Genomic DNA, 112,116 nt, shown 5'->3' with positions numbered 1-112,116 from the left:
ACCGAACTGCCCTCCTCCAACCCCGCGGTCATCGCCTTCCTGCGCGAGCACAAGGACGACCTGGTGCTGTGCGTCCACAACTTCTCCCGCTTCGCGCAGCCCACCGAACTCGACCTGCGGGCCTTCCAGGGACGCCACCCGGTCGAACTCATCGGCGGAGTCCGCTTTCCCGCGATCGGGGAACTCCCCTATCTGCTGACCCTGGCGGGCCACGGCTTCTACTGGTTCCGGCTCACCGCCAACGTCGCCTCCCGGACCGGCCGACGCGGGTGAGCGTGCGGCCGACGAAAGGAGGCGTGACCATGCCGAAGACCGCGTCGCTGACGCCGAGTGCCAAGGGCCCGGCCGGGCCCTTGGCCTCGCTCGGCTCACTGCTGCGCGATTGGCTGCCACGGCAACGCTGGTTCGCCGGCAAGGACCGGCCCGTCACCGATCTGCGCCTGCTGTCGATGACGGAACTGTTCCCGGGCTGTCTGCACCTGCTGGTCCACGCCGAGCACGCGGACGTCCACTCCGGTCCCGGCACGGTCCCCTCCCCCACCGGCACGCCCGCCGCGCCGCCCGCCGACTGCTACCAACTGCTGCTCGGCGTACGGCAACAGCCGGCCCCGCGCCTGCACCGGGCGTTCATCGGCCGTCCCGAGGACGGTCCGCTGGCCGGCCTCGCGGTCTACGACGCGCTGTGCGACCCGCGTTCGGCACAGCTGCTCCTGGAGCGGATGCGCCACCCCGGCGCCTTCGGCCCGCTGCACTTCGAGGCGGACGCGTCCGTACCGATCCCCGGCGGCCTGGTGCCCAGGCTGCTGGACGCCGAGCAGTCCAACTCCTCGATCATCTACGGGGACGAGTTCATCCTGAAGGTGTTCCGCCGCATCCAGCCGGGCGTCAACCCGGACCTGGAGGTGCCCTGGGCCCTGGCCGGGCAGGACTGCACCCGGGTACCCGCCCCGGTGGCCTGGTTCCGCACCACGCAACCGGAGCCGGCGACGCTCGGGGTGCTCCAGCCGTTCCTGCGGGACGCAGCCGACGGCTGGACGCTGGCGCTGCGGGCCCTGGCCACCGGTGACGACTTCACCGCCCAGGCGCACCAGTTGGGGCAGGCGACGGCGGAGGTCCACCTGGCGCTGGCCGGCGCCTTCCCCACCGGCGCCCACCAGGACATCGCGCGCACCGCCACGACGATGACCGAGAACCTGGAGGCCGCCGCGCACAGCGTCCCCGCGCTGCGGCCCTACGCGCCCCGGCTGCGCACCGCGTTCGCCGCGCTGGCCAGCTGCGACGCCGGGCCGCCCGCCCAGCGCGTGCACGGCGACCTGCACCTCGGCCAGGTGCTGCGGGCCGGGCGGGAATGGTTCGTCATCGACTTCGAGGGCGAGCCGTCGCGTCCGCTCGCCGAGCGCCGCATCCCCGAGTCCCCGGTGCGGGACGTGGCGGGCATGCTGCGCTCCTTCGACTACGCCGCCCGCCAGCGCCGCCCCTGGCGCCCGGAGTGGGCGCGCCGCTGCCGGGAGGCGTACTGCGCCGGCTACGCCTCCCGGGCCGGCTGGGACCCCCGCAAGACACACGCCCTGCTGCGGGCCTACGAGACGGACCGTGCCGTGTACGAAGTGCTGTACGAGGCCCGGCACCGCCCCAACTGGCTCGCCGTACCGATGGCGGCGATCGAACGTCTCGCCGTGAGAGGAGGCTGAACCGGTGGCACTGCGCGACACGTCACTTCCCGAGCCGTCCGGCCCCGTCCTGCCCGCCGCGGTACAGGGCCGAGCGGCCCCGCCGCCGGACCCCGCCGACCGTGAGCGCCTGCTGTCCGGCGCCCACCACGACCCGCACGCGCTGCTCGGCGCGCATCCGGTGCCGGGCGGCATCGCCCTGCGGGTGCTGCGCCCCTTCGCCCGCGCGGTCGACGTGGTCGTGGACGGCGAGCGCACCCCGCTCGCCTCCGAGGGCGACGGGCTGTTCTCGGCCGTCCTGCCCCGGGCCGCGATCCCCGCCTACACCCTGGTGGTCGGCTACGAGCAGGACGAGTACGAGGTCCACGACCCCTACCGCTTCCTGCCCGCCCTCGGCGAGCTGGACCTGCACCTGATCCGGGAGGGCCGGCACGAGCAGCTGTGGCGGGCGCTCGGCGCGGAACCGATGACCCACCAGGGCGTGACCGGCACCCGGTTCACGGTGTGGGCGCCCAACGCCCGGGGCGTGCGGGTGGCCGGCGACTTCAGCCACTGGGACGGGACCGCCTTCCCGATGCGCTCGCTGGGCGCGGCCGGCGTGTGGGAGCTGTTCCTGCCCGGGATCGGGGAGGGCGCGACGTACAAGTTCGAGATCACCTCGCAGTACGGCGGCCGGTTCCTCAAGGCCGACCCGATGGCCCGCCGCACCGAGGTGCCGCCCGCCACCGCGTCCGTCGTGACGGCGGCGCACCACGAGTGGGACGACGCGGAGTGGATGGCCCACCGGGCGGACACCCCGGTGCACGAGGCGCCGTTCTCGGTGTACGAGGTCCACCTGCCGTCCTGGCGGCCTGGCCTGACCTACCGCCAGCTCGCCGAGCAGCTCCCGGCGTACGTGAAGGACCTGGGCTTCACCCATGTGGAGCTGATGCCGGTCGCCGAGCACCCCTACGGCCCCTCCTGGGGCTACCAGGTCACCTCCTACTACGCCCCGACCGCGCGCCTCGGCTCTCCGGACGACTTCCGCTTCTTCGTCGACGCGTGCCACCGGGCCGGGATCGGCGTGATCATGGACTGGGTGCCGGCCCACTTCCCCAAGGACGACTGGGCGCTGGGCCGCTTCGACGGGGACCCGCTGTACGAGCCGGGGAACGCGCAGCGCGCCGAGCACCCCGACTGGGGGACGTACGAGTTCGACTTCGCCCGTACGGAGGTGCGCAACTTCCTGGTCGCGAACGCCGTGTACTGGTGTGAGGAGTTCCATGTCGACGGCCTGCGGGTGGACGCGGTCGCCTCCATGCTCTACCTGGACTACTCGCGCGACTCCGACCAGTGGACGCCCAACGCGTACGGCGGCCGGGAGGACCTGGACGCGATGGCGTTCCTCCAGGAGATGAACGCCACCGTGTACCGCAGGACGCCGGGTGTGGTCACCATCGCCGAGGAGTCGACCGCCTGGGGCGGGGTGACCGCGCCGACCGACCGCGGCGGCCTGGGCTTCGGGCTGAAGTGGAACATGGGCTGGATGCACGACTCGCTCCAGTACATGAGCAAGGAGCCGGTGCACCGCAAGCACCACCACCACGAGCTGACCTTCTCGATGGTGTACGCGTACAGCGAGAACTACGTGCTGCCGATCTCGCACGACGAGGTGGTGCACGGCAAGCGGGCGCTGGTGTCGAAGATGCCCGGCGACTGGTGGCAGCGACGCGCGAACCACCGCGCCTACCTGGGCTTCATGTGGGCCCACCCGGGCAAGCAACTGCTGTTCATGGGACAGGAGTTCGCCCAGGGCGGCGAGTTCTCCGAGGAGCTCGGGCCCGAGTGGTGGCTGCTCGACGACGACTACTGCGCGGCGGGCGACCACCGCGGGGTGCGGGACCTGGTCCGCGACCTCAACAGGTGCTACCGGGCCACACCGGCCCTGTGGCAGCGCGACACCCGGCCCGAGGGCTTTCGCTGGGTGGCCGTGGACGCCGCCGACGACAACGTCTACGCGTTCCTGCGCCACGACGCGGCAGGCGCCCCGCTGCTCGCGGTGTCGAACTTCTCCCCCGTGGTGCGCGAGGGCTACCGCCTGGACGTGCCGGGTGAGGTCACCGTGTGGCGCGAGGTCCTCAACACCGACGCCGCCCGCTACGGCGGCGGTGACGTCGGCAACCCCGATCCGCTCGTACCGGGGGGCGCGGCCGGGGACAGGCACCTTCGCCTCACGCTGCCACCGCTCGCGACGCTCTGGCTGACTCCGCACCCCGCCTGAGCGGACCGGGGCGGGGGAACCGGGGCCACTTCCCGGTTCGGGGCCCGTGCCGCGCTGACCTGGGCTACATTCGATCCGCGCCGACCGCGTCCCTCATCGGCGCGGTCACCTCCGTGAACCCCAGGAGCAGCGCATGCGCGACCTCGCCCTCGCTCCGTCCACGGTCGCCCCGCTGACCGGCGGGCTCGCCGACAGCGTCTTCGAGACCGCGAGGACCCGTCCCACCCTGCCGGTGCTCGCGCGCCGCGCCGATCCCTCCTCGCCGGTGTGGGAGGAGGTGACCGCCGCGCAGCTGCGGGACCAGGTGACCGATCTGGCGCGGGGACTGGTCACCGCCGGGATCGCGCCCGGCCACCGGGTGGCGGTCATGGCCCGCACCCGCTACGAGTGGACGGTCCTCGCGTACGCGCTGTGGGCGGTCGGCGCCGAGGTCGTCCCGATCTACCCGACCTCCTCACGGGAACAGGTCGAGTGGATCCTGCGTGACTCCGAGTGCGTGGCCGTCGTCGTCGAGGACGAGCAGGGCGTGATGACGGTCGGCCCGGTGTGCGCGACGCTGCCCGGGCTCCGGCACGTGTGGCAGCTGGACGCGGGGGCGCTGGAGCAGCTGGTGGAACGGGGAGCGCTGATCCCGCCGGCCACGGTGGACTCGCTGCGCCGGATCGTGCTGCCGGACGCACCCGCGGTGATCGCCTACACCTCCGGCACCACGGGTCGCGCCCTGGGCTGCGTGCTGAGCCACCGCGCGCTGGCGAGCCCCTGCGACACGCTGCTGGCCGGCTGGGGCCATACCGCCGCGCCGCCCGGCGAGCAGGCGTCGGTGCTCGCCTTCCTGCCCTTCTCGCACGTGTACGGGCTGATGGTCCAGGGCCTGTGCATCCGCGGCGGCATCCTGATGGGCCACGAACCGGAGCTGGGCGAGGAGGCGCTGGCGTCGGCGCTGCGCACGTTCCGGCCGACGTACCTCCACGCCGTGCCCTCCGTCTTCGAGAAGGTCTACAAGAACTTCCTGCGCGCGGCCCACCAAGCGAACCGCGGCACGTTGTTCGAGCGGGCGGCCGACACGGCCCGTGACTTCGCCGCGGCGCTGGAGCGGCAGCGGCTCGGCCGGGGTCCGGGCCCCGGCCTCGACCTGCGGCTGCAACACGCCCTGTACGAGCGGACGGTGTACCGCGGGCTGCGGACCGCGCTGGGCGGCAGGGTGACCCGCGCCACCTCCGGCGGCTCCCCGCTCAGCCGCGAACTCTCCCTGTTCTACGCGGGCATCGGGATCCCCGTGCACGACGGATACGGCCTCACGGAGACCGGGGGCGGCATCACCATGCAGCCGCTGGGCCGGGAGAAGTCGGGGACCGTCGGCAAGGCTCTGCCGGGCACGGAGATCGAGGTGGCTCAGGACGGGGAGATCCTGGTGCGGGGGCCGTCGCTGTTCCAGGGCTACGTGGGCGACGAGGCCGCGACCCGGGCCGCGCTGCGTGGCGGCCTGCTGGCCACGGGGGACATCGGGAAGCTGGACGCCGAGGGGTATCTGACGATCACCGGGCGCAAGAAGGACGTCATCATCACCAGCGGCGGCAAGAGCGTGGCTCCGGCCCCGCTGGAGCAGCGGCTGCGGACGCATCCACTGATCCACCAGGCGGTGGTCGTGGGCGACAACCGGCCGTGCGTGGGCGCGCTGATCACCCTGGACCCGGAGTTCCTGGCCCACTGGCGTGCCGCGACTGCGTCGCAGGGCGACGCGCCGGGACGCGAGGCACGCGAGGAGCACGCGTTGCGGGAGGAGATCGGGCGGGCGGTCGCCGCCGCGAACAGCGCCGTCTCCCGCTCGGAGTCCATCCGGGTCTTCCGGGTGCTGCCCGCGCCCTTCGACGTGGCCGGTGGGCTGCTCACACCGTCGATGAAGCTGCGCAGGGACGCCATCGTGCGGCACTACGCGGTCGAGATCGACGCCATGTACCGGGCGCGGAGCCACTCCCCGCGCCGGGACGGCCCGAGCGACCCGACGGCCGACCGGAGCGACCGGGACGACTGGGACGACTCGGACAACGTGTTCCGCTGACACGGGCCAGGGCACCTTGGCCGGCCTTCCGCCGCCGCGCCGCCCGCGCGTAGGCTCCGCGCCGCTGGGAACAAGAGAGTGGGACGCGAGGAAAGGCAAGGGAAGGACGGGAGCCCGGCCGACGGGGCTGGGCCGGAAGTTGAGATGGCATCCGAGCCACGTGGGGACGACGCACTGGCCACCGAGGGCATTCCGAGCCGCACCGCCCGCTTCGCGGGCGCGTTGCACCATGTCACGGGTGCGCGACTCGCGGCGGAGGAGTTCCTCGACGAGGTCGCACGGCACGTGCGGCCGGCGGCATCCGAGTACTGGGACGACATCCTGCTGGTCGTCACGGAACTCGCGGCGAACGCGGTGCAGTACGCGCCGGGGCCGTTCGAGCTGCGGCTGCGGCGCACCTTCGACGGGGTGCACGTGACGCTCAGCGACACCAGCACCACCCGGCCGGCCCCGCGACCGTTCCGCCCCAGCCAGGGCGGCGGCGGCATCGGCTGGCACCTGATCCACACCTTGTGCGACCAGGTGAGCGTGGTGGTCAACGACCACGGCAAGGACGTGCACGTCTTCCTGCCGTGGTGAGCCCGGATCACCCGGAGCCCCGGCTGCGGACGGGGTCCGGGCTCGGTTCCGGTGTCAGGCCCCGCCGCGGGGGCCGCACCGGTTCACGCGCTGGTCGCGGCCCGCGGCGGAAGCCCGTCGTAGTAGGCACCCACCCGGGTCAGATAGGCCGGGTCCCTGGTCTCGCTGTCGGTCCTGAACGGCGGCGCCGCCTTGATCTGCCCGCGCGAACAGTCCACCATGACCCTCCGCCCCGCGGAGTCGATGCCGGCGACCATCCCGACGGGCACCAGCACGCTCTTGCCGAACACCCACACGCCGGTCTCCACGACCAGGTGCCGCATCCCCAGGTGGCCGCCCTCCCGGTCCACGCGGCCCACGGTGCCGTCGGTGGCGACGACCGTGAAGCCGGTCAGGTCCTCTCCCTCGGTACGAGCGACCTGCGGCGAATACGACCAGATTCTGTCTATGGTCACGCTGCTCCTTCCTCCCCGGGCTGACGTGTCACAAGCCTCGGGCCGACGGTCCCGGCGCGTCGGCTCCCACCGCACCAACTACCCGTCAGCGACCCCGGCATTCGACTCCGCGGGGTGCGCTCGAACGCATCGAGTGCCCATGCACCACGACGCCATGCACGGCCGCCGCAGCGCCGGGCGGCTGACGCCCGGCGGAGCGCACGGGCACCGGCCGGACGCGGGCGCTCCACGAAGGGGCCCATACGGCGCCGGATCCCGGGAACCCGCCGAGGCGGCCCCTGGCGTCCGGGCGGCGGAGACGGCGGCGTCCGGTGCGCGCACGGCCCGATGGGGGCATCGTGGTGCTCGGCGGACCCGACGGATCGCCGAGGTGCGAAGCAGCCGTCCACGGGCAGACGCAGACGCACGGACGTCGACGCAGCCGCCCGAAGCCCGCAGAAGGGATGAGACATCGTGACACGACCCAGGATCCTGGTGATCGGCGCAGGCTTCGCCGGTGTGGCGTGCGTCCGCCGTCTGGAGCGCAGGCTCGACCCCAGCGAAGCGGACATCACCCTGGTGACACCGCGTTCGTACCAGCTGTATCTGCCGCTGCTGCCCCAGGTCGCCTCCGGGGTGCTGACACCCCAGTCGGTCGCCGTCTCCCTGCGCCGCAGCAAGAAGTACCGCACCCGGATCATCCCGGGCGGGGCCGTCGGCGTGGACCTGCGGGCCAAGGTGTGCGTCGTCCGCAAACTCACCGACCACATCGTCGACGAGCCGTACGACTACCTCGTGCTCGCCCCCGGCAGCGTCACCCGGACGTTCGACATCCCGGGGCTGCTGGACCACGCCTTCGGCATGAAGACGCTGGCCGAGGCCGCCTACATCCGCGACCACGTCATCACCCAGCTGGACCTCGCCGACGCCAGCGAGGACCCGGCCGAGCGCGCCTCGCGGCTTCAGTTCGTGGTGGTCGGCGGCGGGTACGCCGGCACCGAGACCGCGGCGTGCCTGCAACGGCTGACGCACGCCGCCGTCCAGCGCTACCCGCGGCTGGACCCGGCGCTGATCAGGTGGCACCTGATCGACATCGCGCCGGCGCTGATGCCGGAGCTGGGCGACAAGCTGGGCCGCAGCGCCCAGGAGGTGATGCGCCGCCGGGGCGTCGAGATCTCGCTCGGGGTGTCCATCGCGAAGGCCGGACCGGAGGAGGTCACCTTCACCGACGGCCGGGTGGTGCCGACCCGCACCCTGATCTGGACCGCGGGCGTGGTGGCCAGCCCGCTCATCGCGACCCTCGGCGCGGAGACGGTCAGGGGCCGGCTCGCGGTGACCGCCGAGATGCGCCTGCCCGGCCACGACGGCGTGTTCGCGCTCGGGGACTCCGCCGCCGTGCCCGACCTGGCCAAGGGCGGCGGCGCGGTGTGCCCGCCGACCGCGCAGCACGCCACGCGGCAGGGCCGGCGGGTCGCGGAGAACGTCATCGCGACGCTGCGCGGGCAGCCGCTGCGGCCGTACGAGCACAAGGACCTGGGCCTCGTCGTCGACCTCGGCGGCGCGGACGCGGTCTCCAAACCGCTCGGCGTGGAGCTGCGCGGCGTCCCGGCCCAGGCCGTGGCCCGCGGCTACCACCTGGGGGCGCTGCGCACGAACGTCGCCAAGACCAGGGTCGCGACCAACTGGCTGCTCAACGCGGTCGCCGGGGACGACTTCGTACGCACCGGGTTCCAGGCCCGCAAGCCCGCCAAGCTGAAGGACTTCGAGTACACCGACTCGTACATGACGCCCGAGCAGGTGCGGGACCACGTCGAGGGGGTCCGCCCCCGGCAGGTGTGAGACCGGGGCGGGGCCCTCCCCCAGGGGCACGGCCGGGCCGCGACCGGCGGTCCGGTCTGGACATGCCATGCTGGTCGGGCGGATCATGACGGGAAAACGGGAGGGTGCGGCGGCGTGGGAGCAGCACAGAGGCCGGTCCGGTCGCGGCTGCGTGATCGCGTCACGGCGTCCGATCCCGGCCTGCTGCGGCTGGCCGCCGGATCACGGACGGCGGGCTCGATCGCGCTGACGCTCGCCGTCCTCGGCGTGCTGCGCGTGCCCGTGACGCATCTGGTGGCCGGCGCGATCACGTCGATGGCGGCCACCTTCGCCATCCGGGAGAAGCAGCGTGCGCAGCAGGCGGTCACGCTCGCCCTCGGGCTTCCGGTGGCGCTGGCGTCCGTCTCGCTCGGCGCGCTGCTCAACCCGCTCGTGGTGGCCGGGGACGTCTTCTTCGTCGTCCTGATCTTCAGCGCGGTCTACAGCCGCCGGTTCGGCGATCGGGGCAACGCGCTCGGCCTGATCGGCTTCCAGCTCTACTTCATGTCCCTGTTCGTCGGCGCCACCGCGTCGGCGCTGCCCGGGCTCTACGGTGTCATCGCGGTCGCGTTCGCCTCCAGCGCCCTGGTCCGGTTCGTGATCGTGTACGAGACGCCAGCGGGTGTCCTGCAGCGCCTGCGCGAGGCGTTCCGGGTGCGTCTGGCGCAGCTGGTGTCGGCCCAGCTGGAGCTGCTGGACGCCGGTCCGGACGAGGTGGAGAAGGTCCTGGAGGCGGTGCGCGAGGGCACGGCCCGGCTGCACGACACGGCCATGATGATCCAGTCACGGCTGGCGGACGGCACCTCCGACGAGGCTGTGGCGCGGTTGGTGCAGCGGCGCATCGCGGACGCCGAGATCGCCGCCGAGCGGCTGGGGCTGCTCCTGCTGAACGCCCGCAGCGCGGAGCGGACGAACACGCTCACCCTCCACCTGCCCGGCGCGTCCGTCCCCTCCAGCGGCCGGCTGCCGGTGCGGGACGAGGCGACCGAGACGCTGCGCCGCGACCTGCGGGCGCTGGCCGTGCTCGTGCTGCGGCCCGTGGGCGAGGGCGGCGGGACCGCGCTGGCGCACGTACGCAACCGGCTCCTCGGCTACCGCGACGAGGAGAACCTGCCGCCCGCCTCGCCGGCCGTGCAGGACGTCTTCCGCGGCATCGGCGAGACCGCGCGGGCCGTCATGGGTCTGCGGATCGCGCTGGACGGCCCGCAGGACGAGTCCGACGACGCGCCCGCGACGATCCGTTCCCGGGAGGAGCTGGACGCGGAGAACGCCGCCATCGAGGGGGCCGAGGAGGCCGAGCAGGAGGAGCAGGTCCAGACCGGGTGGCGGCGGCCCACCACGCGGGCCGCGGTGCAGGTGGCGGTGGGCTCGTCGCTGGCCATCGTCGGCGGTGAGTTCCTCTCCAGCCAGCGCTGGTACTGGGCGGTGCTGACCTGCTGGATCGTCTTCATCAACACCTCGTCCACGGGCGAGATCCTGGTCAAGGGCTACCGCCGTCTGGTGGGCACCGTGCTCGGCGTGGTGGCCGGGATCGTGCTGGCGGGGCTGGTGGGGCCGCACACGTGGACGGCGCTGGCCCTGGTGCTGGTGTTCGTCTTCGCGATGTTCTACACGGCCCCGCTGTCGTACACGCTGATGTCGTTCTTCGTCACCGCGGCGCTGGGACTGCTGTACACGCTGCTGCACCGGTACAGCGCGGCGGTGCTCGTGCTGCGTGTGGAGGAGACGGCGCTCGGGGCGGCCTGCGGGATCATCGCGGCCGCGCTGGTGCTGCCGGTGCACACCGACCGCCGTACGAACGAGCTGCTCGGCAAGGTGCTGGAGCGGCTGACGGACGTCACGGCCGCCGCCGTCGAGCAGCTCAGCGGTGGCCCGCCGGTCGATCTGCTCGACCGGGCGCGCGACCTGGACCGGGCGCTGGGCGATCTACGGGCGGGCACGCAGCCCCTGACGCATCCGATCACGCCCCTGCGGGCCCGGCGGAACACCGCCCAGTACGTCATGGCCCTGCTGGAGACGTGCGCCTACCACGCGCGGTCGCTGGCGGCGACCGCCGAGCTGCTGCCCACCCATCCGTCGATAGCCGCGGATCCCCGGCTGCGCCAGGCCTGTGCCCGGATCACCCGCAACATCGAGACGATCCGCGCGCACGTGGCCGACGAGCCCACCGGCGCCGAGGTCGAGCGGGGCCCGAGCATCGCCTCGCTGCTGGAGCCGGACGGGGCGCCCGGCACCCCCCGGTTCGGGCGCATCACCGACCGGGTGCTGCGGCACCTCCAGCGCCTGGACGAGGCGGTGGTCGGCCTGGCCCGCCCGCTGGACGTCCCGCTGTCGAAGCCCACGTCGTGACGGGCCGGAGCGCGGTCCCCGGCCCGCCGCCGGGTCAGAAGTCGGTGGGCATGTCGCTGGCCTCGGCGATGCCCCGCAGCTCCTCGGCCTCCCGGTGCCGGTCGCGGATGTAGTCGGCGATCTCGGTCAGGCGCGCCGGGTCGGCGGCGGTCGCCGCGTCGGTGACCACCCGGACCGGGCCGGTCTCCTCGATGTCGAGGACGACCAGCTCGTTGTCCAGCCTGCCGGTGACCGCGGTGGCGATGACCAGGGCGGCCTCGTCCCGTATCTCCTGGGGCAGGCCCTGCGCCTGGGCGCCCTCCAGCGGGAAGTCGGCGGAGGGCACGCCTCGCTCGTCGATCGCCCGCAGCACCGGGTCGACGACGTCGAGCAGCAGTTCGTAGTCCTCTTCGGGCATCCGGACGCGGAGCAGATCGAGATACACCTCCACGGCCCGGCCGTCGGGCGGAAGCTCGTCTTCGTTCATTGGTTCCGTGTTCCCCGCGCACGCCCGCTCAGACGTGCACAGGGTCCCTCACGTCGTGGGTCCGGTCGTCGGGGGCGGTCCGCAGCCGGAACGGTTCGCCCGTTCGGCCAGCACCTCGTCGCGCACGCGCGCGCAGCTGCGGCTGATCAGCCGGGAGACGTGCATCTGGGAGATGCCGAGCCGGTCCGCGATGCGGCTTTGTGTCATGTCCTCAAAAAAGCGCATGTAGAGAATGGCCCGCTCCCGTTCGGGGAGCCGGCGCAGCCCCTCCTTGGCCGACTCCCGGTCGACGACGGTCTCGTAGGAGGAGTCCGACGCGCCGAGACTGTCCGCGAGGCTGTAGCCGTCGCCGGCCGACAGTTCGGCGTCCAGGGACAGGGTGCTGAAGCTGTCGATCGCCTCCATTCCCGCGCTGACCTCCTCCTCCGTCAGTCCGGCGTGCGCGGCGATCGCCGCGACGGAGGGTTCGGGGCTGCCGGGGTTCTGGGTGAGTTCGCGCCGGGCCACGCGGACCTTGTTGCGCAGTTCCTGGACGCGGCGGGGCACCCGAAGCGCCCACATCCGGTCCCGGAAGTGCCGCTTGACCTCGCCGGTGATGGTCGGCACGGCGTAGCTCTCGAAGGCACCGCGATCCGGGTCGAACCGGTCGATGGCCTTGACCAGCCCGAGTGCCGCCACCTGCCGCAGGTCCTCGATGGACTCGCCGCGGTCGCGGAAGCGGCCGGCGATGCGGTGGGCCATGGGCAGCCACGCGCTGACGAGTTCGTCGCGGACGGCCTCCCGTTCCGGGTCGTCCCGGGCGGCGGCGAGGCGTTGGAAGAGGGCGGTGGTGTCGGGGGCGTCGTCGTGCGGCCGGCGGGCGGGCGCCGCCTGGTCCGCGGGGGCGTCGGGGCGGCTTGTCGATATGTCGGTGAGCATGCGGTATGGCTCCTGAACGGTGTTTCAGGGACTGACCGCGGAAGCGTGGTGCTGTCCGGTCCGTCTGGAGACCTCCCGGAGCAGCAGGTACAGCTTCCGCTGACGCGCCTCCGGTCCGAAGCACGAGATTCCGTATGCCCGGGAGCGGGAGCGGCAAACTCCGCTTCGCGTGGTTCTTCTCCGTACCGGTCGCTTCGATGCGCCATCGCGGCCCCCGGGAGCGGGTAGGTGCAGGACATGACCGATGTGGTGCACTCGGACGAACTGCTGCGGCGGATCCAGCGGGCCAGGGCGTGTGCGGCGCAGGAGGAGCGCCGATGGCGGGACCGCCGCGACGCCCTCGGGGCGACCGAGTCGGACGCCGCGCGCGAGGCGGCCGTACGCGCCCTGACCTACGAGGCCGTCCTGCGGGTGCTGGACGAGATCCTGGCCCCGGGCCGGCGGGCCGAGCGGCCCTGACGGGCGGAGTGAGTCCGCTCACGTGACCCGGTTCCGGCTGCACGGAACACCCCAGAATGCTTTACGGTTCATCCATACGCGGCGACGGGGTCGACCCAAGACGTCCTCCGTGCGTCGCCCTGTACGGCCCTGGCTGGCTTCCCCCGTCCAGCCAGGGCTTTTTCATGCCCTCTTCCGGAGATGCGCGACAGATCCCGGCTCGGTCCGCTTCAGCCGCGGCCATGCCGGTCGGCGTCGCCGCCGCGGTGAGCGGACGGCGGCAGGAAGTCGCCCCCGCCGAGGTGCCCCGGTGACTCGCAGCGGCTGAAATGGGGAGGAGGCACATGCGGGGAACCCATCGCCGGCGAGGAGCTTCGGGTCATGACCAAAGCGATAAAACTGCTGACCGCCCTCCCCCAGAAACAACGCGAGCGTCTGATGGAGGTCGCGCGGGAGGTCTCCTTCCCCGAGGACACGAGGATCTTCGAGGCGGGGGGTACGGCCGACCGCTTCTGGGTCATCCGCTCCGGCGCCGTGCACCTGGACCAGCAGGTGACGCCCACCCGCAAGGTGACGGTGGCCTCCCTCGGCGCGGGCGACCTGCTCGGCTGGTCCTGGCTGTTCCCGCCGTACCAGTGGGACTTCGGTGCGGAGGCGTACAGCCAGGTCCGCGCCTACGAGTTCGACGCCTCGGCGGTGCTCGCGCTGTCCGTGGAGGATCCGCTGCTCGGGCTGTCGCTGGTGCGGACCGTCGCCGAGGTCCTCGCCCACCGGCTGGAGCTGACCCGGGGCAAGCTCCTGGAGCAGTACACCATCCCCCGGCGCTCCCACTGAGCCGTCGGATCCGGCGGGGTCAGATCCGGTAGCGGCGCAGCGCCGGGACGGCCGCCGCCAGGCCCAGCATCAGGACGACCACCAGCAGGCCGCCGCCGGCCACCGCCGCGCGCGGGCCGAAGGCCGAGCCGGCCGTGCCGTGCAGGACGTCCGCCAGGCGCGGGCCGCCCGCGACGACGACGGTGAAGACGCCCTGCATCCGGCCGCGCATCTCGTCGGTGGCGGCGGACAGCAGGATGGCGCCGCGGAACACCATGGAGACCATGTCGGCGACTCCGGCGGCCGCCAGGAACACCACCGCGAACCAGAGGCCCCGGCTCAGCCCGAACCCGGTGACGGCCGCTCCCCAGGCGGTGACCGCGCCGATCACCATCCAGCCGTGCCGGCGCGCCCGGGAGAAGGTGCCCGAGAACAGCCCGCCGACCACCGCGCCGACCGGGATGGCCGCGAACAGCAGGCCGAGCGCGAGTCCCTCCCCGTAGGGGGCGTACGTCTCCGCGGCGAGCTGCGGGAACAGGGCGCGGGGCATGCCGAAGACCATGGCGATGATGTCGGCGAGGAACGACAGCAGCAGCACCTTGTGCCCGGAGATGTAGCGGAACCCGTCGGCGATCTCCCGCACCCCCGCGCGGCGCACGGCGGCTCCGGCCAGGGGCGGCAGCGCGGGCAGGCGCCACACCGCCCACACGGTGGCGCACAGCGCCACGGCGTCGATGAGGTACAGCTCGGGCAGCCCGATGACGGGGATGAGCGCGCCGGCCAGCAGCGGCCCGGCCACCAGGCCGGTCTGCATGACGGTCGACCCGAGGGCGTTGGCGGCGGCCAGTTCCCCGGCCGGGACCAGCCGGGCGATGGAGGCGTTGCGAGCCGGGGAGTTCAGCCCGAAGAAGGCCTGCTGCACGGCGAGCAGCACCATCAGCACCACGACCGAGTCGAACCGGGCCACCGCCTGCAACCAGAACAGCAGCGAGGTGACGGCGATGCCGCTGTTGGTGACCAGCAGCAGCTTGCGGCGGTCCACCGTGTCGGCGACCGCGCCGCCCCACAGCGCGAACACGACCATCGGGACCAGGCCGGCGAGACTGGCGTAGCCGACCCAGGCCGAGGAGCCGGTGATGTCGTAGATCTGCTTGGGCACGGCGACGGCGGTGAGCTGGCTGCCGACCGCGGTCACGATGGTCGAGGACCACAGCCGGCGGAAGGCGGGGCGGCGCAGCGGCCGGGTGTCCATGGCCCAGCGGCGCCAGCCGCGCCGGCCGGCTCCGGGCGGGTCCGAGGCGTCGCCGCTCGGTGCGGTGCGGCCGTCGCTCGATGCGGTGCCGCCGTCCCTCGGCGCGGTGCTGCTCCCGCTCGGCGCGGCGCTGCTGTCGGTTCTCTCGCTGGAGTCCACGGGCTTCCTGGTTGCTCGTTACATCTACCGGTGCGGTGTTCAGTGTCGCAGTACCGGCCGGGTCCTCGGACCGCCCGGATCCGCACCGCCGCCGCGCACGCGCTCCAGTTGGGCGGCCGCGCTGTCGAGCAGCATGTCCAGGGCGGTCGGGTAGGCGCTGGTGACCATGCGGGCGGCGAGCAGGGGCGCCGCCTCGGCGATGTGCGGATGCGTGGTGGCGGGCAGCCGGGCGTAGGTCGAGTGCCACATCTCCTCGTCGGCGCGCAGCGCGGCGCTCGGCAGGGCCAGGGAGGCGGCGTCGAGCGCGGCGAAGGCGAGGGTCTGGTCGACGAAGGCGTGGTAGATCCGCACCGTATCGGACAGCGGGAAACCGGCCCGCCGCAGCACGCCCAGGACGGCCTCGTCGGCGGCCAGTTCGTTGGCCCGGCCGGAGACGCGGTTGGCGGTGACCACCGCGGCCTGCGGATGGGCGACGTACGCGGAGTGGATGCGCAGGCCCGTCTCGCGCAGGTCGGCCCGCCACTGCCCGGTCGGCTCCCAGCCGGCCAGCGCCCGGCCGATGAGGGCGTCCCCGATCGCGAGGGTGAGGTCGTCCATGCCACGGAAGTAGCGGTAGAGGGTGCTCGGGTCGCAGTCGAGCGCCAGGCCGAGGCGGCGGGCGGTCAGTCCCGCGCTCCCGTGCTCCCGCAGCAGGCGCAGCGCGGTGTCGACGATCAGTGTCTCGGACAGCACGGTGCCGCTCCGGGTGGGGCGGCGCCGCCGTCGCTTCTCCTCGGGGACCACCGGTTTCGGCATCCCGACCTCCTCGGACTCCTCGCCACGCTTATGCCAACGCCATTGACCTTACGTGCCGCGCGGCGTTGTTATCGACGCTCAGCGAAGAAAAGCCGAGAGGGAGTGCAGGTCATGCGCGTACTGCTCGTGGGTGCCGGTGGTGTGGGTACGGCGATCACCCGGATCGCGGCCCGTCGTCCGTTCCTTGAGTCGATGGTCGTCGCGGACTACGACCGCGGGCGGGCCGAGTCCGCCGTGGCGGCCGTCGACGACAGCCGGTTCACCGCCGAACGCGTCGACGCGAGCGACGAGGCGGCGGTTGCGAACCTGCTCGCCCGGCACCGCTGCGACGTGCTGCTGAACGCGACCGACCCGCGCTTCGTGATGCCGCTGTTCCGCGCGGCCCGCACGGCCGGCGCCGGCTACCTCGACATGGCGATGTCCCTGTCCCGTCCGCACCCCGAGCGGCCGTACGAGGAGTGCGGGGTCATGCTGGGCGACGAGCAGTTCGCGCGGGCGGAGGACTGGGAGAAGGCCGGCGCGCTCGCGCTGGTCGGCATGGGGGTGGAGCCGGGCCTGTCCGACGTGTTCGCGCGGTACGCCGCCGACGAACTCTTCGACGAGATCGAGGAGATCGGCGTCCGCGACGGTGCGAACCTGACCGTCGACGGCTACGACTTCGCGCCGTCCTTCAGCATCTGGACCACCATCGAGGAGTGCCTGAACCCGCCGGTGGTCTACGAGGCCGGGCGCGGCTGGTTCACCACCGAGCCGTTCAGCGAGCCGGAGGTGTTCGACTTCCCCGAGGGCATCGGCGAGGTCGAGTGCGTGAACGTGGAGCACGAGGAGGTGCTGCTGGTCCCGCGCTGGGTCGACGCGCGGCGGGTGACCTTCAAGTACGGTCTGGGCCGCGAGTTCATCGACACCCTCAAGACGCTGCACCTGCTGGGCCTCGACCGCACCGAGCCGGTCACCGTCCCGGGCCCGGACGGGCCGGTCGCCGTCTCGCCCCGGGACGTCGTCGCCGCCTGTCTGCCCGACCCGGCGACCCTGGGCGAGCGGATGCGCGGCAAGACCTGCGCGGGCACCTGGGTGCGCGGCACCCGGGACGGCGCCCCGCGCGAGGTGTACCTGTACCACGTGGTGGACAACGAGTGGTCCATGGCCGAGTACGGGTGCCAGGCCGTGGTGTGGCAGACGGCGGTCAACCCCGTGGTCGCCCTGGAGCTGCTGGCGACCGGCGCCTGGTCCGGAGCGGGTGTGCTGGGTCCCGAGGCGTTCCCGGCCCGCCCCTTCCTGGACCTGCTGACGGAGTACGGCTCCCCGTGGGGCCTGCGCGAGCAGTGACCGGGTCCGGCGCCGTTCGGGTCACGCCGGTTCCCCTCGCCCGTGGGGCGCGGCCGGGCCCGGGGCGTACCGCAGTACGCTCCGGGCAGGATTCCCCCGCACCCCAAAGAGGCCCGACCGTGACCGTCCGCGTGCGCCGCATCTACGATCCGCCCGAGTCCGACGACGGCGTGCGGGTCCTGGTCGACCGGCTCTGGCCGCGCGGTGTCTCCAAGGAGGACGCGCACATCGACGAGTGGCCCAAGGCCATGACGCCGTCCACCGAGCTGCGCCGCTGGTACCACGGCGGGGAAGGGTCCTACGAGGAGTTCCGGCGCCGTTACGAGGCCGAGCTGGCCGAGCCGGATGCGGCCGAACTCCTGGACCACATCAGGAAGTTGGCCCGCCGGGGCCCGGTGACGCTGCTGACCGCCTCCAAGGCGCCGGAGCAGAGCCAGGCCTCGGTGGTGGCCGGACTGCTGAAGAAGAGGTGAGCCCGCCCGCCCCCGCGTCCCACGGGGGCAGGCCGTGACGTGCGCTCAGGCGGTCTGCCGTGCGGCGGCCCGGCCGGCCGCGCGCCCGGAGAACAGGCACCCGCCGAGGAAGGAGCCCTCCAGGGCGTTGTAGCCGTGCAGGCCGCCGCCGCCGAAGCCGGCGACCTCGCCGGCCGCGTAGAGGCCGTCGATCACCTGTCCGTCGCGGCCGAGGGCGCGCGAGTCCAGGTCGGTCTGGATGCCGCCGAGCGTCTTGCGGGTCAGGACGTGCAGCTTGACGGCGATCAGCGGTCCGGCCGCCGGGTCCAGGACGCGGTGCGGGGCGGCCACCCGGCCGAGGCGGTCGCCGAGGTAGCGGCGGGCGTTGTGGATGCCCTGGATCTGGGTGTCCTTGCTGTAGGGATTGGCGATCTGGAGGTCCCGGGCCTCGATCAGGCGCCGCACCTCGGCGGCGTCCAGGAGGGGTGTGCCGGTCGACTGGTTCATCTTCTCGACCAGTTGCTCCAGGGTGTCGGCGATCAGGAAGTCCTCGCCGTGCCGCAGGAAGTCCCGTACGGGGCCGGGCGCGCCCTTGCCGAGCAGCCGGTCGCGCAGCACCGCCCTGCGGTCCTTGGCCGTGATGTCGGGGTTCTGCTCGGAGCCCGACAGGGCGAACTCCTTCTCGACGATCCTGCGGGTCAGCACGAACCAGGAATGGTCGTACCCGGCGATGTCCTCGGTGGTCCGCAGGTGCCTGAGGGTGCTGAGTGTGTCGTAGCCGGGCAGGCAGGGGTCGGGCAGCCGGCGGCCGAGGGCGTCCAGCCAGACGGAGGACGGGCCGGGCAGGATGCGGATGCCGTGGCCGGGCCAGATCGGGTTCCAGTTGCGCAGGCCCTCGGTGTAGTGCCACATGCGGTCGCGGTTGACCAGCCGTACGCCGGCCTCGGCGCTGATGTCCAGCATCCGGCCGTCGACGTACGCCGGGACGCCGGTGACCATCCGCGCCGGCGGGGTGCCCAGGCGCTCCGGCCAGTGGCGGCGGACGAGGTCGTGGTCGGCGCCGATGCCGCCGGTGGTGACGACGACGGCCTGCGCGGTGAGCTCGAACGCGCCGGTCTCCTCGCGGTGGGAGGCGACGCCGCGGGGCGAGTCGTCCTCGGCGAGGACCGTGCCCCGCACTCCGCGCACCGACCCGTCCTGGACGACGAGTTCGTCGACCCGGTGGCGGTGGTGGAAGGTGAGCAGGCCGTCGCGCGCGGCCTGGAGGGCGTACGCGGCGAAGGGTTCCACGACGCCCGTGCCGGTGCCCCAGGCGATGTGGAAGCGGGGTACGGAGTTGCCGTGGCCGTCGGCGCGCAGATCGCCGCGCTCGGCCCAGCCGACCGTGGGCAGCAGCGTGATGCCGTGCCCTTCCAGCCAGGACCGCTTCTCCCCCGCCGCGAACTCGACGTAGGCGCGCGCCCAGCGCACCGCCCAGGAGTCCTCGTCGTCCAGCCGGTCGAACCGGGCGCTGCCCTGCCAGTCGTTCCAGGCCAGCTCGAAGGAGTCCTTGACGCCGAGCCTGCGCTGCTGCGGGGTGTCGACGAGGAACAGCCCGCCGAAGGACCAGTACGCCTGCCCGCCGAGGTTGGCGGCGTTCTCCTGGTCGACGAGGGCGACCCTGCGGCCCCGGCTGGTCAGTTCGTGCGCCGCGACCAGGCCCGCGAGGCCCGCTCCGACGACGATGACGTCGGCGTCCATGGCGACCGTCCCCTTTCTGTTCTCCTCGGGCTTCCTCAGTCTTCTTGCGGTGCGTGTGCGGTGCCGCCGTCGGTGAGCAGCGCGGTGAGCAGCTGTCCGAGCCAGGCGCGGGCGCCCTCGACGTCCTCGTCGAGCAGCAGCCGGGTGGTGACTCCGTCGTACGCGGCGACGACCGCGTGGGCGGCGCCGTCGGCGTCGCCGAGGACGGCGGGCAGCGGAGCGCGGGCGCGGGCGAGCCGGTCGGCGACGGCCCGGCGCAGCCGCGCGCGGTGCTCCAGCAACGTCTGCGCCACGGCCGCGTCGCGGGCGGCGTGCACCAGGAAGTCCGTCTTGACCAGGAGCCAGTCCAGGTCCAGCAGCAGCACGTCGGCGACCCGGTCGACGGCGGCGGGCACGTCGGGGTCGGGGCCGTCGAGGGCGAGCGCCCCGGCCACCTGGTCGGCGATCAGCTCGGCCTTGTCCCGGTAGAGGGCGAAGAACAGCTCGTCGAGGGTGGTGAAGTTGGAGTAGAAGGCGCCCCTGCTGTAGCCGGCGGCCTCGCAGACCTCCTCGATCGTCACCCGGCCGAAGCCCTTGGCGGCGAACACCGTGAAGGCGGCGTCGAGCAGGTCGGCCCGCGTGCGCTGCCGACGCCGGGTGACGCGCCTTTCCGTGCCCTCGTCCGCCATGCCGGACCTCCCGTTCGATACGCGAATGTATCCGATGCGTCGGTGTATCGAAAGGGCGATGCGGGTTCGCGGCACGGATGCGGGGCACCCGGGCCCTCGCTGCGCACGTCGTGGCCGCAGGAACAACCAGCGCGGCAATGCCGTCGGCTCGCTGCCTTCCGGTCAGGACGGCCGGCCGCCGAACCGCCAGGTGTGGACCTCGACGTCCGCGTACCGGCCCGGGGCCAGGACGGCTCGTGCCGTGTCCGGGTCCGGCGCCCGGACCAGGGCCGCCGTGCCCAGCCGGGCGGCTCCGTCGTCGGACAGCAGCGGCCCGTACGCGATCAGCTCGTCCCGGTCGGCCGGTGCGGCGGAGTCGGTGGCGTCCTGCCCCGCGCTCAGGCCGAGTACGAGGTAGCGGTTGCCGCCGGTCCGGCCGCCCGAGAAGTCCCACATCGTGCGGCCGAGCGTGTTGCGCCACCGGAGCAGCAGCACGTCCCGGTAGACGCCGGACTGGTAGTGGGGCTCGTCGAAGGCGAACGCGCGGGCGGCGGCCGGATCCGGCAGGTCGAGGATGTTCACGCTGCCGGTGGGCGTCTCACCGTCGTCGGCGAACGTCGGACCGCGGGCGATCATCTCCTGCGCGCACCAGTCCATGTAGGACCAGTGCTCCTCCCGTTTCTCGTGGCGCAACGGCAGTGAGCCGGGCCGGTCGCGGTGTTGACTTGCTCCTTGGGCTGAAGCCCGAGGATTCTGGCCTTCCGGCCGGATGCTGTGCCGCTACGCGGCAGGGGCTCCGGTGCGGATTCCGTGGCTTCCTGCTTCACCGCGCTGTGCCGGAACACGTTCCGGTCTTACCTGCGCTCCACAGGCTGTCACCGCCAGTCCGGCGGCCTGTTTGACGTTGATGGCGGCGTTGTGGTCCCGGTCGTGGACCGTGCCGCAGGCGGTGCAGGTCCATTCCCGCACGTTGAGGGGTTTGGGCCCGTCGTGGTGGCCGCAGTCGGAGCACACCTGGCTGGTGGGCTCGAACCGGCCGACCTTCACGAAGATGCGCCCGTACCGGGCGGCCTTGTAGGCAAGCATGTGCACGAACTGGGACCAGCCCGCGTCGTGGATGCTCTTGGCCAGCCGGGTGCGCGCCAGACCGCCCACCGCCAGGTCCTCCACCGCGACCGCTTTGTTCTCACGGATCACTTTCGTGGACAACTGGTGGTGGAACTCGCGGCGTGCGTCGGCCACCCGCGCGTGTGCGCGGGCGACCTTCAGGCGGGCCTTGGCCCGGTTCTTCGAGCTCTTCTGCTTACGGGACAGCTCCCGCTGGGCCTTCTTCAGTTTCTTCTCCGCGCGGCGCAGGAACCGTGGGGAGTCGATCTTCGTGCCGTCGGACAGGACCGCGAAGTGGATGAGTCCGAGGTCGATGCCCACCGTCTGGTCGGTGTCGGGCATGCGGGCTGCGTCGGCGGTCGGGTCGGTGTCGATGACGAAGGAGGCGAAGTACCGCCCGGCCGCGTCCTTCATCACGGTCACCGAGGACGGAACGGCAGGAAGAGAGCGTGACCATTTCACCCGCACCTCGCCGATCTTCGGCAGGTTCAACCTTCCCGCGGCGGTGATCTTCCAGCGGGCGTTCGCGGTGAACCGGATCGCCTGCCTCGCATCCTTGCGCGACTTCAACCGCGGCGCGCCCACCTTCGGGCCCTTGCGCTTCCCCTTGAGGGAGGCGAAGAAGTTGCGGTAGGCGGTCTCCACGTCCCGCAGTGCCTGCTGCAGCACCACCGCGGACACCTCGCCCAGCCAGTGCCGCTCACGGGACTTCTTCGCCTCGGTGAGAAGCGTCTTCGACGGCACCGCCGCGGTGGGAAACGGCTGACCTGCCGCCCAGGCCCGTTCCCGCGCCGCTACCGCGTCGTTGTACACCACCCGCGCGCACCCGAACGCCCGGGCCAGCGCGATGCGCTGACCCGGTGTCGGGTCGAGACGGAAGGCATACCGAAGCTGCACGATCCGGACGCTAGCACCGGTCACCGACAGTCCAGGGTGAATCAGCCGCATCCAGCTCCGCTGGAACGATCCTGCGACGCTCCGCGTCGCACCCTCCGGATTCGCTTCACCACCGGCGTGAACGCTGGTGCACCGCGACTGAAGCCCGGTGGCAGAAGAACTCCATGCCCCGGACCCTGCCCCAAGGCGGGGCGGCGACTCAACCAGCTTCGGCGGGCCGCCGGTCCCGCCGAAGCCGGCCGTCGGTCACCCGGGGTCGTTGCCCCCTGTCATCAGCAGGTGGCCCCGGCTGTCATCAGCACGTGGCCCCGGCGGAACCGCTCCCCGTCGCGGGACTCGCGCAGCATCCGGCCGACCTCGACGAATCCGGCCTCGACGGCCAGGTCGGCGAGGTCGTCGATCGGCCACCGGTAGGCCGATCTCACCTTGTGGTCGAACGGCGTCACAGGCCCGCCCTCCGACTCGAAGAAGCCGAGCAGGAGGTGGTCGCCGGGCGCGAGCACCCGCCGGAACTCGGCGAAGTACGAGGGGATGTCCCGCGGCAGGGCGTGAATGACCGAGTACCAGGACACGATGCCTCGCAGCGTGCCGTCGGCCAGTTCGAGGGCGCCCATGGAGCCGACCTCGAACCGCAGGGCCGAGTGTGTCTCGCGAGCGATGCCGATCATCACCGGCGACAGGTCGACGCCGAAGACGTCCAGCCCCAGGTCCCACAGGTGGGCGGTCACCCGTCCGGGGCCGCATCCCAGCTCGGCGACGGGCCCGGGTCCGGTGGTCCGGGCGAGTTCGGCGAACGCGCCGAGCACCGCGCGGTCCAGCGGAAGGGCGTCGAGCTCGTTGCGGACGAGGTCGGCGTAGCGGACGGCGATGGCGTCATAGGCCTCGGCTGACGCGCCGAGGTGCGAGGAGGATTGAGTCGCGACGAAAGACCCTGGAGCACCCTACTTGCACGATCACGCAAGTATGCGGCTATGCTGCTGGACGGCAGCAGGAGGCGCCTCGTCGTCCCGTCCCATGCGCTCCGGCGTGCCGAAGTGCGCGTCCGTGCCCTCCATCTTCCGCCCATCTGTGCGCGCCGCGCACCGGGACCGGCCCACGGGGACTTCGGGCGGGACCGGCCCTGCCGTCGGCCTGCACCCAAGCGCCGCCCCCCTACGGATCAGGGATCGGAACAACGAGCAGCCTCGGCGCGACGATGGAACACGGAAAGAGGGAAGGACAGTCGGTGATGAAGACCCTGCCTCACCCGCGCAACGGCGCCGGCACCGCCGTCCTCGGCGTGATCACCTTCACCACGCTGGAGATGACCGTCCTGGCCACCGCCCCGACGGCGTACCGTCCGGTCATCAGTGGCGCCCTGCTGGGAGCGGCCGTCACGGCGTTCATCCTGCTCGCAGCGGTGCTGCGCGCGGATCGCAAGGCCACTCGGCGAGCGCGACGCCGCGTTCTGGAGGCGGTGGACGGGTCGTCGTTCACCTCCCGCACCCTGGAAGGCTTCCCCATGGAAGCGGTCCGGCCCCGTCTGCTGGGACCGAACGCGCCCTCCCTCAACCACCTCTACACCGCCTGGGCCTTCGCCTCCCGTGGCCATGACACCGCCTGGCTCGTACGCCACCTCGACCTGCCCGCGGATCTGGCCCGGTTGCTGACCGATGCCGCGGCCGCCCGCCTGCGGGACTGACCTCGGGCCGCCCGCCTGCGGGACTGACCTCGGGCCGCCCGCCTGCGGGGCTGACCTCGGTCACCGCTGTCCATCGCGAAAGACGATGCCGGAATCCGCTGCCCGTCAACGACGAAGTTGTCAGGTGCCGCCCTGGACCAGCAGGGCGATCCTGTCGGAGTCGAAGGCCACCCAGCGTGAAGAGGCGCATCCCGGCAGCCTCAGTCGGCACAGGGTGTCCCCCTCGGGGCTGGTCCACCATCCGGTGACGGTGCCCGGCCGCGTCCATCCGGTCCCGTCGCACACCTCGACCGGACGATAGGTGGTCCGCACCTGCTCTTCCGGCGGCAGCGGACATCCCCTGGCCAGTTCTTCCAGCAGGCTCTCGGCCATGGTCGTGTGCGGCACGGCTCTGTCCCTCCCGACTCTCTCGATTCTGTCGCCCTGGGTCGGGCACTTGGTCGCCTGTCACCCGAGGAGGTCGCCGCCCCGGGGCGATCACCCCCAGTCGCCGCCGAAGTCACCCCCGCCGTCCGACCCGAAACCACCGTCGAATCCCCCCGCGAAGTCGGAGGCCCGGAAGTCCGCCCCGGAGTACTCGCCGCCGTCCGGCAGATCGGGGGCGGACGAGGCGCCGTCGCCGGAGCCGGCGAAGGCGGACGGCGCGCTGAGCATGCTGCCCAGCAGGGTGCCGGCGAGCAGGCCGCCGACCACCGCGCCCGCGCCGCCGAAGTAGCCGCCCGCCCACGGCGCGTACGCCGGGCCGGCGTTCCAGTACGGCTGGGCGCCCTGGCCGGTGTCGACCATCCGCGTCATCGGCTGTCCGCCCTGGGTCACCCGGGCGGCGTCGTCCGCACAGGCGGGGACCATCCGCGGAGCGCCGCCTGGCGGGCACCAGTTCACGTCGTCGGCCGAGGGGCCGTGACGGGGGTCGAAGAAGCAGGGCACACGACGCTCGGGCAGCGGGGTTCCGCTGCGGCGGGCGGCCAGGGTGGCCAGGGCGAAGCGGCCGTCGGTCAGCGTGGCGGTCACCGGTTGCACGTCCTGCGGCCGTGCCGCATCGGCCATCTGCTGTTTGGCCAGCTCATAGGCGTCGAGGGCACGGGAATAGTCGTCGCGCATCTCGTCGGTGGCGCCCGGCTCGGACGGGGAGAAGGCCAGACGGTCCAGTTCCTCACCGAAGGCGGTGATGTCCTCGTCCACCACCACCCGCAGGGCCTCCAACTCCCTCTGCTCGGCCTCCCGCCGCTTCCTCGCCCGCCGGTACAGCGCATATCCGCCCCCGGCCGCCCCGGCCGCGAGCAGGCCGCCGACCATCAGCCCGCCGCCGCCGGAGCCGCCGTCACCGCTGTCCTTCCAGGACGCGGGGGCGTGCCCCTTCGCCTGCTGGACGGCCTGGTCGACGAACGCGTTCAGCTGCGTCTCCGTGTCCGAGGCGTAGGAACGCTGCACCGCTCCCCGCAGGTTGTCGACGGCGCTCTGCGACATCACCTGATGGTCCGCCTTGGCGTTGAACAACTCGCCCAGGCGCACGGCGTACACCCCGCTGATGCCGGTGAGTGAGCGCAGGTCCGGCATCAGGGACGCCTGCGGGTAGTCGGCGGACCGGGGCAGTACCGCGACGAAGACCGGCTTGTCCGCGGCCTCGATCCTCGCCGTGAGCTTGTCGGCCGCGGACTTCGGCAACTCCCCCGCGGCTCGCGGATCGACGTACACCGGCCCCTTCTTGAAGGCTTCCGCCACGGCCCCCGTACCGGTGTCCGTGGCAGCCGTCGCACCGAAGGCCGGCGGGGCGAGTCCCACCAGAGCTGTCACGCCCAGGGCGGCGAGGGCCCGGGCGAAGCGAGACCGTGGCGAAGCAGGCATGGATGAGACCTCCTTGCGAGGGAGCGTCCGCTCCCCCTCCGGGACAACTCCGGTGCAACGGAGGGAAGGAGCCGACAAACCCCAACGCTTGTTCAATTGCGCAATAAAGAAAGTATGCCAGACGGGCTCACCTCCGGGCCGAGTTCGGCACGGGTGTCGGCGACTCAGTTGACGCACGGCACGCCGCCCGCCTTCACGGCGATGCCCGAGTCGGCAGGCGGCGACGGGTTCGGCTCCGTGGCGGCCGGCGACGACGGCTGCCCGCTGGGCAGTGCGTGGTTCCCGCCCAGGGTGACCACCACATGACCGGCGGGCACCTCCGAACTGGCGGCCGGGGCAGCGGCGTTGAGTCGGCCGGCGATCTGCCGCGCGGCCTGCTGGGCGCCTGGGCCGTAGACGACGGTGGTGGTGGGCTGCGCGGCCGCGTTGCCGGTGGTGCCGGCCGTATAGCCGAGTTCGACCAGGTAGAACAGCACCGCGGAGGCCTCGCCCTCGGTGCCGTTTCCGTTGCGTACGTCGACGACGGCGGGCGCGGCCGGGGCGGTGGCAGCCGGTGACGGGTTCTGGCCGAACTCCTGCCGCACCATCGCCTTGATCTTCTCCGGGTCGACCAGGTTGACGTCCTGACCGTTGCGGAGCGCGAAGCCCTCGATGGGCAGGGTGTGGAACACGACGTTCCCGCCCGTGAGGTTGGTGGCCTGCTGGGCGAAGTCGAGGACGTTCCAGGAGCTGTCCAGGACGATGTCCTTCTTCACCGTGTCGAACAGGCCCTGCAGCTTGGACGGGCTGCTCCACACTCCCTGGGACCTGAGCTGGTGGGTGACGCTGGAGATGAAGGCCTGCTGCCGGCGGGTGCGGTCCAGGTCCCCGGCGTCCAGGCCGTGCCGCTGGCGCACGAAGGCCAGGGCCTGCCGGGCGTTCAGCTGCTGCACGCCCGCCGGGAAGTCCGCTCCCGAGTAGCGGTCCTTGACCGGGTGCTTGAGACATACCGTGATGGGCTGCAGGACCTTGGCGATGTCGTAGAAACCCAGCAGGTTGACCTCGGCGAAGTGGTCTATGGGCACCCCGGTGAAGTCCTGGACCGTCGCCAGCGTCGCCTCGCGCCCGGCCTCACGGCTCCTGGCCTCCAGGTCGGCACCCTTGACGCCCTGCTGGGCGTACCTGTCGCGGGCGCCGGTGTAGGCGTTGGCGTAGGCTTCCTTGATCTTGCAGTGGCCCTGTACGGACCCGTCGCCGTTGAGGGTCTGCACGTAGTCGTCGCGCGGTATGGAGAACGCCTGGACCCTGCCGCCACCGGCGGGGATGTGCATGAGGATCAGGGTGTTGGTGTTGTAGTAGCCGATACTGCTGGATCCGGCGTGCAGTTCCTTCTGCACGAACTGCCGGGGCAGGTCGTTGCCGTTCATGTCCTTGCGTGAATCCAGGCCGATCAGCAGCAGGTTCACGGCGTTGTCCAGGCGAGGTGGCGCCTTCTTGCGCACCGCGTCCAGCGCGTCGGACGTGGTGAGCCCGCTGATCAGGGTGTGGTACGCGTACCAGGTCGCTCCGCATCCCAGCAGCAGGGCCGACGACACCGTCCACACCACCACGCGCAGCGTGCGTATCCCCAACGAGCTTCGCCCGCTGCGGACAGCGGCGCGGCGCCGACGGCGCCCTGTGGACTCAGACACGGCGGGCCCTCCCCACGCCGAACCGGAGGACAGCCGCCGCCAGCACGACGACGAGCACCGCACACTCCGCGGCGGCCATCGCCGGGAACACCGCCACGGCCCACCGCACCAGTCGTGTGGCAGGCGGACCGTCGGATGTCAGCGCCCATCCGGCCGTGACAGCGGCCACGGCCGGAACCGGCAGCGGGACCACCCACCCCAGGACACGACCGCGGACCGCCAGCACAGCCGCGAGGAGTGCGCCCGCCGTCGCCCCGGACACCACGCCCCAGCCGGGACCGTGACCCGCGACCGCGTCCACCGCAGCCCCCAACAGCGCAGGGCCCGCCAGCGCCAGAGCGGCGGCACCGGTCCCGGGCCCGCCGACCCGGGACGCGTCACCTGTTCCTCGCGGGCGCCGCCTGCGCGCCGCACCCTGGGACGACGCGCGCCCCTCGGCACCGCGCTGCGCGACCACCCGCGCCTGGCCGGGTGGGCAGCCCCGCCCTTGCGTACCGACGCCACCGACGGTCCGTTCCTGCTGATCACGCATACGTCCGCTCTCGCTGATCCTTGAATGCGGCGACGGAGCCCGGTCGTCGTCGACATCGCCGCTCTGCCACCCGTGAGACGAAGAAGCAGCGCCAATAGTTGCACGGTCGCGCAAGTGAGCAATCATCAACGGGTCGCGGACGCCCTTCAACTGTGTCAAATAAAGGCATTTTCCGGACTGACTCACCGTCCTACTTGCGTTCATGCGCAAGTAGTGGGCTACCATGGGGGACGTTCGAAGGCAGCAGGCACCTCGTTCGGTGAGGCGTCTTCACGGACACAGGCCACTGATCCCACCCGTCGAGAGACGCTCCGGATCAGGACAGGTCTCCCCGAATTAAGGGGTGACCCCAAGTGGCTTCCCCGCAAAGGGATCACGCCGTGGAGTGCCAAAGCTCTGACGAGTTGGGGTGATCCGGGATCCGCCCGGTCGCTCCTTGCCGAGTCGTACGGCGCACCGCGCGCCCCGGCCGGAAGGAGGCGAGAGGCATGGACTGCGACAGCAGTGGTCCGAGTAGCAGTCATACCGCCCTGGTGGCCTTCCCGTTTCCTGCCACGGCAGGTCTTCCGCCTGTCCGCACCCGCGCCTTCGCGGCCGTGTGAACCACCGCTGAGCTGACGCCCGCGGTCACCGCACGGCTGGTCCGCGCAGACTCCGGGTGCGGCCGCGGTGTGCCTGCCTTCTCCTGCTCCACCCCTTTCTGATCCTTTCTGATCCCTTTCCGATCCTTCCGGCAACGGGGCTGCTTGTGCTGCCCCGGTGCCGTTGCGACTACTCCGCGCCACGGTCGGCTCTGCCGTGTGCTCACGCCTGCCGTCGTGCGCGGAGGGAGGTACGTCGATGACCGACACGATGACCCCTGAGCGCCTGGCTCCGCCGGGCCGTACCCGCCGCGAGCGCCGCACTGCCGAACTGGAGGCCCGCACCCGGGCGGCGGGCGCCCGGCTGGCCGCGATCAGCCGCCGTCCCGCCGCGCAGGTCCTGAACGACACGGTCAGCGATGGGCCGGGCCTGACGCACGCCGAGGCGGCGGCCCGGCTGGAGCGGGACGGCGCCAACGTCATCGCCCACGAGCGGACGCCCAGGTGGTACGTCCAGCTGGCCAAGGCCTACGGAAACCCCTTCATCGCCGTCCTGGTCTTCCTGGCCGGCGTGATGTACTGGCAGGACCCGGCCGACCCCGGCGTGCTGATCCTGTCGACGATGGTGCTGATCAGCGGCGTGCTCCGGTTCTGGCAGGAGTACCGGTCCGCGAAGTCGGCCGCCGCGCTCAAGGCGCTGGTCACCACGACCACCAGGGTGCGGCGTTACACGGCGGAGGGTTCCGCTTCCTCCTCCCTCGAAGTGCCGATGGAGCAGGTCGTCCGGGGCGATGTGATCCAGCTCGCAGCCGGCGACCTGGTGCCCGCCGACCTCAGGCTGCTGACCGCCAAGGACCTGACGGTCAGCCAGGCCGCCCTGTCCGGCGAGTCGCTGCCGGTGTCCAAGGCCGACACCCGCCCGAGCGACCTCGGGCAGCAGGAGACCGACGACCCCGTCGAAGCCGACAACCTCTGTCTGATGGGCACCTCCGTGACCTCCGGCACCGCCACCGGCGTCGTGGTGGCCACCGGGTCCGACACCTACTTCGGGTCGATGGCCGGTTCCCTGGTCGGAGCGCGCCCGCAGACCAACTTCGACAACGGCGTGCGCAGGGTCAGCTTCCTGCTGATCAAGTTCATGCTGGTCATGGTCCCGGTGGTGTTCGCGGTCAACGGCCTGACCAAGGGCGACTGGAACGAGGCGTTCCTGTTCGGTATCGCCGTCGCGGTCGGGCTCACTCCCGAGATGCTGCCCATGGTGGTCTCGGCCAACCTGGCACGCGGAGCGGTGGCCATGTCCAGGCGCAAGGTCGTGGTCAAGCGGCTCAACGCCATCCAGAACTTCGGTGCGATGGACGTGCTGTGCACGGACAAGACCGGCACCCTGACCGAGGACCGCATCGTCCTCGACCGCTACCTGGACGCGCACGGCCAGGAGGACGACGAGGTGCTGCAGTACGCATACCTCAACAGCCACTTCCAGACCGGCCTGCGCAACCTGATGGACCAGGCGGTGCTGGACCGCGTCGACGAGGCCGAGGAGATCGTCGTCGACGCCCGCTTCACCCTGGTCGACGAGATCCCCTTCGACTTCGCCCGCCGCCGTATGTCCGTGGTGCTGAGCCGCACGACGTACGCCGACGCCGAAGCCGCCCGCTCGGCCGAGCACACCCTGATCACCAAGGGCGCGGTCGAGGAAGTCCTCGCCCTGTGCACCCACATGACGGACCGGGGACAGCGGATCGAGCTGACCGCGGAACTGCGCGAGCAGGTCACCCGTATCGCTCAGGACCACAACCGGGAGGGCCTGCGGGTCCTGGCCGTCGCCACCCGCTCGCTGCCCGCCACCCGCGACACCTACACCGTGGCCGACGAGGACGAGCTCACGCTGGCCGGCTTCCTCGCCTTCCTCGACCCGCCGAAGGCCGACGCCGCCCAGGCGCTGCGCGCCCTCGCCGACAAGGGGATCACCGTCAAGGTCGTCACCGGCGACAACGAACTGGTCGCCGCCCGCGTCTGCGCCGACGTCGGCATCGACGTGGGCGCGGTCGTCACCGGGGCCGCCGTCGAGGACCTCGACGACGACGAGCTGGCCGAACTGGCCGCCCGCACCACCGTCTTCGCCAAGGTCAACCCGGTACAGAAGGCGCGCATCGTCCGCGCCCTGCAGCGCGGCGGACACACCGTCGGCTTCCTCGGCGACGGCATCAACGACGCCGCCGCGCTGCGGGACGCGGACGTCGGCATCTCCGTCGACACCGCCGTCGACATAGCCAAGGAGTCGGCCGACATCATCCTGCTGGAGAAGGACCTCACCGTCCTCGAACAGGGCGTGCTCCAGGGCCGGCAGACCTTCGGCAACACCATCAAGTACATCAAGATGACGGCCAGCTCGAACTTCGGCAACGTCTTCTCGGTCCTGGTCGCCAGCGCCTTCATCCCGTTCCAGCCGATGCTGCCGCTGCACCTGCTGGTGCAGAACCTGTCCTACGACATCTCGCAGCTCGCCACCCCCTGGGACCGCATGGACCCGGAGTACCTGCGCAAGCCGCGGAACTGGGACGCACGCGGGATCGGCCGCTTCATGGTGTTCATCGGCCCGATCAGCTCGATCTTCGACATCACGACGTTCCTGCTGATGTGGCACGTCTTCTCCGCCAACACCGTCGGCAGCCAGAGCCTGTTCCAGTCGGGCTGGTTCATCGAGGGCCTGCTCTCCCAGACCCTGATCGTGCACATGATCCGCACCCGCAAGATCCCGTTCATCCAGTCCAGGGCGTCCGTGCCGGTGATGGTCATGACGGCGGCCGTGATGGCCTTCGGTATCGCACTGCCCTTCACTCCGCTCGGTGCGTCCATCGGCCTGCGGCCGCTGCCCATGAGCTACTTCCCGTGGCTGATCGGCACGCTGCTCGCCTACTGCGTCCTCACCCAGCTGGTGAAGGTCTGGTTCATCCGGCGTTTCCACAGCTGGCTGTGACCGACACACGGTGCACGTCCCCGCTTGCACCGCACCCCGACGCATCTGGTTGGCTGTCCCCGGCGGGCAGCCGCCCCGGGATGCGAGGAGAGCGATGCGCGCGGACGTGCAGCAGGTCGCCGACGGCACCTATCTGGTGCACGGCAGCAACACGAACTGGGTGATCCTGACCGAGGGCGACGCCGCCACCCTGATCGACACCGGCTACCCCGGTGACCGGCAGCAGCTGCTCGACTCGCTGGCGGCGGTGGGGAGTTCGCCCCGGGCGGTGGCGGCCGTGCTGGTCACCCACGCGCACAACGACCACCTGGGCTCCGCGGAGTACCTGCGCCTCGCCCACGGCACCCCGGTGCAGCTGCACGAAGCCGAACTTCCGCACGCGCGGCGGGAGTTCCTGCACCAGGTGACCGTCGGGCAGGTGCTGCGCAACGGCTGGCGGCCCGGCGTGCTGCCCTGGGCGGTGCACGCGCTGCGCCTCGGCGGCACCGCGCACGTGCCGGTCGCCGCGCCGGAGCCGTTCCCGGCCGCCGGCCCGCTCGACCTGCCGGGGCGGCCCGTGCCCGTGCACACGCCCGGCCACACCCAGGGCCACACCGTCTTCCACCTCCCGGACACCGGCGTGGTGGTCTCCGGCGACGCCCTGGTGTGCGGCCACCCCACCTCGCGCCTGACCGGTCCGCAGCTGCTGCCCGACATGTTCCACCACCAACGTGCCCAGGCACTGGCCTCGTTGGGCAGGATCGAAGCCCTGGAGGGGGACCTGCTGCTGCCCGGGCACGGCCCCGTGCACCGCGGTCCGGTGCGGCAGGCGGCACTGCGGGCACGGGAGCGCGCCCTTTAGCACCTGCTGCCAAAGTCCCGCCTGCCGCGCGACGCCCCACACGCCCTAGGCTTCCTGCCATGGGCTTGCAGATCAGCGCCACCAACCCGGAGCATCCCGCGCTCCTGCTCGAACTGCCGTGGCGGACACCGTTGGCGGAGTGGCCCGAGGAGTACCTCGTGCCGCTGCCGCGCGGCATCTCCCGGCACGTGGTGCGCTACGCCCGCGCCGGCGACGAGGTGATCGCCGTCAAGGAACTCGCCGAACGCCCGGCACTGCGCGAGTACGGGCTGCTGCGCGACCTGGACCGGCTCGGCATCCCCGCGGTGGACCCGCTGGCCGTGGTCACCGGCCGCACCGACCACGCCGGCGAGCCGCTGGAACCGGTGCTGATCACCCGGCACCTGGGCGGGTCGATGCCGTACCGCTCGATGTTCGAGACCACCCTGCGCCCGGCCACGATGCACCGCCTGATGGACGCCCTGGCCGTGCTGCTGGTGCGGCTGCACCTGGCCGGGTTCGCCTGGGGCGACTGCTCCCTGTCCAACACGCTCTTCCGCCGCGACGCCGGCGCGTACGCCGCCTACCTGGTCGACGCCGAGACCGGCGAGCTGCACCGGCGGCTGAGCCCCGGGCAGCGGGAGTACGACCTCGACCTGGCCCGCGTCAACATCAGCGGCGAGCTGCTGGACCTGGAGGCCTCCGGCGCGCTGCACCCCTCGGTGGACCCGATCGAGTTCGGCACCGAGATCTGCGCCCGCTACGACGGACTGTGGCAGGAGCTGACCCGCACCTCGGTGTACCCGGCGGGCAAGTACCACTACATCGAGCGCCGGATCAGACGGCTCAACGACCTCGGCTTCGACGTGGCCGAGATGCAGATCGAGAGCTCCGCCACCGGCGAGACGGTCACCTTCGTGCCCAAGGTCGTCGACGCCGGCCACCACCAGCGGCAGTTGCTGCGCCTGACCGGCCTGGACACCGAGGAGAACCAGGCACGGCGGCTGCTGAACGACCTGGAGAGCTGGATGGCCACCCAGGACGACTACGCGCCGGGCGGCGGTCACCCGCACGCCGCACGCCCGGAGGTGCTGGCGCACCGCTGGGTGCGGGAGGTGTTCCGCCCCGCCGTGCGGGCGGTGCCGCGCGAGCTGCACGGCACCATGGACCCGGCCGAGCTGTACCACGAGCTGCTGGAGCACCGCTGGTACCTGTCCGAGCGGGCGCAGCACGACATCGGCCTCGACACCGCCGTGCAGGACTACGTCAGGACCATCCTGTCCCAGGCGCGCGAGGCGCCTGAGACGACGTCCGGCTGACTCACGGGTGCGGGACGACGACGACCGGGCAGCCGGCGTGGTGCAGCATCCCGCTCGCGACGGAGCCGATCCGCGCGCCCACCGCCGTACGGCGCACCCGGCGCCCCACGACCAGCAGCTGGGCGTGCTCGGCCGCGGCGAGCAGCACCTGGCCCGCGCTGCCCATCTCCACGTGCTCGACGACGGGGACGTCCGGGAAGCGCTCCCGCCACGGCTGGAGCGCCGCGGCCAGCGCCTTGCTCTCGTAGGGCTCCAGGCCGCCGGCCTCGTCGAGCAGCTTGAGCGAGCCGGGGCTGTAGGCGAACACCGGCGGCAGCGTCCAGGCACGCACCGCCCGCACCCCCGCTCCGCGTGCGGCGGCGGTCTCGAACGCGAACTCCAGGGCCGCGGCGCTGTCCTCGGGGGCGCCCTGCTGCCCCACGACGATCTCCCGGCCCGCGACCTCGGCGGCCGGCCGGTCCTCGGCGCGCACCAGGACGACGGGGCGTTCGGTCCCGGCGATCACCTGCTGTCCGACGGAGCCCACGAGGAACCCGACGAGGGCGCCCCGTCCGCGCGAGCCGAGCACCAGTGCCTGGGACCGCGCCGCGGCGCCGAGCAGCGCCGGCACGGCGTCGTCCTCCACGGCGTCGGCGGTCACGGTCAGGCCCGGGTGGCGCTCGGTGACGGTCCGGGCGGCCTCGGCGACCGCGTCGCGCACCCACGCGTGCTGGCTGTCCCGGTCGCCCAGGTCGAAGGCGTCGTGCACCTCGTGGCGCCAGGCCCGCACCACGCGCAGCGGCAGCCCGCGGCGCTCGGCCTCCCGTGCGGCCCACGCCAGTGCGGCGAGGCTCTCCTCCGATCCGTCCACCCCTGCCGTGATCGGGCGTGTCATCCCGTGTGCCTCCCTGTGTGGTGAGCCGTTCCCGGTCCAGTCTCCCCCACCGGCCGGTCACCGAGGCGGCCGGCCGGTGCGGTCGCCTGCCGCGCACTCGGGCGCGGCAGGACGGACGCCCCTACGATGGACAGGAGCCGGCGCGGTGACGACGGGGGCGCACCGGGCCGCCGATCCGAGCACGCGGGGTGACAGCGGCATGACACAGGCCGTGGAGCAGGCACGGACCGTCATCATGACCGTGGACGACGATCCGGGGGTCTCCCGCGCCGTCGCCCGGGATCTCAGGCGGCGCTACGGCGGGTCGTACCGGATCGTGCGCGCGGAGTCCGGCGAGTCCGCGCTGGACGCGCTGCGCGAACTGAAGCTGCGCGGCGACCCCGTGGCCGTCATTCTGGCCGACTACCGCATGCCGCGGATGAACGGCATCGAGTTCCTGGAACAGGCCCTGGACATCCACCCGGGCGCCCGGCGGGTGCTGCTGACCGCGTACGCGGACACCGACGCGGCGATCGACGCGATCAACGTCGTCGACCTCGACCACTACCTCCTCAAGCCCTGGGACCCGCCCGAGGAGAAGCTGTACCCGGTCCTGGACGACCTGCTCCAGGTCTGGCGGGGCAGCGACCGCCGGCCGGTGCCGAGCACGAAGGTGGTGGGGCACCGCTGGTCGGCGCGCTCCTCCCAGGTGCGGGAGTTCCTGGCCCGCAACCAGGTGCCGTACCGCTGGTACTCCTCGGACGAGCCGGAGGGCAGGCGGCTGCTGGCCGCGGCCGGGCAGGACGGTCAGCGGCTGCCGCTGGTGGTCACCCCGGACGGCACCGCGCTGCTCGAACCGGAGCCGGCCGCACTCGCGGCCCACGTGGGACTCGCGACGACACCGGCGGCCGACTTCTACGACCTGGTGGTGGTCGGCGGCGGCCCGGCCGGGCTCGGCGCGGCCGTCTACGGGGCCTCCGAGGGGCTGCGGACGGTGCTCGTGGAGCGCTCGGCGACCGGCGGGCAGGCGGGGCAGAGCTCCCGGATCGAGAACTACCTCGGGTTCCCGGACGGCGTCTCCGGCGCCCAGCTCACCGACCGGGCCCGCCGGCAGGCGACCCGGTTCGGCGCGGAGATCCTGACCGCGCGCGAGGTGACCGGCCTCGAGGTCTGCGGCGCGGCGCGGATCGTGCGGTTCTCCGACGGTTCGGCGGTCGCCGCGCACAGCGTGATCCTGGCGACCGGCGTGTCCTACCGGCAGCTTCCGGCGGCCGGCGCGGAGGAGCTGACCGGGTGCGGGGTGTTCTACGGCGCGGCGCTGACCGAGGCGTCCTCCTGCCAGGGGCAGGACGTCTACATCGTCGGCGGCGCCAACTCCGCGGGGCAGGCGGCGATGTACCTGTCCCGGGGCGCCAAGTCGGTGACCCTGCTGGTGCGTGGGGCGTCGCTGGCGGCGTCGATGTCGTACTACCTGATCCAGCAGATCGACGAGGCCCCCAACATCGTGGTGCGCACGGGCACCGTCGTGGACGCCGCGCACGGCTCGGGCCACCTGGAGAAGCTGGCCCTGCGCGACACGGCCACCGGGGAGAGCGAACTCGTCGACGCGCAGTGGATGTTCGTGTTCATCGGCGCGGCGCCGCGGACCGACTGGCTGGGCGGCACGGTGCTGCGGGACGGGCGCGGGTTCATCCTGTCCGGGCCCGACCTCACCGCCGACGGGCGGCCGCCGCCGGGGTGGGAGCTGGACCGGCCGCCGTACCACCTGGAGACCAACGTGCCCGGCGTGTTCGTCGCCGGTGACGCCCGGGCGGAGTCCGCCAAGCGGGTCGCGTCCGCCGTCGGAGAGGGAGCCATGGCCGTGCTGCTCGTGCACCGTTACCTGGAGCAGTCGTGAGCGGCGGGCGTATGCCGTGCAGCCCCGGTGAGATCGGCTCGCTGTTCCTGTTCGAGAAGCTCCGGCCCGAGCAGCTGGGCCGGCTGTGCGCCGAGGGCCGGGTGGAGAGGTTCGACCCCGGCCCGGTGTACACCGAGGGCGAGCCGGCCACCTGCTTCTACGTGATGATCGAGGGCACGGTGGTGCTCTCCCGCCGGGTCGGTGGCGACGACGTGGAGGTCAGCCGGACCTCCCAGCGCGGGGTGTACTCGGGCGCCATGCAGGCGTACCTCGGGGACCGGCTGCGGCAGGTCTACCTCAACTCCATGCGGGTCACGGAGCCGACGCGGTTCTTCGTGCTGCCCGCCGACGCGTTCGCGGACATCATGCGGGAGTGGTTCCCGATGGCGGTGCACCTGCTGGAGGGGCTGTTCCTCGGGTCCAAGAGCACCCAGGCGGCCGTCGGACAGCGTGAGCGGCTGCTGGCGCTCGGCTCGCTGTCGGCCGGACTGACCCACGAGCTCAACAACCCCGCGGCGGCGGCCGTACGGGCCACCGCGGCGCTGCGGGAACGGGTGGCCAAGATGCGGCGCAAGCTCGCCGTGATCGCCGAAGGGCCGTTCTCCCGGGAGCAGTTGACCAACCTCATCGAGATCCAGGAGCGTACGGCCGAGCGGGTCGCCAAGGCCCCGGAGCTCAGCCCGCTCCAGGCCGCCGACCGCGAGGACGCCCTCACCGACTGGCTGGAGGACCACGGCATCGACCAGGGCCCGCAGTTGGCGCCCGTCTTCGTCCAGGCGGGGCTGGACGTGGACTGGCTCGAGCAGGTCGCCGCGGCCGTCGACGAGGAGATCCTGCCGGGTGCCGTGGGGTGGCTCAACTACGCGGTGGAGACCGAACTGCTGATGGACGAGATCACGGACTCCGCCACCCGGATCTCCCGACTCGTGGACGCCGCCAAGCAGTACTCCCAGCTGGACCGCGCCCCTTACCAGGTCGCCGATGTGCACCAACTCCTCGACAGCACCCTGCTGATGCTGTCGGGCAAGATCGGGCCGCGCATCGAGGTCGTCAAGGAGTACGACCGGACACTGCCGCGGATCCCCGCCTGTCCGGCCGAACTCAACCAGGTGTGGACCAACCTGATCGACAACGCGGTGTCCGCCATGAACGGCGCGGGCGGCGAGGGCACACTGACCGTGCGGACCGCGCTCCACCACGACCGGCTGCTGGTCGAGTTCCGCGACACCGGACCGGGGGTGCCGCCGGAGATCCGGGACCGCATCTTCGACCCGTTCTTCACCACCAAGCCCGTCGGCCAGGGCACCGGCCTCGGTCTTGACATCTCCTGGCGGATCGTCGTCAACAAGCACCACGGCGCCGTCCGCGTGGAGTCGGTGCCGGGCGACACCCGGTTCCAGGTGCTGCTGCCGCTGACCGCCCAGGAGGGCGAGGGAGCGGTGGCGGCCGGATCGCCGCTCATGGCCGAGGACCGTCCGACATCCGAGGAGCCGACATGACCCGTGACACCGAAATCGACCCGCGGGTGCCGCCCAGCGGTGCCGGCTGCGTCGAGTGCGAGGCGGCCGGCGGCTGGTGGTTCCATCTGCGGCGCTGCGCCCGCTGCGGCCACATCGGCTGCTGCGACGACTCCCCCGGCAAGCACGCCACCGCCCACCACCGGGCCACCGGGCACCCGGTGATCCGCAGCTACGAGCCCGGCGAGGACTGGTTCTGGAACTTCGACACGAACGAGTTCTACGAGTCCGGCCCCGAGCTCGCGCCTCCCGTGAGCCACCCGGCGGACCAGCCGGCCCCCGGGCCCGTGGGCCGGGTCCCGGCGAACTGGGCCGACACCCTGGGCTGAACCGCGCCCCCGCCGTCCACCCGGATGCCCCGCCGTGACCGGGCATCCGGGTCACCGTGTTCTGACCGGGGATCTCAGCGGCCGTGACCGCACGGGGTGACCGCCGATCCACCCCACTCAGTGATCGGCGCATGGCCAACTGTGTGTCGCCCGTGGCGATGTGACCGCATGGGGGAAGGTTGCGTTGCCCGAATGTGATCGATCTCGCACGGATCACCGCGCGGACGGAGACGGGAGACGAAACGGATGGCCTCACGAACGGTGTGCCGCGGCGCGGTGCTCGGATCGCTGGTGCTGGCCCTGCTGGCGGGACCTGCGCACGCGGCGGGCCACCGGCCCGGGACGGCGGTACCGAACACGCTGCCCGCCCCGGACCCGGCGGCACTCGACGCCCTCCTGCGCACGGCGCTGAAGCAGGGCGCGCCGGGGGCGATGGCGCGGATCGACGACCACCGCGCCTCCTACGACGACCATCCCACCGTGTACAAGGCCACCGAGGGACTCGCCGACCACGGGACCGGGGACCTGATCAGCACGGCCGACCGGTTCCGCATCGGCAGTGTCACCAAGACCTTCTCCGCGGTCGTGCTGCTGCAACTGGCCGCCGAGGGCCGGGTGAAGCTCGACGACCCGGTCAACCGCTACCTGCCGGGACTGCTGCCCGACGGCCGGATCACGGTGCGGCACGTGCTCAGCCACCGCAGCGGTCTGTACGACTACAGCGACGAGATGTTCGCCAGGACCGTGTCCGGCTTCGAGGCCGTGCGCACCAAGGTCTTCACCTACCGCCACCTGCTCGCCCTGTCCCTGGAGCACCCGCGCACCCAGGTGCCCGGCGCCGCCTACGCCTACTCCAACACCAACTTCGTCGTCGCCGGCATGCTCATCGAGAAGCTGACCGGCCACCCGGTCCGCACCGAGTACGAGAACCGCGTCATCAAGCCGCTGAAGCTGACCGACACCTTCTACGTCCACCCCGCCACGAAGATCCCCGGCCGTCACGCGCACGGCTACCTCACCCCCGACGAGCCCACCTCACCCCTGGTCGACGCCACCGAGCAGACGATGTCCTGGGCGCAGAGCGCGGGCGCGCTCATCTCCAGCACCCGCGACCTCGACACGTTCTTCTCGGCCCTGCTGGGCGGCCGGCTGCTTCCCCCGGCGCAACTGCGCCAGATGGAGCGGTGGATCCCCGCGGGCACCGCCCAGGCGTACGGGCTGGGGCTGCGCCGCCGCGACCTGTCGTGCGGCGTGTCGGTGTACGGGCACACCGGCACCGTGCAGGGCTACTCCACCTACGCGTTCACGAGCAAGGACGGCAGACGCAGCTTTGCCGCGCTCGCCAACACCTCCCACAACGGCGCGGTGCACCGGACGATGCTGCGCACGCTGGAGTCGGCGTTCTGCGGCAGGCGCACGAAGGTGCGAGGCGCGGATCCCCTGCCCGGCACGGCCGTGGCGAACGACCTCGCTGAGTGATCTTGGCGGAACGGGCGCCTCCGGGCCAGGATGCCCGCATGAAGGGTGACCTGTTCTCCAGTCAGTACGTGGTGGGCCCCGCGACCGCGCCGGGCATGTCCGTCGAGAACGCCAAGTGCGTCAGGTACACGGTGGACGGCGAGATGTTCGCCCGCCAGGGTTCGATGGTGGCCTACCGCGGCGACCTGCGGTTCGAGCGCAGGGGCCAGGGCGTCGGCGGCATGCTCAAGCGGGCGGTCACCGGGGAGGGGCTGCCGCTGATGACGGTGCGCGGGCAGGGCGAGGCCTGGTTCGCGCGGGAGGCCCGGAACTGCTTCGTCGTCGAGGTCGACCCGGGTGAGGAGTTCACCGTCAACGGGCGCAACGTGCTGTGCTTCGACGCGACGCTGTCGTACCGGATCACGACGGTCAAGGGTTCGGGCATCGCGGGCGGCGGGCTGTTCAACAGCGTGTTCACCGGGCAGGGCCGCCTCGGTCTGGTGTGCGAGGGCAGCCCGCTGGTCCTACCGGTCACGCCGCAGCAGCCGGTGTACGTCGACACGGACGCGGTCGTCGGGTGGACCGCCCGCCTCCAGACGTCGCTGCACCGCTCGCAGTCGTTCGGGTCGATGCTGCGCGGCGGGTCCGGCGAGGCGGTGCAGCTGCTGCTGGAGGGCGAGGGGTACGTCGTCGTCCGGCCGAGCGAGGCACCGGCGTACCGGCCCCAGCAGCACTGAGGAGGCCGGCCCTGGCCGAGGGACTCCGCGAGACCTGTTGACCTGTGCGTCCCCGGCGGGTGAGGGTCGGGACGGCGCGGATCATCACCCCGCGCCGGAAAGGTGGACTGCCGTGATCGGCATCTCGGAGATCGAAACCGCGGCCGAGCGGATCGCCGGACACGTCGTGCGCACACCGACCGTGCCGAGCCCCGGCCTGTCCGCGCTGCTCGGTGCCCCGGTGACCGCGAAGCTGGAGCTGTTGCAGCGCACGGGCTCCTTCAAGGCGCGCGGCGCGACGGCGCGGCTGCTGTCGCTCGACGCCGCGGAGCGGGACGCGGGCGTGGTCGCGGTCAGCGGCGGCAACCACGGGATCGCGCTGGCCGTGATGGCCGCCGCGCTGCACGTGAAGGCCACCGTGGTCATGCCGCACTCCGCGCCCGCACGCTCCGTCGCGGTCGCGGAGGAGGCCGGGGCGTCGGTGCGGCTGACCGACGGCATGGACGAGGCATTCGCCCTGGCCGCGCGGCTGCGGGACGAGGGGCTCACGCTGGTCCATCCCTTCGACGACGAGGTGGTGGTCGCCGGGCAGGGCACCGTCGGCCTGGAGCTGGCCGCGGACGCCGGTGAGCTGACCGACGTGCTCGTCAGCATCGGCGGCGGCGGGCTGATCGCCGGCGTCGCCGCGGCGCTGCGCGCGCTGCGGCCCGGGGTGCGGATCTGGGGCGTGGAGACCGAGGGCGCCCAGGCCATGTCCGAGGCGCTGGCGTCCGGCGGCCCCGTGCCGGTGGCCCTCTCCTCGATCGTGACGACGCTGAGCGCGCCGACGGTGTCCCAGCTGACCTACGACCATGTCCGCGCCCTCGTCCACGAGGTGCTCGTGGTGCCCGACCGGGAGGCCGTACGAGGCTGCCTCGACCTCGCCGAACACGGAAGGGTCTGGGCCGAGCCCGCCGCCGGCTGTCTGCTGCCGGCCGCCCGGCTGGTACGGGAGCGGATCGGCCCCGACGTCCGGCTCGGCCTGGTGGTGTGCGGCGGCAACGCCGCGGTCGCCGACGTCATGTCCTGGGCGGACCGGTTCGCACTGCGCTGAGCCGCGACACCGGTGCCGGGCGGCGTCGGCACCGTCCGCATGCCGTGCTGGCGCCCGGGCGAGGAGGAGACCGTGTCGACGGCCTCCTCCTCGCGGGGCTGCTCGCGGGGATCTGGGCGAGGCCGCCGCAGTCGCCTGGGCGGATGCTGTGACCCGGGGCCGGCCCGCGCCCCGGGCCGGCCCCTGTGTCCTGCGGGTTTCCCGGGGAGCATTCCCCGACCCGCCGCTACCAGCGGGCCTCCACCTGGTCCTTGATCCGGCGCTCGTAGAGGTCCCGGATCGCCGCGAGGGTCTCCTCGCCCAACGGGGGCAGCTTCGCGGCGGCGGCGTTCGCGCGTGCCTGTTCCGGTGAGCGGGCGCCCGGGATGACCGTGGTGACGCCCGGCTGCTGGATGATCCAGCGCAGCGCGAGCTGGGCCGGGGTCCAGCCCTCGGGGGCGAGCGCGGCGAACTCGGCGGCGGCCTCCACGCCCGTGGCGAAGTCGACGCCGGAGAAGGTCTCGCCCTGGTCGAAGGCCTCACCGTGCCGGTTGTAGGTGCGGTGGTCGTCGGCGGCGAAGACGGTGTCCTTGGTGTACTTGCCCGACAGCAGCCCGGAGGCGAGCGGGACCCGGGCGATGACGCCGACGCCCGCCTCCCGCGCCGCGGGCAGCACCTCGCGCAGCGGCTTCATGCGGAACGGGTTGAGGATGATCTGCACGCTGGCCACGTTCGGCCGGGCGATCGCCGTCAGCGCCTCGGCGCAGGTCTCCACGCTGACGCCGTAGGCGGCGATCCGCTCCTCCTCCACCAGGGTGTCCAGCGCGTCGAACACCGCGTCGCTGGAGTACACGGGGGTGGGCGGGCAGTGCAGTTGCACCAGGTCGATACGGTCGACACCCAGGTTGCGCCGGGAACGGTCGTTCCAGGCGCGGAAGTTGTCCAGGACGTAGTTCTCCGGGATCTGCTCGACGCGCCGGCCCATCTTGGTGGCGACCAGCACATGGTGGTCCGGCCGGCTGCCGAGGAAGGTGGCGATGGCCGACTCGCTGCGCCCGTCGCCGTAGACGTCGGCCGTGTCGAAGAAGGTCACCCCCGACTCGGCGGCCGCCTCCAGCACGGAGAGGGCTTCCTTGTCGTCCACGTCGCCCCAGTCGGCGCCCAGTTGCCAGGTGCCGAGCCCGACGACCGACGCATGCTGGTGCGACCTGCCGAATTCACGTTCGTCCATGGCGACAGTCTGTCATCAGCCGCCCCCCGGCGCCGGATCGGGCCGCTCTGGGCGCTCACCCGTGCAGAGACGCCGACCCGTTCGCGTCGAGGCGGCTATCCGGCGGCCGCCGCACGGCACTCGGGATGGCCCCAGCCCTGGTCGTTGCGGGCGATGGACTCGCCGGCCGCGTAGGGGCGGCCGCACACGCAGCGGCCGGGGAACTTCGCCTTGATCGTGCGGGACGACGCGCCGCCACCGCGCGGCCGTGCCGCCGCCTTGGCGCCGTTCGCGCGGCGGCGCGGGGAGGCCGAGGCGGGGGCGGCGGGCGGCGGCTCCGGCGAGCCGAGGGCGCTGCCCGCGGCCTGCTGCACGCTCGCCGCCTGGCTGGCCGCCCGGTCGGCGAAGTCGTTCAGCGGGTCGCCGTCGACCTGGTGGGCGGGCACATAGCGGAAGTCGACCGAGCGGCCCTGGAGCAGCTCGTCGATCCGCACGACCAGTTCCTGGTTGGCGACCGGTTTGCCCGCGGCCGTCTTCCAGCCGTTGCGCTTCCAGCCGGGCAGCCAGGTGGTCACTGCCTTCATCGCGTACTGCGAGTCCATCCGCACCTCGAGCGGCACGTCCGGGTCGGTCGCCGTCAACAGCCGCTCCAGCGCGGTGAGTTCGGCGACGTTGTTGGTGGCGGTGCCCAGTGCTCCCGCCTCCCAGCGGGCCGGACTCACCGCGTCGTCCGAGACGACCCACGCCCAGCCCGCCGGACCCGGATTTCCCTTGGACGCCCCGTCGCAGGCGGCCACCACACGTTCACGCATGGGCTCGATCATGCCACGGCCGGACGGGCCCTTCGAACCGCCGGCCGCGGGGGCCTGTGGTAGGGCGGCGGCGCGTACCAGGCCGCGCCGCGCGCCGAACGGTCCGCCCTGTTCCACACTGGGGACGAATGGACGAATGGACGAACGGGGGGACCGGGCGGCCACGGCGGACGGGGCGCGAGATGACGGACGGCACGATGCGGGCGTGGACGGTGACCGACCCCCGGCCGGTGGAGGAGGGCCCGCTGCGGCTGACGTCGAAGCCGGTCCCCGTGCCGGGTGACGACGAACTGCTGGTGCACGTGCGCGCGTGCGGGGTGTGCCGCACGGATCTGCACGTCACCGAGGGTGATCTGCCGGTGCACCGGCCCGGGGTCACCCCCGGCCACGAGGTCGTGGGCGTGGTCGCGGACCGGGGACGGGCGGTGAACGGCTTCGCGCCCGACGACCGGGTGGGCGTGGCCTGGCTGCGCCGCACCGACGGCACCTGCGCGTACTGCCTGCGCGGCGCGGAGAACCTGTGCCCGGCCTCCCGGTACACCGGCTGGGACGCCGACGGCGGCTACGCCGAGTACACGACCGTCCCGGCCGCCTTCGCCTACCGGCTGCCCGGCGAGGTCGAGGACGTGGCGCTCGCGCCGCTGCTGTGCGCGGGCATCATCGGCTACCGGGCACTGCGCCGGGCCGCGCTGCCGGCCGGCGGGCGCCTCGGCCTGTACGGGTTCGGCGGCAGCGCCCACCTGTGCGCCCAGGTCGCACTCGCCGACGGCGCCCGGGTGCACGTCATGACCCGCGGGGCGGGCGCGCGGCGACTCGCGCTCGAGCTGGGCGCGGCCTCGGCCCAGGACGCGTACGCGGTGCCGCCCGAGCCACTGGACAGTGCGATCCTGTTCGCCCCCGTGGGCGACCTGGTCCCGGTCGCGCTGCGGGCCCTGGACCGCGGCGGCGTCCTGTCCGTGGCCGGCATCCACCTGAGCGACACACCGCCGCTGCACTACGAGAGCGAACTCTTCTACGAGAAGGAGCTGCGCAGCGTCACCTCGAACACGCGCGAGGACGGCCGGGACTTCCTCGCCCTGGCCGCCCGGCACGGGGTGCGCGCCACCACGCACACCTATCCGCTCTCGCGGGCCCCGCAGGCGCTGGAGGACCTCAAGGCCGGCCGCTTCGACGGGGCCGCGGTGCTGGTGAACGACCTGTCCTGACCGAGGCGCGCGCGATCGCCCCGGCGCGGGCGACAGCGGGGCCGGTCCACTCCCCCGGGTGGGTGGACCGGCCCCGTCGCCCGCCGTCACTCGCCCGCGTACGCCCTCTCCAGGGCCGCGATGTCGAGCTTGCCCATGGCGAGCATCGCCCGCGTGGTGCGGGCCGCCTTCTCGGCGTCGGGGTCGCTGATCAGCTCGATGAGCCGGTCAGGGATCACCTGCCAGGAGACGCCGTACCTGTCCTTGACCCAGCCGCAGGGGCCGGGCTCGCCGCCGTTCTCGGTGAGCCTGGTCCAGTAGTGGTCGACCTCCTCCTGGTTCTCGCAGTGGATCTGGAAGGAGATCGACTCGTTGAACGTGAACTGCGGGCCGCCGTTGAGCGCGACGAACTTCTGGCCGTTCGCCACGAAGTCGACGGTGATCACGGATCCGGCCGGGCCCGGTCCGGCGTCGTTGTAGCGGCTGATCCCCCCGATGGCGGAGTTCTTGAAGATCGAGACGTAGTACTGGGCGGCCTCCTCGGCCTGGCCGTCGAACCAGAGACAGGTGGTGAATCCTTCGGTGGCCACGGGTTCCTCCTGGAGTACGGGACGCGGGTCATGTGTATCGACCGGCCCGCGCCGCGAAACTCATCGGCGCGTGGAAAAAAACGCGGGGCGCTTCGGCGGCCCGGAACTAGTGCCGCGGCGGGCAACGTTTGCCCGTCAAGGAGCGGCGGCCGGTGCGTGCTCTCGGTGTGCCGGCCGGAAGTCCTCGTACTGGATGTACTCGGGCTTTCGGCCGGTGCGGCGAGAGTGCGTGCCGGGCGTCGCGACGGGGCAAACGTTGCCTGTCGCGGCACTAGCATCGCGGGCATGACGACGTCACCGTCCGCCGACGGCATCCGGCCCTTCCGGCTCAGCGTCCCGCAGAGCGACCTCGACGACCTGCACGAGCGCCTCGACCGCACCCGCTGGCCGGACGAGCTGCCGGGCGTGGGCTGGGACTACGGCGTTCCCCTCGGCTACCTGCGTGAGCTGGTGCGGTACTGGCGGCACGACTACGACTGGCGGGCGGCCGAGGCGCGGCTGAACCAGTTGCCGCAGTTCACGACCACGATCGACGGGGCGCAGGTGCACTTCGCCCACGTCCGCTCCCCGGAGCCGGACGCCACCCCGCTGGTCGTCACGCACGGCTGGCCGGGCTCCGTCGTCGAGTTCCTCGACATCGTGGGCCCGCTCACCGACCCGGCCGCGCACGGCGGCGACCCGGCCGACGCCTTCCACGTCGTCCTGCCGACCATTCCGGGCTTCGGACTGTCCGGGCCCACCGCCGAACGGGGCTGGGAGGCGGGACGGGTCGCCGACGCGTGGGCCGAGCTGATGCGGCGGCTCGGCTACGAGCGGTTCGGCGCGCAGGGCGGCGACTGGGGCGCGGCGATCTCCCGCGAGCTGGGCCGTGCCCACCCCGGCCGGGTGATCGGCGTCCACCTGAACCTGCTGCCGGGCGCGCAGCAGTCCACCGAGCCGACCGGGGAGGAGCTGGCCGTGCTCGGCCCCGAGGAGCGGGAGCGGACGCTCGCCTCGTGGCGGCGTTGGGACGCCTGGCAGCGGGAGGGCACGGGCTACGCGGTGCTGCACGCCACCCGCCCGCAGACCCTGGCGTACGCCCTCACCGACTCGCCCGTCGGCCAACTCGCCTGGATCGTGGAGAAGTTCCGCGAGTGGACGGACTGCGACGAGCTGCCCGAGGAGGCCGTCGACCGGGACCGGCTGCTCACCGACGTGATGCTGTACTGGCTGACCGGGACGGCCGGTTCGTCCGCGCGGATCTACTACGAGCGGGCGCACGCCTCGGGCCGGGCCGCCGCAACCGCCGAGCCGTCGACCGCGCCGACCGCACTCGCCGTCTTCCCGGCCGAACTGCAGCTCCCGTTGCGGCACAGGGCGGAGCGCACCGAGAACATCGTGCGCTGGACGCGGTTCGACCGGGGCGGGCACTTCGCGGCGATGGAGGAGCCGGATCTGCTGGTCGCGGACGTGCGGGCGTTCTTCCGGCAGGTGCGCGAGAAGGGCTGACGGGTGCCGCTCTGCCCGTGGCGGATCTGCCACGGGCAGAGAAACCGGACGCGGCGGTGGCACCGGGCCGACAGTGGGGTCGACGGCATCCGTGCCACGACAAGGAGACCCGATGACCCCATCGACCGCACTGCTCCCGGCCGGCGCGCTCGCGCCGCGCGCCGAGGAGCACGACACCCCGCCCAGCCGGTTCGACGACCACCTCGCGGCCGGGCTGCTGGCCCAGCGGATCGTGTTCCTGGGCACCCAGGTCGACGAGGTGTCGGCCAACCGGGTGTGCGCCCAACTGCTGCTGTTGTCGGCCGAGGACCCGCGCACCGACATCGCCCTCTACATCAACAGCCCCGGCGGATCCGTCACCGCGGGGCTCGCCGTCTACGACACGATGCGGCTCATCCCCAACGACGTGTCGACACTGGCGATGGGGTTCGCCGCCAGCATGGGCCAGTTCCTGCTCGCCGTGGGAGCGCGCGGCAAACGGTTCGCGCTGCCGAACGCGCGGATCATGATGCACCAGCCGTCGGCGGGCATCGGCGGCACCACCGCGGACATCGAGATCCAGGCGGAGAACCTGGAGCACACCAAGCGGACCATCGAGCGGATCACCGCCGAGCACACGGGGCAGAGCGAGGAGACCATCTCACGGGACGGCGACCGGGACCGCTGGTTCACCGCCGTGCAGGCCAGGGAGTACGGGATGGTGGACCGGGTGGTGGACTCGCTCGCCGACGTCCGCCCGGCCGACTCGCGCCGACGGATGGGGCTCTGACATGGGGTCGTACACGGTTCCCTACGTGGTGGAGCGCACCGCGCAGGGCGAGCGGTCCTACGACGTGTTCAGCAGGCTGCTGAACGAACGCATCGTCTTCCTCGGCACCGAGATCGACGACAGCGTCGCGGGCGTCGTCATCGCCCAGTTGCTCCACCTGGAGTCGGCGGCCCCGGACCGGGAGATCGCGATCTACCTCAACTCGCCCGGCGGCTCGTTCACCTCGCTGATGGCCATCTACGACACGATGACCTTCGTGCAGGCGCCGATCTCCACGTTCTGCGTGGGGCAGGCGGCCTCGACGGCGGCGGTGCTGCTGGCGGGCGGGGACCCGGGGCGGCGGTTCGTGCTGGAGCACGCCCGGGTGCTGCTGGGGCAGCCGGCCGCCGGCGGCCGGCAGGGCACGGTCTCCGACCTGGCGCTCCAGGCCAGGGAGATGAGCAGGATCCGCTCCCAGGTCGAGGAGGTGCTGTCCCGGCACACCGGCCACGACCCGGCGACGCTGCGCGCGGACATGGACCGCGACAAGGTGTTCACCGCCGAGGAGGCGGTGGCGTACGGGTTGGCCGACGAGGTGCTGAGCCGACGCCTCGCAGGGGTCTGACGCGAGCGGACCGGCGCCCCGCGCGGGGGTGGACCCGCGGTCCGAGGCGCCGGCGCGGGCGCGGGCGTCAGGCGGCCAGGCACATCCCGTCGTAACGGGGGACGGACGTGCCGCGGTCGTGAACGGCGCCGCGTGCCGCGGTCCGCGCCAACTCGTCCTGGGCGTGTGAGAGCAGGTCGCCGAGGCCGATGCCCAGCGCCCGCGCCGCGGCCGCGAGGACCTCCGAGGAGGCCTCCTTGCGGCCGCGTTCGATCTCGGACAGATACGGCATCGAGATCCGCGCCGCGTCGGCGACGTCCTTGAGCGTGCGCTCCTGCGCCTGCCGCTCGCGGCGCAGGACGTCGCCGACGAGATCGCGCCAGAGGGGTTCCCTGGGTGCCGCCGCCGGGGTGCGGCCCTGGGCGGGACGTCCGGGTTCCGGACGGGACGGCCCGGGGCGCGCGGCCGGCGGGCGCAGGGGGATGACGCGGGCTTGGTTCGGCGCTCGTTCGCTCATCCCCTCAGCGTAGGAGTCCCGGACGCGGGCGGAAGGGTGGGCGGTTGCGCCCTGGGTGAATTCGCGACCGGGGTCCCCGAGGTGCGGTGCACGGCGCGGAGCACGCCCCGCCGAGGCCGGCGGCGCGCATACCTCACGGCGGGCCGGGTACCCGGGGGTCGCGCAATCGCTCGGTGCCGGAGCGCCGGTACGGACGTACGTGGGCCGACGAGGCGGACGGGATCAGGGCGGCATCGCGTCGCGCGCCGGTCACTCGCCGCCGAGTTCGACCAGCGCGCGGATCCGCTTGCCGACCGGGACGCGTTCCACGGTCACCTCCAGCGCCAGCGCGTGCACGATCTCCAGGCCGTGCCGGCCCACGCGCCGCGGGTCCCGGGGGAAGCGCCGGGGCAGTACGGCGCTGCTGTCGTACACGCACACGTTCACCGCGCTGTCCGTTCCCTCCAGCTCCAGGATGTACGGCCCGTCGCTGTGCCGGTCGGCGTTGGTGACCAGCTCGCTGACCACCAGCAGGAGCGCGTCGCCGCAGCGGCGGCCGATCTCGGCACACCACTCGGTCCTGAGCTGGTCCAGGAAGTGCGCGGCGAAGTTGCGCGCCTCGGCGATGCAACCCGGTTCGCCGGTGTAGTGCGTCGCCCGCCGGAGCGGTTCCACGGGAACGTCGAAGCCAGTCGCTATCACTGCCCCGTCCAGATAGTCGGTCATGCGTGTCTCTCTCGGAAGCCGGCCGGGCCGGACACTGCTGCACCTGTGCTGTTACCCCGAGCCGCGCCCGGCAGTCCCAGCCCGCCCGCGGACGCGGACGGGCCTTCCGGCGGGCGCGACGCCGGGGCCCTGCATAGCGTGGCGGTGTGAGCCCCGCGAGCCCCACGGTCCCGCCGCCGACGGCCCGCCACGGCTGGGCACAGGCCCTGACCACGGTACTGGCCGCCGTGGTGGGCATGGGCGTGGTCTCGGCACTCGGGCTGTGGGCGGCCGGTGCGGCGCGTCTTCCCGGCAACGCCTTCCCCCGGGTGGTCGCCGCGACCGTGGTGACGGCGGTCGGCGGCAGCGTGGACCTGTCGGGCGACGCGGGTGCCCTCGCCCGGACCCACGCGGGGATCACGGTGATGCCGCTGTCCGTCACGCTGGTCGGCGCGCTCGTCGTCGCCGCGGGCTTTCTGCGGCCGCTGCGCCACCGCGCGGTGGCCGGGGCGCGGGAACTGGCCGGGTGGGCCGCCCGGATCGCCGTCCTGTGGCTGCTCGCGCTGATCGGTCTCGCACTGGCCGCCCGGCAGACCTTCGCCGTCGACCTCGGCAACGGTGCGCTCGGCGTTATCGGCGGCTTGTTCGGCGTCGCGCCTGAGGTCGGCTTCGCCGCCCAGGTGCCGTTGACCGCGGTCTTCGGGCTGCTGTGGCTGGCGGGCGTGCTGGTGCTGGCCCTGCTGGTGGCGCCCGCGGCGCCGTTGCCGACACGGCTGCTGCGGCGGCGGGAGCCGGTGCGTCCGGCGGCGTACGCCATGGTGGTCCTGCTGCTCGCGTGCGTGGTCGTGGGCCTGGTCGTCGCCCTCGTGACGGCGGCCACCCGCGGGGATCCGGCGGAGCACTTCGCCGTGATCCTTCTCGGGCTGCCGAACGTGGTCTGGCCGGTGTTCACCATCGGCCTGGGCGCCACCTGGGACGGGCGGGTGGACGGCCCGTTCGGGCTGCCGATGCCGCGGCTGCTCGACGAGGTGCTGCGCACCCCGGACGTCTCCACGCTCAACCTGGGCACGCTCGCCGAGCACGACGGCCGGGTGTGGTGGCTGGTGGTCGTGGACGCGGTGCTGCTGCTGGGTGCCGCGTACCTGATGGCGGCGCGTACCCCGGCCGGGACGCGGGCCTGGCGGCACGCCCTGCGCATGGCCGTCGCCCTGGTCCTGACGGTTCTGACGATCTGTGTCGTGGGCCGGATCTCCGCGCACTACGGTCTGTCGCTGCTCGGCCTCGGAGACGTCGGTGGCAACCTCTCGGGAGAGCTGCTGCTGCGTCCCCGGTTCTGGAGCGCGCTGGGCCTCGCCGCCCTGTGGGGTCTGGTCACGGGCTTCCTGGGCGCCCTGGCGGCACACCGGTCACATCACCGTGCGGTCAGGCCATCGGCATGACGAGCGCGGGCAGGGTCCGGTGCATGCGCAGGGCGTCCACCGACTCGGCGAGCAGTTCGTACTCCGTGGTCTCGTCACGAGCGGCGACGCGCACCAGTCTTCCCTCGGTCAACTCGTCGGCCATGAGCTCCTGCTGGGCCACGTCGGCGCACCAGGCGCGGAGGATGCCGGGGACGTCGGGCACGGACTCCGGCACCGGGACCAGCGCGCCGGGTGGGACATGGGGGGTGTCGGGGCCCGGATCGAGCCGCTCGGCGATCCAGGAGGCGCGGTCGCGCAGCCACCACAGGGCCAGGGCCAGGGTGGGCGCCCGGTAGGTACCGAGCGGTACACCGATACGGCGGCCGTCGCACACACCGTACGCGGTGACATGGCACAGGAATTCGTCGTGCACTGCTCCTCCCCCGTAGCGTCGCCGCCCGGCCGGCCCGCCTCGCCCTGCGTACGGCTTTTATGCGGTGAAGTGCCCCTGAAATCGAGTATGTTCACCGCTGAACCACTGTCACCACGACTTTCCAGCCAGCCTCCTGGCATATTCAGCACGCTGCGTGGCCGAAACGCGGCGCTGCGTGACCACGGGCATGACCCGCGCGGTAATCGACCCCGGCGGCAGGTGCGCGGCAGGGTGGACCCATCGGGTCGCCGATCACCGGGACCCGGCTCCGACCAGCGTTTACGACCTCGATGGAGGCTGATTCAGCATGTCCGCGCAGTCCGACCGGTACACGATCGCCGTCACCCGCTACTTCGAGGCCTGGAACGCGCCGGACGCCCAGGCCCGGGCCAAGGCGGTGGCCGACGCCTGGACCCCGGACGGCAGCTACACCGATCCTCTCGCCGACGTCGGCGGCCACGAGGAGATCGCCGCCGTCATCACCGCCGCCCGCGAGCAGTTCCCCGGCTTCGCCTTCCGGCTCACCGGCGCCGTCGACGGGCACCACGACACGGCACGCTTCTCCTGGGAGTTGGTGAGCGAGGTGGACGGCTCCGCGCCGGTCGCCGGGTCCGACGTGGTCGCCCTGGACGGCGACGGCAGGATCCGCACGGTCCTCGGCTTCCTCGACCGGGTGCCCGCCGGGGCGTGAGATCCGGCCCCGCAGGGCGTGAGGTCCGGCCCCGGCGGAGCGCCCGCCGGGGCCGGTACGCACGCGTGTCCGGCCCGCCTCGCGGGCCGGACACGTCCTGAGAGGCGACGACCTACGAGGCGACGACCTCGTCGATGCGGGCCAGCTCCTCCGCGTCGAAGTCCAGGGACCGCGTCGCGGCGACGCTGTCCTCCAGCTGCCGCGGGCTGCTCGCGCCGACCAGGGCGGAGGTGACCCGTCCGCCGCGCAGCACCCAGGCCAGTGCCATCTGCGCCAGGGACTGGCCGCGGGACTTCGCGATCTCGTCCAGGGCGCGCAGCCTGCCCACCAGTTCGCCGGTCACCGCGTCGGAGTCGAGGAAGGGGCTGTCGCTCGCCGCCCGGGAGTCCTCGGGGATGCCGTCCAGGTAGCGGGCGGTGAGCAGGCCCTGCTCCAGCGGGGAGTAGGCGATGGAGCCGACCTGGAGCTCGTCGAGGGTGTCCAGGAGGCCCTCCTCCTCGGGGCGCCGGTCGAGCATCGAGTAGCGGGGCTGGTGGATCAGCAGCGGGGTGCCGAGTTCACCCAGGATCCGGGCGGCCTCGCGGGTCTGCTCCGGGGAGTAGTTGGAGACGCCGACGTAGAGCGCCTTGCCCTGCTGGACCGCCGAGTGCAGGGCACCCATGGTCTCCTCCAGCGGGGTGTCCGGGTCGGGGCGGTGCGAGTAGAAGATGTCGACGTACTCCAGGCCCATCCGCTTCAGGCTCTGGTCGAGCGAGGACAGCAGGTACTTGCGGGAGCCCCATTCGCCGTACGGGCCGGGCCACATCAGGTAGCCGGCCTTGGTGGAGATCACCAACTCGTCGCGGTACGGCGCGAAGTCGGCCCGGAGCGCGTCGCCGAGGGCGGACTCGGCGGCACCGGGCGGCGGGCCGTAGTTGTTGGCCAGGTCGAAGTGGGTGACGCCGAGGTCGAAGGCGCGGCGCAGGATGACGCGCTGGGTGTCGACCGGGCGGTCCGGGCCGAAGTTGTGCCACAGGCCGAGCGACAGCGCGGGAAGCTTCAGGCCACTGCGTCCGGTGCGCCGGTAGGGCATGTCCGCGTAGCGGTCGGGGTGGGCGGTGAACAACGCGACTCCATCAGGGTTGGCACAGGGGTGAGCGGTTCCGGCGGAACCGGTGTCCCCCACTCTCGCGCGCCCCGGGGGCAGCGGTCCAACAGGAGAATCCGATGGGATTCAACGGCTACGCTTCTCAATCATGGAACTGCGTCATCTCCAGCACTTCGTCGCGGTCGCCGAGGACCGGCACTTCACCCGGGCGGCGGAGCGCCTGATGGTCTCCCAGTCAGGGCTCTCGGCGTCGATCCGGGCCCTGGAGCGGGAGTTGCAGACGTCCCTGTTCGTGCGCACCACGCGCCGGGTGACGCTCACGGAGGCCGGGCGCGCGCTGCTCGGCGAGGCACAGCGGATCCTGGCCCAGGTGCGGGCGGCCCACGAGGCGGTGGCGGCGGTGCAGGGCGTGCTGCGCGGCACGCTCTCGCTGGGCACCGAGCAGTGCATCGCCGGGGTGCATGTGGCCGGACTGCTCGCCGCGTTCCGGCGGCGCCACCCGGACGTGGAGATACGGCTGCGGCAGACGGGTTCGGGCGCCCTCGCCGAGGAGGTCGCGGCCGGCCGGCTCGACCTGGCGTTCGCCTACCGGACCCGGGCGGACACCGACCAGCTGCGCTCCGTGTCGTTGGCCGGCGAGCCGATGACGGTGCTGTGCCACCCGGGGCACCGGCTGGCGGCGGCCGAAGCCGTCCTGACGCCGCGGGACCTGGACGGCGAGGTCTTCGTCGACTTCCACCCGGACTGGGGACCGCGCAGGACCACGGACGCGGCCTTCGCCGCCGCGGGCGTCCGGCGCACGGTGGCCCTGGAGGTCAACGACGTGCACAGCCTGCTCGACCTGGTCGACGAGAACCTGGGCATCGCCGTCGTCCCCCGCCACTTCCGGCACAAGCGGCCTTCGCTCACCGCGCTGCCGCTCAAGGGCGCCACGGAGACCGCGTACGAGACCGTCGCCCTGCTGCCGCCCGAACAGGCCACGAGTCCGGCGGCCCGCGCCCTGATCGCCCTCCTCGAACCGGAGGAGCCGGACCTCCCCTGACGGAAGCCGCCTGACGGACACCGCCTGACACCGCCTGACGCAGCCCGGTTCCGGACGCGGGACGGAGAGCGATACGCCAAGGTGGACGTATGCATGCGAAGGACATCCTCGTCGACGGCTACGACCGCATCCGGGAAGAAGTCCACGCCGCCGTCGACGGCCTGCCGGCCGACCTGCTCAACGCCCGTCCCGCCACCGGCGCCAACTCGGTGGCCTGGCTCGTCTGGCACCTCACGCGCGTGCAGGACGACCACGTCGCCGACGCGTTCGGCCTCGACCAGGTGTGGCTCGCGCGGGACTGGCACAAGCGCTTCGGACTCCCCCTGAACCGCCACGACACCGGGTACGGGCACAGTCCGGCGAAGGTCGCCGAGGTGCGGGTCGACTCCGGTGACCTGCTGACCGGCTACTACGACGCCGTGCACGAGCAGACCCTGACGGCGCTGCGGCAGCTGACCGCCAAGGACCTGGAACGCGTCGTCGACGAGGGCTGGGACCCGCCGGTCACGCTGGGCGTGCGCCTGGTCAGCGTCCTGTCCGACGATCTCCAGCACGCCGGACAGGCCGCCTATGTCAGGGGGCTGCTTCAGAGCGCGGACTCGTAGCCCGGCAGCACCACGTCCCGGATCAGGCGCACACGCTCGTCGAAGGGGATGAAGGCGCTCTTGAGGGCGTTGACCGTGACCGTGCGCAGGTCCTCGACCGTCCAGCCCGCCTGCTCGACCAGCAGGGACATCTCGCGGGTCATCGTCGTGCCGGACACCAGGCGGTTGTCGGTGTTGAGGGTGACCCGGAAGCCGAGGTCCTTCAGCTCCGTGATGGGGTGCTCGGCGATCGAGGTGGCGGCGCCGGTCTGGAGGTTGGAGGTGGGGCACATCTCCAGGGCGATCCGGCGGTCGCGCACCCAGCCGGCCAGCCGGCCCAGCTTGCCGTCGACGATGTCCTCGGTGATGCGCACGCCGTGCCCGATGCGCTGGGCGCCGCACACCTGGAGGGCCTGGTGAATGCTGGGCAGACCGTGCGCCTCGCCGGCGTGGATGGTGAACGGCACGCTCTCGCGGCGCAGGTGCTCGAACGCGTCCAGGTGGTCGGCGGGCGGGAAGCCGTCCTCGGCGCCGGCGATGTCGAAGCCGACGACACCGGCGTCGCGGTAGAGGACGGCCAGGTCGGCGATCTCGCGGCAGCGGTCGAACATCCGCATGCCGCACAGCAGCGTGCCGACGCGGACGGGCGTGCCCTGGGCCGCCGCCTTCGCCATGCCCGCGGCGAGGCCCTCCTGGACGGTCTCCACGACCTCCGTGAGGGTCAGCCCGCCGTTGACCATCAGCTCGGGGGCGTAGCGGACCTCGCCGTAGACGACGCCGTCCTCGGCCAGGTCCAGGACGTACTCCTCGGCGGTGCGCAGCAGGCCCTCGCGGTTCTGCATCACGGCGAGGGTGTGCTCGAAGGTGGCTATGTAGCGGACCAGGTCGCCGGAGTTGGCCGCGTCGTAGTACCAGGCGGCCAGCTCGTCGGGGTCGGTGGTGGGCAGGGTGTGGCCGACCGCGTCCGCGAGCTCGACGACGGTGGCGGGGCGCAGACCGCCGTCGAGGTGGTCGTGCAGCACGGCCTTGGGGAGCCGGCGGAGGGTGTCGGTGTCGATGCGGGGCGCGGTCATGGGGCGTTTCCTAGGGCAGTCGAGCGGTGGTGGTGTGTGCGTGGTGCTGTGCGGTGGTGGTGGGGTGCGGCGGGTCAGCCCGCGTCGGGGGCGGGCTGGAGCAGGTCCCAGCGGTTGCCGTACAGGTCCTCGAAGACGGCGACCGTCCCGTACGGCTCCTGGCGGGGCTCCTCCAGGAAGGTCACGCCCGCCGCCCGCATCCGGGCGTGGTCGCGGGCGAAGTCGCCGGTGTGCAGGAAGAACCCGACGCGTCCCCCGGTCTGGTCGCCCACGCGGGCGCGCTGGGGCGCGGTCCGGGCGCGGGCGAGGAGCAGGGCCGTCCCGGTCCCGCCGCCCGGTTCGACGACGACCCAGCGGGAGCCGTCCGGGCGCGGGGCGTCCTCGGCGAGCCGGAAGCCGAGCGCCCCGGTGTAGAAGCGGATCGCCTCGTCGTAGTCGTCGACGACGAGGGTGATCAGGGCGATGCGTCTCATCGGGACCTTTCGGAACGTGCGATCGTCGGGTGAGGTTATACGTAAAACGTCGAGGGCGCCAGTCACTCCGGACGGCGGTCGAACGGGGTTCAGCGGGAGGGCTCGCCCTGGGCGACCTCGACCCGGTGATGGACGTCGATCATGCCGGTCGCCGACGCGGCGAAGGAGACCGCGGCGCAGGCCATCAGCAGCGCGGCGACCCGGGTCGCGGCGCGGCGGGTGACGTGCGGGGCGGCCAGCAGGGCCCTGACGCGGTGCGGAACCGGGCCGGAGGTGGCGGCGGCGGCGAACTCCGGGCGCACGGAGCGGGCCTCCTGGCCGGCCAGGGCGGCGCGCGCGATGGCGCGGGCGGTCAGGCGGCGGTCGCCGACGGCCGCGGCCGCGGCCTCGTCGGCGGCCCGCTCGGCCGCGAGGCGGATCGCCCCGCGGACCCGCCGCAGCGCGGGATGGCAGTGGGCGGCGAGTTCGGCGGTGGCGAGGAAGTAGTGGTGGCCGCCCCGGTTGTGGGCCCGCTCGTGGGCGAACAGCGCCTCGCGCTCGGCCGCGTCGAGGCTGCGGAGCATCGCGGTGGTGACGACGATGCGGTGCGGGCGGCCCGGCAGCGCGTAGGCGTCCGGGTGCGGGGAGTCCACCACGCACAGGTCGCCGGCGGCGGGCCTGCGGCCGGCCTCCGTGTGCGCGCTGCGGAAGGCGCGGAACTCCCTCAGCGCGGCGCGCCCGAGCGTGCACGCGCACACGGCGAGCGCCCCGACGGAGATCGCGGCCGCCGGGACGACCACCAGGTCGGAGGCGGTGGACAGCGGGTGGACGAACTTGCCCAGCGCCGCGACGAGGGGCAGCTTGAGCAGGCCGGTGAGGACGAAGGCGCCGAGCGCGGCGAGGGAGCAGCCGGCGAGCACGACCGCGAAGAGGGTGATCATCCACAACGCGGTGACGGGGGCGAGGCGGTCCAGTGCGCGCCGGGCCAGGGCCGGCGCGGCGAACGGCAGCAGCAGGGGCAGCAGCAGGAGCAGGGCCGCGGTCATCGCTCACCCGATTCGAGCAGGTCGCGCAGGACACGCTCGTCGTCGGGGCTGAGCTGGGCGACGAACCGGGCGAGCACCGTCTCGCGGTCGGTGTCGCGGTCGAGCTCGGAGTGCATGCGGCGGGCGGTCAGCCCGTGCGCGTCCTGGACGGGGTAGTAGGCGTACCCACGCCCCTGACGGTGGCGCTCGACGACGCCCTTGTCGTACAGCCGGGTCAGGATGGTGGTGACCGTGGTGCGGGCCAGGCCGGCACCGAGGCCCAGCTGGACCTGGCCGGGGGTCCGGGGCGCGCCCGCGGTCCACAGGACGGCCATGACACTGGCCTCGAGCTCGCCGGCCGGTCGGCGTTCGTCCTTGTCCTCGTCCGTCATGGGTTCTTCCTCACCCCGTCGTCGCCCACAGTCGTAGATCGTCTACATGATTGTAGTCACTCTGGCGCCGCGTTCCGCTCGCGGCCGCGCCCGTCCACCCGGGACCGCCCGCCCATTATGGGAGGAGCCGCCGGGAATGGTCGCGGAGACGGCCACGGGAACGGGAACGGCTGCGGGCACGCGCGCGCCCGCAGCCCGGCGCGGACGGTGGCGCGCTGCACGACCGGACCGCGGGCAGTACCGTACGAAGGGGTGCGAAACGGACCGTGAACGGCGGGCGGAGGCGGCACGGCGAACGTGGTAAGGATCCGCGGGCCCCCCGCCGCCTCTGGGCAGGGCGCCGATCCGCAGTCCGGCAAGGAGTTGAGCGCCATGCCCGAGCGGCCCAGGCCCGCCGAGACGCCCGCCCGGCAGAACGTCACCTTCCCGAGCGCGGGAGCCACCGCGCACGGCTATCTCGCGCTGCCCCCGTCGGGAAGCGGTCCGGGCGTCCTCGTCATCCAGGAGTGGTGGGGGCTGACGGACCACATCGCCGACGTGGCCGACCGGCTCGCCGCCGAGGGCTTCGTCGTCCTGGCGCCCGATCTGTACGGCGGCAGCGTGGCGCACGACGCCGAGGAGGCTCAGCGGCTGCTGAAGGCCCTGCCGGTCTCCCGCGGTGTCGAACTGCTCTCCGGAGCCGTCGACCACCTGCTGTCCCGGCCCGAGGTCACCTCCGGCACCGTCGGCGCGGTCGGCTTCTGCATGGGCGGCGGGTTCGTGCTGTACCTCGCGGCGGTCGAGCCGCGGGTGAGCGCGGCCGTGCCGTTCTACGGCGCCGTCCGGGGCGAGCTGCCCGACTTCTCGGGGCTGCGCGCCCAGCTCCTCGGCCACTACGGGGAGCAGGACAGGAGCATTCCGCCGGAGCAGGTCGAGGCGCTGCGCGAGACGATCCGGCGGCAGTCGGGCGTCACCGCGGACTTCCGCATGTACCCGGCCGGCCACGCCTTCTTCAACGATCACCGCCCCAGCCACGACCCCGACTCGGCGGCCCGCGCGTGGCAGAGCACCGTCGCGTTCCTGCACCGGCAGCTGGACTGACCCGGACCGGAGGTCGCGGCCGGGCCGGCGGGCGCGGGAGGCCGCTCAGGCGGCCCCGGTGTGCAGCGCGTCGAGACGGGCCATCTCCTCGTCGGTGAGGCGCAGGGCGCCCGCGGCCACGTTCTCCACGAGGTGGTCGGGGTCGCCGGTACCGGGGATGGCCAGTACGTGCGGGCCCTGCTGGAGGGTCCAGGCGATCCGTACCTGTGCCGGTGTGGCGTCGTGGGCCCGGGCGACGGCCTCGACCTCCTTGTCGTGCGCACCGCCCGCCGCCCCCCGCGAGCCGCCCTCGCCGGCGATCGCGAAGAACGGCACGAAGGCGATGCCCTCCTCGCCGCAGACCCGCAGCAGTTCCTCGGTGCCGGGGTCGTGTAGATCCAGCCCGAACCGGTTCTGCACGCACACCACCGGCGCGATGGCCCGGGCCTCCTCGAGGTGGCGCGGCTCCACGTCGGAGACGCCGAGGTGGCGGATCAGGCCCTCCTCGCGCAGTTCGGCGAGCGCGCCGAAGTGCTCGGCGATGGAGTCCTGCCGCATCCGCCGCAGGTTCACCACGTCCAGATGGTCGCGGCCGAGCTGACGCAGGTTCTCCTCGACGTGGCCGCGCAGGTCGTCGGGGCGCGCGGAGGGGCCCCACTCCCCCGAGTAGGTGCGGAACGGGCCGACCTTCGTGACGACGACCAGGTCCTTGGGGTAGGGCGACAGCGCGCTGTTGATCAGCTCGTTGGCGGAGCGCCGGGCGGAGAAGTAGAAGGCGGCCGTGTCGATGTGGTTCACGCCGAGCTCGACCGCCCGGCGCAGGACGGCGATCGACCGGGTCCGGTCGCTCGGTGTGCCGAGGTGGAAGGCGGCGCTGCCCGTCAGCCGCATCGCGCCCAGTCCGACGCGGTGGACGGGCAGGTCGCCGAGTTCCCAGGTGCCCGCGGCGTCCGCGTTGATCGTTTCGGAAGACATCGGCGGAGTCTCGCACACCCGGTGAGGATCCGCGGAGCACGGCCGCCGGCCCTCGCGAGGCCGGACGGAGCCGGTGCCCGCCGGGCATCAGTCCCCGGCCGGGTGCAGGAACGGCCGCACCTCGATGGGGAGGGTGGTGGCCAGGCTCGCCTTCCGACCCCACTCCAGGGCCGCGTCCCGGTCGGCCGCCTTGATGAGACACAGACCGCCCAGGTACTCCTCGCCCTTCGTGTAGGGGCCGTCGGTGACCCGCACCTCACCGCCGTCCCCGGGACACAGGACGACTGCGGTTTCCGGTCCGTGCAGCCCGCCGGCGAAGATCCAGGCGCCCGCCTCGCGCAGCTCCTGGTGGAAGCCCTCGACGTCGTGCATGATCCGCGCGAGCGCCTCGGCCGAGGGCGGCTCACCATCGGCCGGCTGGATCACGCTGAGCAGGTAGTACGTCATGACGGTCTCCTTAGGCGTCGTGCCGTCGTCCCGCCTTTCGCACGAACGGCGGGCCCCTCGCCGGCACCTCGCCCGACGGCTTCGGCGGAATATTTTCCCAGCCATCGCCGCGCGGCAGCCACCGTCACACGATCGGCCCATGGAAAACGCGGCACGCATCCGTGAGGGCCCGCCCGGTGGAAGTGATCCGGGGTGATGCGGAGCAACGTCTCAGTCGTCCTGTTCACCGCCGACCTGCGGGTGCACGACCATCCGCCGCTGCGCGCCGCTCTCGACGCCTCCCCGCTCGTCGTCCCGCTGTTCGTGCGCGACCGCGCCGTGGACAGGGCCGGCTTCGCCGCCCCGAACCGGCTGGCGTTCCTCGCCGACTGCCTGCACGACCTCGACGCGGAACTGCGCCGCCGCGGCGGCCGGCTGGTCGTCCGCAGTGGCGACCTCGTCGAGCAGGTGTGCGCCGTCGCCCGCGAGGCCGACGCCCACGACGTCCACATGGCGGCCGACGTCAGCGCCTTCGCCCACCGCCGGGAGGAGCGGCTGCGGCACGCGCTGGAGGCGGACGGACGCCGGCTGCACGTGCACGAGACGGTGACCACGGCCGTCACGCCCGGCACGCCGGCCCCGGCCACCTCGGACCACTTCGCCGTCTTCACTCCCTACTTCCGCCAGTGGTCGCGGCAGTGGCTGCGCACTCCGCTCGACGCCCCCCGCGCCGTCCGTGTCCCGGACGGCGTCGCCTCCGGGGAGCCGCCCTCCCGGCCGGCCGCCGCGGAGCTGTCGGCGGGACTGCCGCCCGGCGGCGAGACGGAGGGCCGCGAACGGCTGGCGGCCTGGCTGCGCTCCGGCCTCGGCGCCTACGCGGAGCGCCACGACGACCTGGCCGGCGACGCCACGTCCCGGCTCTCCCCCCACCTGCACTTCGGCACCCTCTCCCCGGTCGAACTCGTGCACCGGGCGCGTGGCGTCGGCGGTCCGGGCGCGGAGGCCTTCGTCCGGCAGCTGGCCTGGCGCGACTTCCACCGTCAGGTGCTGGCGGCGCGGCCCTCGGCGGCGAGCGCCGACTACCGCACGCAACACGACCGGTGGCGGTCCGAGCGGGCCGCGCGCGAGGACGTCGAGGCGTGGCGGGAGGGCCGCACCGGGTATCCGATCATCGACGCGGCCATGCGCCAGCTGCTGCACGAGGGCTGGATGCACAACCGGGGCCGCCTGCTGACCGCGAGCTTCCTCGCCAAGACCCTGTACGTCGACTGGCGGGTGGGCGCACGGCACTTCCTGCGGCACCTGGTCGACGGCGACCTCGCCAGCAACCAGCTCAACTGGCAGTGGATGGCGGGCACCGGCACGGACACCCGGCCCAACCGGGTGCTCAACCCCGTCACCCAGGCCAAGCGGTACGACCCCGACGGCACCTACGTACGCCGCTGGGTGCCCGAACTCTCCGGTCTGGACGGGCCGGCCGTGCACGAGCCGTGGAAGCTCCAGGGGCCGGCGCGGGCCGCCCTCGACTACCCGGACCCGGTCGTGGAACTGTCCGAGGGACTGGCCCGCTTCCAGCGTGCCCGCGGCCGTGACTGAGGAGCCGCGCCGGCGGACCGGCCGGCGGCGGTCGGATCGGCGTCCACGCGGGAACCGCCCGGTGTGGCTCCGGTTCCAGCGGGCATTCGAAGGACGCGGGGGGTCACGACGCAGAGGGACGGAAGATGGAGATCACGGGCATCATCAGCGCCATCGTCATCGGCTTGATCATCGGTGTCCTGGGACGGCTCGTCGTCCCCGGCCGCCAGCACATAGGCATCCTCTGGACGATCCTCATCGGCATCGTGGCCGCCCTGGTCGGCGCCGCGATCGCCTCCGCGCTCGGCGTCGCGGACACCAAGGGGGTCGACTGGATCGAGTGGCTCATCCAGATCGCCCTCGCCGCGGTGGGTGTCACCGCGCTGGACCGGGCGAAGGCGGGTCACCGGTGACGGCGCGCCCGCGCTCGGCCCGGGAGGCGCCTCAGGGCTCGTACACGTACGGCGTCGTGGTGGTCAGCGCGACGAAACCGAGGCGTTCGAGGATCGGGCGGCTCTGGTCGGAGGCGTCGACCTGGAGGTAGCGGTAGCCTCGGTCGGCGGCGGCACGGGCGCGGTGGGCGACCAGAGCGCGGTAGATGCCCCTGCCCCGCCAGCCCTCGACGGTGCCGCCGCCCCACAGGCCGGCGAACCCCGTGCCGGGCACCAGCTCCATGCGCGCCCCGCTCACCGGCACGCCCCCAGCGAGGGCGACCACGGCGACGAGTGTGTCCGGCTCGGCGGCGAGCCGGGCGAGGACGCCGTGGCGCAGTCGGGAGCCGTCCGTGCCGAACGCCGCCTCGTGCGCGCGGACGAGGAGGTCGACACCCGCCTCGTCGGTGACCGTGCGCAGGTGAACGCCCTCGGGCGGCTCGGCGTCGAGGTGCAGCTCGGCGATGTCGCCGATCATCAGCGTCTCCTCCGGCTCGGGTGCGAAGCCGGCGGCCAGCAGGCGCTGCCCGAGATCCGCCGGGCGGTCGTGCCCGTACACCTTCCACTCGAAGGTGAGGCCGGAGTCACCGTAGCGGGCTGTCTGCTCGGCGATCGCGGCGTCCACGGAGGCCTCGTCCACGTCCGACCAGAGCACCCCGTTCCAGTCCTGCTCCGAGCCGATCTGGCGCACCACGTTCCCGGCACGCTCCACACGCGTACTGGGGCCGTCGGGCCGAGCGCCTACGCGCAGGTCCCGGTCGTACAGGGCGAGTACCTCAGCTTGATCCATACGCCAACTGGACCAAACCGCGGACGTCCACGGCAACAGATTTACGGCGCGGGCCCACCGGTCAGGTGTCCGGTGGGCCCGTGCCGCGGTCCCGGGTCCGCGTCAGCGGAACGCGCCGGGCCGGAAACGCCGGTACAGGACGGCGCCGCCGAGCACCAGGGCCGCGCCCGCGGCCGCCATCGGCACGGACTGGTCCGCACCGGTGTGGGCGAGCGCCACCTGCGCCTGAGGCACCACCGCGGGCTCGGGGCGCGTCACGGGCCTCGGCAACGCCTGCGGCTCGGACCGTACGGGCGCCGGGGGCGCCGGGGCGTCCTGCGGACCGGGCGTGTTGTTCGTGGACGTGTTGCCGGAGGCCGGGTTGCCGATGCCCACCACGTTCACGCTGTTGCCGCTGGCGTTCACCGGGACGTGCACCGGCAGCTGGATGGAGTTGCCGGATCCCACACCAGGGGAATCCTGTGCGTCGGCCTGTGCCGCCGCACCGTGGGCCGCCGGCGTCCGGTCCCTCCCGTCGGACGCGTTGGCGCACCGGTTGCCCGCCGCCGGGTTGAGGAGTCCCACCACGTCCACGGTGTTCCCGCACACGTTGACCGGAATGTCCACCGGCAGCTGGATGGTGTTTCCGGAGAGCACACCGGGCGAGCCTGCCGCGGCGCCCTCCGCCGCGGCGCCGTCCGCCGCGAAGGCGGACACCGGCATGGTCATCACCATCGCGCCGGAGGCGGCGGCCACAGCGATCACACTGTTCCGCGTGACCCGTTTCATAGGTTCCCTGCCTTCCAGACATGGTCGCGGGCGCTCACCCGCACCCCGTAAAACGCTGGTGAAGGATTTGGGGTTATGGCCTGTCGCCCTTTCACCCCATCGGGGGGCCTGTGGTCGAACAGCGCGCGAAGCCGCCGCCTCTCGCCGGCGGGTCCGGATACGGCACGTGCGGCGGCCGGGCCGGGAGGCGGCGCCCGGTATGTCCGCCTAAGGTGGGCGAAGGCCTGTTCCCGGTCCGCTGCGGAGCGTTGCTGGAGGCGCCCATGCCGGCCAAGCTGTCGACGCGGCGCGCGACCCGGCGCCGCGCGTGCGTCGGGGCCGCCACGCTCACCCTCCTCGGCACCGGACTGTCCGCGGGGGCCGACGACGGCGCGCCGGGCGGTCTGGACCGGTTCTACCGCCAGAGGGTGACGTGGTCGGCGTGCGAGGCGGGCGCCCCGGCGGACCTGCAGTGCGGCAAGGTCACCGTTCCCCTCGACTACGCCCACCCCGGCGCCGGCACCCTCGAGCTCGCCCTGGCCCGCTACCGGGCCACCGGCCACTCCCAGGGCTCGGTGCTGCTCAACTTCGGCGGTCCCGGCGTCGCGGGCCTGCCCGGTCTGACCACCGACGGCGGGCGGTTCATGGACCTGACCAACGGCTACGACGTGGTCAGCTTCGACCCGCGGGGCGTCGGCAGGTCCTCCCCGGTCGGCTGCGGCCTGGACACGAACGACCGGGCGGCGCGGATGACCGGCGGGAACGGGAACCTCGGCGACCCGAAGGTCGCCCGCGAGAAGCTCACCGAGTGGCAGCGGACGGCCGCCGAGTGCGCCCGGCGCTCGGGCCCGGTCCTGGCCCACATGGGCACCGTCGACGCGGCCCGGGACCTGGACGTGATCCGCCAGGCGCTCGGCGACGGCCGGCTCGACTACCTGGGCTTCTCCTACGGCACCCGGCTCGGCGCGGTGTACGCGGCGCTGTTCCCCGGCAAGGTCGGCAGGATGGCCCTCGACGGGGTCGACACCCTGACCGAGCCGCTGGCCGAGCAGGGGCTCGTCGCCACCGAGGCGCAGCAGACGGCGCTCGACGACTTCCTCGACTGGTGTGTGCGGGACATCGCCTGCCCGTGGGGCAACGACCGCCGCGCGGCCGGCGACCAGGTGGTCCAGCTCGTCCGCTCGCTCGACGCGAACCCGGTGCCGAACGGGTTCGGCGGCAAGCTGTCCGGCCAGGACCTCGCCAGGGCGATGGGACAGGCGCTCTACAGCAGGCAGTTGTGGCCCTCCCTGGAACGGGCCATCGCCTCCCTGGTGGAGGACGGCGACACCCACCGCATCGAGGCCTTCTCCGCCGGTGGCGGCACCCTGCCGGGACGGCCGAGAGCGCCGCGTCCGGCGGACGGCCATCTGGCCGGCTCCGCCGAGATCCCGCCGGACAACCAGCCCGCCGCGACCATGGCGGTCAACTGCGCCGACGACCCCGACCGGCCCGGCGCCGCGCAGCTCGTCAAGGACCTCGGCCGGCTGAGCACCGCGTACGAGCAGGCATCGCCCGTCTTCGGCCGCGCCCGGCTGAGCGAGCTGCTGATGTGCTACGGCCGCCCCAGGGGCACCGACTTCATCCGGGAGAAGGTGAAGAACGTCGACACGGCGAGCATGCTGCTGGTCGGCACTCGCGGCGACCCCGCGACGCCGTACCGCTGGACGCTGGAGACGGCGCGGCGGCTCGGCCCGTCCGCCGTGGTGCTCGACAACAGGGCCGACGGGCACACCGGGTACCTGTCCTCCCGGTGCGTGCACAAGAAGGTGAACGACTTCCTGCTGTACGGCTCCCTGCCGGCCGACGGCAGTTCCTGCGGCGCGGACCGGGAGCCGGACGCGGGCGGCTGACCGGGGTCAGCCGGTGACGATCTGCGGACGGTACAGGTCCAGCCAGGCGGCCAGGTCCAGGGTCCGCTCCAGGCCGCGTCGCGCCGCCTGGTTGCCGCCGAGGGGGGTGTCGCGGTCCGCGAGGCGGCGCAGCCGCTCCGCGTCCACGAGGTCGAAGACGGGGTGCCCCGGCCGGCCGAGCAGGTCCTTGGCGTGGTCCTGGAGGGCGAGGGCGTACTTGGGGTCCTGGGTGGACGGGTAGGGGCTCTTGACCCTGTCGTAGACGGACCTGGGCAGCAGGTCCGCGGTCGCCTCCCGCAGCAGGCTCTTCTCCCGGCCGTCGAAGGACTTCAGGGCCCAAGGCGCGTTGTAGACGTACTCGACCAGGCGGTGGTCGCAGTAGGGGACGCGCACCTCCAGGCCGACCGCCATGCTCATCCGGTCCTTGCGGTCGAGCAGGGCCCGGACGAACCGGGTCAGGTGGAGATGGCAGATCCGCCGCATCCGGAACTCGAAGTCGCTCTCGCCGTCGAGGCGGTGGACGGCGGCGATGGCGGTGCGGTAGCCGTCGGCGACGTAGGCGCGCAGGTCGAGGGTCCGGGCCAGGTCCGGGCGCAGGACATCGGCGTCGTCGCCGAAGTCGCGCAGGAAGCGCACCAGCCAGGGGAAGGTGTCGGCGCGGCGCGCCTCCTCGTCGAAGAAGTGCTGGTAGCCGCCGAAGACCTCGTCGGCGGACTCGCCGGACAGGGCGACGGTGGAGTGGTCCCGGATGCTGCGGAACAGCAGGTACAGGGAGGAGTCCATGTCGCCGAAGCCCATCGGCAGGTCGCGGGCGCGGACCACCTTCCGGCGGATCTCCGGGTCGGCGAGGGTGTGCGCGTCGAGCACGATGTCCTGGTGGTCGGTGTCGGCGGCGCGCGCCACGTCGTGCACGAACGGCGTGTCGGGGGTGGCGCGCAGGTCGTCGGCGACGAAGTGGTCGCTCTGCCCGACGAAGTCGACGGCGAAGCTGCGCACCTTCTCGCCCTGCTCGGCCAGGCGGCGGGCGGCCAGCGCGGTCATGGCGGAGGAGTCGAGGCCGCCGGAGAGCAGGGTGCAGCGGGGCACGTCGGCGACGAGCTGGCGGCGCACGATGTCGTCCAGCAGGGTGCGGACGGTGGCGACGGTGGTGTCGCGGTCGTCGGGGTGGGGCCGGGTCTCCAGCCGCCAGTAGGTACGGGTGCGCAGGCCGGTGCGGCCGACGGTGACGACGGTTCCGGGCTCGACCTCGCGCATGCCGTCCCAGACGGCGTGGCCCGGGGTCTTGACGAAGGTGAACAGCTCGCGCAGGCCGTCCAGGGTGACCCGGGGGCGGACCATGGGGTGGACGAGGATCGCCTTGGGCTCGGAGCCGAAGAGGACACCGTCGGGGGTGGGCTGGTAGTAGAAGGGCTTGATGCCCATCCGGTCGCGGATCATGACGAGTTCGTCGTGGCGGCCGTCCCAGATCGCGAAGGCGTACATGCCGTTGAGGCGTTCGGCCACGGCGTCGCCCCACTCCAGGTAGCCGCGCAGGACGACCTCGGTGTCGGAGTCGGTGGTGAAGCGGTGGCCGCGCCCGGCCAGTTCGGCGCGCAGCTCGGTGAAGTTGTAGGCCTCGCCGGAGTAGACGAGCGCCACCGTGCCGTCCGGGGTGTCGGCCGTCATCGGCTGGCGGCCGCCGGGCAGGTCGATGATCGCGAGCCTGCGGTGCCCCAGGGCCGCGGGGCCCTCGGCCCAGGTGCCGCGGTCGTCGGGGCCGCGGCAGGCCATCGTCTCGGTCATGGCACTCAGGGTCGCGGCCTCGGCGCGCAGATCGCGGTCGTAGGAGACCCAGCCGGTGATGCCGCACATCCGCTACCTCCTGCCCTCCGGCCCGCCCGAGGGGGCCCTCCCCTGCCCGAGGGCGGGTGAGCGACCGGCACCCGGCGAACCAGTTGCATCAAGCATCTATATGACGAGCCTGTTCCCCCGGGGCGGGCGCGGTCAACGCGTCCGTCACCCGGTTGCCACCGCGGCCCGCTCGATCCGGCCGCACTTTGCTCCCGGAACATCATGGAAAGGGCCTCGTACCAGGGGCGGAGCACCGGGAACCGGCCAAGGGCAAAGACTTCTCCAATGTCCGCACACCGGGTGGCGCGGGCGCGAGTGGCGCGGACCGGACGGCCCGCTCGCCGGGGGGCTCGGGCGGGGCGCGGCACGGCGTGCGACGCCTTCGGCGCCCTAGCAGCGAAAGCCCCCGCGCGCCAGCCGAGTTGCCCCGAATGCCCGACGCGCGAATCGGACCTATCGTGCTGTCATGGAGCACGAGCTGAGTCCCTCGATACTCACCGAGCTGCGGCGCCCCCGCCCCTACCCGGCGGTGTCGGTGCTGACGCCGACGCACCGCCGCGGGCCCGACAACGCACAGGATCCGGTCCGGCTGCGCAACGTCGTGGCCGAGGCCAAGCGGCAGCTGGAGACCAACCCGCAGGTCACCCGGGAGCAGCGCAACGACGTCGTCCGGCAGCTCGACCAGGCCCTCGCCGAGGTCGACCTGACGTACGCCGAGGACGGGCTGGTGATCTTCGCAGCCCCGGGCGAGCACCAGGTGTGGTCGCTGGCCCGCACCGTTCCGGAGCGCGTGGTCCTCTCGGACACCTTCCTGACCCGCAACCTGGTCTCCGCGCGGACCGCCGAGCGCCCCTTCTGGATCCTGTCCGTCTCCGCGGACCGCGTGACGCTGTGGAACGGCGGTGTCGACCGCGTCACCGAGGACCACACCGGCGGCTTCCCGCTGACCAGGAAACTCGTCGAGAACTTCGACGCCGAACGCCGGATGCAGATCGGTGACGCGCCGAGCACCTTCCGGGACCAGAGCACCCGCCAGTTCCTGCGGGAGGCGGACAGCGCGATGAACGCGGTCCTGCGCGAGCATCCGCGCCGGCTGTACATCACGGGCGAGCCGGCCGCGCTGTCGGCGCTGGAGGAGGTCGGCAGCGTCGCCAAGTGCGCGGTGCCCGTCCAGCACGGCGGTCTGGCGCACGCCACGCCCGAGGCCGTCTGGCGGGCGATCGGGCCGTTGCACGACGAGGAGATGCGGGGCGACACCGAGGCGGTGGCCCGCGAACTGGAGGGGGCCCGCGGACGCAAGGAGTACGCGGCCGGCGTCGACGAGGTCTGGCAGACCGCGAAGGAGGGTCGCGTCCGGCTGCTGGCCGTCGAGGAGAACTACCGCGTGACGGTGCGCGACTCCGTCGGCGGCCATCTGGTTCCGGCGGAGAGCGAGGAAGCGGGCGCCCGCGAGGACATCGTGGACGAGATCGTCGAGCAGTGCCTGGAGACGGGCGCCGACGTGCGCTTCGTCCCCGACGGCACCCTGGTCGACGCACAGGGGATCGCCGGGGTGCTGCGCTACTGACGCCGGGCACACGTGCGTGCGCTGCCGCCGGGCACGGCGCACGCTCTGGCCTCTCCTCCGGGGAGGCCGCCGGTGTCCGGCGCCGCGGGTTGCCGGGGCGGATCCGGCGTCTCAGGTCTCAGACCGCGCCGAAGAGGGTGCTCAGGCCGTGGTCGACGGCCGCGGTGAGGTCCTCCTGGCCGGCCGCGACCACGGCGTAGCTGCGCAGCAGGAAGCGGCGCAGCGCCGGGGTGTCGAACTGGAGCAGGGCCAGGCCTACGGGCGAGTGCAACTCCACGACCGTACGGGACCCTCCGCACGACCACAGATGCACGTCCCCGTCCCCCGCGCGGCCCTCGAGTCCCTCCTCCAGCAGGGCGCGGGCGAAGGTCCACGAGACCGCCTCGCCGTCGAGGGAGGCCTCGGGCGGGAAGTCCACGTGCACCGCCAGCGGGTCTGCGGAGACATAGCGCAGGGTGGCGGGCACGGGGAGTTCCTGCCCGTCCGCCGTGATCAGACGGGCGCGGGCGGTCTGCTCGAGGGTGGTGTCCATGATCGGTCTCCCCTGCGGGTCGTAAGGTCGGCCGGTTGTGCCGTTGTACTTAGGAGTCCGAGGGGGCCGTTCGCATTACGCGTGAGCACCCACCAATCCATGTGACCTGCGTCACTCCTCCGGCGGGAACGAACACATGCCCGTCGAACACTCGCTTGGATGTCCGGGCGTCACCTCCGACCGACCGTCACCTCACGTACGTCGCCTACGTCCCGGCCACCCTGGCGACTACACCGAAAATGCCGGTCGAACACCCGGAATGGACTGTGGCATATGCCGGATGCAACCTCGCATCGCATCTTGCCAAATGCCTTACGGGGCGCCGCGGGCTGTGCAACAGTCGTAGCGCTTCCTCCCCCCGCCCAGGGTCTGTCGTACCGTCCCCGCATCGGAGTGCGCCATGCCGCCTCACGTCTCCGCGGACCGCTCACCCGCCCAGCCACCAGGGCGCGGCCCGGTCGACGCGCTGATCCGGCAGGCGCGTCGGCTCAGGGGCGAGGTGGACGCCGTACGGCGGGACGCGCGGGGCGACACCTCGGATCCGCGGGGCCGGTGGGAACGTGTGCTGTGCGACCTGGCGCTGCACCAGCTCAACGACCTGGACGGGCACTTGGCACAGTTGCGGGACGGCCCGCCGCCGGTGCCCGCGGCGCCGGCGGACGAGCCCCGCGCGGCGGCCGCTGCGCCGCACGGCGCGCTGCTCGGCCGTGTCGGCAGCGCCGAGTGGAACCTGCTGACGGACGAGGCCGCCTGGTCGGGCGAGCTGTTCCGGATCCTCGGCCGCGACCCCGCCGTCCCCCCGCTCACCCTGGACGAACTGCCCTCCGTGGTGCTGGACGAGGACCGGCCCCGGCTGACCGCCATGGTCACCGACTGCCTGGTCGACGCCAAGCCCATCGACGGGGAGTTCCGCATCGTGCGGCCCGACGGAGCCGTCCGCGCGGTGCACATGATGGGCGAGCCGGTGCTCGACGCCGACGGCGGCACCGCCTCGATGTGGGCGGTGCTGCGGGACGTCAGCGAACTGCGGCTCAGCCAGTCGGCGGTGCGCGAGACCCGTGACTCGCTGCACCGCCACCGGCGTCGCGCGCAGACCGAGCACCGGCTCGCCGTCGAGCCGCAGGAAGCCGTGCTCCCCCCGTGGCACGGCTCCCTGCGGCTCCCACGCCGGGGCCGCCCGAGGCTCGACCTGGCCGCCCATCGCCTGCCGTCGTCCACCGGCGCGCCGATCGGGGGCGACTGGTACGACGTGCTGGAGCTGGCCGATGGCGACACCCTGCTCGGCGTCGGCGGACTCACCGGCCGCCGGCCGGACGTGGCGCCGGGCATGGCGATGCTGCTGGGCGCCCTGCGCGGCATGGCGATGGCGGGGGCCAGGCCCGGGCAGCTGATGACCTGGCTCAACCAGTTGCTGGAGGCCACCGCGCAGCCGGCCCTGGGCAGCGCCGTCTGCTGCCGCTACCGGCCCGGCACCCGCACCCTGACCTGGGCAAGGGCAGGACACCCCGCCCCGCTGCTGTTCCGCGGCGGGACGGGGCGGATGCTGGACGCCCCGGACGGCGTCCTGCTCGGCGCCACCTCGGGTTCCTCCTACGGGCAGGCCGAGGAGACCCTGAAGCCGGGCGACCTGCTCCTGCTGCACACCGAAGGACTGGCACCGCGGCAGGAGTCCCCCCGCTCGCGCGCGGTCGAGCGGGGCGGCGGGACGGCCACCGCACACCGCCTGCTCGGCCTCGCCCCGCGGTTCACCGCGGCGCGCTGCGCGCAGGAGTGCGTACGGACGGTCGTGGAGGAGTTCGGCGGATCCGGGCGCGACGACGACGCCTGCGTGCTGGTCGCCCGAGTGACGACGTAGCCCGCCTCGTCGTGGCCCGCGTGCACAACCGGGACCCTACGCCGGTGCGCTGCCGGTGCTCCTGCCCTTCGGCTTGGGCAGGGCCAGCCGGATCTCCTCCCTCAGCTCGCCGACCTTCGGATAGGTGGCGTACTCGGCGGTGAGCCGGTACATCTCGCGCAGCCGGTCCCAGGTGCGGCGGGAGGAGTTCGATCCCATCGACATCAGGGCCAGCCGTGCGTACCGGTCCGCCTGTTCGGGGTCGTCCGCGATGAAGCAGGCGGACGCCATGGACAGATGGTCGAAGATCTTCGACCGCTCACGTCCGTCCACCCGCAGGGCCAGGGCCTTCTCCGCGTAGTGCTGGGCGTGCACGGCCGCGTCCGGGTCGTGTTCCGCCAGGGTGCGATAGGCGAGGGCCTGCATGCCGTACAGGTCCTCGTCCTTGAAGGTCTGCATCCAGTCGAGCGGCTCCGCGTCGCCGGCGTCGGAGACGAAGAGGTCCTCCGCCTGTCCGAGGGTGCGGCGCATGGCCTGGCCCTTGCCCATCGAGGCCTGCGCCCAGGCCTCGATGGTGTGGAACATCGCCTTGGTGCGCGGCTGGAGGCGGTCACCGGCTCCGGACTGGGCGAGCTTCATCAGGTCCAGCGCGTCGTCGGGCCGGCCCAGGTGCACCATCTGGCGTGCCGCACGGGACAGCGCCTCCCCGGCACGCGGCCGGTCGCCGCCCTCCCTGGCGGCGTGGGCGGCGATGACGAAGTACTTCTGGGCGGTGGGTTCCAGGCCGACGTCGTGGGACATCCAGCCGGCGAGGACGGCGAGGTTGGCGGCGACGCCCCACAGGCGCCGCTGGAGGTGGGGTGGATGGTGGTAGGCGAGCATGCCGCCCACCTCGTTGAGCTGGCCGACCACCGCCTTGCGTTGCAGCCCGCCGCCGCGGGCCGCGTCCCAGGCCCGGAACACCTCCACCGAGCTTTCGAGTTCCTCGATCTCCTGCGACCCGATGGGGGCGGCGTCGTAGCGGTCGAACCCAGCGGGGTCGGCGTGCAGGGGATGGTCGAGGGCGGAAGTGCCGGCGTTGTGTGCCGGATCGGATTGCAGCCAGTCGTACATGGCGCTGCTGAGTGCGGAGCCCGCGGCGAGCGCGGCGCCCGCGCCCACCAAGCCGCGTCGGTTGAGCATGAGGTCCATTCCCGTGAATTCGGTGAGGACCGCAGCGGTACGCTCGGGCGCCCACGGCACACCGTCGGGATGTTCCGCACTCCCGTCGCCCTGCCGATTCCCTGTACGCCCGTGCCGCACCAGACCGAGATCCTCGATGGTCACGACACGGCCGAGACGCTCGGTGAACAGGGCCGCCAGCACCCGCGGCACCGGATCGCGCGGGATCTCTCCCATGTCGATCCAGCGCCGCACCCGAGAGGTGTCGGTCGCCAGCTGGGGGTGGCCCATGGCCGCCGCCTGCCGGTTGACCAGCCTCGCGAGTTCCCCTTTGGACCAGCCGGCCAGGCCGAACAGGTCCGCGAGACGGGTGTTGGGTTGTCCTGTCACGTCAAGCCCCCAGGTACTCGGCTGAGTTGACAGTAGACCCGCCGCGACATGCCGGGCGACTATTCGCCAGGGTTCGCCAGGGTGCGCCACATGGTGTGCCAGTGCGCACCGGGTGTCAGGTAGGAACGCGCCACCCCGACCCGGTCGCCGAGGGACATTCCCCAGGGTGCACCCGGGCGTCCGGGCCGGGAGGGCGCTGGAAGCAGCAGGCACACGAAGGGATCGGTCCCGCCACATGTACGCAGCATCGTCCTCCGTGTCCGCCCCGCCCCGGTCGCTGCGTGCCCGTCCGGGCACCGACGGCCCCTACCTCGACCCCGTGCGGCCGGCGGCGTCCGTGCTCGGTGCGGTCCGGACGCGGCACGCCGTGGGGCCCGGCACACAACCGCTCAGCGGGAGACTCGACCTGTCCGGCCCGCAGGGCGCGCAACTGCGCACGGCAATTGCCTCGGTGCACCGGATCTGCCCGGAGTTCTCTCCGGTGCAGGTGCTGCGCCGCAGCGGGCGGTCCGTGCTCCTGGTCGGCACGATCGGGCGCAGCACGGCCGTGGCCAAGTGTTTACTCGACCACTCCCCCGCATGGGCGGAGCGCTACCGGCACGAAATAGCCGCATACCGCTCGTTCGTCAGGCACCGGCCGCCGGTCCGGGTGCCCCGGCTGATCGCGGCGGACCCGGACAACTGCACGCTGGTCATCGAGCGGACGCCGGGACGGGTGGCCGCCCTGCAACGGCACCCGGCCGAGGCCCCGCCCCCGGCGGACATCGGGGCGGCCCTGGGCGCGCTCTGCCGGCTGAACGCCTGGCGGCCGCCGGCGGGCACGTTCAACGCCCCGCTGGACTACGCGGCCCGTATCTCCCGGTACCACGAGCTGGGTCTGCTCACCGACCGGGACCTGGGCGACCTCCAGAAGCTGCTGCACGGCATCGCGCACGCCGCGGGCCGGCAGGGCATGGGCCAGTTCTGCCACGGCGACGCGCTGCTCGCCAACGTCCTGCTCTCACCGGCCGGTCCCGTCCTGGTGGACTGGGAGCACGCGGGCTGGTACCTGCCCGGCTACGACCTGGCCACGCTGTGGTCGGTCCTCGGGGACGCGCCGGTGGCACGGCGGCAGATCAGCCAGATCGCCCAGTCGGCGGGCCCCGCCGCGCGGGACGCGTTCCTGGTGAACCTGATGCTCGTGCTCACCCGTGAGATCCGCACGTACGAGACGGCCGTGCAGCGCTCCATGCACGATGCGGCACCGTCCGCTCCGGGCCCGGCCCACCCGGGCGCCGTGCCGTCCGGCGAGGAACAGCGGCTGCTGCTGCGACGGCTCCACGACGACTGCCAACTGGCCCGCCGGGCCGTACGCGCAGCCGTCGGCACCCGCTGACACGGGGACAACGGGCCGCGGCGCACCCACCGACGGGGGTGCACCGCGGCCCTTTGCCGTGCCCCGGCACCTTCGCCCTTCGCCTCTTCTTTCGGTGCGGTGGCCGCGGGGGCCATTGGTGTAAGCCACTGACGCCGCGCAGGCCTGGGGGGCGCCGTGCCGAAACTCGCCGAGATGCCGCTTGACATGGGAAATCACAGCGTGGTGCGCATGATTGACGGATCGTCGGACAGCCGGTACCACTGATCCACGCCGGCCGCGCACGCCCCACCACGCCCGAGCGCCCCAGGAGGCAGCTTTGCGAGGATCCGCCACCGACCCCAGACCCCTGCCGGGACGCAGAGGCGCGCGCAGCGCGGCGGGTGGCGTCGCCGCGGCGGCGCTGCTGCTGCCGCTGCTGGGCGCCGCCCCGTCCGCGGGCGCCGCCACGGACGACGCCGGCCATCTGCAGCAGTCGTTCGCGTCCGCGTCCGCCGAGTACCACGTGCCGCTCAGCGTCCTGCTGGGCGTGTCCTATCTTCAGTCGCGCTGGGACGGGCACAGCGGCGCCCCGAGCGTGTCCGGTGGCTACGGGCCGATGCACCTGACCGACGCGCGCACCGCGCTCGCCGAGACCCCGCACCACAGCGAGGGCGCGGATGATCCGCGCGGGGACAGCGCACGGCCGGACCCGCGCACGGCCGGCGACGAGCAGGTGCCGGAGAACTCCGCCCTGCCCGCCCGGCTGAAGACCCTGCTCAAGGCGGCCGAGCTCACCGGCATCCCCGCCGAGCGGCTGCGCGAGGACGAGTCGGCCAACGTCGCGGGCGGCGCGGCGCTGCTGGCGGCCGCCCAGAAGCAGCTCGGCCGGCCGCTCAGCAAGGACCCGGCCGACTGGTACGGGGCGGTGGCCCGGTTCTCCGGCGCGGACGACAGCGCGACGGCGGCGGCGTACGCGGGCGACGTGTACGACATCATCCGCTCCGGCGAGCAGCGCACCACCGACACCGGACAGCGGGTCGTCCTGGCCGCGCGGCCCGGCATCGCCCCCGACACCGTCCAGCTGGCGCAGACCGGCCTGCGCAGTGCCTCGGCGGCCGGCACGGAGTGCCCCGCCTCGGTGGCCTGCGAGTGGATCCCGGCACCGTACGAGGAGTTCGGCGACGGCGACTACGGCAACCACGACCTGGGCGACCGGCCGAAGGCGCAGTCCATCCGGTACATCGTCATCCATGACACGGAGGGCGGCTGGGACGGCGTCCTCAACCTGATCAAGGACCCCACCTATGTGTCCTGGAACTACACGCTGCGCTCCACCGACGGGCACATCGCCCAGCACGTGAAGGCCAAGGACGTCGCCTGGCACGCGGGGAACTGGGACATCAACGCCAGGTCGATCGGACTGGAGCACGAGGGCTTCCTCGTCTCGCCGGACGCCTGGTACACGGAGGCGATGTACCGGACCTCGGCGCGGCTGGTGAGGTACCTCGCCAAGGAGTACCGCATCCCGCTGGACCGGCAGCACATCCTCGGCCACGACACCGTGCCGGGCACGACCACCTCGGGCATCCCGGGCATGCACACGGACCCGGGCCCGTACTGGGACTGGCGGCACTACTTCCAGCTGCTCGGCCACCCCATCACCCCGAACGCGGGCAAGAACGGCGGCCTGGTCACGATCCGCCCCGACTACGCCACCAACCGGCCCGAGTACACGGGCTGCGTCACCAGCGGCCGGCCGTGCGCCGTACACGGGTCCAGCGAGGTGCGGCTGTACTCGCAGCCCGACACCTCCTCGCCGCTGATCCAGGACATCGGCCTCAGGCCGGACGGCAGCCCCGCGACGATCGACGTGAACGACGTGTCCTCCCGGGTGCAGACCGGGCAGCAGTACGCCGTCGCCGGCCGGCAGGGCGACTGGACGGCGATCTGGTACCTGGGCCAGAAGGCCTGGTTCCAGAACCCGGCGAAGAACCCGACGGCGGTGGACGCGGCCGGTACCGTGCTCACGCCGAAGCCCGGCCTGGACAGCGTTCCGGTGTACGGGCGGGCCTACCCGGAGGCGGCGGCCTATCCGGCGGGCGTGCCCGTCCAGACGGTGTCGCCGCTGCCGTACAGGCTGCTCGCGGGCCAGAAGTACGTGGTGGGTGACCTGATGCCGGGCCAGTACTACTACTCGACCACCTTCACCATGGACTCGCACCGGGTGGTGACCGGCCAGGACATGTACTACGAGATCCAGTTCGGCCACCGCGTGGCGTTCGTGCGGGCCGCGGACGTACAGGTGCAGCAGTCGGCCCGATAGCGGGCCGAGATCCACGAGAACGGGAAGGGGTCGGTCCCGCGGGGGCCGGCCCCTTCCCGTCTCGCGCGGCGGCCGGTCAGCCCTGCTGGAACAGCTCGGCGGGCAGCGGCTTGAGCAGGGCGTACAGGTCGTCGGTGATCGGCCGGTCCCAGGCGGCGATGGTGACCAGGACGCCGTCGCTGCGGTCGAACTGCACGCAGGAGATACGGCTCTCGGAGAGCCGCAGCCGGCGCACGATCAGGAGGTTGTCGCCCTGGAGCACCGGCATGTCCTCGCTGCCGACGACGGTGACCTCCTCGTCGTTCTCCAGGGCCAGCAGCAGCTGCGCCACCTCGAAGGGCACCTCGCTCTCGGCGACCTCGCGGGCGGCCGAGCCCTCGGGCAGATTGCCGATGATCATCGCGGTGCCGCGGCCGCCGAACAGGTCGTAGCGCAGGAACACGCCCTGGCAGGTGCCGTCGGGCGCGGGCAGCAGACCAGCGCCCAGGTTGCCGGGCCAGTCGCCCGGATCCATGGCCAGGACGTCGAAGTCGGGCCCGGCGGGCGTGGCGTTGCGGCGGCGGAGGAACGACATGCCGCCATGGTACGTGCCCCGGCCTGCGGAGTGATGTGCGGGAGACCACCGACCGGGGGTGGAACCGCCCACTCCCGTGCACGCGGTCCCGCTCGCGGTGCGACCGCCGCGGGCGGCCCGGGTCGGGGGTGGCCCTTCCGGACGCGGCGCCTGCGGCGGGCGCGTGGCGGACGCGCGGCCGCTGCCCACCGGGCCCGGACGGGGAGACGATCAGCGGCGGAGGCGGGCGCCACGGCGCCGCCCGCCTCCCCGGTCCCGTGCGGTACGGGCACGGTGGGAGCGCGGGCGGCGAACGGGTCGCTGCCCGCGCAGCTGGCCCCCTGGCAGCACGGCGTGGGCTCGGAACGCGGGGGTGCGGGCCGCACGGCGTCGCCCGCTCCCCGGCTTCCGGCGACCCGCCGCACTCTCCGGCGGCCCTCGCCCCTCTCGGCCGCGGCAGCGTCAGCGTCAGCGTCAGCGGTCCAGTGGGCCGGTTTGCTCAGCGGTCGAATGCGCCGGTCTGCCGGGGCGCCCGGGCAGGCGTCGTCACTCGTCCGGCGGCGACGGGGGGATCACCGCGATGGGGCTCGCCGCGTGCAGCAGGACGGCCTGGGTGACGGAACCCATCATGCGGGCCGGGGCCAGCAGGCGCCGCCGGTGGCGGCCGACCACGACCAGTTCGGCGTCCCGGGAGGCGGCGACGAGCAGGCCCGCCGCGTCGCCGGGCGCCGCCTGGGGTTCGGCGAGCACGTCGGGGTGGCGGGCACGGTGCGGGCCGAGGAAGCCCTCGGCCAGGGCCCGGGTCTCGCTCTCCACGGCGTCCTGGTCGACCATGAGCGTGGCGACCTCCGCGGGGGCCGCCCAGGTCGGGGGCGGCCACGGGTAGGCGGCGATCACCTGGAGCCGGGCCCCGCGCAGGGCGGCCTCCGTGAAGGCGAAGGCGAGCACGGCCTCGTCGGGGCTGTCGACGTTGACGCCGACGACCACCCGTGGTCCCGGGCCGGCCGCCGCCTCGCCGTGGACCTCGCGGCCGGGCCGGGGCACCACGACGACCGGACATGCGGCGTCGCGGGCCGCGGCCAGGCTGCTGGAGCCGAGCAGCAGGCTGGCGAACCCACCGCGCCCCCGCGAACCGAGGACCAACAGCTGGGCTTCGGCGCCGAGTTCAGGCAGCAGCGCGCCCGGAATCCCGTCCAGCCCGGCGTACTCCACCTCCGTCCCGCGGGTGCGTTCGCCGAGGTGGGTGCGTGCCTGGTCGAGCACCGGATCGTCGTCGCCCCCGGGCGGTCCGGCGACGAGGACGTCGGGCTGGGTCCAGGCCGCGTACTGCCGGACGTGGACCGCCCGCAGGGGCGCCCGGCGCCGCCGGGCGGCGTCGAGGGCCCAGTCCAGGGCCCGCAGGCTGTCGTCGGAGCCGTCGACGGCGGCGACGACCGGTGGGGTGCTCATGAGTTCCGCTCCTCCGGATGGAGACCTTCCCGCGGGCCCGGCGCCGCTCGGCCGCCGGCCCCGACGGGGCTTTCAAGGTCCCTTGTCCCCGAACGGGAGAGGAACACCTCCGGTCGGCGTCCGGTCAGGTGAGGTCGAACTCCCCCTGCCGCGCCCCTGACACGAACGCGCCCCACTCCGCGGGGGTGAAGATCAGGGAGGGGCTCTCCGGGCGGCCGCAGTTGCGCATCGCGATGAAACCCTCGACGAAGGCGATCTGGACATCTCCCAGGCCGCCGCTGCTGGACTGCCACTGCGCGCTGCTGAGATCCAGTTCCGGCTTGTCCCATCCCGCGAGCGGGTGCTCCTTGACAGTGCTCTCGGCCACGTCCGTGCTCCTCCCCAATCGTCGTTCGCGGGTCAGCCTAGCGATCGGGTCCCGGCGTCAACAGGCCACGCGAGGGGGACTTTTCACCAGCGCGTCACGCCGCGCCCGGGAGCCGTGTGCGGATGTGCAGATGGCCCTCGAGCGGGTAGGCGGGCGGTGCCGGCGACAGAAGCCCGGCCTGCTCGAACCCGCATTTGCGCGCGACCCGGCAGGAGGCCGTGTTGTCCACCTGATGGATGAGCTCCAGCCGGGTCGGCCCCTGGTCCCCGAACCGGGTGAAGGCCCAGTCGGTCAGGGCCAGCAGGGCCCGGGGCGCCACTCCCCTGCCGCGTGCGTGCGCCACGGTCCAGTAGCCCACCTCGGCGGACGGGGCACCGGGGCGGAAACCCTTGACGACGACGTGGCCCACCAGCCGGTCACGCCCCTCCCGCCCCTCGGGACCCTCTGCACCCTCTGCGCCCTCCGCATCTTCGGGACCGCGGGGCTCGAGAACGGCGAACGCGTAGCGGTTCCGCGTCTCCCGGCCCTGTTGCTGCTCCCGGATCCACCGGGCCGCGCCGGCCTCGTCGTCCACGGCGGAGGTCGTCCAGTGGCGCAGGGCGTCGTCCCGGTACGCCTCGACCAGGTCGGCGGCGTCCGCCTCGGACCAGGGGCGCAGGATCAGCGCGGGGCCGCGGGAGGTGGCCGGAGCCGACAGGTACGCCGTCATGACGCACCGAACCGGTCGCGCAGTTCCCTCTTGAGGATCTTTCCGCTGGCGTTGCGCGGTAGCTCGTCCACGAAGATCACTTTCTTGGGGGCCTTGAACGACGCCAGTTTCTCACGGGCGTGGGCGATCAGGTCGGCCTCGGTGACGTCGCCGCGGGGGACGACGAACGCGGTGACGGCCTCGATCCACCGCTCGTCGGGGAGTCCCACCACGGCCGCCTCGGCGACCCGCGGGTGGGTGTACAGGGCGTCCTCGACCTGGCGCGAGGCCACCAGCACCCCACCGGAGTTGATGACGTCCTTCACCCGGTCGACGACCGTGTAGTAGCCGTCCGGGTCGCGCACGGCGAGGTCGCCGGAGCGGAACCAGCCCTCGCGGAACGCCTCCGCGGTCTCCTCGGGCCTGTCCCAGTAGCCCTCGCACAACTGCGGTGAGCGGTAGACGATTTCGCCGGGTGTGCCGTCGGGCACGTCCTTGCCGTCCTCGTCGACGACCCGGGCGTCCACGAAGAGCACCGGCCGGCCGCAGGAGTCCAGGCGGCCCTCGTGCTCGTCGGGCCCGAGCACCATGGCCAGCGGGCCGATCTCGCTCTGGCCGAAGCAGTTGTAGAAGGCGAGTTCCGGCAGGCGCTCCCGCAGGCGTTCCAGGACCGGCACCGGCATGATCGACGCGCCGTAGTACGCCTTGCGGAGTCCGTCGAGGTCGCGGGTGGCGAAGTCGGGCCGGCCCGCCAGCCCGATCCAGACCGTGGGCGGGGCGAACAGGCTGTCCGCGCGCCCGGCCTCGACCAGGTCGAGGATCCGGTCGCCGTCCGGCGCGTCGAGGACGATGTTCGTGGCGCCCACGGCGAGGTACGGCAGCAGGAACACGTGCATCTGCGCCGAGTGGTAGAGGGGCAGCGCGTGGACGGGGCGGTCCCCCGCGCCGAGGTCGAGCGCGGTGATCGCGCTGAGGTACTCGTGGACCAGCGCCCGGTGGGTCATCATCGCGCCCTTGGGCAGCGCGGTGGTGCCCGAGGTGTACAGCAGCTGCACGAGGTCCCCGGAGCGCGGCTCGGGACCGTCGTGGGGCGGCGTGGACGGCAGCCGGGCGAGCAGCGAGTCGTCCGCGTCGCGCAGCGGCAACGTCCTCGCGCCGGCCGGGAGTCGTCCGGCCAGGTCCGGGTCGGTGAGGACCAGGGCGCTGCCCGACTGGCCGACGATGTGAGCGAGGTCGTCGCCGGTGAGGTTCTGGTTGGCCGGCACGTGCACCAGGCCCGCGCGGGCGCAGGCGAGGAAGCCGATCAGGTAGGCATCGGAGTTGTGGCCGTAGGCGCCGACCCGGTCGCCGGGGGCGAGGCCCTGGCCGAGCAGGACGTTCGCCGCGCGGGAGACGGCGTCGTCGAGTTCGGCGTACGTCCAGCAGCGCTCGCCGTACTCGACGGCGACCCGTGCCGGGGTGCGCCGGGCGCTGCGCCGCAGGACTCCGTCGACCGTGCTCCCGTGTCCAGGCGTCATGACAGACGATCCTCGGTCCGGCGCGACGGAAGGTCAAGGAGTCCTGTGGCGCCGTTCACGGGAGCCTGATTGACATGGCGTCAGATCTTTTCGGGTGCGTACGCACCGTTGACACAGGCCCCTCCTGACACGAAAGTTTCACCGCACACGACCATCCCCGAAAGATATTTTCAGACGGTGGGCGGGAGGCCTCATGACGACCGACGATGCGGCAGGCGGAGCAGCAGGCGGGCTGACACGCCGGCAACTGGGCTTGGGAACACTGGCGTTGGGTGGGGCCTTGGCGCTCGCGGCGCTGCCCGCGGTCCCGGCGGTGGCCGCGGCCGCCGGCGCGCCGGCGCACGGCGGCCCCACACTGAAGTACGGATCCCCGGAGCGGGCCGGCCTGCTCGCCGCCCCGCTGCGTCAACTCGTCGAGGACGCCAAGGCGTTCCTCGGCCCGTCGCCCACGCACCCCTGGTACGCGGGGGCCGTGCTGCTGGCCGGGCGCGGCGGGACCGTGGCGCTGCACGAGCCGATCGGCATGGCGGTGCGCTACGCCTCGTACGACGAGACGACCGACACCGGTGTGGAGTTCCCGCCCGAGCGGCAGCTGCCGATGACCCAGGACACCGTCTTCGACCTGGCGTCGGTCTCCAAGCTGTTCACCTCTCTGCTCGCGGTGCAGCAGCTCGAACGGGGCACGCTGGAGCTGGAGGGCAGGGTCGCGTCCTACCTCCCGGACTTCGGGCGCGCGGGCAAACAGGAGGTGACCATCCGCCAACTCCTCACCCACACCTCGGGCTTCAACGCCTGGATCCCGCTGTACGACGCGCCCACGTACGAGGGAAAGCTGGAGCTGATCTGGAACGAGGCGCCGATCAACCCGCCCGGCACCGCGTACCTGTACTCGGACCTGAACATGATCTCCATGCAGCTGGTCCTGGAGAAGATCACGGGCCGGGCGCTGGACGTGCTGCTGGCCGAGGAGATCACCGGCCCGCTCGGGCTGACCCGCACCCGGTACAACCCGCCCGCCTCCTGGAAGCCGGCCATCGCGGCCACCGAGGACGCCCGCAAGCCGTGGTCCGGTCTGGACCGGGGCCTGGTGTGGGGCGAGGTGCACGACGAGAACGCGTTCAGCCTCGGCGGGGTGGCGGGGCACGCGGGGGTGTTCTCCAGCGCCTGGGACCTTGCGGTGCTGGGCCGCACGCTGCTCAACGGCGGGGTCTACGGAGGCAGGCGCATCCTGCGCCAGGAGTCGGTGGACCTCATGTTCACGGACTTCAACACCGCCTTCCCCGGCGACGAGCACGGCCTCGGCTTCGAGCTCTACCAGCACTGGTACATGGGCGCGATGGCGACGCCGCACACCGCGGGGCACACCGGCTTCACCGGGACCTCGCTGGTCCTGGACCCGACGACCGACTCCTTCCTGATCGTGCTCGGCAACTCCGTGCACCCGGTGCGCAACTGGCGCTCCGGCTCCGCTCCCCGGGTCGCCGCGGGCAACGACATGGCACGGGCCGTGGCGGTCCGCCCGGACCGGGGCCGCACGGCGTGGTTCGGCGGAATGGCGAACGCCACGACGGCGACCCTCACTCTCCCCGCGCTGGACACCTCGGGGGACGGCGGGCGGCTGCAGTGCTCCGCGTGGTGGGACACCGAGCCGCCGGCGGACGTCCTCGTCCTGGAGTCCTCGACGAACGGGGGCGGTACCTGGCAGCCGGTGCCGTTCACCACCACGCACCAGGGCGAGCAGCCCGAGCAGCACCCGACGGGCGCCGTGACGGGCTTTTCCGGGCGGGTCTGGCACCGGGTCGCGGCCGACCTTCCGGCGGCCCGGCAGCTGACGTTGCGCTGGCGGTACACGACGGACCCCCTGTATGTGGGCCGCGGCGTCTACGTGGGCGCCCAGCGTGTCGAGGCGGGCCACAGCGTCCTGTTCGACGAGTCCCGCCCGGCGCACGCGGCCCGCATCGAGGCGAAGGGCTGGACGGCGTCGACCGACTGACCGGCCCACCGGCGCTGGAGGGACGGGGCGGCGCTCAGCCGCCCTGTCCCTCCAGCACCGCCATGGCCGCGTTGTGCCCCGGCACCCCGCTGACCCCGCCGCCGCGCACCGCGCCCGCCCCGCACAGCAGCACGTTGGCGTGCCGGGTCTCCACGCCCCAGCGGCCGGTGCCCTCCTGGGCGTACGGCCAGCTCAGCTCCCGGTGGAAGATGTTGCCGCCGGGCAGGCGCAGGTCCCGCTCCAGGTCCAGCGGGGTCTTCGCCTCGATGCAGGGACGTCCGTCGGCGTCGGCGGCCAGGCAGTCGGCGAGCGGTTCGGCGAGGTGGGCGTCGAGCTGCGCGAGCGTCGACTTCAGCAGTTCCTCGCGTACGCCGTCATGGTCCCGGGCGAACAGCCGGGCGGGGGTGTGCAGGCCGAACAGGGTGAGCGTCTGGTAGCCCTGTTCGACCAGGTCCGGGCCGAGGATGCTGGGGTCGGTCAGGGAGTGGCAGTAGATCTCGGAGGGCGGCGCGGCGGGCAGCTCGCCCGCGGCGGCCCGGGCGTGGGCGTCGGCGAGCTGCCGGTACCCCTCGGCGATGTGGAAGGTGCCGGCGAAGGCCTCGCGCGGGTCCACGGCGGTGTCGCGCAGCCTGGGCAGCCGCTTGAGCAGCATGTTCACCTTGAGCTGGGCGCCCTCGGCGGGCTCCGGCGGCTCGTCGCCGGTCAGCGCGGCCAGGGCCTGCGGGGAGGCGTTCACCAGCACGTGCCGGGCGTCGACGGTGCCCTCGCCGTCGCGGGTGCGGTACGTGACCTCGGCGGCGCGCCCGTCGCTCACCACCCGGGTCGCCTCGTGGCCGGTGGCGATGACGGCGCCGGCCCGGCGGGCCGCGGCGGCGAGGGCGTCGGTCAGGGCGCCCATGCCGCCGACCGGTACGTCCCAGTCGCCAGTGCCGCCGCCGATCACGTGGTACAGGAAGCAGCGGTTCTGCGCCAGGGACGGGTCGTGGGCGTCGGCGAAGGTGCCGATGAGGGCGTCGGTGAGGACCACGCCGCGTACGAGGTCGTCACCGAAGCGGTCCTCGACGGCGACGCCGATCGGCTCCTCGAACAGGGTCCGCCAGGCCTCCTCGTCGTCGACGCGGCGGCGCAGTTCCTCGCGGGTGGGCAGCGGCTCGGTGAGGGTGGGGAACACGCTGCGGGCGAGGCGGCCGGTCATGCCGTAGAAGCGCTGCCAGGCCTCCCACTCGCGGTCGGATCCGGTGAGCCGGGCGAACGACTCCCGGGTGCGCTCCTCGCCGCCGCCCACGAGCAGGCCGGTGGGCCGCCCCGCGCGCTCGACGGGCGTGTACGAGGAGATCGTGCGGGTGCGCAGCCGGACGTCCAGGCCCAGGTCCTGGACGATCTTCCGGGGCAGCAGGCTGACCAGGTACGAGTAGCGGGACAGCCGGGCGTCCACGCCGGCGAACGGGCGGGTGGACACGGCGGCGCCCCCGGTGTGGTCCAGCCGCTCCAGCACGAGCACCGACCGTCCGGCCCGGGCCAGGTAGGCGGCGGCGACCAGTCCGTTGTGCCCTCCGCCGACGATGACGGCGTCGTACGTCCCGTGTCCCTCGTGTGCGCTCATGGTCCTTCGTAACACGCGGTGATCCACTTCGGCCAGGGTGCGGGGTGCGGTCGGCGGGGCCCTAGGGTCTGTTGCGAAAGTCCCGTCGTCCGCCCGGAGGGCGGGCCTCGCGGCGTCAGGTGCGTGCTCTCGGCGTGCCGGGCCCTGGCCCTCGTACTGGATGTACTTGGGTCAGGGCCCGGTGCGGCGAGAGTGCGTGCATGGCGTCGCGGGGCAGGCGGGACTTTCGCAACAGGCCCTAGGGGCCGTCGGCCGCTCGCTGCCCGCGCAGGACAGCGACCCTGCGGTACAGCTCGGCGGCCTCCCCGCCGCGGCCGAGTTGTTCCAGGCAGTGGGCCTCGTCGGTCCGGCCGGCCAGGGTGTCGGGGTGGCCGGCGCCCAGGACGCGTTCCCGGGCGGCGGCCACGGCGCGGTACTCGGTGAGCGCGTCGGCCCAGCGGCCGAGCCAGCCGAGGCTCACGGCGACCTCGCGACGGCTGACGAGGGTGTCGGGATGGTCGGCGCCGAGCACGCGCCCGCGGACGGCGCACACGTCGCGGGACTCGGCGAGGGCCTCCTCCCAGCGGCCGAGCCGGCCGAGGTTGACCCCGAAGCCGTGGCGGGCGCGCAGGGTCTCGGGGTGCGCGGGGCCGTCCACCCGGGTGCGGTCGTCGATCAGGGCGCGGTACAGCCGGAGCGCCTCGGCGCTGCGGCCGAGGCGGCCCAGGCTGATGCCGACCTCGTAGCGGGCGGCCAGGGTGTCGGGGTGGTCGGCGCCGAGCGCCCGGGCGCGTGCCTCGGCGACCTCGCGGTAGGTCTCCAGGGCCTCCAGCCACCGGCCCAACTGACCGAGCACGTAGGCGACTTCGAACCTGGTGACCAGGGTGTCCGGGTGCTGCGGCCCGAGCACCCGGGCGCGGGCGGCGGCGACCTGGCAGGCCATGCGGTAAGAGTCGTCCAGGCGGCCCAGCCGGCTGAGGCTGAAGGCGAGGTTGTGCCGGCAGCGCAGGGTGTCGGGGTGGTCCGGGCCCATGGTGCCCTCGCGTGCGGCGAGCACCGCCGCGTACACCTGGTGCGCGTCGGCGTGGCGGCCCAGGCGGCCCAGCACGTACGCCATCTCCTGGCGCACGGCGAGCGTGTCCGGGTGGTCGGCGCCGAGGGCCGCGATGCGCGCCTCGGCCACCTGCTTGTACTCGCGCAGCGCTTCGGCGGCGCGACCGGTGCGGCTGAGGCTGAAGGCGAGTTCGTAGCGGCTGGCGAGGGTGTCGGGGTGGTCCGGGCCGAGGAGGCGGGCGCGCTCGCCGGCGACCGCGCGGTGCGCCTCGCCCGCCTCGGCCCAGCGGCCGAGCCGGCCCAGGCTCAGGGCCGCCTGGTGCCGGTCGGTCAGCGTCCTGACGGCCTCCGGCGGCGCGGCGGGCCGCCCGCCGGTCACCTGCGTGGCCTGAGCGGGACCGTCGGGAGCGGTGCGCGGGATCCAGTCCTCGGACAGGCCGGCCGCCGCGTCCGGGAGTGCGGTGCGTGCCGCCGCCCCGGCGGCCTGGTGACCTGTGGTCATGCCGCGCGTCCACGACGGCAGGCGCGCGTCGCGGCCGGCCGGCTCGGACGGCCGGGGCCGCGGGAGCGGGGTGACGGCGGTGGGCGCGTACCGTGCCGCCGCCGTGCGGCCGGCGATGATACGGCGGCTCAACTCGTGGGCGTCGTCGGGTCGTTGCTCGGGCAGTTTGGCCAGCAGGTCGAGGATGACCCGCTCGAGGTACTCGGGGAGCTCGGTACGGCGGCGACGCGGCGGCTCCGGCGGGGTGTCGCGGTGGCCGACGAGGATCCCCCAGGCGTCGTCGAGGTCGAACGGCGGTGCGCCGGTGGCGAGTTCGTAGAGCACACAGCCCAGTGAGTACAGGTCGCTGCGCTGGTCGACCTCGGTTCCGCCGATCTGTTCGGGCGACATGTAGTGCGGGGTGCCCATGGCGACGCCGGTGCCGGTCAGCCGCGAGGTGAAACCGATGTCGTGACCGAGCCGGGCGATGCCGAAGTCGCAGATCTTCACCGTGCCGTCGGTCAGGCGCATGATGTTCGCCGGCTTCAGGTCCCGGTGCACGATGCCCTGTTGGTGGGTGTAGGCGAGCGCGGACGCGACCTGTTCGGCGATCTCGACGATGTCGGGCACGGCCAGGGGCCGGTGGTCGTTGTCCTCCAGCACCTGTCCGAGGTTGCGGCCGTCGAGCATCTCCATCACGAGGTAGAGCACGCCGTCGAACTCGCCGAAGTCGTGGACCACGGTCACCCCGCGGTGCTGGAGCGCGGCGGCCACCCGGGCCTCACGCCGGAACCGCTCGCGCAGCACGCGGGTGAAGGACGGGTCGTGGTGCGCGCCGGGCGGCTTGAGGCACTTCACGGCGACATGGCGGCCCAGCGACTCGTCCCGGGCCCGCCAGACCTCCCCCATGCCGCCCCGGCCGATGGTGTCGAGCAGCCGGTAACGGCCCTGGATCAGCATGGTGTCCGACATCTCGCGCCGCCCCCGTCGCCGTGTACCCCGCCTCTCCGGGCCGTGGCCCGCCGCGCTGACCCCCCTGGCCCCGTCCCGGCGCGGGCCGGATCCGCGGGGAGCCCCTTGTCCAGTATGGCGATCCGTCGCCCGGCTTTGTACGGTCCGGGACGGACTCGGGGACCGGTCCGGTCCGCCCACCAGCCCTGATGCAGACTCCCACAGGGGTGGTGAAAATGGGCGACGTACCTGTTTCCCCAGGGAAAGGGAGCCAGTTGTGCGACAACGCATCACCCGCGCACTGGCCACCGGCCTCGCCGCGGGCGTCATGATGGGCGGAGCGGCCATGGCCTCCGCGGCCCCCGCGTCCGCGGCCCCCGCCAAGAGCACCACCTCGTACTCGACCGCGCGCCACTGTCACAAGGTCAGGGGACACTTCACGCACCGCCACGGCAAACGGGTCTGGGTCTCGTCGCACTGGGTCTGCACCAGGAGGCGCTGAGGCTCTGCGGCACCACCGGCGAAGGACGGCCCTTCTCGTCCACGGGCGAGGGGGGCCCGGGCATGTCGGCGGCAGGGTGTGCGGGAGGCGGCCGTGCTCCCGGTGTGCCTGTTCACGGCGGCGGCGCGACGATGGAAGTGCCGGTGTGGTGAGGGGCTCGACGCGGCCGGCCTGATCCCGTCGCCGCACGGTGGCGGGAGGAGCGGCGGGCCGCCGGGAGGTGGTGGTCTCGTTGCACGGTCGAAGCCGCGGCCCGGAGCACTGGACCGTGATGTGGTCCCACCCTCGGCTCATCGCCGGGGGGCTCATGCTGCTGCCCGTCGTGCTGCTGCTGGTGGACAAGGTCATCGGGGCCGGCATCAGGCTGGCTCCCCTGACGGTGGGCGCGCCCGCTCTGGCGGCGGCGTTCTGCTCACCGTCCGGGGTGCTGGCCGTCACCACGGTGACCGTCGCCTGCGTGGTGCTCTCGGCGAAGGTGAACCTGCTGGTGGGCTGGACGAACTTCTACGTCCAGCTCACGACGCTGGTGCTGATCAGCCTGGGCGCCGTGGGGGCCAGCTGGATCCGCGGGCGCAGAGAGAGCGAACTGGCGCGCACCCGCGCGATCGCCGAGGTGACCCAGCGCGTGCTGCTGAAGCCGCTGCCGCCGCGCCTGGGTGGTCTGGCGCTGGCCTCGGTCTATCTGGCGGCCGACGAGGACGCCGCCGTCGGCGGGGACCTCTACGCGGTCGCGGACCTGGGAGGGTGCGTGCGGATCCTGGTCGGCGACGCCCACGGCAAGGGGCTGGCGGCGCTGGAGACCGCGAGTTACGTGCTGAGCGCCTTCCGCAGGTCCCTGCGCCGGCGCGGCCCGCTGTCCGCCATGGTCGCCGATCTCGAGGAGGACTTCAGAACGGACCTGCGGGACGCGGTGGCGGCGCGGCCGGACGCTCCCGGCACGTCCTTCGCCCTGGAGGAGTTCGTCACCGCCGTGGTCCTGGAGATCCCGGAGAGCGGTGACGGCCCCACGCTCGTGGCCAACCTCGGCCATCCGCCGCCCCTCCTCATCGACGGCGAGCGGGTCGTCGCGCTCGATCCCACGTCCCCCGCGCCGCCCCTCGGGCTGGGCGATCTCGGCCGTGCCCACCCGCACGTGGACGAGGTGGACTTCCCGTCCGGCGCCACGCTGCTCCTCTACACCGACGGTGTCATCGAGGCCCGCGACCGGTACGGCGACTTCTACCCCCTTGCCGAACGGCTTCCCGGCTGGACCCGGCTCAGGCCGCAGGCGCTGGTCGAGGCCATCCACAGCGACCTGCGGCGGTACGTGGGCCGAGGACTGGGCGACGACGTGACCATGGTGGCGGTGCGCCGGGAACGCCCGCCCCAGGATCTGCCGTCACCTTCCGGCCTGCCCGGGTGCGGCCGGGCGGGCGGGTCGCGATGATGGGTATGCGCGGGCCGCGCGCCGGTCACCCGGGACCCGGAGAGGAGACGTCGTCACCATGTCACGCCCCACCCCGTCCCCTCCGGCGCCGGGCGGCACCGGGCACCGGGACGGGCGCTCACGGCGGCCGAGTTGAGCGAGCGGGAGTCCCCCGACCGCCCGACGACACACCTGGGGTGGGCCGCTGAGCTCTACCGGCGTGGCAAGCGGCTGGAGCTCATGCACCGGGCGATGGGGTTCGCCACGCTCTCCCTGGTCACCCTGGCCCCGTTGCTGATCGTGGTGGCCGCGCTCGATCCGCTGCACCACGGCGGCTTCGCGTTGTGGCTGGTGGACGGCATGGACCTGTCCGGCCGGTCCGCCGACGTGCTCTCGGAGGTCTTCAGCCCGGCCCGCAAGGTGGCGGGCAGTACCAGTGTGTGGGGTCTGGTGCTGCTGGCGGTGTTCGGCGTGTCCTTCGCGTCGAGCGTGCAGAACGGCTTCGAGCGGGTGTGGCGGCTGCCCGCCGGGCCGTGGCACCGGATCTGGCGGCAGGCCGTCTGGCTGATCGCGCTCATGGTGTACCTGTATGTGCAGGTGCTCACCCGCACCGTGTTCGACGGCACCTACCGCATGATTCTGAGCGTGGGCATCGGCGTGCTGTTCTTCTGGTGGGGCCCGCACTTCCTGCTCGGCCACCAGGTCCGCTGGCGGCTCCTGTTCCCCGGCGCCGTCGCCACCATGGTGGGCCTGGTGGGCCTGCGGGCCTTCTCGTTCCTGGTGTTCACCCCGCTGATCGTGACCAACGCATTCAGCTACGGCGCCATCGGCACCATCCTGGTGGTGGAGTCCTGGCTGGTCGGCGCGGGGTTCGTCGTCTACGGCGGCGCGCTGGTCGGTCATCTGTTCTGCGACCGCATGGGACACCTGCTGGAACACGAGGAGGGCCCCGACGAATGAGTCCGCGCCGCACGGGGCGGCGCGTGTCCGACGAGCCGGCGGGCGCCGTCGCCGGGGACGCCCGAGGCGGGAGCCGGTGGACCGGGGCGGCCGGTGGCGGTGAGCGAACCGGCCGGCCGCCCGGCCGGTCTCACCGGCTGCGCAGCGCCTCGAGCGTCGCGTCGAGCCGGGCCGGGCGCGGCCGGTTGTGGGGGAGTTTCGCGAGCAGGACGGCCATGCCGCAGGTGTCGGTGAGCGCGGAGAAGACCAGTCCGCCCGCCACACCCGCCGAAAGGATAAGGAAGGCCGGGTGGACGAACGCTCCGAGCACCACGCCGAGCAGCACCAACGTTCCGGCGGTGAATCGCACTTGGCGTTCCATGCTCCAGCCGGCCGAGGTCTCGCAGGCGGTCGGCCGGTGCAGCTCGTGACCCGCTGACGCCCAGGCCCCGGTGCCCCCGACGAGGGTGGCGGAGCCGACACCGTGCCGGGCCAGGTACACGCAGGCCTTGGCCGAGCGGGCACCCGAGGCGCAGACGACGAGGATCTCGCCGCGCCCCGCCGCGTGCCGGATCTCGGGCAGCGCCTGCTGGACGCGGTCCAGCGGGATGTTGAGAGCGCCGGGGAGGTGTCCCGAGGCATACTCGCCGGGCGTGCGCACGTCGATGACGGTCAGCTCGTCGAGCCGGGCGCGCGCGTCCTCGACGGGCAGGGAGACGGGGGTGGAGGGAACGGTCACGGCAGAACGGGTCCTATCCGGTAGGTGCAGGTGGGGTGGTCGACGGCGTCGTGAAGACGGACGTACAGTACCCCCAGGGGTATTTTGCAAGGAGTGATCGTGGAACTGGAGCTCGAGGGCGCGGATCTCAAGGCCGTGCTGAACCGGTTGCGCCGGGCGCAGGGCCAGATCTCCGGGGTGATCCGGATGATCGAGGAGGGGCGGGACTGCGAGGAGGTCGTGACGCAGCTCGCCGCCGCCTCCCGCGCCCTGGACCGCGCCGGTTTCGCCATCATCGCCACGGGCCTGCAGAAGTGCGTGGCCGACATCGAGGCGGGGCGGACGAACGGCCAGGACCCCGCGCAGATGCGGGCCCGTATGGAGAAGCTGTTCCTGTCGCTGGCCTGAGGGCGGCAGCCTGCCCCCGTACCCCGCCGGGGGCGGCAGCCCGCCCCCGTAGCGGTACGGAGGTCCGGTCGGTCGGCGCGCATCAGGTGACCGCGTCGGTGAGCATGAACACCGCCACCGCCAGCAGCACCAGGGCGAAGATCCGCTGCAACGCCGTCCCGGACACCTTGGCGGCCAGCCGCCTGCCGTCCCACGCCGCGAGCACCGCGGCACCGGCGAACGGCGCGATCACCGCCCAGTCCAGCCCGTCGACCGTACCGGCCCGCAGCGCCAGCGCGGCCAGCGAGTTGACGGTGATGACCAGCAGGCTGGTGCCCACGGCCGCGCGCATGCGCAGGGAGAGCACGCCCACCAGGGCGGGCACGGCGAGGAAGCCGCCGCCGACGCCGAGCACGCCGGTGACCGCGCCGAGTCCGGCTCCGGCGGCCGCCGCCCGGCCCGGCCGGACCGGACGGTCCGTCTCGGACGCCGGGCGCCGGCGCAGCATCCGGGTCGCGGCGAGCGCCGCGACCAGCGCGAAGGCGGCGGTCAGCACGGCGTCCGGGATCCGTCCGGCGATCGCGCCGCCCAGCATGGCCGGGCCGACGCCCGCGGCGGCGAACAGCAGACCGGTACGCCAGCGCACCTGGCCGTCGCGGGCGTGTGCGACGAGCGCGGTGGCCGAGGTGACGGTGACGATGACCAGGCTCGCGGTGGTGGCCGCGACCGGGGTGAAGCCGAGCAGGTAGATCAGGGCGGGGACGGCCAGCACGCTGCCGCCACCCCCGAGCGCGCCCAGCGCCAGGCCGATGACGGCCCCGGCGGCCAGGGCGAGGAGCAGAGTACTCACGCGATCGTGCCGTCCCCACCGCACTGGTCGACCACCGGAAGTCCGGCCCGTACCCAGTCCCGCATCCCGCCGATCACGTCGACGGCGTCGGCGCCCCGGGCGGTCAGCAGTTCCACGGCCCGCTGGGAGCGGACGCCGGAGCGGCAGACGACGACCAGGAGCCGCCCGCGCGCCTCGGGCGGCACCTCCGCTCCCGAGGCGAGAGCGCTCAGGGGCAGGTGCAGCGCGCCGGGAGCGTGTCCCGCGCGCCATTCCCGTGTTTCCCGCACGTCCACGAGCACGGCGCCGCCGGTTCCGCCGCCGTGCGTGCCGCCGGCCGGGGCGTGGCCCGTGCGTGCGGCGGCCTCCACCGCGGTGACACGGGTGGGACCGTGGCGCGGCGGACTCATCGGCACGGTTCCTCCCCTTCTGGCCGCACGGTGAGTCCGGCCTTCTCCGCGGACTCGAACCCGTCGTCCACCGCGACCACGTCACGGCCCACCGCATCGAGCAGGGAGGCTGCCACGGCGGCGCGCATGCCACCCGCGCAGTGCACCCACACCTGGCCGTCGGGGACCTCGTCGGTCCGCCGGTGCAGCTGGTGGACCGGGATGTGCACCGAGCCCTCGACGAAGCCCCCGGCCCGTTCGGAGTCGCGCCGCACGTCGAGGACGACGACGCCCTGTGCGGGATGCCGCTCGGCGAGGTCCGCGAAGGTGGCCCGCGGGAAGGAGGCGGGCTCCTCGCCCGGGCGGAGCCAGGCGGACGGCCCGCCGGTGGCCGCGGCGGCCGGACGGTCGATGCCGACCCGGGCCAGCTCGCGCTGCGCGTCGGCCAGTTGCGCGGCCGTCGCGGCGAGCAGCGTCACCGGCTTGCCCCAGGGCACCAGCCAGGCCAGATAGGTGGCGAGCTGGCCCTCGGCCTCGAAGTTGAACGATCCCGCCACGTGCCCTTCGGCGAAGGCCACCCGGTTGCGCAGGTCGACGACCCACTCCCCCGCGGCCAGCCGGGAGGCTATCTCCTCGGGGTCGGCGAGGGCGGGCGGGGTGAGGTCGACGGGGGCGGGTCCGGCGGCGTTGGCCGGGCCCATGTGCGTGTAGTACGCGGGGATGTCGTCCAGGCTCGCGAGCAGGTCGGCGACGAAGGTGTCGACATCGCGGGTGAGCGCGTCGTTGACCACGCGCTCCCGGCCGATGGTCGTGCTGTCGCCCTGCGTCTGGCCGGAGGAGCAGAAGCTGCCGAAGCCGTGGGTGGGCAGTACCGCGGTGGCGTCGGGCAGTGCGTCGGCGAGCCGGTGGGCGGAGGCGTGCTGCGCGCGGGCCAGGCCCTCGGTCAGCCGCGGTTCGACCAGGTCGGGACGGCCGACGGTGCCGATCAGCAGCGAGCCGCCGGTGAACACGGCGAGGGCGCTGCCGGCCTCCCGGAGGACGTACGAGGTGTGGTGGGGGGTGTGCCCCGGGGTGGCCAGGGCGTGCAGGGTCAGCCGGGCGTCGTCGTCGACGGTCACGGTGTCGCCGTCGCGGACGGGGGTGCGCGCGAAACCGACGCGGGCGCCTTCCGGGACGAGGTAGTCGGCCCCGGTCAGGCGGGCGAGCTCCAGGCCGCCGGAGACGTAGTCGTTGTGGACGTGCGTCTCGACGACGTACGCGATGCGCACCGCGCGCCGGGCCGCCGCCGCCAGCACCCGGTCGACGTCCCTGGGCGGGTCGACCGCCACGGCGGTCCGCTCGCCTCCGGCCAGGTAGCTGCGGTTGCCGAGTCCTGCCAGCTCGATGGTCTCGACGAAGAACACAGGACGCTCCCTTCCTAGCGAAGAATTACCCCCGGGGGTATCTACGCCGACAGTAGCACGAGTACCCCCCGGGGTATTCCCGCGCGGGTCCGCGACAGCGGTGCGGGACGGTCCCGGAACGTGGTTCAGTCGGGCAGCACCAGGGCGCACGTCTCGCCCGGCTGGACGCTCACGGCGCGGTCGGCCAGGCGCACGTCGATCGGCGAGCTCGCGGACTCGGGCACGGCGATCCGGATCAGGCCGTGCTCCAGCCGCAGCCGCACGCCCCAGTGACCCCGGTAGCGGATCGAGACGCCGTAGGAGGACAGTTCCGGCAGCGGGGCGGGGTCGAGCCACAGCGCGCCCTCACGGGTCTCCAGACCGGTCAGTCCGCGCTGCACGAGGTCGAGGGTGCCGCCCATGGCGCCGAGGTGGATGCCCTCGCCGGTGGTGCCGCCCTGCACGTCGGCGATGTCGCTGCGCAGCGCCTCCTGGACGTAGGTCCACGCCTCGGCACGGCGGGCGCGGGCCAGGACCCAGCCGTGCACCAGTCCGCTGAGGGTGGAGCCGTGGCAGGTGCGGGCCAGGTAGTAGTCGACCGTGCGCCGCCACAGGTCCTCGTCGATAGGGTGGCCCAGGCGGCCGAGAAGCGCGCACAGTTCGGCCGGGGAGAAGAGGTAGCCGAGCATGAGCACGTCGGCCTGCTTGGACGCCTTGTAGCGGTTGACGCTGTCGCCCTCGGCCTCCAGGATTCGGTCCAGGCGGCGGATGTCGCCGTAGCGTGCGCGGTAGCCGGCCCAGTCGAACTCGGCCAGGTCGGCGTACCCCTCGAACTGGCTGACGACGCCGTCGTGGAAAGGCACGTGCAGCGTGCGGGAGACGTGCTCCCACTGGTCGAGCTCGGCGCCGTCCACGCCGGTGCGCTCGACGAGTTCACGGCGACGCGGCTCGGGCAGGAGGCGCAGCACCTGGAGCGCGCGGTCGAGCACCCAGGCCGCCGTGACGTTGGTGTAGGCGTTGTCGTCGAGACCGGGCCGCTCGGCGTCCGGGTAGGCGTCGTGGTACTCGTCGGGGCCCATGACGCCCAGGATGCGGTGGTGTCCCAGACGTTCGTCCCAGGTGGCCGAGTCGGCCCAGAAGCGGGCGATCTGGAACAGCGTCTCGGCGCCCCTGGTGTGCAGGAACTCCGCGTCGCCGCTCGCCTCGCAGTACCGCCACACGTTGTAAGCGACCGCCGAGCCGACGTGGTGCTGGAGGTGGGAGTGGTCCGGCAGCCAGCGGCCCGAGCGGGGGTTGAGGTGCAGCCGCTGGGTCTCCTCCCGGCCGTCGCTGCCGCTCTGCCACGGGAACATCGCGCCGCGCCGGCCGACCGCGCGCGCCGCCGAGCAGGCCCGCTCCAGGCGCCGGTGCCGGTAGTGCAGCAGGGCGCGGGAGACCTCGGGGAAGTGCAGGTTCAGATACGGCAGGACGAACAGCTCGTCCCAGAAGACGTGGCCGCGGTAGGCCTCGCCGTGCAGTCCGCGGGCCGGTACGCCGACGTCCAGGTCGGCGGTGTGCGGGGAGAGGGTCTGGAGCACGTGGAAGAGGTGCAGGCACAGGATGCGTCCCGGCTCCCCGGGGACGTCGATGGCGGCCCGGCGCCACAGCCGCCCCCAGGTCGTCCGGTGGCTCTCCAGCAGTTCGGCGAAGCCGGGCGCCGCGACCACCCGGTCGATCGCGGCGTCCAGCGGGTCGCTGATCGCCAGGTCGCGGGAGGTGTGCAGGGCGGCGGTCTTGTCCAGGGTGGCGGTAAGGCCGGGCGCCAGACTCAGCCGTACCTCCTGGATCGCGCGCGGGTGCTCGTGCCGGGTGCCGACCCGTCCTGCCGACCGGTCGGCGGTCAGCCGGGCGGCCAGGCCGATCCGGACGTCGGAGGTCCGGGTCCGGCAGCGCAGCCACACCGTGTCCGGGGTCGCGGTGCCGGTGTGCACCTGGGTGAGGTGGCGGCCGTCCAGGTCCTGGTAGCGGCGTACCCCGGCGTTCGTCACGCCGCCGTCGAGCGCCGCCTCCACCTCCAGGTCCGCCGGGCCGCCCTCGACGGTGAACTCGGTGCGCAGGGCCGCCAGATACGGGTCGGCCATGTGCACGATCCGCTGCTGGCGCACGGTCAGCGTCCGCCCGTCGCCGAGCCCGTACCGGGTGCGGCGCTCCAGCACGCCCGGATCCAGGTGCAGGACCTGGTGGTGCTCGAGGACCGGCGTCGTGTCCGGGGTGATCCAGCCCCCGCCCGCGAGGCGGAAGCGCAACGGCAGCCAGTCGGGCAGGTTGACCAGGTCCTCGTTCTCGACCTGGCGGCCCGCGACGTGGGAGACGATCCGGCTGTAGCCGCCGGCCAGGTAGGTACCCGGGTAATGCACTTCGTCCGCGGCGCACTCCGGCAGGGCTCCGCGCGTGGCGAAGCGGCCGTTGCCCAGGGTGCACAGGGCCTCCCTCAGCCGCTCCTGCGCGGGGTCGTAGCCGTCGTACGCCCAGGTGCGCGCCGTCGCCGCCACCGCGCGGTCACGTCCGCTGCGGTACGACGGCCACCGGGCAGTGCGCGTGGTGCAGAAGGGTGTGGGCCGTGCGGCCCAGCTGGAGACCGAAGTGGCCCTCCCTGCGCCGCACCCCGACGATCACCAGGTCGGCGGCGGCCGAGCGGTCGACGAGCACCCGGTGCGCCGGGCCCTCGACCGTCGCGGGACGCACCCGCACCGCCTGGTGCTCGGGCGCCGGCTCGCGCAGCAGCTCCTCCAGCACGGCGGCGGCCCGCTCCTCGTGCCGGCGGGCCGGCTCGTCGGCGAGCTGCGGGTTGCCGACGCCCTCGTGCACGGGGCGCCGCCAGGTCCGCACGACGTCGAGGACGCAGCCGCGTGCCTCGGCCTCCTGGAACGCGAACCGCACGGCCTCGTGCCCGGTGTCGGGGTCACCGGCGGCGAGCAGGATCCGCTCATGGGTGCCGGCCAGGCCCGCCCGGTCGCCGCGGACCACGACCACCGGGCAGTGCGCGCGGGCCGCCACAGCCAGGCCGACCGAACCCAGCAGCAGCCCCTTCAGCTGTCCCCGGCCGCGAGAGCCGGTGACCAGCAGGGAGGCGTTGGCGGCCTCGTCCAGCAGGGCGGAGACCGCCTCCTGCGGAAGGATCTCGGTGGACACCTTCACCCCCGGGTCGTGCCGCTGGGCCCGCTCCGCCGCGGAGCCGACGATGTGCTCCGCCATCACCTGCTCCGAGGGGCGCCCCACGGTCCCCGACGGCACCGCGCCCTCGTACCGCTCCCACAGGGACGCGTACACCAGGCGCAGCGGCAGACCGAACCGGGCGGCCTCGGCCACCGCCCAGTCCACCGCCGCCAGGCTCGGGTCCGACCCGTCGACACCTACCACCAGGGGCAGTTCCACCGACCCCACCGCCTTCCACCCGGGCTGCCACCTCCTGCGGCAGCGCGTCCCGCTTTCACCGTCGCATCCGGCACGGCACGGCGCGAGAGCGGTCCGCCCGAAGGCCGTCCGGCCCCCACCGCGGCGGCGGGCGGCCCGGTCCGCGCCGTCAGGTCTCGGGTCCGGTCCCCGGGGCGCGCGACGGGGACTGCTCGTCGGCGAGATCGGGTTCCAGAAGGGGGCGGCGGCGTGGTCCCGTGAGGTCGCACCGGACGTCCACCACGCCCTCGACGCCGCGCGCCAGGCGGATGGCGAGCGGTACCCGGGAGGCGTCCGGGACCCGGCCGGTGAGGGTGACCACGCCCTCGCGCACCGCCACGCCCACCGACTCCGTCAGGAACCCGGCGGCGACGACCCGGCGGCGGACCTCCCCGGCGATGTCGTCGTCGCCGCGGAGGAACACCTTGAGCAGGTCGGAGCGGCTGACGATGCCGACGAGCACGCCGTCGTCGCCGACGACCGGCAGGCGCTTGACGCCGTGCCGGGCCATGAGGCGTGCGGCCCGGCCCAGGGGGGCGGCGGGGTGGACGGTGACGGCCGGGGTGTTCATCAGCTCCTCGGCGGTCACCGCCTGGGCCTTGGCCGAGCGCGAGCCGGGCACGGGCCGCGGCGGCCCGCCCGGCAGGGCCGGGTCGTTGTCGCGCAGTTCCTCCTTGCGCAGCAGGTCGGCCTCGGAGACGACGCCGAGCACCCGGCCCCGGCCGTCCAGCACGGGCATCGCGCTGACGCCCCACTGCTCCATGGTCCGCACGATCTCCTTGAACATCGCTCCACCGGCCAGGGCGACGACGGTCGGGGTCATCACGTCGCCGACGGTGTACTGGGAACCCTGCATGGCGTCCTCCGGCGCGGACTCGAAGCTCGAAGAGGGAAGCCCGAAGAGGGGCTCGAAGAGGGGGCTCGACGGTCAGACGAAGGGGTCCAGGCCGTACATGCTGCGGCCCCCGACGAGTTCCCGTCCCGTGACCAGTTCCGGTTCGATGCGGACGAAGACCACCTGCGGCGAGGGCACCCAGGACCGCGGGCCGCCGCGGACCAGTCGCCGGTGCTCGGCGGGGTCGGTCACCCGCGAGGCCGGGCCGGTGACCACGACGCTCCAGCCGGAGTGGGCGACCGTGTCCACCTCGTCGGCCTCGAAGGCGACCACCGCGCCGTCGATCGCGCGGACCAGTTCGGAGGAGGCCGAGGTGCACAGCAGCACCGCGCCGTCGCCGTCCAGGGCGAAGTTGACCGGGAGCACCGCGGGCAGGGCGTGCCGCGTATGGACGATACGGCCCACCGGCGCCTTGGCCAGCAGCCGCAGGCACTCCTGCCGCCCGAGCTCGCGGAACCCGTCGTTGCGATACATCAGTCATCCGTCTTTCCGCCTGGCGGAGCGCGTGCGGCCGTTCCGCGCCACGTCTCCCGCGTGTCTCCTGCGCCTCTCGCGTGTCCCCGTGCCGGGGCTCGTTCCCGCGCCCGTCACCCGACCGGTCGCCCGGCCCGTCAGGCGGCGGGCACCGGGACGACCTCGCGCCGCGGACCACCGAGCACGACCTTCAGCGCCCCCGTCTCGGCGGCATGGGCGAAGACGTCGTAGGCCTCCTCCATGCGTTCCAGCGGGAACGTGTGGGTGACCAGTTGGGAGGCGGGCAGCCGGCCGGCCGCCGCCATCCGCAGCAGTGTCGGCGTGGAGCGGGTGTCGACCAGGCCCGTGGTGATGGTCACGTTCCTGCTCCACAGGTCTTCCAGGTGCAGGGTGGCGGGTCCGCCGTGCACTCCCACGTTGGCCACGTGGCCTCCGGGCCGGACCATGCGCGTGCACAGTTCGAAGGTCTCCGGGACGCCCACCGCCTCGACGACCACGTCCGCGCCGAGCCCTCCGGTGAGGTCCTCGACCAGTTGCTCGGGGGCCTCGCGCGCGTCGGCCACGGCCTCGGCGCCGAGCTTGCGGGCGGCCTCCAGCCGGGAGGCGGACAGGTCCACGACGATGACGCGCTCGGGCGCGAACAGCCGGGCGGTGGCGATCGCCGCGAGTCCGACGGGGCCGGCGCCGACCACGACGACGGTGTCCCCGGGCCGTACCCGCCCGTTGAGCACGCCGACCTCGTAGGCGGTCGGGAAGATGTCGGCCAGCAGCACGGCGTCCGCGTCGGTCACCGCGGCGGGCAGCGGATGCACGGAGAGGTCCGCGTAGGGCACCCGGACGTACTCCGCCTGGGTGCCGTCGATCAGGTGGCCGAGGATCCAGCCCCCGCCGCCGCGGCACTGGCTGTACATGGCCTCGCGGCAGAAGCGGCACCGGCCGCAGGAGGTGATGCAGGAGACGAGGACCCGGTCGCCGGGCCGTACGCTGCGCACGTCGGCGCCGACCTCGACGATCTCGCCCACGGCCTCGTGCCCCAGCACGGTTCCGGGGCGGACCTCGGGCACGTCGCCCTTGAGGATGTGCAGGTCGGTCCCGCAGATGGTCACGGCGTCGACGCGCACGACCGCGTCGGTGGCCTCCTCGAGGTCCGGGTCGGGGACCTCCTCCCAGGCGGACTGCCCGGGGCCGTGGAAGACGTAGCCTTTCATGCCGAACCTCACCCTCTTCGTTCCGGGACGGGTGGCCTTCGCGGACGGACGGCCCGCTGCGACGCACGGCCTTCGGACGGCCTGCTCGGTCGGACGGCCGGCACCCGGCGTCACGGCCGGCGAGCGCGGCCCGCGCTGCGGCGCGGCACCGGGACCGCCCACGCCTTCAGCTTCTCCGACGATCCGGGGTTTCGCATGGGCCGGTCGGCCCCATCGGCCGCCCGCGGGGCGCTTCCCCGCGGGGCGGGGCACCCGCGGGCTCTTCGGCCACCGCGGGGAGGACCGAACGGCCCTTCCCCGCACCGCGCCGGACGGCTTGGCTGACGACATGTCCGAACCGTTCCTGGGCAGTGAGCGGGAGTGAGTCCGCGCACTGGCACGCCCCGAACGGTTGTGGGCGCACTGGTCGTCCGCTTTCGCATCCCGGGCGGCGACACGGATCGTGTCCGTGGTCCGAGCCGGGCGGGCGGAGTCCCTTACGACCTGGCCTGTGGGAGCGGCCAGAGGCGACGGGGAGGCCCTGAACCATCTCGCTGGTGGAGGAGGGGCCCGCTCGCTGGCACCGCACCCGGCGTCCCAGATCGCACAGCAACGCTACCCCGACCGGCCCAGCACATCGCAAGCCTGTCAGCCCACCATCACACGATCGAGCTAAACCGACCTCCTGCACACTCCCCGACAAGCAGTTGCGAACCCCCGGCCCCGGTCCCGGCCGCCGGGCCGGAACCCCGGCAGGGAGTGGTCGCCGCGGGTCGGCGATGACCGAAAAGCGAAAAAGAATCGAAAAGGCGGCAAAAGGGAGGCGGCGACCGGTGAGCGGAGGGACGGGCCACGGGCGCGTGCGGCGGAGGCTGTGGGGGTGGCGGTGGCGCCGCAATCCGCTGCGCCGGCACGAGGACATCGTCGAGGCGTGGGCCATCCTGGTGATGTGGGTGGTGATCGTGGTCGGCGGCGCCCTCGTCGGGACGGTGGCGGCGCGCGCGGCGGGCCAGGAGCTCGCCCGGCAGCACACCGACCGGCAGCCCGTCCGGGCCGTGCTGCTCACGACCGCCCCGGAGATCACGTCGGCGGGGGACGTGACCTACCGGGCACCGGTGACGGTCCGCTGGACCGGCCCCGACGGCTCCGTCCGTACCGGGCAGAGCCTGGTGAGCACGGACCTGCCCGCCGGGGCGACGGTCACCGTCTGGCAGGACGGCCGGGGCCGCCTGACCACCGAGCCGCCCGGCCCGGCGGAGGCGGCCGCGCAGGCCGCCCTGTTCGGCACCTCGGCGGCGCTCGTCCTCGGCGGCCTGGTCTACGGGACGACGGCCCTGGTCCGACGGCGGCTGGACCGGCGCCGCCGCGACCTGTGGGGCGCGGAGTGGGACCGCGTCGGCCCGCGCTGGAACCAGAGGACGGGCTGACCCGCCCCGCCGGGACGTCCGGCCCCGGAGGCGGTCGCGTCCGGGAAGCGTTCGAATGGAGTCGAGGCGGCCTGCCGCCGCGCCGCCGGAACCACGCACGAGGAGGTGGCGGCGCATGCGCTACGAGAACCGCGCCGACGCCGGGCGACGCCTGGCCCGGTGCCTGGAGTACCTGCGCGACGAGGACCTGGTGGTGCTCGCGGTGCCCCGGGGCGGCGTCCCGGTGGCCTTCGAGGTGGCCCGGCACCTGGGCGCTCCGCTCGACCTGGCCGTGGTGCGCAAGCTCCGCGTGCCCTGGCAGCCGGAACTCGGTTTCGGCGCCCTCGGTGAGCACGGGGTACGCGTCGTCGACCGGGCAGTCCTGAGCGAGAGCGGGCTGGCTCCCGCCGAGCGGGAGACCGTCGAAGACGCCGAGCGGGCCGAGTTGGAGCGGCTGCTGCGGCACCTTCGCGACGACCGGCCGCCCCTGCCCTTGGCGGGCCGGACCGCGCTCGTGGTGAACGACGCGCTGTGGACCGGCGCGGCCGCCGAGGCCGCCTGCCGGGTGGCGCGGACCCGCGGTGCCGAGCGGGTGATCCTCGCGGTCCCGGTCGGAACGGAGGCGGCGCTGCCGCACCTGCGCACGGTGGCCGACGAGGTCGTCTGCCTCCAGCCGCTGCGCCACCTCGGTTCCGTCGGGGCCTGGTACGCGGACTTCGGGCAGGTCACCGACTCGGAGGTCGCCATCCTGCTGTCCGAGGCCCAGCCGGCCGGCACGAGCGCCACGGCACCGCTGCCCCCGTCCCCCTCGGAATCCGGCTCGCCGGACCGGGAGATGGAGGTGCCGGCCGGTCCGGTGCGGTGTGCCGCGCGGCTCGGCCTGCCCCCCACGCCCCCGGTGGTGGTGGCCTACGCCCTCGGCTGCGCCGGCGGCCGGCATCGCCCGCCGCACCAGTGCGTCGCCGCCGCCCTGCACCGGGCGGGCCTCGGCACGCTGCTGATCGACCTGCTCACCGAGGACGAGGAGCGCACCCCGCACAACGTCTTCGACATCGTGCTGCTGGCCCGGCGCCTGCGGGCCGCCACCGACTGGCTGCGCCGGGAGACCGGCCTGCCCGTGAGCCTCTGCGGGGCGGGTACGGGCGCAGGCGCCGTGCTGGAGGCCGCCGCGGACGACGACGTCCGCGCCGTGGTCTGTCTCGGCGGCCGCCCCGACCTGACCCCGCCCGCGGCGCTGGCCCGGGTGAGCGCCGCCTGCCTGTTCGTCGTCGGCGCCCGCGACACACGACTGCTGGGCCTCAACCGGCTGGCGGCGGACTGGATGCGTTGTGACCACCGCGTCGTTCCTGTCCCCGGCGTCACCGACCTGTTCACCGAACCGGACGCGATGGAGACGGTGGCGGACCTGGCCCGGGACTGGTTCACCACCCATCTCGCCCTGCCGGAAGGGTCGTCGAGGCCGCTGACGTCGGCGTGAGCGGCACGGTGTGCCGCATCCTCGCGGTTCTTCGTCCTCGCGTCCGCCCGGGTGCGCCGACGTTCGTCGGACAGTACGGTGTCCTGCTGTGACGGCCGACAACAGGGCGGCGCTGCCGCGCAAGACCTACGAGAGGGAACTGCTCCGCCTCCAGACGCAGTTGGTGAGGCTCCAGGAGTGGGTGCGGGTCACCGGGGCCCGGCTGGTCGTGGTGTTCGAGGGGCGGGACGCGGCCGGCAAGGGCGGCACCATCAAGCGGGTGACCGAGCACCTCAACCCGCGCATCGCCCGGATCGTGGCACTGCCCGCGCCGACCGAGCGCCAGCGCACCCAGTGGTACTTCCAGCGGTACGTCGAGCAGTTGCCGGCCGCTGGGGAGATCGTGCTGTTCGACCGGTCCTGGTACAACCGGGCCGGGGTCGAGCACGTGATGGGCTTCTGCACCAAGGAGGAGTACCAGCGGTTCCTGCGCCAGTGCCCCGTGTTCGAGCGGATGCTGGTGGAGGACGGGGTCCTGCTGCGCAAGTACTGGTTCTCGGTGAGCGACGCCGTGCAGCAGGAGCGCTTCCTGCGCCGGCTGGAGGACCCGCTGCGGCGCTGGAAGCTGTCGCCGATGGACCTGGAGTCCATCACCCACTGGGAGGCGTACTCGCGGGCCAAGGACGAGATGATGGTGCACACGGACATCCCCGAGGCGCCGTGGTACGTCGTGGAGAGCGACGACAAGCGCCGCGCCCGGCTGAACATGATCGCCCATCTGCTCGGCACCGTGCCGTACCACGAGGTCTCACCGACGGTGCTGCGGTTGCCCGAGCGGCCGGCGCCGACCGGCTACGAGCGGCCGCCGCGCGATCTTCAGACCTACGTCCCCGATCGCACGGCTGACCTGTGACGTCACGCCCGTTCGGGCACGACGGCCACCGGGCAGGCCGAGTGGTGCAGGGCGGTGTGGGCGACCCGGCCGAGCTGGAGTCCGAACCGTCCCGGCCTGCGCCGGACCCCGACCACGAGCAGGTCGGCGCCCGGCGCGGCGGCCAGCAGCACCCGGCGGGCAGGCCCCTCCTCGGTGCGCCGGCGCACCTTCGCCTCCGGCGGTAGGTCCCGCAGCGCCGACTCCAGGGCGTCGGCGGCCCGCTCCTCGTACACCCGCTCGGGCTCCCCGCCGATCAGCGGATGGTCCAGGGCCTCGTGAGCGGGGCACCGCCAGGCCCGTACGGCCTCCAGTTCGGCCCCGCGGCGCAGGGCCTCCTCGGCGGCGAAGCGCACCGTGGCCGCGGAGCCGTCCCCGACGCCGACGACGATGCGGCCGTGCCTCGGGGTCCGGGCCTGGTTGTCGTGGTTGCCGCGGATCACGATCACGGGGCAGTCGGCGTGCGCGGCCACGAACAGGCTGACGGAACCGAGCAGCAGGTCGACGACCGCGCCGCGGCCGCGGGCGCCCACGACCAGGGCGGAGGCGTTCTTGCCCTCCCGCACCAGCGCGTACTCGGGCGCCTCGGGCAGCGCGGCCCTGCTGATCGGCAGGTCGGGGTGGCGGGCGCGGGCGCGCCGGGCGGCGGCCGCGACGACCTCCTCGGCCTCCACCTGGCCGTCCGGCTTGTCGAGTTCCGCCGCGAGTGCGGCGCCCTCGTAGCGTTCCCAGAGCGAGGCGTACACCACCCGCAGCGGCACCGCGCGCAGGGCGGCCTCGTCGGCGGCCCAGTCGGCGGCCCGCAGACTGGATTCGGAACCGTCAACTCCGACGACCAGCGGCAGATCCATGGTTCTCATCCTTCCTGTCCGAGGGTTCTCATCCTCCCTCTCCGAGAAGGACGGGGTCCTGTGGTGTTCGGTGGGCTGTGGTGTTCGGTGGGCTGTGCTCGTGGTCCTGCGACGCTTCCGCGACGGATGAACCGGTGCGTCGGTGCGTCGGTGCGTCGGTGCGTCGGTGCGTCGGTGATCCTCTTCCGAGCGTCCCTGCCACCTGGTGGGGCGGCCATGGGCCGCTGGTCCCGCGCCAGGGCCGACCGGCCCCTGACCGGGACCTTCCCTCTGGCTGGCAGGGTCGCGTCGGGCCGGGCAGCGTGGACGTGAGGACACAGAGGTGCGTCAAGGACGCCAGGGACGACTACTGCTCAGGGAGGTGGCCATGCAACCCTCTGAACCACGCCGCCGGGTGGTCGTGGGCGTGGACGGTTCGCCGTCCACGTACGCGGCGCTGCGCTGGGCCGCGGGGTACGCCCGGCTCGTCGGTGGTGTCGTGGAGGCGATCCACTCCTGGGACACGCCGTCGGCCATCGGCTGGGCCGGACCCGCGATCGATCCCGAGTTCGACCTGGAGCAGGCCCGGGAGCGCTTCACGGAGGCACTGCGCAGCGTCTTCGCGGACGACCGGCCTGCGCATCTGGTGGAGTACCTGGTCGAGGGCGATCCGTCGGAGGTGCTGATCCGCGCCTCGCAGGGGGCGGACGTCCTCGTCGTGGGCAGCCGGGGCCGCGGCGGCTTCGCCCGCGCGATGCTGGGCTCGGTCAGCCAGCGCTGTGCCCAGCACGCGGCCTGCCCGGTGGTCGTGGTGCGCCAGGAGTACGACCAACGACACCAACAGCCCTGACCCGTCCCGCGCGCCCGCCCCGAACACTCCGAGCGGTGAAGCCCGGTCGGCCTCCGACCGGGCCTCGTTCAATCCCCCGGCGAGGATCGTGGGCCCTCCGCGGTGCCCGCCGGCGCGTGCCAGACCAGCCGGGTGCCGCCGCCCTCGGGCGTGGTCCATTCCAGGCCGCCGCCCAGTCTGCGGGCCCGCTCGGCCATGTTGGCCAGACCGCTGCGGCGCCCGTCGGCGGGAATCCCCACGCCGTTGTCGGTGACCGTCAGCCGCACGCTCCGGCCGTCGGTCTCCAGCACCACCTCCGCGCGGTCGGCGTGCGCGTGCCGGGCCACGTTCGTCAGTGCCTCCGACAGGACCGCCACCACCTCGTCCGCGGTCTCCCGGGGCACATGGGTGTCCAGGAGCCCCTCCATCCGCACACCGGGCGCGAACCCGAGCACCGGCGCGGCCTCCCCGACCACCTGCACCGCCCGCGTCCGCAGTCCGGCGCCCGCCTCCTCGTCGTGCGCCCGCAGCCCGAAGATCGTCGATCTGATGATCTTGATGGTCTCGTCCAGGTCGTCGACCGCCCGCAGCACCCGTTCCTTGGCCCCCGGATGGTCGATGAACCGGCCCGCGCTCTGCAACGTCATGCCCGTCGCGAACAACCGCTGGATCGCCAGGTCGTGCAGGTCCCTGGCGATCCGGTCACGGTCCTCGAGCAGCGCGATCTGCTCCGCGTCCCGCCGCCGTCCCGCGAGCTCCATCGCCACGGCGGCCTGCGCCGCGAACCCCTTCAGCAGCTCCAGTTCCTTGGCGGAGAAGTCGGTCCCGCCGGCCTCCCGCACGAGCAGGACCACTCCGCGCACGGGATCGCCCGGATCCCCGACCGGCACGGCCACCGCGGGACCCAGGCCCGCGAACCGCGGCGGCCCCGCCGTCACCCGCGGGTCCCGCGCGATGTCCGGGCTGCTCACCGGTACCCCGCCGGCGAACGCCTCCCCGGTCAGCGTGCCCTCCACCGGCAGCACCAGCCCTCGGTGCGTCTCCGACTCGCGGCCGATCGCCAGCTCCACGCTCAGCGTGCCGGTCCCCTTCACCGGCGTCGACATCGCCGCCAGCGCCGCCCCCGTGATCTCCCGCGCGCGCTCGGCGATCAGCCCCAGGACCTCCGCCTGGTCGGCACCCGACATCAGGCTCTGCGTGATCTCCGCCATGGCCCGCAGCCAGCGCTCCCGCAGCCGCGACTCCTCGTACAGCCGCGCGTTGTCGATCGCCACGCCCGCCGCCACCGCCAGCGTGGCAAGGACCGACTCGTCGTCCTCGTCGAACTCCAGCCCGCCGCGCTTCTCGGTCAGGTACAGATTGCCGAAGACCTGGTCCCGCACCCGGATCGGAACGCCGAGGAACGTGTTCATCGGCGGATGGTGCTCCGGGAAGCCGTACGACGCCGGATGCTCCGACAGCTTCGACAGCCGCAGCGGTTCCGGATGCCGGATCAGCTCCCCCAGGATCCCGTGCCCTTCGGGGTACGCGCCGATCTGCGTGATCCGCTCCTCGCCCACTCCGACCGTGTGGAACGCCGACAACCGCCTGCCGTCCGGACCGATCACGCCCAGCGCCGCGTACTCGGCGTCCACCAGCGTCGCCGCGGCGTCCACGATGCTGTACAGCACCTGCTCCAGGTCCAGCTCCCGGCCGACCGCGAGCACCGCCTCCAGCAGACTGTGCACCCGGTCCCGGGTACCCCGTGCCGCGTCCAGGCGCGCCTGCAACTCCCCCAGGAGCTCGTCCAAGCGCAACTGCGGCAGCCGCACACGGGCCTCCCCTGACTCCCCGGAACCACCCACCGGCGACCCTCCAAACCCCCGCGCACCACCGAAAGCCGTTTCACCCACCTGCCAGCCACATTAACGGCCCCGGCAGGGGAGGGCACCGGGAGCCCGGCAGGTTCGGCTGGTGGCGCCGCGGCGGCCCGTCCACAATGGTCCTCTGTCCCGCAGGGGAGGACCGGATGACCCGATTCCTCGTGGCCGGCATCGACGCGTCCCGGGAGAGCCTCGTCGCGGGCGAGTGGGCGGCCGAGGAGGCGGACCGCCGCGGTCTGGAGCTGCGTCTGGTGCACGCCGCGCCGGCGCCCGCCGACGGCCTCGCCGAACCGCCCGTGGCCCTCTCCTGGCAGCGGTCCGGCGAGGAGGTGCTGGGGCGTGCCGAGGCCTCTCTCGCCGCGGGGCGTCCCGGTGTGGCGATGAGCCGCGTGCAGGTGACCGGCTCCGCGCCGGCCGCCTTGCTCTCCGCCGCCCGGACGGCCGAACTCCTCGTCGTCGGCGCTCGGGGGGACGGCGGATTCGACGGCCTCGTGGTGGGTTCGACGGCGCTGGCGGCGGCGAGCCGCGCGCCCTGTCCCGTGGTGGTCGTGCCCCGGCCTCCCGCCACCGCACGGCACGAAGCGGAGGTGGCCGTGGGTGTCGACACCCGCACGGCGGCCGCGTCCCCCGTGGACTTCGCCTTCGGCGCCGCCCGGCTCCGTGCGGCACGGGTGCGTGCCGTGCACGCCTGGGCGCTCGCCGGAGCGCCGCCGTGGACCGCGCTCGCGGTGCCCGAGGAGGACCGGGCGGCATGGGAGGACGAGGAGGTCCAGCGGCTGTCCGACGTGCTCCGGGGCCCGCGGGAGAGCTGTCCGGACGTCCCCGTGCTGCCCGACGTGGTCCTGCTGCACCCGGCCTACGCGCTGGTGCACGCCTCGCGGCGGGCCGGCCTGCTCGTCGTCGGCCGGCGTGCGAGCCCGCGGGCGGCCGAGCAGCGGCTGGGTCCCGTGGCCCACGCCGTCCTGCACCACGCCCGCTGCCCGGTGGCCGTCGTGCCCCACGGGTGACCGGGCGTCAGGTGCCGAAGAACACGTCGAACTCCTCGTACAGCTCCATGGGGACCAGCTTGTTCGTGCCCGTCACCTCCGCGAGCGGGACGCGTACGACGTCCGTGCCGCGCAGTGCCACCATCGTGCCGAAGGCGCCGTCCCTGAGGGCGTCCACCGCGTGCAGTCCGAAGCGGGTGGCGAGCCACCGGTCGTAGGCGGACGGCGTACCGCCCCGCTGGACGTGGCCGAGCACCGTCGTGCGCGCCTCCTTGCGGGTACGGCTCTCCAGCTCCCGGGCCAGCCAGTCGCCGATGCCGGACAGCCGCACGTGCCCGAACTCGTCGCGCGACTCGTCCTTGACCACCATCTGCCCGGCCCGCGGGACCGCCCCCTCCGCGACGACGACGATCGGCGCGTAGTTGATCTCGAAACGCCGCTCCACCCAGGCGCGCACCCGGTCGACGTCGAACTCCACCTCCGGGATGAGGATGGCGTTGGCGCCGCCCGCGACGCCCGCGTGCAGGGCGATCCATCCGGAGTGGCGCCCCATCACCTCGACGACCAGCGTGCGCTTGTGCGACTCGGCGGTGGTGTGCAGGCGGTCGATGGCCTCGGTCGCGATGCCGACCGCGGTGTCGAAGCCGAAGGTGTAGTCGGTGCCGCCCACGTCGTTGTCGATGGTCTTGGGCACGCCGACCAGGTCGACCCCCGCGTCGGACAGCGCGCTCGCGACACTGAGGGTGTCCTCTCCGCCGATGACCACGAGGGCGTCGATCCCGTGCGTGCGGAGGGTCTCGCGGACGCGGTCGACGCCGTCGTCGAGCCGGAGCGGGTTGGTGCGGGAGGAGCCGAGGATCGTGCCGCCGAGCGGCAGGATCCCGCGCACGGCCGCGACGTCCAGGGGACGGGTCATGTTCTTGACGGCGCCGCCCCAGCCGTCCGCGATCCCGACGAACTCCCAGGCGTACTCCTGCACACCCTTGCGCACGACACTGCGGATCACCGCGTTCAGACCGGGACAGTCGCCGCCTCCGGTCAGCACTCCCACCCGCATGGCCACTCCCTCGCAGATCTCCCTCCAGCTTGGACCCACCGGCCACGGGACGCACGGCACGTCCGCCGGGCGAGGTGACGTCGGGCGCCGTCACATGGGGAACGACAGCAGGCGTACCGGGCCGGTCGGCCAGGCCGCCCCGTCGTGCAGTGGCGTGACCATGGTCCGCAGCGGCATCAGCACGGTCCCGCCGGGTTGCTCGACGTGCACGTCCTGGTCCAGCGCCCGCCAGCCGAGCCGTTCGTAGAACGGGACGAGAGGCTGCCGGCAGAAGAGCAGTCCGTGCCGAGGTCCCAGCGTCCGCGCGTGGTCCAGGGCCGCCGCGATCACCCGGCGCGCCAGTCCGTGGCCCCGCACGTCCGGTGCGACGGCCACTCCGCCGACGCCCACCGCTTCCGTGCTGTCGCCGCCGATCGACAGGGGCAGTCTGAGCAGCCCGGCATGGGCCACAAGGCGGTCTCCCAGCCTGACGCCGAAGTGGTGCTCCTTGGGCAGCCAGGTGAGTCCGGCGTACGCGACGCCGAAGGGATCCGCGCCCTCGCCGAGGATCTCCTTCTGCTCGGCCTGTGAGTAGCGCGTGAGCCGCACCACGGCCGGCGGGGTGGGACGGAGGTGATCAGTCATGGCGACATGATCCCGTTCGCGTCGGCGCGCGGCCAGGCCCCCGGTGCCCGGTGCCCGGGTCCGCTCTCCCTCCGCCCACCCCCACGCAATTCTTGTCACTATGGTCGGGTATGGGCCTTTTACGGATCCGAACGGCGGCTCAGCCCATGTCCTGGCTTCTGGATCACTGGAAAGTGGCTGCGACGGTGCGGGGACAACCGAGGCGTGCCCTGGTGGCCCTGCCGTTCGTGATGATCGCGCTGATCGCCCTCGCGGACGCGCTGACTCCGCCGTACGTGGAACTCGGACCGCTGCTGATGGCGGCGCCCGCCGTCACCGCCGCGTTCGCCGGGCCCAGGCTCACCGCGCTGGTCAGTGTCCTGGCCGTGGGTGCCCGGCTCCTGGTGGCCTCGTTGCAGCACACGGTGGGGGTCTCGGGCCGGGACGGGGAGATCGCCGCGCTGGCCGCGGGCGCCATCGTGGTGGTCGTCTTCACGGCCGTACGCGACCGGCACCGGCGCGTGCTGAGCCAGGTCCGCTCCGTGTCCGAGACCGCGCAGAAGGTCCTGCTGCGGCCGCTGCCGGACCGCATCGGGCCGCTGACGGTCGCGTCGGTCTATCTCGCCGCCGAAGCCGAGGCGCAGATCGGCGGAGACCTGTATGCCGCGGCGCGCACCCGCACCAGCACCCGGCTGCTCATCGGCGACGTCCGGGGCAAGGGGCTGCCCGCGGTCGGGGACGCCGCGCTGCTGCTCGGGTCCTTCTACGGGTTCGCCCACCGCCAGGAGAGCCTGCCGGCCCTCGCGGAACACCTGGACGGCAGCGTCAGATGGGATCCGCACAGCGGCCAGGACAACGGCGAGGAGCGCTTCGTCACGGCGGTGCTCCTGGACGTCCCCGACCACGGCGGCTGCGTCGAGGTGGTCAACTGCGGGCACCCCCCGCCGCTGATGCTGCGTCACGGCACCGTGGCGCAGCTCGACCGCAGCCAGTCGGCGCCGCCGCTCGGGCTCGGCGAGTTCAACGTCGGCGAGTACGCCCTCGACAAGTTCACCTTCGAGGAGGGTGACCTGCTGCTGCTGTACACCGACGGCGTGATCGAGGCCCGTGACCGTTCCGGCGCCTTCTACCTGCTGCCCGAGCGTCTCGCCGCGTGGGGCGACGGCACACCCGAGGAGGTGCTCCGGCGTCTGCGCGGCGACCTCCTCGCGTACGTGGGGGGCCGCCTCGCCGACGACGCCGCGGCCATCGCGGTCATGTGCGCGCCGCCGGCCCGGCTCCCGTCGGTCACGCAGGACGCGACGACGTGAGCGCCGGCCTCCACGACAGGCTTCGCGCGGAGGTCGCCGCACGGGCGGACATGCTGTGGGAGGTCGCCCTCGGGCTGCACGCCGACCCCGAATGCGCCTTCGCCGAGCATCGGGCCGCCGCCCTGCTGACGGGTGAGCTGGAGAAGGCCGGTTTCGCGGTGGAGCGCGGGGTGGCCGGCATGCCCACCGCCTTCACCGCCCGCTCGGGTCACGGCCGCCCCGCCGTGGCGCTGCTGCTGGAGTACGACGCGCTGCCCGGCCTCGGGCACGCCTGCGGTCACCACCTGATCGCGGCCGCCGGCCTGGGAGCGGCGCTCGCGCTGGACACGGTGCTCGACGGCTCGGCGGGGTGCGTGACGGCGGTGGGCACCCCGGCCGAGGAGCGCGGCGGCGGCAAGGTCCTGGAGGTGGAGGCCGGTGTGTTCGACGGTGTCGACGCCGCGCTGATGTTCCACCCGGGGGTGTACGGCTGGACGCGGGCGCCGCTGACCGCGTCGGTGCAGTACCGGGTGGCCTTCCACGGCCGCGCCGCGCACCCCACCGGCAACCCGGCCGAGGGCGTCGACGCGCTCCTGGCGCTCATGGAGCTGTTCAGCGTGCTGACCGCGCTGGGCCGGCGCCTGCCGGAGGCCTCCCACGTCCAGGGCATCGTCACCGACGGAGGCACGGCCACCAACATCGTCCCGGAGTACGCGGAGGGGCTGTTCGGCCTGCGCGCGGCGACGACCCGAGCGTTGGAGGACCTGACCGGGCACCTGCGTGCCTGCGCCGAGGGCGTCGCCCTGGCCACGGGCACCAGGGCCGAGGTGGAGCGCACGACGGTCCGCTACGAGCACTTCCGTGACAGCGGCGTACTGTCCGAACGGTTCGCCGAGCACCTGTCACGGGCCGGGATCACGCTGACACCGCCCGTGCCGGGCATCCACCTGGGGTCGTCGGACATCGGCAACGTCAGCGCGCGCGTGCCCGCCATCCACCCCTTCGTCGCGATCATGGACGACGGATCCGACCACACCCCGGAGTTCGCCGCGGCCGGTGCCTCCCCGCGGGCCCGCGACACGCTCGTCGCGGTGACCGGCGCGCTGGCGTGCACGGCCGCGGACGTCCTGGTGAGCGCGGACCTGCGCGAAAAGGCGCGGACACACCACCGGCACGCGCAACGCGCGTGACGCCGCCGCATCCGCATCCCACCGGACCCGCCGCCCGGAGCCGGGATCCCACACGACTTTGCCATCCCTTTACAACCTGCCCCTGCTCCGCCTCGTCTCTCCGCTCGATCCGCCAACGCCCGCCCGCCGACC

At 73.2% G+C, this 112,116-nt stretch carries 102 protein-coding genes and 1 riboswitch; of the genes, 49 read left to right on the top strand and 53 right to left on the bottom strand.

The window, feature by feature from the left end; all coding sequences use genetic code 11:
* The 5 genes from ACIHCX_RS30770 to ACIHCX_RS30750 all read left to right on the top strand — a co-directional run.
* On the top strand, positions 1-273 hold a 273-nt coding region (locus ACIHCX_RS30770), incomplete at its 5' end, for an alpha-glucosidase C-terminal domain-containing protein (protein WP_400035206.1).
* A gap of 29 nt (positions 274-302) precedes the next feature.
* Positions 303-1,691: a maltokinase gene (locus ACIHCX_RS30765; RefSeq protein WP_400035204.1), complete on the top strand. Its 1,389-nt coding sequence runs from the start codon at positions 303-305 to the stop codon at positions 1,689-1,691.
* Between the two features lie 4 nt (positions 1,692-1,695).
* Positions 1,696-3,930, top strand: coding sequence for a 1,4-alpha-glucan branching enzyme (glgB, locus tag ACIHCX_RS30760; protein ID WP_400035202.1), 2,235 nt, complete (start codon positions 1,696-1,698; stop codon positions 3,928-3,930).
* A 133-nt stretch (positions 3,931-4,063) separates the two neighbouring features.
* Positions 4,064-5,989 carry an AMP-dependent synthetase/ligase gene (locus tag ACIHCX_RS30755; RefSeq protein ID WP_400035200.1) on the top strand — a complete coding sequence of 642 codons (1,926 nt, stop codon included), beginning with the start codon at positions 4,064-4,066 and terminating at the stop codon, positions 5,987-5,989.
* 144 nt (positions 5,990-6,133) lie between these two features.
* Entirely contained in the window at positions 6,134-6,568 is a 435-nt protein-coding gene (locus ACIHCX_RS30750; protein ID WP_400035198.1) for an ATP-binding protein, read from the top strand.
* 83 nt (positions 6,569-6,651) lie between these two features.
* Here ACIHCX_RS30750 and ACIHCX_RS30745 read toward each other — a convergent pair whose 3' ends face one another.
* On the bottom strand, positions 6,652-7,023 hold the full coding sequence (locus ACIHCX_RS30745) for a PRC-barrel domain-containing protein (protein ID WP_400035196.1): 372 nt from the start codon (positions 7,021-7,023) through the stop codon (positions 6,652-6,654).
* A gap of 453 nt (positions 7,024-7,476) precedes the next feature.
* Between ACIHCX_RS30745 and ACIHCX_RS30740 the strand changes: the two genes are divergently transcribed.
* Together ACIHCX_RS30740 and ACIHCX_RS30735 are read left to right on the top strand one after the other, a co-directional pair.
* A complete protein-coding gene (locus ACIHCX_RS30740; protein WP_400035194.1) occupies positions 7,477-8,841 on the top strand; it encodes an NAD(P)/FAD-dependent oxidoreductase in 1,365 nt (454 codons plus the stop codon).
* Between the two features lie 114 nt (positions 8,842-8,955).
* Complete coding sequence (locus tag ACIHCX_RS30735) at positions 8,956-11,208, top strand: FUSC family protein (RefSeq protein ID WP_400035192.1); 2,253 nt, start codon at positions 8,956-8,958, stop codon at positions 11,206-11,208.
* 34 nt (positions 11,209-11,242) lie between these two features.
* Here ACIHCX_RS30735 and ACIHCX_RS30730 read toward each other — a convergent pair whose 3' ends face one another.
* Both ACIHCX_RS30730 and ACIHCX_RS30725 read right to left on the bottom strand, forming a co-directional pair.
* Complete coding sequence (locus ACIHCX_RS30730) at positions 11,243-11,674, bottom strand: hypothetical protein (protein ID WP_400035190.1); 432 nt, start codon at positions 11,672-11,674, stop codon at positions 11,243-11,245.
* Positions 11,675-11,722: 48 nt separating this feature from the next.
* A complete protein-coding gene (locus ACIHCX_RS30725) occupies positions 11,723-12,592 on the bottom strand; it encodes a SigB/SigF/SigG family RNA polymerase sigma factor (RefSeq protein ID WP_400035188.1) in 870 nt (289 codons plus the stop codon).
* 237 nt (positions 12,593-12,829) lie between these two features.
* On the opposite strand from ACIHCX_RS30725, the gene ACIHCX_RS30720 reads away from it, so the two are divergent.
* Complete coding sequence (locus tag ACIHCX_RS30720) at positions 12,830-13,051, top strand: 3-deoxy-D-manno-octulosonic acid transferase (RefSeq protein WP_400035186.1); 222 nt, start codon at positions 12,830-12,832, stop codon at positions 13,049-13,051.
* Positions 13,052-13,411: 360 nt separating this feature from the next.
* Positions 13,412-13,864, top strand: coding sequence for a cyclic nucleotide-binding domain-containing protein (locus ACIHCX_RS30715; protein WP_400035185.1), 453 nt, complete (start codon positions 13,412-13,414; stop codon positions 13,862-13,864).
* Between the two features lie 19 nt (positions 13,865-13,883).
* Here ACIHCX_RS30715 and ACIHCX_RS30710 read toward each other — a convergent pair whose 3' ends face one another.
* Positions 13,884-15,254 carry an MFS transporter gene (locus ACIHCX_RS30710; RefSeq protein ID WP_400035183.1) on the bottom strand — a complete coding sequence of 457 codons (1,371 nt, stop codon included), beginning with the start codon at positions 15,252-15,254 and terminating at the stop codon, positions 13,884-13,886.
* 39 nt (positions 15,255-15,293) lie between these two features.
* A complete protein-coding gene (locus tag ACIHCX_RS30705) occupies positions 15,294-16,049 on the bottom strand; it encodes a TetR/AcrR family transcriptional regulator (protein WP_400035181.1) in 756 nt (251 codons plus the stop codon).
* Positions 16,050-16,160: 111 nt separating this feature from the next.
* Between ACIHCX_RS30705 and ACIHCX_RS30700 the strand changes: the two genes are divergently transcribed.
* Both ACIHCX_RS30700 and ACIHCX_RS30695 read left to right on the top strand, forming a co-directional pair.
* Positions 16,161-17,375 (top strand): saccharopine dehydrogenase family protein, encoded by a 1,215-nt coding sequence (locus tag ACIHCX_RS30700; RefSeq protein WP_400035179.1) that lies wholly within the window; start codon positions 16,161-16,163, stop codon positions 17,373-17,375.
* 119 nt (positions 17,376-17,494) lie between these two features.
* The gene (locus ACIHCX_RS30695) at positions 17,495-17,848 is read left to right on the top strand and encodes a DUF488 domain-containing protein (RefSeq protein ID WP_400035177.1); all 354 of its coding nucleotides are present in this window, start codon (positions 17,495-17,497) and stop codon (positions 17,846-17,848) included.
* Between the two features lie 45 nt (positions 17,849-17,893).
* Here the strand turns inward: ACIHCX_RS30695 and ACIHCX_RS30690 are convergent, their stop codons facing one another.
* The 5 genes from ACIHCX_RS30690 to ACIHCX_RS30670 form a co-directional block, all read right to left on the bottom strand.
* Positions 17,894-19,567, bottom strand: a complete 1,674-nt coding sequence (locus ACIHCX_RS30690) for an FAD-binding dehydrogenase (RefSeq protein ID WP_400035175.1) — start codon at positions 19,565-19,567, stop codon at positions 17,894-17,896.
* 35 nt (positions 19,568-19,602) lie between these two features.
* The gene (locus tag ACIHCX_RS30685; RefSeq protein WP_400035173.1) at positions 19,603-20,235 is read right to left on the bottom strand and encodes a TetR/AcrR family transcriptional regulator; all 633 of its coding nucleotides are present in this window, start codon (positions 20,233-20,235) and stop codon (positions 19,603-19,605) included.
* Positions 20,236-20,397: 162 nt separating this feature from the next.
* The gene (locus ACIHCX_RS30680; protein WP_400035234.1) at positions 20,398-20,985 is read right to left on the bottom strand and encodes a YciI family protein; all 588 of its coding nucleotides are present in this window, start codon (positions 20,983-20,985) and stop codon (positions 20,398-20,400) included.
* Positions 20,986-20,994: 9 nt separating this feature from the next.
* A complete protein-coding gene (locus ACIHCX_RS30675; protein ID WP_400035171.1) occupies positions 20,995-22,218 on the bottom strand; it encodes an RNA-guided endonuclease InsQ/TnpB family protein in 1,224 nt (407 codons plus the stop codon).
* A 272-nt stretch (positions 22,219-22,490) separates the two neighbouring features.
* Positions 22,491-23,087, bottom strand: a complete 597-nt coding sequence (locus ACIHCX_RS30670; protein ID WP_400035232.1) for a class I SAM-dependent DNA methyltransferase — start codon at positions 23,085-23,087, stop codon at positions 22,491-22,493.
* Between the two features lie 359 nt (positions 23,088-23,446).
* Here ACIHCX_RS30670 and ACIHCX_RS30665 point away from each other — a divergent pair, with 359 nt between their 5' ends.
* A complete protein-coding gene (locus ACIHCX_RS30665; RefSeq protein ID WP_400035169.1) occupies positions 23,447-23,899 on the top strand; it encodes a hypothetical protein in 453 nt (150 codons plus the stop codon).
* Positions 23,900-24,019: 120 nt separating this feature from the next.
* Here the strand turns inward: ACIHCX_RS30665 and ACIHCX_RS30660 are convergent, their stop codons facing one another.
* The 4 genes from ACIHCX_RS30660 to ACIHCX_RS30645 all read right to left on the bottom strand — a co-directional run bounded on the left by ACIHCX_RS30660 (position 24,020) and on the right by ACIHCX_RS30645 (position 27,946).
* Positions 24,020-24,286, bottom strand: coding sequence for a hypothetical protein (locus ACIHCX_RS30660; RefSeq protein WP_400035167.1), 267 nt, complete (start codon positions 24,284-24,286; stop codon positions 24,020-24,022).
* 90 nt (positions 24,287-24,376) lie between these two features.
* Positions 24,377-25,744 carry a hypothetical protein gene (locus ACIHCX_RS30655; protein WP_400035165.1) on the bottom strand — a complete coding sequence of 456 codons (1,368 nt, stop codon included), beginning with the start codon at positions 25,742-25,744 and terminating at the stop codon, positions 24,377-24,379.
* A 164-nt stretch (positions 25,745-25,908) separates the two neighbouring features.
* Positions 25,909-27,414 (bottom strand): LCP family protein, encoded by a 1,506-nt coding sequence (locus tag ACIHCX_RS30650; RefSeq protein ID WP_400035163.1) that lies wholly within the window; start codon positions 27,412-27,414, stop codon positions 25,909-25,911.
* Complete coding sequence (locus ACIHCX_RS30645; protein ID WP_400035161.1) at positions 27,407-27,946, bottom strand: hypothetical protein; 540 nt, start codon at positions 27,944-27,946, stop codon at positions 27,407-27,409. The genes ACIHCX_RS30650 and ACIHCX_RS30645 overlap by 8 nt, the downstream gene beginning before the upstream one ends.
* Before the next feature lie 244 nt (positions 27,947-28,190).
* Positions 28,191-28,362, top strand: a riboswitch (M-box (ykoK) riboswitch).
* Positions 28,363-28,786: 424 nt separating this feature from the next.
* Here ACIHCX_RS30645 and mgtA point away from each other — a divergent pair.
* The 3 genes from mgtA (at position 28,787) to ACIHCX_RS30630 (ending at position 33,646) form a co-directional block, all read left to right on the top strand.
* Positions 28,787-31,507, top strand: coding sequence for a magnesium-translocating P-type ATPase (mgtA, locus tag ACIHCX_RS30640; protein ID WP_400035159.1), 2,721 nt, complete (start codon positions 28,787-28,789; stop codon positions 31,505-31,507).
* 94 nt (positions 31,508-31,601) lie between these two features.
* A complete protein-coding gene (locus ACIHCX_RS30635) occupies positions 31,602-32,348 on the top strand; it encodes an MBL fold metallo-hydrolase (protein ID WP_400035157.1) in 747 nt (248 codons plus the stop codon).
* A 59-nt stretch (positions 32,349-32,407) separates the two neighbouring features.
* On the top strand, positions 32,408-33,646 hold the full coding sequence (locus ACIHCX_RS30630; protein WP_400035155.1) for a DUF4032 domain-containing protein: 1,239 nt from the start codon (positions 32,408-32,410) through the stop codon (positions 33,644-33,646).
* 1 nt (position 33,647) lies between these two features.
* On the opposite strand, the gene ACIHCX_RS30625 is transcribed toward ACIHCX_RS30630, so the two are convergent.
* Positions 33,648-34,520: a universal stress protein gene (locus tag ACIHCX_RS30625; RefSeq protein WP_400035153.1), complete on the bottom strand. Its 873-nt coding sequence runs from the start codon at positions 34,518-34,520 to the stop codon at positions 33,648-33,650.
* A gap of 199 nt (positions 34,521-34,719) precedes the next feature.
* On the opposite strand from ACIHCX_RS30625, the gene ACIHCX_RS30620 reads away from it, so the two are divergent.
* The 6 genes from ACIHCX_RS30620 (at position 34,720) to ACIHCX_RS30595 (ending at position 41,509) form a co-directional block, all read left to right on the top strand.
* Complete coding sequence (locus ACIHCX_RS30620; protein ID WP_400035151.1) at positions 34,720-36,396, top strand: FAD-dependent oxidoreductase; 1,677 nt, start codon at positions 34,720-34,722, stop codon at positions 36,394-36,396.
* An 11-nt stretch (positions 36,397-36,407) separates the two neighbouring features.
* Positions 36,408-37,895, top strand: coding sequence for an ATP-binding protein (locus ACIHCX_RS30615; protein ID WP_400035230.1), 1,488 nt, complete (start codon positions 36,408-36,410; stop codon positions 37,893-37,895).
* Complete coding sequence (locus ACIHCX_RS30610) at positions 37,892-38,242, top strand: UBP-type zinc finger domain-containing protein (protein WP_400035149.1); 351 nt, start codon at positions 37,892-37,894, stop codon at positions 38,240-38,242. The genes ACIHCX_RS30615 and ACIHCX_RS30610 overlap by 4 nt, the downstream gene beginning before the upstream one ends.
* 246 nt (positions 38,243-38,488) lie before the next feature.
* Positions 38,489-39,721 carry a serine hydrolase domain-containing protein gene (locus ACIHCX_RS30605; protein ID WP_400035147.1) on the top strand — a complete coding sequence of 411 codons (1,233 nt, stop codon included), beginning with the start codon at positions 38,489-38,491 and terminating at the stop codon, positions 39,719-39,721.
* Between the two features lie 38 nt (positions 39,722-39,759).
* On the top strand, positions 39,760-40,437 hold the full coding sequence (locus ACIHCX_RS30600) for an AIM24 family protein (protein ID WP_400035145.1): 678 nt from the start codon (positions 39,760-39,762) through the stop codon (positions 40,435-40,437).
* A gap of 112 nt (positions 40,438-40,549) precedes the next feature.
* A complete protein-coding gene (locus tag ACIHCX_RS30595; protein WP_400035143.1) occupies positions 40,550-41,509 on the top strand; it encodes a threonine/serine dehydratase in 960 nt (319 codons plus the stop codon).
* 226 nt (positions 41,510-41,735) lie between these two features.
* Here ACIHCX_RS30595 and ACIHCX_RS30590 read toward each other — a convergent pair whose 3' ends face one another.
* A complete protein-coding gene (locus ACIHCX_RS30590; RefSeq protein ID WP_400035141.1) occupies positions 41,736-42,719 on the bottom strand; it encodes an aldo/keto reductase in 984 nt (327 codons plus the stop codon).
* A gap of 95 nt (positions 42,720-42,814) precedes the next feature.
* A complete protein-coding gene (locus tag ACIHCX_RS30585; RefSeq protein ID WP_400035139.1) occupies positions 42,815-43,522 on the bottom strand; it encodes a ribonuclease H in 708 nt (235 codons plus the stop codon).
* 185 nt (positions 43,523-43,707) lie between these two features.
* Between ACIHCX_RS30585 and ACIHCX_RS30580 the strand changes: the two genes are divergently transcribed.
* A complete protein-coding gene (locus tag ACIHCX_RS30580) occupies positions 43,708-44,715 on the top strand; it encodes a zinc-binding alcohol dehydrogenase family protein (RefSeq protein ID WP_400035228.1) in 1,008 nt (335 codons plus the stop codon).
* Between the two features lie 86 nt (positions 44,716-44,801).
* On the opposite strand, the gene ACIHCX_RS30575 is transcribed toward ACIHCX_RS30580, so the two are convergent.
* Entirely contained in the window at positions 44,802-45,284 is a 483-nt protein-coding gene (locus ACIHCX_RS30575) for a VOC family protein (protein WP_400035137.1), read from the bottom strand.
* A 285-nt stretch (positions 45,285-45,569) separates the two neighbouring features.
* On the opposite strand from ACIHCX_RS30575, the gene ACIHCX_RS30570 reads away from it, so the two are divergent.
* The 3 genes from ACIHCX_RS30570 to ACIHCX_RS30560 all read left to right on the top strand — a co-directional run bounded on the left by ACIHCX_RS30570 (position 45,570) and on the right by ACIHCX_RS30560 (position 48,145).
* On the top strand, positions 45,570-46,772 hold the full coding sequence (locus ACIHCX_RS30570) for an epoxide hydrolase family protein (RefSeq protein ID WP_400035135.1): 1,203 nt from the start codon (positions 45,570-45,572) through the stop codon (positions 46,770-46,772).
* Between the two features lie 112 nt (positions 46,773-46,884).
* Positions 46,885-47,541: a ClpP family protease gene (locus tag ACIHCX_RS30565; RefSeq protein WP_400035133.1), complete on the top strand. Its 657-nt coding sequence runs from the start codon at positions 46,885-46,887 to the stop codon at positions 47,539-47,541.
* A 1-nt stretch (position 47,542) separates the two neighbouring features.
* Positions 47,543-48,145 carry a ClpP family protease gene (locus ACIHCX_RS30560; protein ID WP_400035132.1) on the top strand — a complete coding sequence of 201 codons (603 nt, stop codon included), beginning with the start codon at positions 47,543-47,545 and terminating at the stop codon, positions 48,143-48,145.
* Positions 48,146-48,212: 67 nt separating this feature from the next.
* On the opposite strand, the gene ACIHCX_RS30555 is transcribed toward ACIHCX_RS30560, so the two are convergent.
* Positions 48,213-48,641, bottom strand: coding sequence for a helix-turn-helix domain-containing protein (locus ACIHCX_RS30555; RefSeq protein WP_400035130.1), 429 nt, complete (start codon positions 48,639-48,641; stop codon positions 48,213-48,215).
* A gap of 249 nt (positions 48,642-48,890) precedes the next feature.
* The gene (locus ACIHCX_RS30550; RefSeq protein WP_400035128.1) at positions 48,891-49,346 is read right to left on the bottom strand and encodes an ATP-binding protein; all 456 of its coding nucleotides are present in this window, start codon (positions 49,344-49,346) and stop codon (positions 48,891-48,893) included.
* Between the two features lie 236 nt (positions 49,347-49,582).
* Between ACIHCX_RS30550 and ACIHCX_RS30545 the strand changes: the two genes are divergently transcribed.
* On the top strand, positions 49,583-50,764 hold the full coding sequence (locus ACIHCX_RS30545) for a streptophobe family protein (RefSeq protein ID WP_400035226.1): 1,182 nt from the start codon (positions 49,583-49,585) through the stop codon (positions 50,762-50,764).
* Here the strand turns inward: ACIHCX_RS30545 and ACIHCX_RS30540 are convergent.
* Positions 50,748-51,158, bottom strand: coding sequence for a hypothetical protein (locus ACIHCX_RS30540; RefSeq protein WP_400035126.1), 411 nt, complete (start codon positions 51,156-51,158; stop codon positions 50,748-50,750). The two genes, ACIHCX_RS30545 and ACIHCX_RS30540, sit on opposite strands and share 17 nt — an antisense overlap.
* 307 nt (positions 51,159-51,465) lie before the next feature.
* Here ACIHCX_RS30540 and ACIHCX_RS30535 point away from each other — a divergent pair, with 307 nt between their 5' ends.
* A complete protein-coding gene (locus ACIHCX_RS30535; protein WP_400035124.1) occupies positions 51,466-51,849 on the top strand; it encodes a nuclear transport factor 2 family protein in 384 nt (127 codons plus the stop codon).
* A 112-nt stretch (positions 51,850-51,961) separates the two neighbouring features.
* Here the strand turns inward: ACIHCX_RS30535 and mgrA are convergent, their stop codons facing one another.
* The gene (mgrA, locus tag ACIHCX_RS30530) at positions 51,962-52,954 is read right to left on the bottom strand and encodes an L-glyceraldehyde 3-phosphate reductase (protein WP_400035122.1); all 993 of its coding nucleotides are present in this window, start codon (positions 52,952-52,954) and stop codon (positions 51,962-51,964) included.
* A gap of 130 nt (positions 52,955-53,084) precedes the next feature.
* Here mgrA and ACIHCX_RS30525 point away from each other — a divergent pair, with 130 nt between their 5' ends.
* Positions 53,085-53,978, top strand: a complete 894-nt coding sequence (locus ACIHCX_RS30525) for a LysR substrate-binding domain-containing protein (protein WP_400035120.1) — start codon at positions 53,085-53,087, stop codon at positions 53,976-53,978.
* 89 nt (positions 53,979-54,067) lie between these two features.
* Entirely contained in the window at positions 54,068-54,583 is a 516-nt protein-coding gene (locus tag ACIHCX_RS30520; protein ID WP_400035118.1) for a DinB family protein, read from the top strand.
* Here ACIHCX_RS30520 and ACIHCX_RS30515 read toward each other — a convergent pair.
* The 4 genes from ACIHCX_RS30515 to ACIHCX_RS30500 all read right to left on the bottom strand — a co-directional run bounded on the left by ACIHCX_RS30515 (position 54,565) and on the right by ACIHCX_RS30500 (position 57,504).
* On the bottom strand, positions 54,565-55,635 hold the full coding sequence (locus ACIHCX_RS30515; RefSeq protein ID WP_400035116.1) for an adenosine deaminase: 1,071 nt from the start codon (positions 55,633-55,635) through the stop codon (positions 54,565-54,567). The two genes, ACIHCX_RS30520 and ACIHCX_RS30515, sit on opposite strands and share 19 nt — an antisense overlap.
* 74 nt (positions 55,636-55,709) lie before the next feature.
* Positions 55,710-56,108, bottom strand: coding sequence for a VOC family protein (locus ACIHCX_RS30510; protein ID WP_400035114.1), 399 nt, complete (start codon positions 56,106-56,108; stop codon positions 55,710-55,712).
* An 89-nt stretch (positions 56,109-56,197) separates the two neighbouring features.
* A complete protein-coding gene (locus ACIHCX_RS30505) occupies positions 56,198-57,133 on the bottom strand; it encodes a M48 family metalloprotease (RefSeq protein WP_400035112.1) in 936 nt (311 codons plus the stop codon).
* Positions 57,130-57,504 carry a BlaI/MecI/CopY family transcriptional regulator gene (locus tag ACIHCX_RS30500; RefSeq protein ID WP_400035110.1) on the bottom strand — a complete coding sequence of 125 codons (375 nt, stop codon included), beginning with the start codon at positions 57,502-57,504 and terminating at the stop codon, positions 57,130-57,132. The genes ACIHCX_RS30505 and ACIHCX_RS30500 overlap by 4 nt, the downstream gene beginning before the upstream one ends.
* 372 nt (positions 57,505-57,876) lie before the next feature.
* Here ACIHCX_RS30500 and ACIHCX_RS30495 point away from each other — a divergent pair, with 372 nt between their 5' ends.
* Positions 57,877-58,584: a dienelactone hydrolase family protein gene (locus tag ACIHCX_RS30495; protein WP_400035108.1), complete on the top strand. Its 708-nt coding sequence runs from the start codon at positions 57,877-57,879 to the stop codon at positions 58,582-58,584.
* 45 nt (positions 58,585-58,629) lie between these two features.
* Here ACIHCX_RS30495 and ACIHCX_RS30490 read toward each other — a convergent pair whose 3' ends face one another.
* The gene (locus ACIHCX_RS30490) at positions 58,630-59,538 is read right to left on the bottom strand and encodes an aldo/keto reductase (RefSeq protein ID WP_400035106.1); all 909 of its coding nucleotides are present in this window, start codon (positions 59,536-59,538) and stop codon (positions 58,630-58,632) included.
* A gap of 87 nt (positions 59,539-59,625) precedes the next feature.
* Positions 59,626-59,985: a YciI family protein gene (locus ACIHCX_RS30485; RefSeq protein ID WP_400035104.1), complete on the bottom strand. Its 360-nt coding sequence runs from the start codon at positions 59,983-59,985 to the stop codon at positions 59,626-59,628.
* Positions 59,986-60,180: 195 nt separating this feature from the next.
* Between ACIHCX_RS30485 and ACIHCX_RS30480 the strand changes: the two genes are divergently transcribed.
* Complete coding sequence (locus ACIHCX_RS30480; protein WP_400035102.1) at positions 60,181-61,560, top strand: cryptochrome/photolyase family protein; 1,380 nt, start codon at positions 60,181-60,183, stop codon at positions 61,558-61,560.
* A 125-nt stretch (positions 61,561-61,685) separates the two neighbouring features.
* Positions 61,686-61,952 carry a GlsB/YeaQ/YmgE family stress response membrane protein gene (locus ACIHCX_RS30475; protein WP_400035100.1) on the top strand — a complete coding sequence of 89 codons (267 nt, stop codon included), beginning with the start codon at positions 61,686-61,688 and terminating at the stop codon, positions 61,950-61,952.
* A gap of 31 nt (positions 61,953-61,983) precedes the next feature.
* On the opposite strand, the gene ACIHCX_RS30470 is transcribed toward ACIHCX_RS30475, so the two are convergent.
* A complete protein-coding gene (locus ACIHCX_RS30470) occupies positions 61,984-62,760 on the bottom strand; it encodes a GNAT family N-acetyltransferase (protein WP_400035098.1) in 777 nt (258 codons plus the stop codon).
* Positions 62,761-62,862: 102 nt separating this feature from the next.
* Positions 62,863-63,528, bottom strand: coding sequence for a chaplin (locus ACIHCX_RS30465; RefSeq protein ID WP_400035096.1), 666 nt, complete (start codon positions 63,526-63,528; stop codon positions 62,863-62,865).
* Positions 63,529-63,791: 263 nt separating this feature from the next.
* Here ACIHCX_RS30465 and ACIHCX_RS30460 point away from each other — a divergent pair, with 263 nt between their 5' ends.
* Entirely contained in the window at positions 63,792-65,399 is a 1,608-nt protein-coding gene (locus ACIHCX_RS30460) for an alpha/beta hydrolase (protein ID WP_400035094.1), read from the top strand.
* A gap of 6 nt (positions 65,400-65,405) precedes the next feature.
* Here ACIHCX_RS30460 and asnB read toward each other — a convergent pair whose 3' ends face one another.
* Positions 65,406-67,250 carry an asparagine synthase (glutamine-hydrolyzing) gene (asnB, locus tag ACIHCX_RS30455; protein WP_400035092.1) on the bottom strand — a complete coding sequence of 615 codons (1,845 nt, stop codon included), beginning with the start codon at positions 67,248-67,250 and terminating at the stop codon, positions 65,406-65,408.
* A 445-nt stretch (positions 67,251-67,695) separates the two neighbouring features.
* Between asnB and ACIHCX_RS30450 the strand changes: the two genes are divergently transcribed.
* Complete coding sequence (locus ACIHCX_RS30450; protein ID WP_400035090.1) at positions 67,696-68,796, top strand: chemotaxis protein; 1,101 nt, start codon at positions 67,696-67,698, stop codon at positions 68,794-68,796.
* Positions 68,797-68,914: 118 nt separating this feature from the next.
* Here the strand turns inward: ACIHCX_RS30450 and ACIHCX_RS30445 are convergent, their stop codons facing one another.
* Positions 68,915-69,328 (bottom strand): SsgA family sporulation/cell division regulator, encoded by a 414-nt coding sequence (locus tag ACIHCX_RS30445; RefSeq protein WP_400035088.1) that lies wholly within the window; start codon positions 69,326-69,328, stop codon positions 68,915-68,917.
* A gap of 400 nt (positions 69,329-69,728) precedes the next feature.
* On the opposite strand from ACIHCX_RS30445, the gene ACIHCX_RS30440 reads away from it, so the two are divergent.
* On the top strand, positions 69,729-71,183 hold the full coding sequence (locus tag ACIHCX_RS30440) for a PP2C family protein-serine/threonine phosphatase (protein WP_400035086.1): 1,455 nt from the start codon (positions 69,729-69,731) through the stop codon (positions 71,181-71,183).
* A gap of 36 nt (positions 71,184-71,219) precedes the next feature.
* Here ACIHCX_RS30440 and ACIHCX_RS30435 read toward each other — a convergent pair whose 3' ends face one another.
* Positions 71,220-72,713 (bottom strand): hypothetical protein, encoded by a 1,494-nt coding sequence (locus ACIHCX_RS30435; RefSeq protein ID WP_400035084.1) that lies wholly within the window; start codon positions 72,711-72,713, stop codon positions 71,220-71,222.
* A 235-nt stretch (positions 72,714-72,948) separates the two neighbouring features.
* On the opposite strand from ACIHCX_RS30435, the gene ACIHCX_RS30430 reads away from it, so the two are divergent.
* Both ACIHCX_RS30430 and ACIHCX_RS30425 read left to right on the top strand, forming a co-directional pair.
* On the top strand, positions 72,949-74,088 hold the full coding sequence (locus ACIHCX_RS30430) for an aminoglycoside phosphotransferase family protein (protein ID WP_400035082.1): 1,140 nt from the start codon (positions 72,949-72,951) through the stop codon (positions 74,086-74,088).
* 298 nt (positions 74,089-74,386) lie between these two features.
* Positions 74,387-76,372 (top strand): N-acetylmuramoyl-L-alanine amidase, encoded by a 1,986-nt coding sequence (locus ACIHCX_RS30425; RefSeq protein WP_400035080.1) that lies wholly within the window; start codon positions 74,387-74,389, stop codon positions 76,370-76,372.
* Positions 76,373-76,448: 76 nt separating this feature from the next.
* Here the strand turns inward: ACIHCX_RS30425 and ACIHCX_RS30420 are convergent, their stop codons facing one another.
* The 5 genes from ACIHCX_RS30420 to ACIHCX_RS30400 form a co-directional block, all read right to left on the bottom strand.
* Positions 76,449-76,946: a hypothetical protein gene (locus tag ACIHCX_RS30420; RefSeq protein WP_400035078.1), complete on the bottom strand. Its 498-nt coding sequence runs from the start codon at positions 76,944-76,946 to the stop codon at positions 76,449-76,451.
* 525 nt (positions 76,947-77,471) lie between these two features.
* A complete protein-coding gene (locus ACIHCX_RS30415) occupies positions 77,472-78,374 on the bottom strand; it encodes a universal stress protein (RefSeq protein ID WP_400035076.1) in 903 nt (300 codons plus the stop codon).
* Positions 78,375-78,498: 124 nt separating this feature from the next.
* Positions 78,499-78,741 carry a DUF397 domain-containing protein gene (locus ACIHCX_RS30410; RefSeq protein WP_400035074.1) on the bottom strand — a complete coding sequence of 81 codons (243 nt, stop codon included), beginning with the start codon at positions 78,739-78,741 and terminating at the stop codon, positions 78,499-78,501.
* 94 nt (positions 78,742-78,835) lie between these two features.
* A complete protein-coding gene (locus ACIHCX_RS30405; protein WP_400035072.1) occupies positions 78,836-79,450 on the bottom strand; it encodes a GNAT family N-acetyltransferase in 615 nt (204 codons plus the stop codon).
* A complete protein-coding gene (locus tag ACIHCX_RS30400; RefSeq protein WP_400035070.1) occupies positions 79,447-80,946 on the bottom strand; it encodes an acyl-CoA synthetase in 1,500 nt (499 codons plus the stop codon). Before ACIHCX_RS30400 ends, ACIHCX_RS30405 begins: the two co-directional genes overlap by 4 nt.
* Positions 80,947-81,139: 193 nt before the next feature.
* On the opposite strand from ACIHCX_RS30400, the gene ACIHCX_RS30395 reads away from it, so the two are divergent.
* The gene (locus tag ACIHCX_RS30395; RefSeq protein ID WP_400035068.1) at positions 81,140-82,939 is read left to right on the top strand and encodes a serine hydrolase; all 1,800 of its coding nucleotides are present in this window, start codon (positions 81,140-81,142) and stop codon (positions 82,937-82,939) included.
* Between the two features lie 34 nt (positions 82,940-82,973).
* Here the strand turns inward: ACIHCX_RS30395 and ACIHCX_RS30390 are convergent, their stop codons facing one another.
* Together ACIHCX_RS30390 and ACIHCX_RS30385 are read right to left on the bottom strand one after the other, a co-directional pair.
* Positions 82,974-84,542: a phytoene desaturase family protein gene (locus ACIHCX_RS30390; protein ID WP_400035066.1), complete on the bottom strand. Its 1,569-nt coding sequence runs from the start codon at positions 84,540-84,542 to the stop codon at positions 82,974-82,976.
* A gap of 238 nt (positions 84,543-84,780) precedes the next feature.
* Entirely contained in the window at positions 84,781-87,027 is a 2,247-nt protein-coding gene (locus tag ACIHCX_RS30385; protein WP_400035064.1) for a tetratricopeptide repeat protein, read from the bottom strand.
* 256 nt (positions 87,028-87,283) lie between these two features.
* On the opposite strand from ACIHCX_RS30385, the gene ACIHCX_RS30380 reads away from it, so the two are divergent.
* From ACIHCX_RS30380 to ACIHCX_RS30370, 3 genes are all read left to right on the top strand, one after another.
* Positions 87,284-87,508 carry a hypothetical protein gene (locus ACIHCX_RS30380; RefSeq protein ID WP_400035062.1) on the top strand — a complete coding sequence of 75 codons (225 nt, stop codon included), beginning with the start codon at positions 87,284-87,286 and terminating at the stop codon, positions 87,506-87,508.
* Positions 87,509-87,740: 232 nt separating this feature from the next.
* Entirely contained in the window at positions 87,741-88,934 is a 1,194-nt protein-coding gene (locus ACIHCX_RS30375) for a PP2C family protein-serine/threonine phosphatase (RefSeq protein ID WP_400035060.1), read from the top strand.
* 132 nt (positions 88,935-89,066) lie between these two features.
* Entirely contained in the window at positions 89,067-89,873 is an 807-nt protein-coding gene (locus tag ACIHCX_RS30370; protein ID WP_400035058.1) for a ribonuclease BN, read from the top strand.
* A 130-nt stretch (positions 89,874-90,003) separates the two neighbouring features.
* Here ACIHCX_RS30370 and ACIHCX_RS30365 read toward each other — a convergent pair whose 3' ends face one another.
* Positions 90,004-90,591 (bottom strand): rhodanese-like domain-containing protein, encoded by a 588-nt coding sequence (locus tag ACIHCX_RS30365; RefSeq protein ID WP_400035055.1) that lies wholly within the window; start codon positions 90,589-90,591, stop codon positions 90,004-90,006.
* Positions 90,592-90,690: 99 nt separating this feature from the next.
* Between ACIHCX_RS30365 and ACIHCX_RS30360 the strand changes: the two genes are divergently transcribed.
* On the top strand, positions 90,691-90,978 hold the full coding sequence (locus tag ACIHCX_RS30360) for a metal-sensitive transcriptional regulator (protein ID WP_100571206.1): 288 nt from the start codon (positions 90,691-90,693) through the stop codon (positions 90,976-90,978).
* Between the two features lie 82 nt (positions 90,979-91,060).
* Here the strand turns inward: ACIHCX_RS30360 and ACIHCX_RS30355 are convergent, their stop codons facing one another.
* The 8 genes from ACIHCX_RS30355 to ACIHCX_RS30320 all read right to left on the bottom strand — a co-directional run bounded on the left by ACIHCX_RS30355 (position 91,061) and on the right by ACIHCX_RS30320 (position 99,566).
* Positions 91,061-91,807 (bottom strand): sulfite exporter TauE/SafE family protein, encoded by a 747-nt coding sequence (locus ACIHCX_RS30355; RefSeq protein WP_400035053.1) that lies wholly within the window; start codon positions 91,805-91,807, stop codon positions 91,061-91,063.
* Positions 91,804-92,196, bottom strand: a complete 393-nt coding sequence (locus tag ACIHCX_RS30350; protein WP_400035051.1) for a rhodanese-like domain-containing protein — start codon at positions 92,194-92,196, stop codon at positions 91,804-91,806. The genes ACIHCX_RS30355 and ACIHCX_RS30350 overlap by 4 nt, the downstream gene beginning before the upstream one ends.
* On the bottom strand, positions 92,193-93,578 hold the full coding sequence (locus tag ACIHCX_RS30345) for a rhodanese-like domain-containing protein (RefSeq protein ID WP_400035049.1): 1,386 nt from the start codon (positions 93,576-93,578) through the stop codon (positions 92,193-92,195). The genes ACIHCX_RS30350 and ACIHCX_RS30345 overlap by 4 nt, the downstream gene beginning before the upstream one ends.
* A 125-nt stretch (positions 93,579-93,703) precedes the next feature.
* Positions 93,704-96,088, bottom strand: coding sequence for a glycoside hydrolase family 65 protein (locus ACIHCX_RS30340; protein WP_400035047.1), 2,385 nt, complete (start codon positions 96,086-96,088; stop codon positions 93,704-93,706).
* A gap of 7 nt (positions 96,089-96,095) precedes the next feature.
* Complete coding sequence (locus ACIHCX_RS30335; protein WP_400035045.1) at positions 96,096-96,971, bottom strand: universal stress protein; 876 nt, start codon at positions 96,969-96,971, stop codon at positions 96,096-96,098.
* A 148-nt stretch (positions 96,972-97,119) separates the two neighbouring features.
* Complete coding sequence (locus ACIHCX_RS30330; protein ID WP_400035043.1) at positions 97,120-97,845, bottom strand: CBS domain-containing protein; 726 nt, start codon at positions 97,843-97,845, stop codon at positions 97,120-97,122.
* Between the two features lie 72 nt (positions 97,846-97,917).
* Positions 97,918-98,358 carry a pyridoxamine 5'-phosphate oxidase family protein gene (locus tag ACIHCX_RS30325; RefSeq protein ID WP_400035041.1) on the bottom strand — a complete coding sequence of 147 codons (441 nt, stop codon included), beginning with the start codon at positions 98,356-98,358 and terminating at the stop codon, positions 97,918-97,920.
* Between the two features lie 137 nt (positions 98,359-98,495).
* Positions 98,496-99,566 carry a zinc-dependent alcohol dehydrogenase family protein gene (locus ACIHCX_RS30320; RefSeq protein WP_400035039.1) on the bottom strand — a complete coding sequence of 357 codons (1,071 nt, stop codon included), beginning with the start codon at positions 99,564-99,566 and terminating at the stop codon, positions 98,496-98,498.
* Between the two features lie 812 nt (positions 99,567-100,378).
* Between ACIHCX_RS30320 and ACIHCX_RS30315 the strand changes: the two genes are divergently transcribed.
* The 3 genes from ACIHCX_RS30315 to ppk2 all read left to right on the top strand — a co-directional run bounded on the left by ACIHCX_RS30315 (position 100,379) and on the right by ppk2 (position 103,320).
* The gene (locus tag ACIHCX_RS30315) at positions 100,379-100,972 is read left to right on the top strand and encodes a hypothetical protein (RefSeq protein WP_400035037.1); all 594 of its coding nucleotides are present in this window, start codon (positions 100,379-100,381) and stop codon (positions 100,970-100,972) included.
* 115 nt (positions 100,973-101,087) lie between these two features.
* The gene (locus tag ACIHCX_RS30310) at positions 101,088-102,428 is read left to right on the top strand and encodes a phosphoribosyltransferase family protein (RefSeq protein ID WP_400035035.1); all 1,341 of its coding nucleotides are present in this window, start codon (positions 101,088-101,090) and stop codon (positions 102,426-102,428) included.
* An 88-nt stretch (positions 102,429-102,516) separates the two neighbouring features.
* The gene (gene ppk2, locus ACIHCX_RS30305; RefSeq protein ID WP_400035033.1) at positions 102,517-103,320 is read left to right on the top strand and encodes a polyphosphate kinase 2; all 804 of its coding nucleotides are present in this window, start codon (positions 102,517-102,519) and stop codon (positions 103,318-103,320) included.
* 2 nt (positions 103,321-103,322) lie between these two features.
* Here the strand turns inward: ppk2 and ACIHCX_RS30300 are convergent, their stop codons facing one another.
* Positions 103,323-104,189 (bottom strand): universal stress protein, encoded by an 867-nt coding sequence (locus ACIHCX_RS30300; RefSeq protein WP_400035031.1) that lies wholly within the window; start codon positions 104,187-104,189, stop codon positions 103,323-103,325.
* 367 nt (positions 104,190-104,556) lie between these two features.
* Between ACIHCX_RS30300 and ACIHCX_RS30295 the strand changes: the two genes are divergently transcribed.
* Positions 104,557-105,018, top strand: a complete 462-nt coding sequence (locus tag ACIHCX_RS30295) for a universal stress protein (RefSeq protein WP_400035029.1) — start codon at positions 104,557-104,559, stop codon at positions 105,016-105,018.
* A 68-nt stretch (positions 105,019-105,086) separates the two neighbouring features.
* On the opposite strand, the gene ACIHCX_RS30290 is transcribed toward ACIHCX_RS30295, so the two are convergent.
* Positions 105,087-106,808 (bottom strand): GAF domain-containing protein, encoded by a 1,722-nt coding sequence (locus ACIHCX_RS30290; protein ID WP_400035027.1) that lies wholly within the window; start codon positions 106,806-106,808, stop codon positions 105,087-105,089.
* 197 nt (positions 106,809-107,005) lie between these two features.
* Here ACIHCX_RS30290 and ACIHCX_RS30285 point away from each other — a divergent pair, with 197 nt between their 5' ends.
* Complete coding sequence (locus tag ACIHCX_RS30285; protein ID WP_400035025.1) at positions 107,006-107,866, top strand: universal stress protein; 861 nt, start codon at positions 107,006-107,008, stop codon at positions 107,864-107,866.
* A gap of 7 nt (positions 107,867-107,873) precedes the next feature.
* On the opposite strand, the gene ACIHCX_RS30280 is transcribed toward ACIHCX_RS30285, so the two are convergent.
* Together ACIHCX_RS30280 and ACIHCX_RS30275 are read right to left on the bottom strand one after the other, a co-directional pair.
* Positions 107,874-108,902 carry a 6-phosphofructokinase gene (locus ACIHCX_RS30280; protein ID WP_400035023.1) on the bottom strand — a complete coding sequence of 343 codons (1,029 nt, stop codon included), beginning with the start codon at positions 108,900-108,902 and terminating at the stop codon, positions 107,874-107,876.
* 90 nt (positions 108,903-108,992) lie between these two features.
* Positions 108,993-109,526: a GNAT family N-acetyltransferase gene (locus ACIHCX_RS30275; protein ID WP_400035021.1), complete on the bottom strand. Its 534-nt coding sequence runs from the start codon at positions 109,524-109,526 to the stop codon at positions 108,993-108,995.
* A gap of 212 nt (positions 109,527-109,738) precedes the next feature.
* Between ACIHCX_RS30275 and ACIHCX_RS30270 the strand changes: the two genes are divergently transcribed.
* Both ACIHCX_RS30270 and ACIHCX_RS30265 read left to right on the top strand, forming a co-directional pair.
* Positions 109,739-110,815 carry a PP2C family protein-serine/threonine phosphatase gene (locus ACIHCX_RS30270; protein ID WP_400035019.1) on the top strand — a complete coding sequence of 359 codons (1,077 nt, stop codon included), beginning with the start codon at positions 109,739-109,741 and terminating at the stop codon, positions 110,813-110,815.
* A 50-nt stretch (positions 110,816-110,865) separates the two neighbouring features.
* The gene (locus ACIHCX_RS30265) at positions 110,866-111,984 is read left to right on the top strand and encodes an amidohydrolase (RefSeq protein ID WP_400035224.1); all 1,119 of its coding nucleotides are present in this window, start codon (positions 110,866-110,868) and stop codon (positions 111,982-111,984) included.
* The last annotated feature ends 132 nt before the right edge of the window (positions 111,985-112,116 follow it).

Origin of the sequence: Streptomyces sp. NPDC052043 (assembly GCF_044548235.1) — a bacterium.
In the GTDB taxonomy this organism is placed as follows: Bacteria; Actinomycetota; Actinomycetes; order Streptomycetales; family Streptomycetaceae; genus Streptomyces.
Note: the sequence above shows the minus strand (reverse complement) of the source record. Positions and strands in the feature narration are given on the sequence as shown.

Bases quoted from the DNA above. Each gene is read 5' to 3' on its own strand.
- ACIHCX_RS30765 (WP_400035204.1), top strand. From the start codon at position 303: ATGCCGAAGACCGCGTCGCTGACGCCGAGTGCCAAGGGCCCGGCCGGG.
- ACIHCX_RS30755 (WP_400035200.1), top strand. From the start codon at position 4,064: ATGCGCGACCTCGCCCTCGCTCCGTCCACGGTCGCCCCGCTGACCGGC.
- ACIHCX_RS30750 (WP_400035198.1), top strand. From the start codon at position 6,134: ATGGCATCCGAGCCACGTGGGGACGACGCACTGGCCACCGAGGGCATT.
- ACIHCX_RS30730 (WP_400035190.1), bottom strand. From the start codon at position 11,674: ATGAACGAAGACGAGCTTCCGCCCGACGGCCGGGCCGTGGAGGTGTAT.
- ACIHCX_RS30725 (WP_400035188.1), bottom strand. From the start codon at position 12,592: ATGCTCACCGACATATCGACAAGCCGCCCCGACGCCCCCGCGGACCAG.
- ACIHCX_RS30720 (WP_400035186.1), top strand. From the start codon at position 12,830: ATGACCGATGTGGTGCACTCGGACGAACTGCTGCGGCGGATCCAGCGG.
- ACIHCX_RS30715 (WP_400035185.1), top strand. From the start codon at position 13,412: ATGACCAAAGCGATAAAACTGCTGACCGCCCTCCCCCAGAAACAACGC.
- ACIHCX_RS30705 (WP_400035181.1), bottom strand. From the start codon at position 16,049: ATGCCGAAACCGGTGGTCCCCGAGGAGAAGCGACGGCGGCGCCGCCCC.
- ACIHCX_RS30700 (WP_400035179.1), top strand. From the start codon at position 16,161: ATGCGCGTACTGCTCGTGGGTGCCGGTGGTGTGGGTACGGCGATCACC.
- ACIHCX_RS30690 (WP_400035175.1), bottom strand. From the start codon at position 19,567: ATGGACGCCGACGTCATCGTCGTCGGAGCGGGCCTCGCGGGCCTGGTC.
- ACIHCX_RS30685 (WP_400035173.1), bottom strand. From the start codon at position 20,235: ATGGCGGACGAGGGCACGGAAAGGCGCGTCACCCGGCGTCGGCAGCGC.
- ACIHCX_RS30665 (WP_400035169.1), top strand. From the start codon at position 23,447: ATGAAGACCCTGCCTCACCCGCGCAACGGCGCCGGCACCGCCGTCCTC.
- ACIHCX_RS30655 (WP_400035165.1), bottom strand. From the start codon at position 25,744: ATGCCTGCTTCGCCACGGTCTCGCTTCGCCCGGGCCCTCGCCGCCCTG.
- ACIHCX_RS30645 (WP_400035161.1), bottom strand. From the start codon at position 27,946: ATGCGTGATCAGCAGGAACGGACCGTCGGTGGCGTCGGTACGCAAGGG.
- mgtA (WP_400035159.1), top strand. From the start codon at position 28,787: ATGACCGACACGATGACCCCTGAGCGCCTGGCTCCGCCGGGCCGTACC.
- ACIHCX_RS30635 (WP_400035157.1), top strand. From the start codon at position 31,602: ATGCGCGCGGACGTGCAGCAGGTCGCCGACGGCACCTATCTGGTGCAC.
- ACIHCX_RS30630 (WP_400035155.1), top strand. From the start codon at position 32,408: ATGGGCTTGCAGATCAGCGCCACCAACCCGGAGCATCCCGCGCTCCTG.
- ACIHCX_RS30625 (WP_400035153.1), bottom strand. From the start codon at position 34,520: ATGACACGCCCGATCACGGCAGGGGTGGACGGATCGGAGGAGAGCCTC.
- ACIHCX_RS30620 (WP_400035151.1), top strand. From the start codon at position 34,720: ATGACACAGGCCGTGGAGCAGGCACGGACCGTCATCATGACCGTGGAC.
- ACIHCX_RS30615 (WP_400035230.1), top strand. From the start codon at position 36,408: ATGCCGTGCAGCCCCGGTGAGATCGGCTCGCTGTTCCTGTTCGAGAAG.
- ACIHCX_RS30610 (WP_400035149.1), top strand. From the start codon at position 37,892: ATGACCCGTGACACCGAAATCGACCCGCGGGTGCCGCCCAGCGGTGCC.
- ACIHCX_RS30605 (WP_400035147.1), top strand. From the start codon at position 38,489: ATGGCCTCACGAACGGTGTGCCGCGGCGCGGTGCTCGGATCGCTGGTG.
- ACIHCX_RS30600 (WP_400035145.1), top strand. From the start codon at position 39,760: ATGAAGGGTGACCTGTTCTCCAGTCAGTACGTGGTGGGCCCCGCGACC.
- ACIHCX_RS30590 (WP_400035141.1), bottom strand. From the start codon at position 42,719: ATGGACGAACGTGAATTCGGCAGGTCGCACCAGCATGCGTCGGTCGTC.
- ACIHCX_RS30585 (WP_400035139.1), bottom strand. From the start codon at position 43,522: ATGATCGAGCCCATGCGTGAACGTGTGGTGGCCGCCTGCGACGGGGCG.
- ACIHCX_RS30580 (WP_400035228.1), top strand. From the start codon at position 43,708: ATGCGGGCGTGGACGGTGACCGACCCCCGGCCGGTGGAGGAGGGCCCG.
- ACIHCX_RS30570 (WP_400035135.1), top strand. From the start codon at position 45,570: ATGACGACGTCACCGTCCGCCGACGGCATCCGGCCCTTCCGGCTCAGC.
- ACIHCX_RS30565 (WP_400035133.1), top strand. From the start codon at position 46,885: ATGACCCCATCGACCGCACTGCTCCCGGCCGGCGCGCTCGCGCCGCGC.
- ACIHCX_RS30560 (WP_400035132.1), top strand. From the start codon at position 47,543: ATGGGGTCGTACACGGTTCCCTACGTGGTGGAGCGCACCGCGCAGGGC.
- ACIHCX_RS30555 (WP_400035130.1), bottom strand. From the start codon at position 48,641: ATGAGCGAACGAGCGCCGAACCAAGCCCGCGTCATCCCCCTGCGCCCG.
- ACIHCX_RS30550 (WP_400035128.1), bottom strand. From the start codon at position 49,346: ATGACCGACTATCTGGACGGGGCAGTGATAGCGACTGGCTTCGACGTT.
- ACIHCX_RS30545 (WP_400035226.1), top strand. From the start codon at position 49,583: ATGGGCGTGGTCTCGGCACTCGGGCTGTGGGCGGCCGGTGCGGCGCGT.
- ACIHCX_RS30535 (WP_400035124.1), top strand. From the start codon at position 51,466: ATGTCCGCGCAGTCCGACCGGTACACGATCGCCGTCACCCGCTACTTC.
- ACIHCX_RS30525 (WP_400035120.1), top strand. From the start codon at position 53,085: ATGGAACTGCGTCATCTCCAGCACTTCGTCGCGGTCGCCGAGGACCGG.
- ACIHCX_RS30520 (WP_400035118.1), top strand. From the start codon at position 54,068: ATGCATGCGAAGGACATCCTCGTCGACGGCTACGACCGCATCCGGGAA.
- ACIHCX_RS30515 (WP_400035116.1), bottom strand. From the start codon at position 55,635: ATGACCGCGCCCCGCATCGACACCGACACCCTCCGCCGGCTCCCCAAG.
- ACIHCX_RS30510 (WP_400035114.1), bottom strand. From the start codon at position 56,108: ATGAGACGCATCGCCCTGATCACCCTCGTCGTCGACGACTACGACGAG.
- ACIHCX_RS30505 (WP_400035112.1), bottom strand. From the start codon at position 57,133: ATGACCGCGGCCCTGCTCCTGCTGCTGCCCCTGCTGCTGCCGTTCGCC.
- ACIHCX_RS30500 (WP_400035110.1), bottom strand. From the start codon at position 57,504: ATGACGGACGAGGACAAGGACGAACGCCGACCGGCCGGCGAGCTCGAG.
- ACIHCX_RS30495 (WP_400035108.1), top strand. From the start codon at position 57,877: ATGCCCGAGCGGCCCAGGCCCGCCGAGACGCCCGCCCGGCAGAACGTC.
- ACIHCX_RS30490 (WP_400035106.1), bottom strand. From the start codon at position 59,538: ATGTCTTCCGAAACGATCAACGCGGACGCCGCGGGCACCTGGGAACTC.
- ACIHCX_RS30485 (WP_400035104.1), bottom strand. From the start codon at position 59,985: ATGACGTACTACCTGCTCAGCGTGATCCAGCCGGCCGATGGTGAGCCG.
- ACIHCX_RS30480 (WP_400035102.1), top strand. From the start codon at position 60,181: ATGCGGAGCAACGTCTCAGTCGTCCTGTTCACCGCCGACCTGCGGGTG.
- ACIHCX_RS30475 (WP_400035100.1), top strand. From the start codon at position 61,686: ATGGAGATCACGGGCATCATCAGCGCCATCGTCATCGGCTTGATCATC.
- ACIHCX_RS30470 (WP_400035098.1), bottom strand. From the start codon at position 62,760: ATGGATCAAGCTGAGGTACTCGCCCTGTACGACCGGGACCTGCGCGTA.
- ACIHCX_RS30465 (WP_400035096.1), bottom strand. From the start codon at position 63,528: ATGAAACGGGTCACGCGGAACAGTGTGATCGCTGTGGCCGCCGCCTCC.
- ACIHCX_RS30460 (WP_400035094.1), top strand. From the start codon at position 63,792: ATGCCGGCCAAGCTGTCGACGCGGCGCGCGACCCGGCGCCGCGCGTGC.
- asnB (WP_400035092.1), bottom strand. From the start codon at position 67,250: ATGTGCGGCATCACCGGCTGGGTCTCCTACGACCGCGATCTGCGCGCC.
- ACIHCX_RS30450 (WP_400035090.1), top strand. From the start codon at position 67,696: ATGGAGCACGAGCTGAGTCCCTCGATACTCACCGAGCTGCGGCGCCCC.
- ACIHCX_RS30445 (WP_400035088.1), bottom strand. From the start codon at position 69,328: ATGGACACCACCCTCGAGCAGACCGCCCGCGCCCGTCTGATCACGGCG.
- ACIHCX_RS30440 (WP_400035086.1), top strand. From the start codon at position 69,729: ATGCCGCCTCACGTCTCCGCGGACCGCTCACCCGCCCAGCCACCAGGG.
- ACIHCX_RS30430 (WP_400035082.1), top strand. From the start codon at position 72,949: ATGTACGCAGCATCGTCCTCCGTGTCCGCCCCGCCCCGGTCGCTGCGT.
- ACIHCX_RS30420 (WP_400035078.1), bottom strand. From the start codon at position 76,946: ATGTCGTTCCTCCGCCGCCGCAACGCCACGCCCGCCGGGCCCGACTTC.
- ACIHCX_RS30415 (WP_400035076.1), bottom strand. From the start codon at position 78,374: ATGAGCACCCCACCGGTCGTCGCCGCCGTCGACGGCTCCGACGACAGC.
- ACIHCX_RS30405 (WP_400035072.1), bottom strand. From the start codon at position 79,450: ATGACGGCGTACCTGTCGGCTCCGGCCACCTCCCGCGGCCCCGCGCTG.
- ACIHCX_RS30400 (WP_400035070.1), bottom strand. From the start codon at position 80,946: ATGACGCCTGGACACGGGAGCACGGTCGACGGAGTCCTGCGGCGCAGC.
- ACIHCX_RS30395 (WP_400035068.1), top strand. From the start codon at position 81,140: ATGACGACCGACGATGCGGCAGGCGGAGCAGCAGGCGGGCTGACACGC.
- ACIHCX_RS30390 (WP_400035066.1), bottom strand. From the start codon at position 84,542: ATGAGCGCACACGAGGGACACGGGACGTACGACGCCGTCATCGTCGGC.
- ACIHCX_RS30385 (WP_400035064.1), bottom strand. From the start codon at position 87,027: ATGTCGGACACCATGCTGATCCAGGGCCGTTACCGGCTGCTCGACACC.
- ACIHCX_RS30350 (WP_400035051.1), bottom strand. From the start codon at position 92,196: ATGAGTCCGCCGCGCCACGGTCCCACCCGTGTCACCGCGGTGGAGGCC.
- ACIHCX_RS30330 (WP_400035043.1), bottom strand. From the start codon at position 97,845: ATGCAGGGTTCCCAGTACACCGTCGGCGACGTGATGACCCCGACCGTC.
- ACIHCX_RS30325 (WP_400035041.1), bottom strand. From the start codon at position 98,358: ATGTATCGCAACGACGGGTTCCGCGAGCTCGGGCGGCAGGAGTGCCTG.
- ACIHCX_RS30320 (WP_400035039.1), bottom strand. From the start codon at position 99,566: ATGAAAGGCTACGTCTTCCACGGCCCCGGGCAGTCCGCCTGGGAGGAG.
- ACIHCX_RS30310 (WP_400035035.1), top strand. From the start codon at position 101,088: ATGCGCTACGAGAACCGCGCCGACGCCGGGCGACGCCTGGCCCGGTGC.
- ACIHCX_RS30300 (WP_400035031.1), bottom strand. From the start codon at position 104,189: ATGGATCTGCCGCTGGTCGTCGGAGTTGACGGTTCCGAATCCAGTCTG.
- ACIHCX_RS30295 (WP_400035029.1), top strand. From the start codon at position 104,557: ATGCAACCCTCTGAACCACGCCGCCGGGTGGTCGTGGGCGTGGACGGT.
- ACIHCX_RS30285 (WP_400035025.1), top strand. From the start codon at position 107,006: ATGACCCGATTCCTCGTGGCCGGCATCGACGCGTCCCGGGAGAGCCTC.
- ACIHCX_RS30280 (WP_400035023.1), bottom strand. From the start codon at position 108,902: ATGCGGGTGGGAGTGCTGACCGGAGGCGGCGACTGTCCCGGTCTGAAC.
- ACIHCX_RS30275 (WP_400035021.1), bottom strand. From the start codon at position 109,526: ATGACTGATCACCTCCGTCCCACCCCGCCGGCCGTGGTGCGGCTCACG.
- ACIHCX_RS30265 (WP_400035224.1), top strand. From the start codon at position 110,866: ATGCTGTGGGAGGTCGCCCTCGGGCTGCACGCCGACCCCGAATGCGCC.